Source organism: Coprobacter fastidiosus (assembly GCF_982245605.1).
The window spans coordinates 1-100,446 of sequence record NZ_CEVCIF010000006.1; the positions used below are offsets into that span (position 1 = coordinate 1).

Sequence of the window (100,446 nt, forward strand, 5' to 3'; positions counted from 1 at the left end):
CTCGCCGCGATTGGCTACCAATATCTTCTTTATCATTGTTTTTTGTTAATTATGTTTATGTCTGAGTAAGGATTAAAACCTACGTTTTTTTTATTGACCGGAATTTCTAATTTCCCTGTTATATAGTATTGTAGTGTAATTCAACCTTAACTCAGGCTTTTTAATAATTGGGATAATTATTAAATTAATTAGTTATATCGATAAATCTTTAAAATTTTAAGAAGAAGTCGTTTTAAATCAATTCATTTCTTCTTTCCGAAACACTTTCTGTATCCGTTTATCCCTCCGGAAGAGTCATATTTCGGGGACAAATATAGATAATAAATATGTTTTATAGCATATTTTCTGATAAAATTAGTTTTCCTGGTTATAAAAATACAGAGGAGTATTATTCGTTAATACTCCTCTGATAGAATGTTACGTGGTAAAAAGCTTTATCCAAAACTAAAGAATCCTAAAGGTTGTTTATTACTGATGTACCACTCACCGTTGTCTTCACTACAATAAATCTTTTTTTCCCGTGCCAGCCATCCGATTGCCGCAAAAAAAGCAGCATCATCAAGCCCCAATGTCCGTTTCATACGATCGACCGTAATGGTGTAAGTACCTTCGAGCAAGCACCATATCCGTCCGGCATTCTGTGCAATAATGAGCGCTTTCATAACATGTTGGGTTTTAGTGAAAACTGTATTTAAAGATATGTAAAATCTAAACCAATAACAAGTATCGGTTCGGAAATGTTTTAAATTTTCACTTTTTTTTGCTTTAAAACCTCGTTTTATTACGCAGTGTGAGTATGGTATTTAAGGCACAGCTTGTTCTATTGCTTCCGGCGTGTATATCCCGTCACTCTCTTCTTCTATTTTTGTGCCGGCAAACAGCCAGTAAAGCATAAGAATGATAGCGATAAACACACCGATAATTTTCCATACGTTTTTTTTATTCATAATATAATTGTTATTTAACGGGTAAAAATATATTTATCAAGAGTTGATAGTTGTTTATTGAATTTATAACCATCTTGATTGAATTGTTGTATGTCTTCGGGACGGTTAATCCGACTTTTTACTATATACCGGGCAATGTTTCCCCGGTATTGTTTTGAATATATTTGTATGCTTTTATAAGAGTCGTTTCTGTGTTCCTTGAATTTGATATGAATGATTTTCAAGTGATTTGGAACTTTTGAAATATCTATCGATTTAAATATTTCTTCTGATGCCAGATTTATCAGAATACCGTCATCTGCTACTATATCGTCGATTAATGCCTTTGTTATTATAGGTTGCCAAAATTGGTATAGATCCTTTGTCCCTAAATCGGGAACTTTTAATGAGAACATTAATCTGTATGCTTTGATTGCGTCGAGAGGGCGGAGGATTCCGTATAAAGTCGATATAATGCGTAGATGTTGTTGTGCATATAAAAAATCTTTTTCTTTAAATGTCGATGCGTCGAGTTTTTGATAAATAGTACCGCTATATGCCAATACAGCTTGTTTTTGTATTGTTGTAGGTAAATCGAATTGTTGGAAATAATGAAAATCGTTTTCTGCTATTTTTTGACTTAAGTTCATTTGTCCTTCCAATTCTTTTGCAGAAAGTTTTTTTACACCGGATATGATACGTTCGGCCTCTGACAAGAATTGTGGAGTTGTTGCTGGAGGATATGTTCCGGAAACCGGAGACATATTCATCGTTCGTGTAGGAGATAATAACGTTATCATTCGTTCGGTCGATTCTTAATAGGTTTTGTTGATATAACAATCGACCGGACGAATAGTTGCAGAATATTTAATTTTTGTTTATCGATGCCAAATGTCCCATGATGCAAAAGCTTGCAGCAGTAACATTTCGAGTCCATTTTTAGTAACAGCACCTTGTTTAGATGCTTTTTCCATAAACAAAGTTTGATCGGGATTGTAAATCAAATCATAGACAAGATGCTTATTTGTTAATTGTTCATAAGGAATAGGAGGACAGGTCGCTGTATGTGGATACATTCCCAGAGGGGTAGTATTGATGATGACCGTATATTCAGACATAATTTCGGGAGTGAGATCTTCGTATGTAAGAACATCTTTTTTTGCTGTACGGGAAACTAACTGGGGGGTAATCCCTAAAGATAATAATCCGTACCATACTGCTTTAGAAGCTCCTCCAGTCCCTAATATCAAACCTTTTTTATGTTCAGAGTTTAATAAAGGCCGTATAGAATCGGTAAAACCTATAATATCTGAGTTGAACCCTTTGAGTTTAAGTTTTCCTTTTTCACGTATAAATTTGATGACATTTACAGCTCCGATCATACGGGCGGTTTCATCCATTTCGTTCATATATGGAATAACGGCTTCTTTATAGGGAAGAGTTACGTTCAGTCCCATTAATTCCGGATTTTCGACAATTACTTTTTTGATAAGTTCTATTTTGTCTATTTCAAAATTAATGTATTCGGCAGGTATGTTTTCTGCAATGAATTTTTCATTGAAAAATGTTTTTGAGAAAGAGTGTATTAACGGATATCCTAATAATCCGTAGAGCTGTTTTTGAGAGTTGGTTGTATTCATATTGTTTTTATTATCCTTTTCCTTTATATTTCGATACCTTTAGTATTTGTTCCCCGTCGATCGGATATTCCAATAATTCGTGAAGAGAGCAGTTGCATCTTTCCATATATTCAGATACTATGCGCCAACCTATCCAACGACCTATTCTGCCCGGAGAATTGGGTGAAATCGGTGATGTAAATGGAGCAGGTCCGAGATATTTATTCTTTAATAATAAGTCTGTCGAGAAAAGATGCCTTTGACGTATTATTTTATCCCATATTGCATGTTCGTTTTTTTTGCACCACGAAATATTGTTGTCTGAATAACCAAGTATTTCTCCTATATCTTTTTGTGGAAATAGTTGTTGTAGCGTATATAATATGAAACCTTCATAGACCATCTCGTCAAGAAGAGTTTTATTTTCATTTTCTTGCGGGTACTGAGTATATAATAGCACTTGCATGACCTCGACGGGAATGCGGCTTCGTTCTTTTGTCGGAAGTTGATAAGGATTATATATGTTTTGGTAACCCGGATATGATGCTCCAAGATAATGATCTAAAGAGATGGATATTATAGAATCGGTAGTAATAATCGATTGATTCAATCCGGACACGTGTGTTAACACTCTGGGAAGATAGGCCTGGGGAAATAGGAGGGAATATCGGGAAAAAGCATCCGATAATCCGGATTCTATATCATCGGTCGTTTTGAATTCAGACTCGGTATCTTTATACAACTTTTTTATTGCAGAGTTAGAAAAGAATTTGTTTAGACCGGTTTTGCTATATAAGGAATCTTGTGGATTGTTCTGTATCAAATTCAATATTTCATAACAATAAATGGAAAGAAAATCAGAATATTCTTTTATAAAACGGGCAGTGTCGCTCATGTTTCCCGATATGAATTTTTGCAGGTCTTGGTCGAATCGTTCCAGTGTGATGGATTTTGTTTCTGAAACAGAATCGTTTTCCCTGTTTTTACATCCCCATATACATCCGATAATACAAATAATAAGAAATTCTGATACTCTTTTTTTTATCATTTTGTTTCTCTCTTTTTCGAAAAGCAAAAATAGAATTTTTATTCAGATATAGAGGTCTTTTATATTGTAAATTGATACTTGAGATAAAAAATCATAAACCTTTAACCTCTTTTATATCCTTTTATTTTTATCTTTGTAACTGCAAGTTAAGTGATATATACAGATAGCTCAAATTTTTTTGACGGTTGTCTGTTTTATTCAGCAGATTACGATGATGAAATCTATATGTCGGTTTTGTTTATATATTTTTATTGTTCTTTTTCTATTCCCTTTTTCTGCATATACTCAGGCTTCGGGAAAGAAATTCGTTGTTGTGATTGATGCCGGACACGGAGGGAAAGATCCGGGAGCAATAGGACGAATAATCCGGGAAAAAAATATAAATTTGGGTATTGCTTTGAAATTAGGTGCACTTATTCGGGAAAATCATCCAGATGTAAAGGTTGTATATACTCGTGATCGTGATATTTTCGTAGAATTACAGCAACGAGCGAATATTGCAAATCGTGTTAAGGCCGATCTTTTTATTTCTATACACACCAATTCTGCCACAAATCGTTCCGCTTACGGGACAGAAACCTATACTTTAGGTTTGGCGAGAACAGAAGAAAACTTGAGGGTAGCTAAACGGGAAAATTCGGTAATTCTTCTGGAAGATGATTTTTCTAAACGTTATGAAGGCTTTGATCCGAACTCTACCGAATCTTATATTATGTTTGAGTTTTTGCAGGATAAACATCTTGAACAAAGCATTAATCTTGCTTCTTCTATACAAAGGCAGTTTAAGAATTCAGCGAAAAGAGTTGATCGGGGGGTGCGTCAAGCAGGATTTCTTGTATTGCGTAATACGGGTATGCCGAGTGTCCTTATAGAGGTAGGGTATATATCCAATAGAAATGAAGAGGCTTATCTTGCGTCGGAAAAGGGACAGTTGCAGATGGCAAAATCTATTTATAATGCCTTTTGTGACTATAAATCGGATTGTGACCGAAAACAAGGTGCTGTCGTAAGCAGAAATGGTGCAAAAGAAAAGACGGATTCGTCGCTTCAGAGTGAGAATAGAACAATTGTCGTGACAAAAACAAATTCGGAAAAGAGTTCGGCATCTTCCGGTAGCGAAATTGTATATAAAATACAGATCATGGTTTCACCTAAAAAGTACGGAGAAAAGAATTCCTGTTTTAAAGGTCTTTCTCCTGTGTCATATTATCGGGAAAACGGATTATATAAATATACTTATGGGGAAACAACCGATCGAAAAAAATTGTTACAAGAATTACCGAGAGTTCGGAAATTATTTAAAGACGCTTTTATTATTTCTTTTAAGGATGGTGTAAAAGTGAAATGAAAGACGAACGGAGATATTAAAATAAACTGCAGATCGAGGAGCAGAAACAATGAACTTGTTTGATGGATTATGTCGGGATGCAGTGTTTAGAGATTAAAATATGAAAAAGCTTTTTACAAAAGAGGTCAAAATTGCACTTGCCGTGTTGATAAGTGCTGCTATTTTGGTGGTAGGTATAGAGTATTTGAAGGGCATTAATTTGATGAAGCCTACCAATTATTATTACATAGAGTATAAAAATGTAACAGGATTAACCGTTTCCACCCCTGTTGTGATCGATGGTTTTAAAGTCGGTTTGGTGCGGGAGATTAATTATAATTATGATAAGCCGGGAACTGTAACCGTTGAAGTGAGTTTGGATAATCAATTGAAAGTTCCTTCGGGAAGCAAAGCTGTGTTAATGGTTGATTTCTTGGGTACGGCAACAATCGATTTGCGGTTGAATAAATACGTAAGTACTTATCATTCGGCAGGTGATGTGTTGATAGGAGAGAATGCTCCCGATATGTTGGGCAGTATTCAAAATAATGTACTCCCGCAATTAACAGCCATGCTCCCTAAAATAGATACTATTCTTACAGGAATACAGGCAATTGTGACCAATCCGGCTTTATCCGAATCAATAGATCATTTGAATCGTATTACTGCCGATTTAGAGGTTTCTTCTAAAAAACTTTCTCATATTATGGATAAGGATATGCCTCCTATTTTAGCGAATGTTACCGGTATAACAGAAAATGTAAATGAGTTTTCATCCCGGTTGAATGAATTGGATTTGAAAAAAACAGTAGTTTCGGTCGATTCTACATTATTGGGGTTGCAAAGTATTACGAATAAGTTGAATAATAACGATAATACATTAGGGTTGCTTCTCAATGACAAACAGTTATATGACGGTTTGTTGAACACGGTAGGAAGTGCAGATTCTTTATTGATAGACTTAAGATTGAATCCTAAAAGGTATGTTCACTTTTCATTATTCGGAAGGAAAAAATAAATTTTGTTATTTAGAATTGATATAAATAATCGGTTTTTGTAATAATTTTGAAATAAGAACTTGAAAGTATTTAGCAGCAAAGGAATTCTATTGGAATATTATTTTTCTTTGTCGTTTGTTTTGAGTTTGTATTTCTTCTTAATATGTTGATTTACAGTTTGATAATATGTTGAAATTGCAGTCTTTAATAGGGGAGAAATAAGGTGTCGATAACTAGCTGCAAGACAGGATATTATATTCTTTTCAAAAAAAACAAAGAAAAAGTCATTTGTTTTTCTCGAAAAGAATTTCAAATTTTGTAATCCTGTTTTTGATTTTGATAGAAAAATTTGATTGATAAAAATGAGTTCAAATCATGTCACTTTGTGGGACCGCTGTTTGGACATTATTAAGGACAATCTTTCGGAGAGCGCTTATGTTATGTGGTTTACTCCGGTCAGGGCTTTAAGCTTTGACAATAATGTCTTGACACTTGGTGTTCCTTCTTATTTCTTTTACGAATATCTGGAAGAGCATTATATAGATCTTCTGCAACGAGTGTTGTATCGCGTTTTTGGAAACGGGGTGCAATTGAAGTATCAGGTTGGTGTCGTAGAGAATCCCAAAACGGATGTCGTTGTTGCCGGAGCTAATAAATCTGTTAATGCAGTGCCGCAGGTAAGCGCTCCTGCAACTCATGTTCCTGATCCGTTTAAACAGCAGGTGTATGAAGAATTGGACTCGCAATTGAATCCGGTTTATAATTTTGAAAATTATTATTCAGGAGTAAGTAATAAACTTGCTCGTACAGCAGGTGAGTCTATTGCTGAAAAACCCGGTAAGACAGCCTTTAACCCTTTGTTTTTGTACGGAGAATCGGGCGTTGGAAAAACACATTTGGTGCAGGCTATCGGTATACGTATAAAGGAAAAAGATCCTTCGGCACGTGTTTTGTATTTGTCATCTCATCTTTTTCAGGTACAATATACAAATGCTGTCAGAAGCAATACAGTCAATGATTTTATCAATTTCTATCAAAGTATAGATGTCTTGTTGATTGATGATATTCAGGATTTGGCGGGAAAAACCGGAACACAGAATACCTTTTTCCATATTTTCAATCATTTACATCAGAATAATAAGCAGCTGGTACTTACTTCAGATCGTCCTCCCGTTTCTTTGGAGGGCATGGTTCCCCGTTTGTTGACTCGTTTTAAGTGGGGGCTTACAGCAGAAGTAGAAAGGCCTGATTATGAGTTGCGTAGAAATATTCTTTTAAATAAAATACATCAAGACGGTCTACCTATTTCGGAAGAAGTAGTTGATTATATTGCTCGTAATGTTGCCGATAATGTTCGCGATCTGGAAGGGATTATTGTTTCGTTGATGGCTCGTTCTACGATATTTAATCGTGAAATAACGATCGATTTGGCAGAACGTGTCCTTTCGACCAGCGTTCATGTAGAGAAGAAACAGGTTACAATAGAACTCATTCAAGAAAAAGTTTGCGGATTTTATGATATGGATCCTAAACTTCTTCAGGCAAAGACTCGTAAAAGAGAAATTGTTCAGGCACGTCAAATATCTATGTATCTGTCAAAAAAATATACCGATTACTCGTTGTCCCGTATCGGAGATATATTGGGGAGAAAGGATCATGCCACTGTTTTGCACGCATGTAAAACGATCAGTGAACAATTAGAAATTGATAAAGCTTTAAGAGCTAATGTTCTTGAAATAGAAGAATCTTTAAAAAAATAGACTTCGGTTACTCCTGTTCCGGAACAATGTTAAAACTGTCCGGTTTTAGTTCATGTTGTAATGAAATATACGGTTGATGATATAGATATTTATATAATGACTCATAATAGAGCGGATTATCTGATGCTCTCTATAGAGAGTCTGTTAAATCAATCGGCAGGAGTTAGCAAAATTACTGTGCTTGATAATGAAAGTACAGATAATACGTTATCGGCAGTAGAACGCTTTTCTTCTCGTGGAGTAAGATACATCAGGACAAAAGGATTTCTCGGAAATTTCAAAAAGGCACAAGAAATTGCATCCGGAAAATATGTGATGTTATTTCATGATGACGATATTTTGCATCCTTTATATTTAGAACTGGCTTTGCAAGTCTTGAATGAAAAAGATGATATATCTCTTATTACAACACGTTATACAGAATTTTTTGATGATGATTTTCCCGGAATGCCGGAATCGATAGTTCCTGATTATTATTATTTTGAAAAACAAAAAGACTTTGCTTCGCATATGTATTTTTTAGAACGTATTGCGTATGCGACAGCATTATATCGGACTGTCGATTTTAAGAAAACTGCTATTGAGTATGAGAAGTTCAACAAATTCAATGATTGGCCTTTCTTGGTAAAAATGTCCGGTTACGGGAATACGGTACTTTTTGATGACCCTTCATTATTTTATATTCGCAGACATAAAGGACAAGACACTTGGACTTCTACTAACACGCCATCAGTGCAACAGATTATAAATTGGGATAAATTCTTTTATAATAAAGTTGGGGCATGGAATGTATTCTCTAAAGTCCATTATATATTTGTATGTTGGTTCACCCATTTCCTATTTGGAAAGTATGATTCTTTTTTATCTCCCCAAGACCGGGAGCGATACAGTAAAGAAGAGCTTTTGAAATTGGCAAGGAAAAGAGGAATAAATACATGGGGTTCTTGTATATATTGCAAATATCGTTGTAAGAATAAGACGCAGTGTAAGCGACAAGATTTTATTCATCAGTTAATTTTAAAAGGAAAGACGAAATTAGGAGCTTGATTAGGTTCTTTATCTATCTTTTGATTTGTTTTTATAAAGAAAAAAGTTTAGTTTTTTCTTTTAATAATGCAGATTCTTCATAGAGATAGCGAGTTATACTTTCGTTACTCCAATGATTTTTATCAGACATAATGTACATGTATGTTGAAGTAACATTTGGGGGGTGCTCTAAAAGCTTATCTAAATTTTATTCGGGTAGAATTTGAGAGACACAAAAAAAAAATCAGTTCCCCTTTTTAGAGAGGAACTGTATCGGTACCGCCAACAACGTTATAGTACGGAAAAAAGTAAAAAATAACCTGGTAATATTTTTTATTGGAAAATCCGAACAGGCTTTTTATACTTGCAAATATATATTTAAAATCTGAAACCTTGTTCCTTGATTATCTTCAAGAACACCTCTGAAAAATATTCATTATCTTCCTTTTTATAACGTACGTCAGTAAATACCTGAGCTAAAGTTTTTTTGTTATTTTCTTTGATGAATTTCAAGTTTGCGGCAAGACTTTCTTTATCTCGGTATAAACGATCTATATCTTCACGAGTATAATCTTTATATTTTTCTTGATGTATAATTGCTTCTAAAGGAAGGCGTTCTACCTGTTCTGGGATTTCGGATGGATAACCGACAGTAATTGTTGTTACCGGAATTACATACTTGGGCAACTGTAACGTTTCTATAATTTGCGGTGCATTGTATGTTGTCGTTCCGAGATAACATATTCCTAATCCGGCGAGTTCTGCGACTGTGCAAAATTGTTGGGCAAAGATGAGGGCATCGATTGCCGCTGTAAAAAATGATTGGAAGTTGTCGTAACCTTGTTGAGCATCTCGCCAATCACACCATTTGATGAAACGGTTAAAATCAGCACAAAACGTAAGAACTACGGGGGCAGATGTGACAGTCGGCTGATTGAAGTGAGCCGGGGCTAATTTTTCTTTCATTTCTTTGTCTCGAGTAATAATTACGCTATATAATTGCATATTACCTGTGGTTGAGACCCGACATGCTGTCTCTATAAGCTCGTTCAATAACTTTTCGGGAATATCTTCTCCGGTATATTTACGGATAGTACGTCTTTGTTTTAATTCTTCAAATAACATAGGCAGTCTTTTTTTACAAAAATACAAAATAAAATCAGGAGAATATTCTTTTCTTGTTAGTAGCTTGACATTTTGCACAAATATTTTTATTACTTATTCCTTTTTTTGTAAGAATTTGTCTGGAGTTGGTAGAAATACTCGTATTAATAAAATAAAAATAGGATAATTTGTCGGATAAGCCTGTATTTGTATCGTGTTTTTTATCTTTTTGAGATTCAATTTCTATTTTGGAAAACTTTTGTTGATTCTTGAATTTTTAATAACCTGATTATTAGTTTATTATTTTATTAAAATGGAAAACTTTGATATTGTTGATAAATAATTAGTTTTTTATTTGTGTAAACAAAATGTTTTCTATAAACTTGTAATCTCAAATTTTTCTACAAAAATCAATACTGGAAATTTATTCTAAAAACACAAAACCTACTTAAACTAAAGAAACAGTGGAACCTAAAAACTACACTTATGATGAAGCATTCGAAGCTTCATTAAAGTATTTTAAGGGTGATGAGCTTGCAGCCCGAGTATGGGTGAACAAATATGCCCTTAAAGATTCTTATGGAAATATTTATGAGAAGAATCCGGATGAAATGCATTTTCGTTTGGCAAGTGAAATTGCGAGAATCGAAAAAAAATATCCTAATCCTCTTACAGAAGAGCAGTTGATGGGCCTTTTTAGAGATTTTCGTTATATTGTTCCTCAAGGAAGTCCGATGAGTGGTATCGGAAATAACTTTCAAATAGGATCTTTGTCTAATTGTTTTGTTATCGGTATGGACGGTTCGGCCGATTCATACGGCGGTATTATAAAAATAGATGAGGAGCAAGTACAGTTGATGAAGAGGCGGGGTGGAGTAGGACACGATCTGTCTCATATTCGCCCTAAAGGTTCGCCTGTAAAAAATTCAGCTTTGACCTCTACCGGTTTAGTTCCGTTTATGGAACGTTATTCCAACTCTACCCGTGAAGTCGCTCAAGACGGACGTCGTGGAGCTTTAATGTTGAGTGTTTCTATTAAACACCCTGATTCGGAGGCTTTTATCGATGCAAAGATGACAGAAGGTAAGGTAACAGGGGCAAATGTCTCTGTAAAAATCAGCGATGATTTTATGAAAGCTGCTATTGCCGGAGAGCCTTTTGTTCAGCAATATCCGATTGAAGGAGAAAATCCCAAAGTTACAAAAGAAGTCGATGCTCAGGCTATTTGGAAAAAGATAGTACATAATGCGTGGAAGTCGGCAGAACCGGGAGTCCTCTTTTGGGATACTATTACTCGGGAATCTGTACCCGATTGCTATGCTGATCTGGGATTCAAAACAGTTTCTACCAATCCTTGCGGAGAGATACCTTTGTGCCCTTATGACAGTTGTCGTTTATTAGCCGTCAATCTATATTCATACGTTGTAAATCCGTTTACAGATAAAGCATATTTCGATTTTGACCTGTTCAAACAACATATTATGCTGGCTCAGCGTATTATGGATGATATTATCGATCTTGAAATGGAAAAAATCGATAAAATATTGGATAAGGTTAAGTCTGATCCCGAGTCGGATGAAGTGAAGCAGACAGAATTACATCTTTGGGAAAAGATACGGTCAAAGACTTTGAAAGGACGTCGTACCGGAGTCGGAACGACAGCCGAAGGAGATATGCTGGCTGCTCTCGGATTGCAGTATGGGACAGAAAAAGCGACGGAATTTTCGGAACAAGTCCATAAGACATTGGCTTTGGCGGCATATCGCTCTTCTGTGCAGATGGCGAAAGAAAGAGGAGCTTTTGAAATATTCGATGCGAAGAGAGAAGAGAAGAACCCGTTTATTCTGCGTTTAAAGGATGCCGATCCTGAGCTTTACTCTGATATGGTGAAGTACGGACGTAGAAATATTGCTTGTTTGACGATTGCTCCGACAGGTACGACGAGCCTTATGACGCAGACTACCTCCGGTATTGAGCCGGTGTTTATGCCTGTGTATCGTCGCCGTCGGAAAGTAAATCCGAATGACCCTGAAGTTCGTATCGATTTTGTCGATGAATCAGGAGATGCGTATGAAGAGTATGTCGTATTCCATCATAAGTTTATAACATGGATGCAGACCAATGGTTATGAAGTGCGATCGAATTATACACAGGAAGAAATAGACGAATTAGTATCCAAATCACCTTATTATAAGGCTACATCGAATGATGTCGATTGGTTGCAGAAAGTGAGAATGCAAGGTCGTGTTCAAAAATGGGTAGATCATTCGATCAGTGTAACGATCAATCTACCGTCAGATGTAACAGAGGAATTGGTGGGACAGTTGTATGTTGAAGCTTGGAAGAGCGGCTGTAAAGGTTGTACCGTTTATAGAGATGGTTCTCGGGCAGGAGTGCTTCTCGCAACCAAAAAGGAGGAGAAAAAAGCACCGGTACACCTTGATCCTAAACGTCCTATAGAGTTGGATGCCGATGTAGTCCGTTTTCAGAATAATAAAGATAAATGGATTGCTTTTATTGGTTTGAAAGACGGGAATCCTTATGAAATTTTTACAGGTTTGGCGGATGATGAAGAGGGAATCTTGCTTCCGAAAAATATTACGAAAGGAAAGATAATTAAAGCTATCGATGAAGAAGGCAATAAACGTTATGATTTCCAATATCGAAATAAGAGAGGATATAAAACGACCATTGAAGGTTTATCCGATAAGTTTAATCCTGAATATTGGAATTATGCCAAATTGATTTCGGGAGTCTTGCGTTACGGTATGCCTATAGATCAGGTTTTGAAGCTCGTTTCTACTCTTGAATTGGACAGTCAGTCTATCAATACGTGGAAAAACGGGGTAGAAAGAGCTTTGAAAAAATATCTGCCGAACGGAACAAAAGCCAGCGGACAAACGTGTCCGAATTGTGGTCAGGAAACTCTCATTTATCAGGAGGGCTGTTTAATTTGTACTTCGTGCGGTACATCTAAATGCGGATAAATAGGTCGATTATTGTATAAAAAGATATTCTATAGATAAAAAAGACGAACACATGTTCGTCTTTTTTTGTTTGAACTTATAAGCCTGTTTTTAAATCTTTTGAAAATTGTACTATTTCATTTCGGATAAAAATTTAAACAGGCATTTAACTATATTTGAAAGAAAGAATTTTATTTTTGGGCTGAGATATAATTATCGGTTTTGAATAAATTCGTAACTTCATAACGAGCTAATGATTAAAATGAATAGCTATGAAAATAGTATTTAAAATAGAATATCGTACCCGTTGGGGACAAGAACTTTATGTGACAGGCAGTCATTCTTCTCTTGGTAATTTTGAGGAGGAGAAAGCTGTACCGATGCGGTATGAAGGAGATGGGATATGGTCTTTAACACTGAATTTGCAAGGCGCATCTTCCGGATTTAATTATCATTATTTAGTGAAAGAATATGGGCAGTCTTATGACAAAGAATGGGGCGAGCCTCGTACTTTTATACCATCAGAATTAAATCATACTTATTATTTATATGATGTTTGGCAGAATATGCCTGCCGACAGTTCGTTTTATTCTTCTGCGTTTAATAAAGTAATTTTGGCACGTCATCGGACAGGTTCAGATGTTTTGCCTTCTTATTCAACTGCCGTGACGTTACAGATATATGCACCCTCTATTCGTCCGGATGAAGTTGTGGCTTTGACCGGGACAATGATGTCTGAGGCATGGAGTATTAAGGATGCTATTATTATGGATGATACACGTTTCCCTTTGTGGGAGGCTGTATTGGATGCATCATCTTTGAAACATCCCGTAGAATATAAATTCTTGGTCATGAAGAAAGATTCCCGTAATGTCGTTGCATGGGAATCTGGGAATAACAGAGTTTTGGAGATTCCTCATTTGGGACCGGGTGAGAACATCGTTTTTTCCGGCTTTAAATGGAATCTTCCTTTACCGGATTGGAGAGGGGCAGGAGTCGCAATTCCGGTCTTCTCATTGCGTTCAGAAGAAAGTTGGGGAATAGGAGAATTCCTTGATTTGAAGAAGATGGTCGATTGGGCTGTACAGACAGGTCAGCGGTTTATTCAGGTTCTGCCGGTTAATGATACTACAATGACTCATACTTGGCTTGACTCGTATCCCTACAGGGCGAATTCTATTTTTGCTCTTCATCCGGCATATTTACGAGTAACGGCAATAGATCGGTTGAAAGACAATGATTCTATGGTTGCATATGAAAAACTTGCGGCAGAGTTGAATGTTTTACCGGAGATCGATTATGAGCGAGTAACTCTTATGAAATGGGAGTATTTAAAAGCCGTATTTTTGCAGTCAGGGAAAAAGACATTGAATTCATCTGGTTTTAAAGAGTTCTTTAAGGCTAACAGAGAATGGCTTGAGCCTTATGCTGCTTATTGCTGTTTGCGTGATATTTATGAAACTCCGGACTTTAGGAAATGGAAGATGTATTCGGTTTTCAACCCGGATGATATAGCCGAATTCTGTGCATGTGGGAATATTTATTATGATAAAGTCAGTTTTTATTATTTTGTTCAGTATCATCTACATATACAGCTTCTTGAAGTCAGGGATTATGCGCATGCAAAAGGCATAGTGCTTAAAGGCGATATTCCTATCGGGGTAAGTCGGGATAGTGTGGATGCGTGGTCTCATCCCGAATTGTTTTACATGGATTCGCAGGCTGGAGCTCCACCTGATGATTTCTCTGTAGAAGGCCAAAATTGGGGATTCCCGACATATAATTGGGATGAGATGGCTAAAGACGGTTATACTTGGTGGAAAGCCCGTTTTCGTAAAATGGCAGAATATTTCGATGCGTACCGCATAGATCATATATTGGGTTTTTTCAGAATCTGGGAAATTCCCGAAAGTGCCATACAAGGAGTATTGGGGCATTTTAATCCGGCTATTCCTTTTTCGATAGAAGAATTACAGTCTTATGGATTTTATTTTGATGAACACCGACATGCACATCCGTATATTCGAGAATATATGTTACAAAGTCTGTTCGGCGAATATGCCGGAGAGGTAATACATGATTATCTGCTTGAATGCGGATATGGAATATATGCATTGAGTCTCGATTTCAATACGCAAAGGAAAATTGAAAACCATTTTTGTGGTAGAAGTGATGAGAAGAGTTTAAAAATAAAATCCGGACTTTTTGCATTAACAGATGAAATTTTGTTCGTAGAAGATCCTTACCAGAAAAGGAAGTACCATCCTTGTATCTCTGCCCGGCAAACATATAGTTATAAATCTTTGACTGATTATGAAAGATGGTGTTATGATCGGCTGTATGTTGACTTTTTTTACCATAGACAAGATGCTTTTTGGAAAAATGAAGCAATGAAGAAACTACCACCGTTGATATCTTCAACCGGGATGCTGGTGTGTGGTGAGGATCTGGGGATGATACCGCAATCTGTACCGGAAGTAATGAATGCGTTGCAGATTCTGTCACTCGAGATACAAAGAATGCCGAAAGATCCGGATAAAGAGTTTGGAGATGTTGCTAATTATCCGTACTTGTCGGTATGCACTACTTCTACGCATGATATGTCCGGAATCAGAGCATGGTGGGAGGAAGACAGAAGTAAGACCCAACGGTATTATAATTGTATTTTACAAGAACAAGGAGAAGCTCCTTATTACTGTGAACCGTGGATATGTGAAAAGATTCTTGCTATGCATATGCATTCGCCTTCTATGTTGGCTATCATTCCATTACAAGACTGGTTTTCGATTGATGGAAATATACGCCGTAATAATCCTGTGGAAGAGAGGATAAATGTTCCGGCTAATCCTCGCAATTATTGGCGTTATCGTATGCATATTACGATAGAAGATTTGTTAAAAAACTCCGATTTCAATGAACGGGTATTCGAGCTGGTGAGATCCGGTGGGAGAGAATGATTTACAAAAGTAATCGGGTGGAATCAAATCCCACCCGATTACTTTGTTAAAGAGCAGTTTTATTCTTCTGTATATCTCACAATTGTTTGTTCACGATCAGGACCTACCGAAACGATTTTGATCGGAACTTGCAGCTCCTCTTCTAAGAATGAGATATAAGCATTAAATTCTTCCGGAAATTCGTCTTCACTTTGCATTTTGGTCATATCGCATTTCCATCCTGGGAGCTCTACATATACCGGTTCGATAGAATCATCGATTTCAAAAGGAAACTCTTCTGTCTCTTTACCATCAATTTTATAAGCAACACAAGCTTTTATCGTTTCGAATGTGTCGAGCACATCGCTTTTCATCATGATGAGGTGTGTAACGCCGTCTATCATAATGGCATATTTCAAGGCGACGAGATCTATCCATCCGCAACGACGCTTACGTCCGGTTACAGCTCCGAACTCGTGCCCGATACTACACATCTTTTCGCCTGTTTCATCGAATAACTCTGTGGGGAAAGGACCGCTCCCTACTCGAGTGCAATATGCCTTGAAAATACCGTAAACATTCCCGATTTTGTTAGGTGCTATACCGAGTCCCGTACAAGCACCGGCACAAATGGTATTTGAAGAAGTCACAAAAGGATATGAACCGAAATCGACATCTAACAGAGTCCCTTGTGCTCCTTCTGCAAGAACCGATTTACCCTCTTTTAAAAATCCGTTTACGACGTGTTCGCTGTCGATGAGATTAAATTTTTTCAAATATTCCAGAGCCTCGAACCATTGTTTTTCGAGTTCTGTAACATCATATTGATAATTAAGTGATTTTAAAATAGATTCATGTCGGGCTTTGGCTTTGGCATACTTCTCCTCGAAGTTGTGTAACAAATCACCTACTCGCAATCCGTTGCGGCTTACTTTATCGGTATAGGTAGGGCCGATGCCTTTACCTGTCGTTCCGATTTTAGAGTCGCCTTTAGCAGCTTCGTATGCTGCGTCTAATATACGATGAGTCGGGAGTATAAGATGTGCTTTCTTCGAAATGTATAATCTTTGTGTCAGGTCATGTCCGCTGGCTGCCAGAGCTTCGGCCTCTTGTTTGAAAAGAACAGGATCGAGAACAACTCCGTTACCGATTACATTTACTTTTCCGCCTTGAAAAATACCTGAAGGAATAGAGCGGAGTACATATTTTTGACCGTCGAACTCCAAAGTGTGTCCTGCATTTGGGCCTCCTTGGAAACGGGTGATAACGTCATACTTAGGGGTTAGCACATCGACTACTTTTCCTTTACCTTCGTCGCCCCATTGTAAACCTAATAGCACATCTACTTTCATACGTATATTCCTAATTTTATATAAACTTTCTTGTTCTTGAAAAAATAAGGGCTATTTACGAGATGCTTTTTTTCGTTCTGCCTGATTGCAACGGTTACATAGGCCATATACATACAAGGCATAATATGAAGTTGTAAATTTCCCGAATTTTTTGTTTGCCAATACATTTAATAGCTCTTGATCTTTCACTTCCTGTACTTTCCCGCATTTTGTACAGATCAGGTGATGATGGCTGACCATATTATACGATTTTTCGTACTGGGCGGGATTGTAACCGAATTGATGTTTCCTTATCAGACCGGCATCGACAAGCAGGTCTACGGTATTGTAAATGGTTGCCCGGCTTACCCGATATTCGCTTTGAGACATAATGTCATAAAGCGAATCAACATCGAAGTGTTCGTTCGTCGAATATATCTTATCCAATATGGCATAGCGCTCAGGAGTTTTGCGATGACCTTTCGCTTCTAAATATTGAGTAAGTTTTTGTCTTACGATTTCTTTCGTTTTATCTTCCGGCATGGTGTCATTTGTAGGAAACAGGACAAAGATAATTAATTTTTATAACAAGAACAATGAAACATTAGTTCATTTATCTTGCGTCGGAAAAAGAGTGTCTTTGCAAAATTCATATTCCAGTAAGATCTCTTCTGCAAATCTTTTTTGTCTGTCATTTCCTGTTTCGGATATATGGCGAAATATGTCGGCTGTATGTTTTGCTGTTTGAAGGTCTCTGTGCATCAGCCGTTTTATGCAATTGAGTGCCGCTATTCGTATTGAGGAGATTTCCCGGTCGTCTTGGTTTAAGACTGAGGATATGAGATTTTCTTCTACTGTTTTGTCCGGATACCTGTTTTGCATCATTAGCCGGTTAAATAATTGGTATCCTGTATAGCGAAGAATATCTTTGTCCGATGTGACCCATTCGCTTGCTTTTTGTATTGCAAACGGGAGTTTGATAAATAAATTCATGCAACAGATGTCTGCAATTTCAGGATAGGGAATCTCCTCAGCCCATTGTTGGGCTTTGTCCGGATTCATTTCATTTGCCGGGTATAGCCATGTAGCTAACATTTTCGATTCTCTTATTTGTTCTTTCCAAAGATATTGGGCTAATTCTGCATTGGGGGTATATGATTCTGCGATATTGCGTATCAATGGAAGGGTGAGACCGAAATTAATCCGGTAGCCCATCCCTTTTTCTCGCATACTTGTAGAAACGATTCCGTTCATTGCCATTCTGAATCGTTTTTTTATTTCCCGTAAAGTTTCCTCCATAAAAGTTAAGATATAAAATAGCTTGTTTCAAAGGTACGTAGAATTTTTATTTTTACTCAATATAAAATATAAAAAACGGATAATCTCATAATTGAAATTATCCGTTTTCCATATTATTGTTTATGAGTTTCTAATCGTTATAAGTAGGTAAGGGAGAATAGTCTTTTGAGTACCGTAACATTTGTTCAGAATATCCTTCATCGTATGAGATTTTTACGTCTGTGATATTTCCGTTACTATCTTTTACGGGGGTATATACAGGATTAATGAATCCCTTATACGGAGCAATGTTCAATTTCTCGTAACGGGCTAATACTTCTTTATGAAGATCGGGGTCTACTTTTACGGCATAAGTTTCCACAAGATTCTTTCCGGCTTCATAATCTCCCGTAGATTTGATGCGTTGTATTTCTGCCAGCAATTCGCCCAATAATGTCCTCATTTTGTCGTAATCGTTTATAACGACAAATGTCTTTCCGTTTTTCTTTTTAAATTCTACAACTTTATCCTGAGCACCTTTTTCCAATACCCAAGCTGCGATCAATTGTCGATTACGCATGTGCGCTTCTTCGATGTTTTTACCGGGAGCGATACGGGTCAGTTGAGTCATAAGGCCGTTCATCATGTACTTATAGTATTCCGACTTATAAGCATCTGCTGTTGGCAGGAGTCCGAGAGATACTATTTTCGGATCGGCGATATAATAGAGGGCAAATAAGTCTGCTCGTGCTTCTTCGAGAGTAGAGGTATAGGCTTTTAATGCATCGGGATCTGTACCCGGGAGTAATTTCCCGGAAGCATGCCCGAGACACTCATGCAGGTCGGTATGCAAATTATCGGCTTGAAATCCGTATTTTTCTATCCAATTGCGTTCTGTATCGCTCCATACAAATTCTTCTGTAAAGCCATTTCCTTGTGCCGCTTTATCGTAAGCATCTGTAATATTTTCGATCGTTACAGATTTTGAACCGTGATCGTGACGTATCCAGTTGGAGTTCGGAAGATTGATTCCGATTGCAGTAGAAGGATAAGAGTCTCCTCCAAGAATAGCTGCGGTGATTACCTTTGCCGATACACCTTTCACGTTTTCTTTTTTAAACCGGTTATCTACCGGAGAGTTGCTTTCGAACCATTGAGCGTTGTTACTGATGATCTCGGTACGTCTCGAAGCTTCTTTATTTTTAAAGTTGACCAATGCTTCCCAGCTGGCTTTCATGCCAAGAGGATCTCCGTAGGTTTCGGTAAATCCGTTTACAAAATCAATGTCAGAGTTCAGATCTCCGACCCAAAGGATTGCGTATTCGTCAAATTCTTTTAAATCACCGCTTTTATTGTAAGAAATCAGTTTTTCGATTACTGCTTTTTGCTGGTCGTTTTCTGCAACGGCAGCAGCTTTTTCAAGCCAATAAACGACTTTTTCTAAAGCTTCGGAATAACGACCTCCGACTTTATAAACTTGTTCTTGTATTTTTCCGTTCCGTTTAACCAGACGGCTGTTCAATCCGTATGAAATAGGAGTGGGATCGGCAGGATTTTTCATGTTATTATAAAAAGCTTCGGCTTCGGCCTGAGTGACTCCGTCATAATAATTCCCTGCAGAAGTTGCGACAAGATCCTCTCCTTCGGTTTGATTTACCCGTTTTGTCATAATCTTGGGATTAAACATTACCGGAGTGATGTCGTTCAGTAAATCTTTAATGCTTCCTCCTTTTTTTAAAGGCAAAGACTGAGCCGGTATAGAGCTGACTGCTTGAACGAAGAAGTTTTGGCTGAATTCGGGTTTAAATTTATCCGTAGAATAGTGGTGGTGTATTCCATTGGCAAACCATACTTGTTTCAGATATTTTTCCAAAGCTTTAAAATCTTTACTGTTTCTGTCTCCCTTATATTGGGTATAAACAGCCTCGAGAGTCCGACGGATAGCCAGATTCCATTTCCCGTTTTGATCATATAGAATATCTCGTCCTTGCAATGCGGCTTGAGAAAGATAATAGACTAATTCTTTTTGTTTAGGTGTCAAGTCTTCAAATCCCGGAACTTTATAACGAAGTATTTCCAGATCTGCAAATTTTTCAACCGAATAGAAATTTTTTTCAGTTGCCGATATTTCGACAGATGTTGAAAATGTAGCTGCGGCTATCATCATACAAATAGTTTTTTTCATTGTCATTTTGTTTGATCTGTGTTTCAATGTATATGCAAATGTACAATCTTCAGGTTAAAGAAAAAAGTTTCATTAGTAAAACTCTAATGAATATAGTTTATAGAAGTAAAAGCCTGTCTTAAATTTTGCTTGGGGTTGATTTGGAATAAATTCATATGAATAATCATTTTCCCTATCGATAGGGAAAATGTACAGATACTGCCACCATCGTTATAGACTGGCGCTAAGATTTGTGTTTTTATGCAGAAGATTATTTCATTTTTATGAAATGGTTAAAGTTGCGTTGTTTCGGTAAGTTTTGGGTGAAAAACCGGTGTAACGTTTGAAAAACTTACCGAAAAAGGACGGATTCGGGAAATTCATTTGAAAAGCTATTTCTTGAACCGTTGCATTGGAATATTTCAAAAGAAAAATAGCTTCTGACATAATGACCTCGTCTATCCACCTTGAAGGTGTTTTCCCGCTTACTTCTTTGATTATAGTTGATAAATATTTAGAAGAAATACATAATTTCGATGCATAAAAATGAACCTTTCTTTCTTTTTTGCAGTATTGTGAGACCAATTGCATAAATCGTGCGAAATAATCTTGATTTCTACTTTGGTGAATGTTTGTGATTTCGAGAAACTCGGGATTATTGGCCAGACTGATTATGTCATATAAGAAGGTTTTTAAAGCTGCATGATAAGCTTTTCTGTTCCATTCCGAGCATGTAGCGGTTTTTATTCGTTCCTGTATATTATCCAACATTCGGATGAGTTCATCTCTTCTGTCTGTCGGAATGGTGATGACCGGGTTATTTGCTGTTTGGATGAATAAAGGAGATATTTTATTCCATTGCAAAAAATTCTTTCTTAAATAGTCGGATGCTAAGATCACCTCGCTTATGATACTCTCCTTTTTGCAATCTATTTTTATAATATTATTGGGCAAATATACGAACAATGTACCTGGAGTTACGGTGTATGATCTTAAGTCTGATATTATGTTTACTTCTCCGCTGATACAAAATAGTAAGGCATAAGCTTCAACTTGGAAAGGTGATTGTACATCTTCTGGTTTTATACTCTGTCGCATTATCATGCAACCGTCAAGCACGCTTTTCTCCTTGCAGGGGTATGATTTCGTCATATGCTCGAATGTGCATTTTTTTATTTGTACCATGTCCGTTGTTTTTTGATATATCATATTGAAATAACTTTATCAGTTTCTTTGCCTTTAGATAATCTTTTATGAGTTTTTCCGATAACTTAGAACCGCCCATATATTAAGTGTCACGGCAAAACTTAATAATGCTGTCAGTTGTGGTATTAATTCAGCTATTCCGCTTCCGCGCAGATAAACAGCTCTCATTACTTGAATGAAGTATTTTAAGGGATTAAATATGACTATTGTTTGTGCCCATTCAGGCATGCTTGCGACCGGAGTGAACAGTCCGCTTAACAGAATCAGAATAATCATAAAGAAGAACATGACGAACATCGCCTGTTGCATAGTACCTGAATAGTTTGAAATAATCAAGCCGAATCCGGAGATTAAAACAATGAAAATCAGTGAAAAAAAGTATAATGTGAACAGACTTCCGACAGGCGAGATTCCATATAATACTTTGGCCAATAGGAAGCATATGTTCAGTACTATGAAACCGACAATCCAATAAGGTATCAATTTGGCAAGGATAAATGTAAACTTGCTTACCGGAGTTACATTGATTTGCTCGATAGTTCCTATTTCTTTTTCACTTACTATATTTAGTGCCGGAAGGAATCCGCAAAGCATGGTCAGTAACATTACCATGAGTGCCGGTACCATAAAGAATTTGTAATTTAAGTGTGGGTTGAAACGGTTCTGCACCGAAATATTTACGTTTGCCGATAGATTACCCGCATTACTTGAATTTAGCCACTCTTGTTGTATTTCTCCGGCAAAACTGTTTATTATTTCCATCATATAAGAACTACCCAGTCCTCCTTTTGTTCCGTTTACAGTGTTGGCGGAGATCAGTACGTTTGCATTCTTTTCTTTGATAAGGTCCTTTTCAAAAAAAGGCGGTATTTCGAGAATAATGTCGATAGAACCTTTTTCTATCGACTGCATGGCTTCGTTATATGTCGGAGATATTTCTTTTAAATGGAAATATTCGGATGCATTTATCTTGTGTATGAGCCTTCGGGAATAATCCGAATGGTCATTATCCACTATCCCCAGATTGATATTTTTTATTTCAAGGTCTGCCGCCCAAGGCATCAATATCATCATCATGCACGGAAAGATCAATATTAATTTCGGCATGAATGAGTCCCTGATCATCTGTTTGAACTCTTTTTCTATGAGGTATTTTATTTTCATATTATTCGAGTCTGTTTTTAAATTTCTTTAGACTTATAGTAATTAATATTATGGACATAAACATGAGAATTGATATTTCTTGCCATGCAAGAGAGACATTTACCCCTTCGATCATCAGTTTTTTTACGGTCATTATATACCATTTTGCCGGAATGATGTGCGATATCCATTGTAGTATGGGAGGCATACTTTCTATCGGGAATATCATTCCGGAAAGCAACATGGTAGGCATCATCAATATCATTCCCGAAGCCAGCATAGCCGCTACCTGTGTTTTTGTCAAAGTCGAGATCAACAACCCGAGAGATAATGATACGAAAATGAAAAGGAGAGATACGATAATCAGCCAGAATAAACTGCCGGCAATAGGAACATGCAAAACGTAAACTGATAAAATAAGTATGGTAAACAAGTTTACACAGGAAAGAACGAAATAAGGGACTGCTTTTGCCAAAATGATAAAGATAGGTCTCATCGGAGAAACCAACAATACCTCCATTGTCCCCATTTCTTTTTCCCGGACAATCGATATAGATGTCATCATTGCGCATATCAACATCAGAATGAGCCCCATAACACCCGGTACAAAATTATATGCACTCTTCATTTGAGGATTATATAATAATTTTATGCTTGAGGTGATATGCATAGGGATATTGTTGCCGAGAGTCAGTTCTTGCTGGCTGGCAGCAATGATACTTGCAGCGTATTGAGTGAATGTTTTTGCCGTATTGGGATCGGTTGCGTCGGCAATAATTTGTATGCCGGCTTCTCCGGTGTGCAATAATTTGCTGCTAAACTGTTCGCTGAATACGATTATCATATCCGCTTTGCCCTCTTTAAACTCTTTTTCTATTTCGTTGCTGGTATGCAGATAGCGATCTACGATAAAATATTCGCTGGCGTCTATTCGCTCTATTATTTTTCTGCTGACGATATCTTCGTTTGGGTTCAGTATGCTGACCCGTATGTCCTTTATATCGGTATTGAGTGCAAACCCAAAAATAATAATTTGTATGATCGGCATTCCGAGGAGAATCATCATTGTCCGGATATCCCGGAAAATATGATAAAATTCTTTATGTACAAAAGCTATAAATTGTTTCATATCAATCTGCTTTACGAGTTGCCTTGCGGGCTAATTGCTGGAAGACATCTTCCATGCTTTCTGCTTTAAATTGCTGTTTCAAGTTCTTGGGAGTATCTAATGCGTCGATGCGTCCATCGACCATTATCGAGACTCGATTACAATATTCCGCTTCATCCATATAATGTGTCGTGACGAATACTGTTATTCCCCGATCAGCGGCCTGATAGATCAGTTCCCAAAATTGACGTCGTGTCGAAGGGTCTACGCCTCCGGTCGGTTCATCGAGAAATACGATCTTCGGTTCGTGAAAAATAGATACCGAAAACGCGAGTTTCTGTTTCCAGCCGAGGGGAAGTTCTTTTACCAAAGTATTCCGTTCGCTTTCAAATCCGAGTTGTTTTAGAAGAATATTCGTTTTTTCGGAAATCTGACGGTCGTTCATTCCGTATATTCCGGCAAAAAGCCGTATATTTTCCCATACTTTTAGGTCTTCATAAAGTGAAAATTTCTGACTCATGTATCCGATGTTCTCTTTTACATTCTCGGCTTGTCGGTATATATCGAACCCTGCAACCTTTCCTTTTCCTGAAGTCGGTTTGCTAAGGCCGCAAAGCATTCTCATCGCAGTTGTTTTTCCAGCACCGTTAGCCCCTAAAAAACCAAAAATTTCACCTTTAAAAACCTTGAAAGAGATGTGGTTTACTGCCGTAAAATTTCCGAAAGTCTTGGTCAGGTTTTCTGTTTCAATAACAATTTCGTTCATATCATCCGTTTTTAAGCAAGCTGCATGTAACAATCTTCTATAGAAGCCTTAATTTCTTGAATTAAAATTTCCTCATGACCTTTTTGTTGTAGCCATCTGCATAAATCATTTATCGTTAATTCATTGTTTTTTAAGGTGACATGGTGTGTTTCACCAAATGCAAAACAACTGTCGATAGAGGGATGAGACCGTAAATCTGTCAATAATTTGAACATTTTGTTACTTTGTACCGACCATAAGGTTTTATTGAAGCCGGCAGTAATGTTTTCGGGTGTATCTATTCCTATGAATTTGCCTTCTTTGATTAGGGCAATCCTGTCGCATAAACGGGCCTCATCCATGTAAGGTGTAGATACGAGTATTGTAATACCCTGATTTTTTAATCGTTTCAGCATTTCCCAGAATTCTTTGCGGGAAACAGGATCTACACCGGTAGTCGGTTCGTCTAAAAACAGGACCGAAGGCTTGTGAATGAGTGCGCAACTTAAAGCCAGCTTCTGTTTCATCCCTCCGGATAAAGCTCCGGCTTTTCTGTCTTTAAACGGCTCTATCTGTTGGTAAATATCTTTTATTAAATGATAATTCTCTTGAATAGTAGTTTGAAAGACAGATGCGAAAAATTTGAGGTTTTCTTCTACCGATAAGTCGGGATATAGAGAAAATTTACCGGGCATATATCCGACACGATTACGGATCTCTTTATAATCTTTTATTATATCCAGTCCATCGACGGAGGCTGTTCCGCTGTCTGGCAGGATAAGAGTTGTCAATATTCTGAACAAACTCGTTTTCCCGGCACCGTCCGGACCTATGATACCGAACAGTTCACCTTGAGATACCGAAAATGAAATGCCTTCTTTAGAGTCCGGTTGTCCGAGAGCATATTTGTTTTCGTAAGATTTTTTGATATTATTTACTTCGATAGCTTGCATAGGACTTTGTTTTTGGTAGTCAGTCATTATTCGAGGTGAATTTTACCTCTCCGTACATCCCTATTTTTACATAACCATCGTTTTTTATTGCTATTTTTACCGCATAAACGAGGTTTGCCCGTTCGTCTTTAGTCAATATTGTTTTGGGAGTAAATTCCGATTGAGAAGAGATCCATGTGACGATACCGGGATATTCTTTCCGTTTCCCATCACCGTAATCCGATATTACCGTTACTTTTTGCCCTACTTTGACTTGGGACAGTTGAACAGAAGTAATATATGCTCTGAGATACATATTTTCGATGTCGGCAACTTTGAAAAGAGGTTTTCCTGTATTTGCCAATTCTCCGGCTTCGGCATATTTGGTGAGTATGGTTCCGTTGATAGGACTGCTGATAGAACATTTTTTTAGTTGGTCTTCTATTTGTGCAACTTGAATTTCAAGAGCCGAACTTTGCTCTGTAATGCTGTTGCTATTGTTTTGTAATGTAGATTCCTGAGCTTTCAGTTGTTTCTCCAGAACAGCTATCTGTCCATTGATGTCATCTAATTGTTTTTCATTGGCAGCATTCGATTTAAGCAAATTGATAATCCTCCTTTGTTCGATTTGGGCGGTCGCAATTTGCTGTCTTGTAGCCGCAATTTGTTTGTTTATATCCGGACGGTTACTTTCTACAGAACGGATATTCTTTAATAGTTGCTCTTTTTGCAGAAATAACTGTACCGTATCGATATAGCCTAATTTTTGTCGGGCAGTTACGATAGACCCTTCTTCGATATCGAGCTGTTCTATTTTCCCGTTAGCTTCGGCAGAAACGATTACTTCGGTGGCCTCAAAAGTCCCTGAAGCGTCCATGTTGTCACTATTATTTCCACAGGCATATAAAGCGAGAAAGCCTGATAATATTCCGTATTGATATATCTTTTTCATATTAATTGTTTGTTGTATTTTTTAAATTATATATAGCCATTAAATATTGTATCTCATGTAAATGTTTAGATTGTCTGGCTTGATCTGCCGCATTGATTTCCCGCAAAAGTTCGGTTACCGATAATGTCCCGTTTTTCACTTTTATTTCAGCCGCCTTTTTTATGTTGTCACGTAATGAGATGATTTGATCATCTTCTTTCATAAGTTCTTTGATTTTTTTTATTTCGCTGTTTTCCTGAAGCATTTGCAGGCGAGTGTTGAATAAGAATGTTTCTTGTCCGATTTGATTATTCCGGATATTCGTATCGATGATTTTTTTCTCATTTTTTTTAGTATAAAGAGTCCCGAAGTTCCAAGATAACCGTACCCCTGCTATGTAGTAAGGTGTAAACTCATTTTTTAGCATGTCTAAGCCGGGATTTCCGTATGCACCTTGTATAAATAAACCTAATTTAGGCATATTCGAGGCTGATAGAATTTTTTTCTGGGATTCTAACAAAGTGTGTTGAGCCTTGAAAAGTTGTAGTTCGGGGCGCTTTATCTCATTACTGGAAAGCAATGTCGCAGTCGGTTTTTCCAGTGTTTTGCTGTCCGAAATATTTTCCCCGATCATTGCACCGAGCATCCGGAGGTAAGCATCTTGTCCGGTTTGTAATTCCGTATTGCGTTGTCTGGCGTTGATCTGCTCTACTTTCACGGCATCCAAGTCGCTTTGATTAGCAATACCATTTATCATGTACGACTCTATCTGTCTGTAGTTTCTTTCCAGCTCTTGCTGTAACAGTATGTTTTGTTTCAACTGTTCATCGATAAGAAGAATGCCGAAATAGAGTTGGTTGACTCTGTCGTTTAACTCGTACATTTCTACGTCTAATTTTTTATTCTCGACATCGGACGAGGCTTGAAGGTTGTTTTTTTGAGAGCGGATAGCACCTCCGTCCCAAATGACTTGATTTAATTCAACGGCAATTTTATATTGGTCTTTATTCAATTCCTTGATATTAAGATTCGGCAATTGAATAGGAATCTCCGTGACATCCGATTGATAGGTGGCTTGAGCTGAGAAAGAGAGTTGAGGCAGGTAACCTTTGTTTGCATTGGATAGATTGTATTCCCGCGTTTGCTCTATCAATCCGTATTGTTTGATTTGCGGATAATTTTCTATCGCCTTTTTTTGACAACTTTCTAAAGATAGTTGTCCGTAACCGGAAAAAACCGGTAAGCAGGAAAAGAAAACACCTAAAATAAAAAAACGTTTCATAGGAATTGTTTTTGTTAGAACTTATAATTTATTTATGGACGAAGGCCGTTAGTGATAAGAGTGATTACTTCTTTTTTTCGAGTTTCTGCAACCTTTTCGAAGTCTCCGAGCTCTATTCCCGTTATATTGCAAAAAGATGGATAGACGAGAAATATGAAAGCATTCATGGATAGAATGTCGAGGAGCAAGGTAATCGGTTCTATCGGTCGTATTTCTCCGTTTTGAATAGCTTGTTTTCGTTCTTCTTCAAATTGCATATAGTAAGGTTTTGCTTTTTCTAATAGCAAACTTCTTAACCATTCGGTACGTTTAGGATCAGTGCCGAGTTCGTTCAAGATCATTCTCGGTAGTTTCGGATTTTGTTGTAAGATAGAAAAATGGATTTCTATAACTTGTCGTATTCTTTCGAGAAAAGAGACTTTTTGTTGACTTAATTCGAAAAGTTGAGGGATTGTTTGTTCTAATTTTTTCTCAAAAATACGGTTGAACAAGTTTTCTTTCGTACGGAAATAATAGTGTATCAGTGTTTGGTTACATCCTACAACTCGTGCGATTTCAGTTGTTGAAGTACGGTTAAAACCTTTGTCTAAAAAAAGCTCTTCGGCAACCTTTAATATTGATTGCTCCATGTCATGATTAGTTTCGGTATTTGCCATTTCTATATTATTAATATATTTATTTAATACAATTGTTTAATTAGTATGTTTAATAATATTATTAGGATATGCAAATGAAAATATAAATTTCAATTTGCGCAACGATTGAAAGTTTATTTTTATTAAAAAATCCTGATAATATTTTCTTATCGGGAAATTTAGAGTTCTTAAGAAATTATGTGATAATTAATTGCCAGAAAAAAACAGCTTTAAAGATTAAATTTGCTTTTAAAGTGGAAAGAATTTGATTTGAAAAAATACGAATAGTAAAAAGATCTATGATACGATTTGTGTATCAAGCTTTTTACTATTCATAATAATCGCAAGTTACACATTCCGGAAAAAAGAATATGTAAAATTTGTACAGGCTCTTAAAATTTAGCCAAAGCTTGTTCTATATCGGCAATTATGTCATTTACATCTTCAATACCAACCGATAAGCGAATCAGATCGGGAGCAACTCCTGCTTCGATCAATTGCTCGTCGGTAAGTTGACGATGAGTGTGGCTTGCCGGGTGAAGTACACATGTGCGTGCATCTGCCACATGTGTTACGATACAAGCTAATTTTAAGCTATCCATGAATTTTATAGCATCTTCACGGCTTCCTTTCAAACCGAATGCAATTACTCCGCAAGAGCCGTTCGGCAAATATTTCTGTGCTAATTCATAATATTTGCTGCTTTTTAATCCGCAATAATTTACCCATGCGACTTTATCGTTAGCCTCAAGGTATTCGGCAACCTTTTGTGCATTTTGACAATGCCGGGGTACACGTAAATGTAAAGTCTCCAGTCCGAGATTTAGTAAAAATGCGTTTTGAGGAGATTGTATAGAACCTAAGTCACGCATTAGCTGAGCTGTGGCTTTAGTTATATAAGCCATTTTCCCGAAAGCTTTAGTATAAGTCAGTCCGTGGTACGATTCATCCGGTTGCGTCAACCCCGGAAATTTATCAGCCTGAGCTTCCCAGTCGAAGTTTCCGCTATCGACGATAACTCCGCCTACGCAAGTTGCATGCCCGTCCATATATTTTGTTGTGGAATGAGTTACGATGTCAGCTCCCCATTCGAACGGACGACAATTTATCGGAGTGGCAAAAGTATTGTCAACGATTAGGGGAACACCGTGTTTATGTGCAATTCGAGCAAACTTTTCAATATCGAGCACATCTATGCTTGGGTTCGATATGGTTTCACCGAACAAAGCTTTGGTATTCGGGCGAAAAGCTTTGCTGATCTCCTCTTCACTGTCGTCGGCATTGACGAAAGTACATTCTATTCCTAATTTTTTTAGGGTTACGCCGAATAAGTTGTATGTTCCGCCGTATATGGTGGAAGAACATACGAAATGATCTCCGGCTTGGCATATATTGAAAATAGCATAAAAATTAGCCGCTTGTCCCGATGAAGTTAGCATGGCTCCGATACCCCCTTCTAAAGCTGCGATCTTTGCAGCTACGGCATCATTAGTAGGATTTTGTAATCGAGTATAAAAATAACCAGACTCTTCCAGATCGAACAATTTTGCCATTTGTTCACTGGTTTCATATTTGAATGTCGTGCTCTGATAAATCGGCAATACTCTCGGTTCTCCTTTTTTCGGATTCCACCCTCCTTGTACGCAAAGAGTTGCCCGGCTGAATTTTTTTTCCATATTTAAATTTACTTTATAATATTGGCAATGTTTATGTCGGGTACAAAAATAGAAATAATTATTGATGATAATGATGTGTAGAGGTGTATTGTAATATAAAATAAGAAAGCGTGGTTATAAATAGAATTATTTGTCCGATAAGAATCGATATATCTGTTCTTTAGAAAGAACTCTATACAATTAATCTCGTTTTTTGCACCGATATTTCTATAAATTGAAAAAATATTTTTATTGTTGTCCTGACATAAATCCTACCTTTGTTGAAACAAAAAATAATTGTTATATCATGAAAAAGACGTTTTTTATTTGTACGATCTTGGTTTGTATTTTTACGAATATTCATGCTCAATGGAAACCCGTAGGAGATAGGATTGTAACACCTTGGACAGAAAAGGTGGATGTGACTTCGGTTTTACCGGAATATCCTCGTCCGATTATGGAACGAAATGAATGGAAAAACTTGAATGGACTATGGGAGTATGCTATAATGGATGTCGGAAAAAGTTGCCCGGAGCAGTTTGACGGGCAGATATTAGTCCCCTTTGCAGTCGAATCGGCTTTATCCGGTGTCGGGAAAACTGTTGGGAAGGAGAAGGAGTTATGGTATTGCCGAATGTTTAATATTCCTTCGTCTTGGAAAAATAAAAAAATCCTGCTTCATTTTGGTGCTGTAGACTGGAAAGCTGATGTTTGGGTAAATGGTATAAAGGTGGGTAGTCATACGGGAGGATTCACCCCTTTTTCTTTTGATATAACCCCAGCTCTTGTAGCGAAAGGTGATAATCAGTTGATGGTGAAGGTTTGGGATCCTACGGATGATGGTTATCAACCGAGAGGAAAACAAGTAAAAAATCCCGGAGGTATTTATTATACCCCTGTTACAGGAATTTGGCAGACGGTGTGGTTAGAGCCGGTGTCTGAGAAATATATAGAAAAATTGCGTATTACACCGGATATCGATAAGCATTTGCTGACTGTAGAAGTCGACCGGAATGTGGTTTCTGATGAAGATTTGATTGAAGTAAAAGTTTATGATGAATCTAAACTGATTGCGACTGCCCGAAGTATTAACCGAGAACCGCTCGTTGTATCTATGCCTCAAGATAGTAAATTATGGAGTCCTGATTCTCCATTTTTATATACATTGAAAATATCTTTGAAGAATGGCGATAAAGTGTTAGATCAGGTTGATAGCTATGCAGCTATGCGTAAATATTCTGTCGGGCGTGATGCCGCAGGAATTGTTCGGCTGAGGCTCAATAATCAGCCCTTGTTCCAGTTCGGTCCATTGGATCAAGGTTGGTGGCCGGATGGACTATATACAGCTCCTACCGATGAAGCTTTGAAATACGATATTCAGAAAACGAAGGATATGGGTTTTAATATGATAAGAAAACATGTCAAAGTCGAACCTGCACGTTGGTATGCTTATTGCGATAAGTTGGGCATCATTGTCTGGCAGGATATGCCGAATGGCGATCGTGGACAACAATGGCAAAACCGCAGTTATTATGAAGGGCCTGAAATGTATCGTTCTTCCGAGTCTGAAGCATGTTATCGAAAAGAGTGGAAAGAGATTATCGATTATCTTTATTCTTATCCTTGTATTAGTACATGGGTACCGTTTAATGAAGCTTGGGGACAATTCAAAACGGTCGAGATTGCAGAATGGACAAAACGGTATGATCCTACACGTTTGGTAAATCCGGCGAGTGGAGGTAACCATTTTACCTGCGGAGATATGCTCGATTTGCATAATTATCCTACTCCTGATTTGTATTTGTATGATGCACAGAGGGCTACGGTTCTGGGTGAATATGGTGGAATAGGGCTTATTATAAAAGGTCATCTGTGGGAACCTGACCGTAATTGGGGATATATTCAGTTCAATTCTTCAAAAGAGGCGACAGACGAGTATTTAAAATATGCCGATCAATTATACGATTTGATTTTCAAAGGCTTTTCGGCGGCTGTTTATACTCAGACAACGGATGTAGAGGTTGAAGTCAACGGATTGATAACGTATGACCGTAGAGTAATCAAATTAGATGAAAAACGGGTGAACGAGATTAATAATCGTATTTGTAAGTCTTTAAATAGATAAGCGGGTAGTTTCAAAATTGGACTTTTTAGAAAAAACTAAGGTTGATAGACCGAATAAACTCATGTAATAGTTATTCATAAATAATTACTGAGTCAGTTTGTCAGAATCTGCAAGATTATCCTAAAATAGTTCTTGCAGATTCTTATTAATAGTTATGATTATAAAAAAGTCTTGAAAAATTTGTATCGTATGAAATTTTTTGTACCTTTGCAATCACAAATATCGCGGGGTGGAGCAGTGGTAGCTCGTTGGGCTCATAACCCAAAGGTCGTCAGTTCGAGTCTGGCTCCCGCAACTAAACAAAATAGGTCGATTCTATCATAGAATCGACCTATTTTGTTTTATAATGGTTAGCATTTAACTTATTCCTTTTTCCCTTTAGAGTTAGAGGCAGATATGAACTGGACTGTCGGCTTTAGCTTTCTTTTGACGTTTATCCATAAGTGAGGATGTGTTTGTCTCAGGGCTATTATCGCACATCCTAAAGAACATGAAGAACACAAAAGAAATATTAGTCCTGTGGTCGGGAGAATATCTCCTATGCTGACAAGAGGGGACACGATACCGCCGAACGCAAACCCTGTAGCTCCAAATAGTGCAGAGGCTGTCCCTGAATTTTGTCGCTCACTGTCCATTGCCAAAGTCGTAGAAGCTGTAAAGGTAAGTCCCATAGTAAAGAGTAAGAAGAATAACAGCGTTTCATAAATAATGAAAGAACAATTATTGCTAAGAGCGATAAATTCGATTACCGAGAAAATGACCATTCCTATGCAACCAAAGAAAATGGCATGTTCGGGACTTTTAAATTTTATAGATAATGCTGCTGCTATTCCGATGGATAATGCGTTTATTCCAAAAAACAGACTGAATGTAAAGGCTGAGAAACCGTAGTGTTGTTGCATGATAAAAGGAGATGAAGATATGTTGGCGAATAATACCCCCATGGCGAATCCCATTTGGAGCACATAGAAAACATAACGACGATTATGTAGTATTTTCCCGAATCCCCATAATAATCCTTTGATATTCTCCTGTTTTCTGTTCGATTTAGGTAGAGATTCTTTAAAACGAAAATTTCCTATCAGAAGAATAATACCGATGATCAACAGTATTATAAAAATACCTTTCCAGCCGATAGAATCAGTTAGAAATCCGCCTAATACCGGAGAAGCAACCGGAGCTATACCGTTAATAGCTCCGATGATAGCCATGGCTTTTGCCAGATCTTGTCCCGAAAATTTATCGGTAGCTACTGACCGGGAAATGACAATACCTCCTGATCCTGCTATACCTTGCAATAAGCGGAAAGCAATGAAGCTTTCTATGTTCGGTGAGAAAATACAGAATACGGTTGAAACGATAAAAAGTAACATGGAAATAAGCAATAGCGGTCGTCGTCCGTATTTATCGCTTAACGGGCCGAAAAAAATCTGCCCGATCGCTAACCCGATCATACTTGATGTGAGTCCGAGTTGTACCATTGACGAATTTGTATCGAAATATCCTGTCATAGTCGGAAGGCTCGGTAAATACATATCGGTTACCAAAGGACCGAAGGCTGTAAGAGCTCCTAACAAAATCAATAAAAATGCTTTAGAATTATTCTCTTTCATATATTATCTCCTATTAATTAAAAACCATTGCAAAATTACCAAGAATGTTTTGTCTGTGAGGAGAATATGTTACTTGTGTTAACCTTTTTTTGTCAGAAATAACAAGATGTGGCTTTAACTTGTTTTTCTGTACAAAAGGTTATTAGAGGGGGATAAAAGCCGGAAGAATCGATCTTTCGGCTTGAAGATATTGAGATCCCAGAACCGGTCTATTTCTTGCAGGGTATATTTATTTTGTACGAACACCTTTTACGGATACAAGTTATTCGATATCGTTTGATATGAATGCGGATGGCTATATTATAATCAATCTGAAAATAGTTGAATGCAGTTTGGTGGATAGTAAAATTTACGATGCATTTAGCTTCTTCCTGTTTTTCCATGGCAGATCATTTCATGATTTTATTTGTTTGATTAATTCATGAATTTTATTGATAATTGCAAGAATTGCATCTTCGACTTTCGGAGATAATTGCATTCCTATTTCTCTGACTTCTTGAACCGATATTGCTAATAAATCGATTTCGGGAATTTGCTCTTGTAAAATCATGGCATCGATCATTTCTTTCAGGCCTATTTCATGAGCGCTTAGCAAAAGAGGATAGTCATGAGAATATTTAGGCTTTAAGTGGCGGATAGTACCTGCCGGACGGCTATCGAGAGTCGCATCTATTAATATCAGGTGTTTATACTGTTGTAAAGTACCGATTAAGAAGATACCGCCTGTGCCTCCGTCCAACAAATCGACCCCCAGCGGTAATTCTTCTTTTTCTAATCGGTTTATAACATGAATACCTATACCTTCATCTTTTAAAACCAGATTTCCTACGCCCAGAATAAGTATATCTTTCATTTTTCGGATTTTTTTAGAACCTGTTTATGCTATTTGAGATGTAGCAAATATGAATCTCAGCCATTTGAAGATCTTCATATTGCAACAAGGAAAGATCGTATTAAAGAAATGTCCCAATAAAAATTTAGACGACAGGCTCTTAAACAGTTTCTTGTTTTTTATCTAAGAGCCTGTCTGGATTTTTCTTTTATTTCGATTTCCTTCTTCAATAATTTTTCTTTCTCTTTTTTAAGAACGATCTTGTATTTTGTTCTTTGTTCGTCTTCATATTCTTTTACGAGACGTTCGTCTATAAATTTCCAGCCGCCGATGATCGATGATGCAATGCCGTTCCGTTCTATATAATCGTGGTAAAATACCAGATAAATATGAACAATGGCGAATAGGATAAACGCCCACATGAGAATATGATGTATGTCCCTTACCGGATAAAATCCTCCCATAATGATTAACAGTTTGCCGAAAAACGGAGCTAAAATACTGTCGGAGTCTACATAGAACATTGCCAGTCCGGTAATAGACTGTACGATCATTATGAGAAATAGTCCGAAATAAGTAAACGCGGCGAGGCTGTTGTGTCCGATATCGTAAACCGGTTTGGGAGATAGTAACAGAACATCCACTTTGGTCGTTTCGAAGATTCCTCTCCATTGTTTTTTAGTCAAAGGTATGTAATTAGGCCACCTGGAAAATGTATTTCCGGCGAAGAACCAGTAAATGCGTACCAAAAAGTTGATTATAAAAATAAATGCGGCTATGAAATGTGTCAGCCGTACCCATCCGAACCAGTAATTAAATTCTGGTGCTGTCCCGTGCATTATCGCTGGAGGATCTCCTATAATGTAGCCGGTAATACATAATATTGTAATGGCGAATGCGTTTACCCAATGAAAAATTCTGACGGGTAACTGCCATACATATACTTCTCTTAGATGAGCTTTTTTACTGATCATGACTATTTGGTTTATTATAGAGTGTCGAACTGGTGTATATGTTTTCCTTCTTCGTCATATAGATGTACGGCACAAGCCATACACGGGTCAAAAGAATGAATGGTACGTATGATTTCCAATGGAGCTGAAGTATCATGTACGGGAGTTCCCAATAATGATTCTTCAAAAGAGGAGCGTTGTCCCTTTGTATCTCTTGGAGAGGCGTTCCATGTTGTCGGGACTACCATCTGATAGTTTTTTATTTGTTTATTTTCTATATTGACATAATGTGCTAACGATCCGCGAGGGGCTTCTGCCAGTCCGATTCCTTGAGTTTTTTGAGGCCAAGTAGAAGGTTCCCAATATATATTGTTGAACATTCGATAATCTCCCGATTTTATATTTTGCAGCAATTGAATATAGAAATCCTGCATCCAGTCAGCCAATAGATTCGATTCCATAGCACGGGCCAGAGTCCGTCCGATAGTTGAATACATAGCTTCAAAGGGAACATTTAGTTGCTTTAAACAGCGATCTGTCAAATCTTTATAATCGTCTCGACCGGAAGCATACCCGACAATCATTCGAGCCAAAGGTCCGGTTTCCATAGGTCGGTTCTTATAACGTGGAGTCTTTATCCAACTATAAGGTTGAGAATTGTCCAGATATTGGTAGGGTGGGGTAGGACCGGTATAATCCAAATTCGTTTCTCCGATAGAAGGGTGCAGCCCGACTTCTTTACCTTCACTGTAACTGTACCATGAATTATTTACATATTCCTGAAGCCCATCCATTGCATAAGGATCGAAATCTTCGATATGGTGTAGATCTCGGTTTATGATGATTCCTCTCGGACTTTTGTAAGTACTTAGTTCCCCATAATTTCCCGTGGGATAGTCCCCGTATGAAATGTAATTTCGCAATCCACCTCCTATTTTTGTCCATTCGGGATAGTAGGATGCAATAGCAAGTACATCGGGCAAGTAAACTTGTCGGACGAAATTTTGAGTTGTTTGAATAATTTCGGCTACATAACTGAGGCGTTCCAGATTAATGGCATTGGGATCGTTGATATTGACCGCACACGCCATTCCCCCGACTAAATAATTGGGATGAGGATTTTTACCTCCGAAAATAGTTTGTACTTTTACTATGTCTTTTTGTACTTCCAGAGCTTCCAGATAGTGGGCTACTCCCAACAGATTAACCTCCGGAGGCAATTTGTATGCCGGATGTCCCCAGTATCCGTTTGCAAAGATTCCGAGTTTGCTGGATTCAACAAATTTTTTGATTTTCTTCTGTATGTCCGTAAAATAACCTATCGAACTTTTCGGCCATGCCGAGATGCTTTGAGCAATAGCAGATGTTTTTTTGGGATCTGCTTTGAGCGCTGAAACTACATCTACCCAGTCCAAAGCCTGTAATTGATAGAAATGAACTACATGATCTTGTTCTGTAAGTGCTATTTGCATGAGACTTCGTACACGTTCCGCATTCGGCGGAATAATGATTCCCAGCGCATTCTCTACAGCCCTGACCGAAGCCAGAGAATGTATAGACGTACATACTCCACATACACGTCCTACATAAGCCCAGACTTCTCTCGGATCACGGTTTTGTGCAATAATTTCAATGCCGCGTACCATTGTACCAGTGGAAAAGGCATCTTTGATGATACCGTTCTCAATATCTGCTTCTATCCTTAAATGACCCTCGATTCTGGTAATCGGATCAACAACAACTCGTGTACTCATAGCTATGTCTTACTACAGTTTATCTGTTTCTTCTGTTTTTATTTTTTGTTCTATTTTCTCTTTTTCATTTTTCAGATGCGATTCTGTCTTGTCGAAATCCTCTTCATTTATACTCAGATCATCCATTTGATTTTTGATCAATTTGTGTTTTTGTATATTGGTAACTACTGCATGTGCCAGAACTCCGCCTAAAGCTACGGCACTTAATCCAGCTCCTATCTTGTCGGCTGTTGCTTCTATTCCTATACCGTGAACATAAGGTATGTGACTATATAATGGGCCGTAATCCCAGAAATTAGGTTCGGCACAACCGATGCAACCGTGTCCCGACTGGATCGGGTAACTGATGCTGTTGTTCCATTTGATTACAGCACAAGAGTTGAATGTATTGGGTCCTTTGCAGCCCATATAGTAGAGACAATAACCTTTTTTGGCGTTTTCATCATCGAACGATTGAACGAATAATCCTGCATCATAGGCTGGTCGGCGGTAACAAGTGTCATGTATTCGTCGTCCGTAAAATACAGACGGGCGTCCCATATTATCTAACTCGGGAAGTTTGTCGAATGTCAAGATATAAGTAATGACGCCTGCCATGACATCTGCAATAGGCGGACATCCTTGGACATTGATAATGGGCTTTCCCGAATATATTTTATGAACAGGTTCTGTTTTAGTCGGATTGGGATAGGCGTGTTGAATACACCCTGAAGATGCACAATTTCCCCATGCTATAATAGCCTCAGCTCCTGCAGCGCCTTCATCGAATATCGATTTGGCATCACGTCCTGCTATGGTACAATATCCGGGACTTCCTAAAGGAATTGAACCTTCTACGATCATGATATAATGTCCGTAATTATCTTTCATGGCCTGGTGACGAACTTCTTCGGCCTGTTCTCCGGCTGCAGCCATTAAGGTGTCGGAATAATCGAGAGAAATCATTTCTAATAGAATTTGGCCTACCAGAGGATGGGATGAACGCAAGAATGATTCGCTACAACAGGTACATTCTTGGAAGTGATACCACAAAACGGGTTTTCTCGGTTTGCTTTGCAGGGCATCTACGACTTGTGCTACTCCTGAACTTTGTAGTCCGAGCATAGCACCCATCATTCCGCAGAATTTGAGAAAGTCCCGGCGCGAATATCCTTTATCCATGAGTTCCTGATAAAAACTTTTTGCTTCCATATCCATATACTTATTTAATCTTCAACATATTCTGGGTAACTGCTCCCCCGATAGTCTGCCGATGATCCGTGAAGATCCGAGAGCCGTATTTAAATATACTTCTCCGGGTGTACCTTTTACTACTTCACCTATAATTTCAGCTTTACTTCCGTTCGGATCGTTTTTTATGATTTGTAGAGCGCTTTCGGCCTCTTCCGGGGGGAGAATAACCAGCAATACGCCTTCGTTAGCAACATAAAGCGGATCTAATCCGAGTAATTCACATGCAGATAGTACAGGCTCTTCGATGGGAATCTTTGATTCGTCGAGAGCTATACTGACTTGTGCCGTATCGGCAATTTCGTTTAGTGTAGAGGCGATTCCCCCTCGTGTCGCATCTCGTAACATGTGGATGTTGGGAATACCTGAGAGCAGATTCATTACCATGCTACGCAGTGCGACAGTATCACTTTTTATTTTAGATTCGAATCCGAGATTTTCACGAGTTGATAAAATGCAGACACCGTGCTCTCCGATAGGACCTGTGACTATGACAATATCTCCTTCGGTCGCATTTTTAGGAGATATTCGGAGATTTTTCTGTATAGATCCGATACCGCTCGTGTTGATGAAAACTCCGTCACATTTACCTTTTTCTACCACTTTGGTATCTCCTGTGACAATCGTGATTCCGGCTTTTTCTGCTGCCTTGGCCATTGTCTTTACAATTTTTTTCAGATCTTCCAAAGGAAGACCTTCTTCCAGTATAAAACCCGCAGACAAATAAAGCGGAGTTGCACCACAGCATAAAAGGTCGTTTACTGTCCCGTTTACAGCAAGGTCACCAATGTTTCCTCCGGGAAAGAATAATGGAGAAACAACAAAAGAATCGGTCGTAAAAGCAATATGCTGAGACATTAGCGGTAATACTGTTCCATCATGTTGTTGTTGAAGAAACGGATTGCTGAATGCCGGATAAAATATTTCGTCGATCAGGGACTGAGTGAGTGTACCGCCACTTCCGTGACCGAGCAATACTCGATCATATCGTTGTTTAGGGATGGGACATTGTGCCGATTTCATTATTTTTTTGATTAAATGTTATAACGATAATAGGCTGCGCATGCACCTTCTGAGGAGACCATAGGAGCACCGAGCGGATGTTCGGGAGTACAGTAAATGCCGAACTGCTTACATTGCATAGGTGTTATTTTACCTTTCATAATATCTCCGGCCTGACATGATGACGCCTCTTTTTTATTATCGGTTTTTATATTAAAACGTTTTAAGGCATCGTATTGTTCATATTTGCTGCGTATTTGATAACCGCTTTTTTCGATCTCTCCTATACCTCTCCATTTTCGGTTACAAATCTCGAAAACTTCATCGATTTCTTGTCGTGCTTTAGGATTTCCATCATAGGCTACTATTCGTCTATACGCGTTTTTTACGGTATATTCTCGGTTTTCTAATAGATCAATGCAGGTGTATATTCCTAATAGTAAGTCGAGGGGTTCGAATCCGGTAACAGCGATAGATAGTTTCAAATGTTTTGCCAGTTTTTCATATTCGGATGTTCCGGTAATGGCGCATACATGACCGGCGGCAAGAATACCGTTTAGAGTACATTCTTTGTCTTGGGCGATAGTTGTTATGGCTTGAGGTACAGTAAATAGGGATGTCAATACCGAAAAATTCCTGATTTTTTTTCTATAAGCTTCGAGAATAGTAAGAGCATGTATCGGAGCTGTTGTTTCGAATCCTATTCCGAAAAAGACAATTTCATGTCCCGGATTTTCCGAAGCTATGCGTAACGCATCTAAAGGAGAATATACGATCCGTATATCCGCTCCTCGAGATTTGATTTCGAGTAAGTCGTGCCGAGAGCCCGGAACTCTGAGCATATCCCCGAATGAAGTAAAGATAACATTATTTTTTAATGCCAGTTGTATTGCAGTGTCGATAATGGAAACCGGAGTGACGCAAACAGGACATCCCGGGCCGTGTATCAGTTTTATTTCTTTAGGCAGTAGCGGTTCTATGCGATAGCGGGCAAGAGCATGAGTTTGCCCTCCGCATATTTCCATAATATGCCATGAGTGACGGGTTATCTTATGTATGGCCTCTAATAATATTTTTGCTTTTTGGGGATTTCTGAATTCATTGAACATGGTCTTTCGGATTTATAGATTCATTATGACAGGCTATGATCTCGAAATCTTTTAAAGTTTCTTCCGCCTCTTTAATATCGATTGTTGTCAGTGCGACTCCTGCATGAGCAAGAACATATTCTCCTGGAGTAGCTTCTACCCATTCGATACAAATATTTTTGAGTATTCCTCCGAAATCTACGACAGCGGTTTTCAATCCTCCGTCTTCAGGGACTTCTACAGAGATTATTTTACCGGGAATTGCTAAACACATATATTTTGAAGTTTTAGAGACTGTTTAAATTTTACTCGGGTTAGTTTTGAGAATTTCCTTATGAACAAATTTTAATATGTTTTTGTTTATTCACAATCAAATATTAAAGAATGATTAGTCAGTATAATATACACATTAAAGGCTTGGTTCAGGGAGTAGGATTTCGTCCTTTTGTGTACCGTCTTGCCACTGATATGCACTTGCACGGTTATGTCGATAATCGTAACGATGGAGTGTTCGTAATGATACAAGCGACACCTTCTCAAAAAGATGATTTTGTCAAGGGGTTAACGACTCATAAGCCGGATGTGGCAGAGATCGAGACTGTTACAGTTCTTGAAAAACCCGTATCAAAGCCTTTACCCGATTTTTTTATTGCTCCCAGTCGGGAGGTTGATAATCATATTACTCGTATAAGCCCGGATATTGCCGTGTGTGATGAGTGTTTGCAAGATTTAATCTCACAGCCGCATCGTATTCGGTATCCGTTTATCAATTGTACCCATTGCGGACCGCGCTTTTCAATAATAAATGCGCTCCCTTATGATCGACCGGGAACTACAATGTCGGTATTCCGGATGTGTCCGGAATGCGAAGCTGAATATACCGATGTTCGGGATCGCCGTTTTCATGCACAGCCTATTGCTTGTAACCATTGCGGGCCACATTATCATTTGTTTATGAAGAATGGTTATGAAACTGTTGATTATGAAGAGATACTCTCTCGTATGGCGGCGGTTTTGCGACAAGGCGGAGTTGTTGCGTTGAAGGGTCTTGGAGGTTTCAATTTAATTTGCAATGCAGAAAATGAAAAAGCTATTTGTCGTTTACGGGAAATTAAAAAAAGATATAAAAAGCCGTTTGCAGTAATGTTTCCGGATGTTCCGACTTTAAGTCATTATCTGAATATTTTGCCTTTGGAAAAAGAAATCGTTTCTTCTTGGCGTCGTCCGATTGTTTTACTGGAAGAAAAACAAAAAATCGGTACAGGAATTAATGACGGATATAAAACTGTAGGTGCTATGTTGCCCTATTTGCCTGTACATTATCATTTATTTGCTTCGTCCGAATTGAAAGCATTGGTGATGACAAGCGGTAATCGAGGGGATAATCCTATACTGACAGATAATGATGCAGCTTTATCCGATTTACTTAGAGAAGTAGATTTATTTGTAGAACACAATAGAGATATATCCAATCGGGTAGATGATTCTATTGTTCAAGTAGTAGGGGAACAGCCTCGAATAATTCGGCGTTCAAGAGGTTTTACTCCAGAACCGTTATCTTTAAAGTTTGATACTGAGGGTATTTTAGCTTTGGGGGCAGAGCGAGTATCTATGTTTGCTTTAGGAAAAGATACGGAGATTATTTTGAGCCAATATATAGGAGATTTAAAGAATCGGGAAACGTATCTTTTTTATCGGGAGGCTTTGGATAAATTCGGTCTTTTATTTCGATTCACTCCTCGATATTTGGTTTGTGATGCACATCCCGATTACTTCTCTACACAGTTGGCGTTGCAATTGGCACAACGTTTTCAGATTCCGCTGTTACGCGTGCAGCATCATCATGCTCATGCTGCGGCAGTAATGGCAGAATACGGTTTGACTGAGGATGTTATAGCTGTTTGTTTGGATGGGACAGGGTATGGAGATGATGGTTGCATCTGGGGTGGGGAGATCTTTCGTTGTAATCAGTCGGAATATAGAAGAATCGCTCATTTGCCTTATGTACCGTTACCCGGAGGAGATGCGGCAGCGAAATCACCGTGGAGAATGGCTGTTTCTTATTTGAAAAGCATATATGGTAGTAAGGCCGATTATCCGGAGACGTTCATCGAACGATTGGGCGAATCTCATATACGGCAGATTGAGATGCTTATAGAAAAAGGTGTCAATACTCCTCTGACATCGAGTACCGGACGTTTGTTTGATGCCGTAGCTTCGCTTTTGGGAATTTGTGATGAAAATACTTATCAAGCTGAAGCTGCAGCACTGTTGGAACAAATAGCTGAGAATGGTATATCCCGTTGTTATCCGATAAATTCTGATAATCCGCTTGATCTTCGGTCTCTTTTTGATGGAATTTTGAAGGATTACAGATTATCTGTACCTGTTTCGGAGATAGCATCGGTATTCCATAATACTTTATCTGCCATGTTATTAAATATTATTATTCAAAAAGTAAAAACTGAGAGATTGACGACTGTCGTACTTTCCGGCGGTGTTTTTCAGAACAAAAGGCTTACGAATTTGTTAATAAAACAGTTGGCGAACAGAAAGATATCCTACTATTTGTCATCGAGAATACCTTGTAATGATGGAGCAATTGCTGTTGGACAGCTCTATATTGCTGCTTTAAAAAAAAGAGGATAAAATTATGCATGAATTATCTATCGCTTTGAGCATTATTAATTTAGCGATAAAAGAGGCTGAAAAAAGCAATGCAACTCGAGTGAGTGAGCTGGAGTTGGAAATAGGAGAAATGGCCGGTGTCAATATCGAAGCTTTAGAATTTTCTATGAGTATCGCTATGCAGAATACTATATTGGAAGGAGCTAAAGTTCGTATTGTCGAAATAAGATCATTGGCAGTTTGTCGAGATTGTAAGACACGTTTCTCTCCTGTGTCTATGTTTGATCCGTGTCCTCGTTGCTATTCTCATGAGATAGAATTTTTGCGAGGACGGGAACTTAGACTTAAATCTCTGTTGATAGAGTAAATTGTAAACTAATAACATATATTATGTGTGAGACTTGTGGTTGTGATCATCTTATAGACGGGATAACTCATGAAGAAATGCATGCTTTGGGTATAGCTCATGAACATGGACGACATCATTCTGAAAATCGTAATAGTAGAGAACATCTGGTTGAACAGAATATTCTTTCGGAAAATAATTTGATAGCTGCTCGGAATAGAGGATATTTTGAGGCTAAATCGGTATTTGTACTTAACATGGTCAGTTCTCCGGGTTCGGGAAAGACAACCTTATTGGAGAAGACTCTTTTTAATCTGAAATCGAGATTACCGATTGCTGTAATTGAAGGAGACCAGCAGACCGATAATGATGCGGATCGAATACGTGCCTTAGAAGTACCTTGTACACAGATCAATACCCAGAACGGATGTCATCTTGATGCAGCTATGATTCATCATGCGGTGAAAAAAATGAACTTGCAAGGTAACTCTTTACTGTTTATTGAGAATGTCGGTAATTTAGTCTGTCCAGCTCTTTTTGACTTAGGCGAGAATAAACGGGTTGTACTGATAAGTGTTACCGAAGGGGACGATAAGCCGTTGAAGTATCCTTACATGTTCGACAGTGCGGATATTTGTATTATCAATAAAATCGATCTTTTACCTTATGTCGACAGTAAAATAGAGCGTATTCGAGATAATGCATTAAAAATAAATTCGAATCTTATATTTTTTGAACTGTCTGCAACTGTTGGAACGGGTATTGATCGATGGTGTGATTTTTTATGTGATCAAGTAAAGAAAATAAACGGATGAAGGTTAAAGCCGCTTTCTTTGATCAGATGAGTGAACAGTGGGATACGATCTGTCGTCACGACGAAATGAAACTCCGTTATCTGTTAAGCCGTGTTTCTATACAATCAGGCGATTCTGTTTTGGATGTGGGGACTGGAACTGGTGTTTTGATTCCTTATATTCGGGAATTAAATCATGAAGGAAATATTCGGGCAATCGATATGTCTCCGGGAATGATAGCGGTAGCTTCACGTAAATATGGAGATGATTCTCATCTTTCTTTTCAGGTTGCAGATGCAGAATCAGATGATATTCCGGGACGCTATCATCAAATATTGCTTTATTCTGTATTTCCTCATTTAGAATTTAGAGAAGAGACTGTTTCTCGATTGGTTTCTCATAATTTAAAACCGGATGGAGTATTGCTTATTGCTCATTCTCAGAGCCGACAAGAGTTGAATCGGATGCACCGAATGCGGGATGATCGGGTTTCGGAGGATATGTTGACTGATGTACAGACCCAAAAACGAAAATTAGAACAAGTTGGTTTGCGTGTTTTGGAAGCTGTCGAGAATAGTGATTTTTATTATTTGATTATTACCTCGAAGGTAAAAAACGGATAGAGACTTATAAAATAAGGGAATAATCAGAATTAGTTATTCCCTATTTTATTGTTATTCTATAATTATCTGGCAGTTCTCCAAACTTTTTATACGAGCGAGTGATTCTACATGAATACCCATTTCTCTCAATTGGTCTCCTCCGTGTTGAAATGTTTTCTCAATAATGAACCCCATTCCTGTCAATGTCGCACCTGATTGACGGATCAGGTCGATTAATCCGAAAGCTGCATTTCCGTATGCGAGGAAATCGTCGATGCATAATATTCGGTCTCCAGGTTTTAAATATTCTGCACTTATGCTTACCGGATATTCCCGGTCTTTTGTGAAAGAATGTACTATTGTGCTTAAGGCATGACGCATAGTTTTCGGCTCTTTTTTCTTTGCAAAAACAACGGGCAATTGCATTGTGTAACCGGTCATGATTGCAGGTGCTATACCGCTGGCCTCGATAGTCAGTATCTTGTTGATTCGGTCGTTTGCAAATCGTCGGGAAAACTCTTCGGCAATAAGTTTCATTAGCATAGGATCCATTTGATGATTGATGAAACTATCGACTTTGAGGATACCCCCTTCGTAACAAGTCCCGTCCTCTAATATTCGTTTCTTTAATATTTCCATTAGTTGTTGTTTTTTCTTGACATAACAGCGGCTATCGACAGAATAATTCCTAAAGCGACGCCTAAAAGTGCTGCAAATAAAACTTGATATTGCCCGGGTAATAAAAATGTTATGGTATGAGCCGGAATCCAAAAAAACGGAATCGTTTTCTTAAACACGAATCCCCATTGAACATTCCAGTTTAGAGACGAAAGAATTTTTCCCATGGGAAGAGGTTTTATCAATGCTGTTAATTTACCTCCGTATTGTAATATTTGAGTATCGGTTATTTTATGTAGGGTCATAAATACAGGCCCGAATGTCGTATTCATCATGACGCTGATAAAAAACGCACCGAATACTTTTTCCATTGACAAACTCTGCTTCATAGCATCGGGGACGCCTTCTATTCCGAAACTTTGGAGTAAATAGGGGACTCCTGAAGAAAACGTTTTCATTGCGACAGCAATCCACATTCCCAAAAATCCCCAAATGATGGCTCGAGGAAGAATTCCGAATCCGGGTTCGTTATATATTCCCTTTTTAATTCTTAGTCCGATGACTTCGCCTAATGTTGCGAGAATGGCGAATTTAAAAAATGCCATGATATACGGATGAGATCCATTATATTCCGTATATCCGTTATAAAAAGATTCCGAAATGAAAAAAGGCAAGAAACAGAGTATTATAATCCCTCCGAATAATAGGTCTTTCGTTTTCATTTTATTCCCGATAAGATTATAGCTCGATCAGTTCCTTTTCGGTAATACTATGTAGCCCATATTTCTTTATTGTCTCCAATGCTGCATGCTGGTTGCTCGTGCGTATAATAAGAAATGCATTGGTTTGTTTTGAAAAACAGTACATATATTCGATACTGATTGACTCCTTTGCAAAATATTTCAACTCTTTGGCGAATGTTCCGGCCATAGAATCGCACGTAAGAGCAATTACATCACTTGTATTTGCGCTGACATTGGCCTCTTTGAGCAGTTTTATGGCATGGGCTGTATCAGAAGTTATCAATCGCAATATCCCGTATTCCGAAGTGTCGGCTACTGTGGCAGCAATAATACGAATATTAGCTTTACCTAAAATGTCGAGAATTTCGTTAAGCCGTCCCGATTTATTTTCGAGAAAAACCGAAAGTTGTTGTATGATCATATCTTTTGTTTTATTTATTTTTTGCGTAAATCTTTTACTCGCACAGCTTTACCATCTGACTGCGGAAGGCTTCCTCTATCGACTAATTTTACTTTAGGCGTCAACAGTATTTCGTCTTTCAATCGATGGGTAATTTCTTTTGTAAGCCGTTGTAATTGGCTGTAATCGTCGGTAAATAGCTCTCCGAGCTCGACGTCTATCATAAGTTCGTCATTATTGCCGATTGTTTCGATCGTAATCAGGTAATTTGTCCCGAGTTCTTTAAATTGTAAAAGAATCTTTTCGATTTGCATCGGGAAGATATTCACACCTTTTACGATAAACATGTCGTCACTACGTCCTTTCAGCCGGTCTATTCTTCGGTGAGTTCGTCCGCAGGGACATTCTCCGGGAATAATCCGGGTCAAATCCCGGGTTCTGTATCTCAGTAACGGCATAGCATCCCGGTCGAGAGTCGTGAGTACCAATTCTCCGATTTCACCGTCAGGTACGGGTTCTAAAGTTTCAGGATCGATGATTTCCATGAGGAAACAGTCTTCCCACAGATGCAGACCGTTTTGATAAGTACATTCGAAAGCTACACCCGGACCGCTCATTTCGGACATTCCGAAACTGTTATATGCTTTCACTCCTAATAATTCTTCTATTCGTTTTCTCTGTTCCTCAGTATGGGGTTCGGCACCGATAATTAATGTTTTTAATTTCGTGTCTTTTCGAGGATCGATACCGCATTCGAACAAGACTTCGGCCAGACGGGTTGCATAGCTGGGTATGGCATGAATGGCTGTCGTTCCGAAATCGGTAATGAATTTTACTTGCCGCAGACTATTTCCCGCTGCTGCAGGAACTGTCAGAGCTCCTAAACGTTCTGCTCCGTATTGAAATCCGAGTCCGCCGGTAAACATACCGTATCCTGATGTATTTTGAAATACATCGGTGTTCCGTATGCCTACCATATACATGCAACGGGCTACTCGGTTAGCCCATTGGTCGAGATCATGTTGTGAATGACATATAACAGTCGGATTACCGGTCGTTCCACTTGAAGAGTGCAATCGTACGACATTTTTCATATCTGTAGCAACCAGTCCGAAAGGATAATATTCCCTTAAATCGGCTTTTGTTGTGAAAGGTAGTTTTCTAATGTCTTCTACGATCGATATAGAATCGGATGTAATCCCTTTTTCTCCTAAAATTTTAGCATAAAAAGGTGAATGAAGCGCAATGTCGATGCTTCTTTTCAACCTTTTGACCTGTAATTTCTGTAATTCAGAACGTTTGATCGTTTCGATTTCGGGTTGATAGTACATAGTTGGAAATTAACTTAAAAATGTGTGTCGGTTATGTTTATTGGTATAAATACCTTTTGATACTGCGTTTCGGTGTTTTTTCAAACTCTTCATAATGGATGTTGATTTGACTTATCTGGCTGTATGCCGGAAGCTCTTTATTCAGAGCGATTCGATTCTCCTCCATTTGAGTTTCGATATTTTTCTGAGTTATGTTTTCTTTTCCGGCATTTTCGAAATCAGGATAAACCAAAGCGATAAGTTTTCCTTCTTTTTCAATGACAATGGATTCGCTGACAAATGGCATATTGTTCAATTTCCCTTCAATCTCTTCAGGATATATATTTTGTCCCGACGGTCCTAAAATCATATTCTTGCTCCGGCCTTTGAGATAGATAAAATTATCCTTGTCCATAACGGCGAGATCTCCCGTATTCAACCATCCGTCTTTGAAAGCATTTTCTGTAGCTTCATTATTTTTATAATATCCGAGCATAACATTGTCCCCTTTGACATGTAATTCTCCTACGATATTTTCCGGATCGGACGAGTCGATTCGGGCTTGCATACGATCTACTATCTTACCGCAAGATGTGGCTCTGCTTTGTTCCCAAGGCGCGTATGAAATCAATGGTCCGCATTCTGTCATTCCATATCCTACCGTGAACGGAAAATTGATTTTTTTCAGAAATTGTTCCACTTCTTTATTCAGTGCGGCACCGCCGATAATTAATTCATGCAAATTCCCTCCGAACGTTTCTTCGAGCTTCATTTTAATTTTTGAAAGAAGTTGAGTATCGAGAACGGGGATCATCAACATAAGTTTCATCAAAGGTTTGTCCAGCAACGGGAATACTTTGGTTTTAATGATTTTTTCAATAATTAGAGGTACCGCTACGATTAGTTTTGGTTTTACTTCGGCAAAAGCATCCATAATTATTTTAGGCGAGGGAATGCGGGTCAAAAAATGAATATGGCATCCTTTTGCAAAAGGATGCATCAGTTCTACGGCCAAACCGTACATATGTGCCATCGGAAGCATCGATACTGTCCCGTCACCTTCATGCAAAAAATCGAGATTCTCCAAACAAAATTTCAAGTTCGACCAAATGCTGCGATAAGAGAGCATTACACCTTTTGAAAAACCTGTAGAACCGGAAGTATAATTTATGAGAGCCAACTCGTCAGGCTGGTCTTCATAATATTTTACATCATCTTTTGTAAATCGATTCGGAAATTTCTTTCCGAAATATTCGTTCAGATGTTCCCGTGCATCTGTCAGGCTTTTCTTTTTAGACATAAGTACGGAAAAATCGTTGATCAAGATGATCGCATTGAGGTTGGGCATTTGCGACTCGTTCAAGTTTTCCCATACTACGTCTCCAACAAACAAAAGTTTAGCGTCAGAATGATTGACAATATGGTGAACGTTATCTGCTTTGAACTCATGAAGTATGGGTACAGCTACTGCACCGTATGCCAATGTGGCGAAAAAAGCGACTGCCCAATGCGACGAATTTCGTCCACATATTGCGATTTTGTCTCCTTTTTGTATGCCGGTGGCGTTCATCAAAATGTGTAGCTTTTCTATTTTGCGGGCAATATCTTTATATTGGTATGAAACACCTTTAAAGTCTGATAAAGCGACCAATTCCCAGTGTTCACGAATGCTGTTTTCTATATACGCATTAAAACTTTGTTGCATATTTATGGCTTTTAATAATATTCTAATTACAAACTTACGAAAAAAAGTTCGGTTGGAAAACAATTTGCTATTTTCTTCAGATTTATCTTAAAGAAAGGATGTAGAAAAAGCCGTTCGATAAAAAATGCTGTATGAATTCATACAGCATTTTTTATCGAACGGTCGAGATTACAAATCTTTTACATATCGGCACACTCTGCCGTCGGCACTTATTCCTTCGATAACGATATGGTATGATCCGGGATTATCCGAAGTATAAAATTCTATTTCTTGTTTACCGTCTGCTCCGATTGTAACAAAAGGATTCCAATAAATTGTACTTCTGAGATCCGGAGTAGATTCTTGTTTCTCTTCAGGAGTTTCGTATTTAGGGTTATAAAATTGTACATCTTGGGTATATCCTAATGGCTTGATTGTTATTAATCCGGGAGAAGGAGCACCTTTTACTTCCGCACCTTTTTTTAAAGTGATAATGATTGCTCCTCCACTTCCGGCGCTTCCGAAAATAGAAGCATTACTTCCCTTCATGATTTCAAGGGATGCTATATCCGACACAACTATCGATTCGAGTATCGATCCTCCGATCGGTCCGAATGAGTTTTCATTTTGTTCCATCTCGTCTACAGGAGCATCATACATGACATCATCGACAACAACGACAGGGGGACGATTATTTCCCCGTATGCGTATTTGATTTCCGCTTCGTTGCACTCCGGGAATCGTTCCAAGTAAATCGTACACAGAGTTTGCATTAGTGCGTTCTATATCTTCACTATCTATAGAATAATTCATTACGCTCGAATAAATGCTTTTATTTTCATTTTCCTGACTTATTTTATGTCCTTTTACAACGATTTCCTTTAAATTGATAACACGCATGCCGCCTTCATTATAATATTTATCCCGTACGTTTGCTAAATAATCATCCATATATTGAACAGAGTCGTTGGAAAAAGGTATTTTGTGTACTGTTTTCGGAATGGCCGTCGAGTCGATTGTAATGTCAACTGTAGCAAATCCCTTTTTAGTTCGAGCTTGAATGACAAATGTAGTGCTGTCCGGGAATAAAAGATTATCTATCATGAATCTCCCTTCGGGGTTGGTCTCTGTCATTTGCAGTATATTTTGTGTTGGCGCAAGTGCAATAATCGGGGCTTTGTTCTTTTTCCCGAACAGTCCTTTTACCGTACCGCTGATGTACAGTCCCTGCTCTACCGGATATTGAACATTTATATCGGGGAGTTTATTTATGTCTTTTACCTTGAATCTTTTCCATCCGTGAGTGAGCATTACGAAATCTAAATAACGTTCGGTTTTACCGGAATTATCCTTGAAATAAAATCCGGGGGCTTCTATATATCCTTTTAGATCAGAGGTTAAAAGAATATTAGAACATATATTGTCGGCCAGAGAGTCGTTTTTTACAAGATTGTTGTCGGTTATGCTGATTGAATATTCTCCCGGTAAAGGCATCCCGTCGATACTATTCGTTACTGCAATGTTCAGTTTTACTTTTTCTCTTTTTCCATATTCTTTTTTATCCGTGTTTATCTCCCATTGATCCGTAGATGGATGTTTGATGAAAACAAGTCGTTCGCTGATAGGTATCCCCTTGCTGTTTAACAGCATGAGGTGAGTAATTCCGTTTTTCAGAGTTTTGTCACTTATTTTTCCTATGCTATTTTGTTCAGTAATACGGGTCAATACTCTTAATTCTCCACGTGTATGAGCCAATAAATACAGTGTATCGGGCAAAACCGTGTTTTCACTTTTTTGTACTTGATAACGTATGTAACCTTTGTAGTGAACCGCTGCTAATTTTATCCCGTCGTTTTTTACTTCGGGGAGTTCGAATCGTTTCGTAACATTGTCGCTCGATGTGACGATAGCATGAAATTTATCTCCGGCTTGAGGAGAAATACTGACAGCTCCCATTCCTCTGTACTCACTGCCGAATATAGAGATAGTATCACCGGTTTGATTTAGTATTACACCGGTTATTTCCTTAGAGAAACCGTCGCTGCCTAAAGCTTTGAATGCTACGATCTGGTTTGTCGTATTTAATAATTCTCCACCTTCGGGTAAAAAATCGACATGAAAATCTTTTGAAAAATTAGGAATGAAAAACGTTCTGTCATAAGTATATTGCTTATCGTCAAATCGGACATCGATGCGACGTTGTATATCGGGAGTTTTAAATTCCGGCAAAGAGATGTATATATATCCTTCTTCGTTTGTTACCGAAGTTCCTTTTATCGGCTTTTTTAGTTCGTTGTCAAAGACCGTATACTTTATCTTTGTTTTGCTGAATACCCCATTTGTATTGTTGAAAAATTTGATTTTAGCAAGATATCCGTCATCTGTTTTCTGATATTCGATAGAGGAGAGGATGCTCACGTCTATGGCATTTCCTATTTTAATATCCCTGAGATACATGTATTCGGGATCAGCATTTACCATCCAATTACTGTATGCCCTTATGTAATAATCACCGGCAGGCATTTCGGCAGGTAAAACGAAATTGTTCTGAAACCCGTGTTCTTGTCGTTTTACCTTTTTTCGTTGAATGATAGAGTCGTTGCGGTCTATCAGTTCTACCGTAATAAAGTTGCTGCGAGTATTGTCGATATGAGTAATGGCATTGACAAGGTAACCTTTGAACCAAATGCTTTCTCCTGCACCGTAATAAGGCTTATCCAATTGTAGATATAACTTTTCTTGAGGAATGCGGCTGATTATATCGAAATATGAGGTTAATTTGTCTTCTTGAGAAAATGTTTCTGATTTGTCTTTATTTTGGCTATATATACTAGGGCCTAATCCTATTAATAAACATAAAACAACAGATGTTTTAAGTTTGTATAAATATGTGTTCATGGAGTTTTTCTATATAGGGTTATTGGAAATAGGTTTGTTCTGTTGGGGGTTATCTTGTTAGACTTCCGAATGATTGGGAAGTTTAATCGATAATATCTTTTAGGGTAAACTTTGAATTTGTTTTATGTAAGATATGAACTCTTCGTTAGTCATCTTAAAATCGCGTTCTTTATAATGTACATAATCTTCGAAATAGTCACTGGCTATATCGGCGACAATGTCTTTTCCATTCAGATTGTTATCGTTCAACTTTCTCTCTATTTTGTCTTTAAACCATTGTACGGTTTTTATTTTCTCCTCCCATAATTCGGGTTGTTCTTGAGACAAAACATGTTCGTTTTTAATAATCAGATAACATGTGGCATAAAATTTCTCGATACTCTTGAATATAGGTTTGAATGTTTCAAGTATGGGAGATTGTAGATCGTTCAAATAAATTTCAGTCTGTGTCATAAATGTATATGTTATGTTACAAAAATAAGATTAAAGTATAGAATAAAAAATATTTCTATAAATTAAATGGGAACTGTATTAGAAAATCATATAACTTATATAATAGTCGGGGGATAAAAAGATAAGAATGCCCAATAAGGAAAATATGGGACAGATCAAAAGATGTGTGTAAATCTTTGTTTTTTTGATTTTTTGATAGATTGTTAGAACCTGTTGTATAAATATGACAGGTTCTATATTGTCGGTAGGTTTATTTTTTCAGTGTGAAAAGAAATTCGAGTCCTCCGTTGATCTGATTTTTTGCCAAAATTTCACCTTTATGGAATAATACAGCATTTTTTACGATTGCCAGTCCGAGACCGGTACCTCCCAATTTGCGGGAACGACCTTTATCTACTCTGTAAAAACGTTCGAATAGGCGGTTCAGATGTTCTTCCGAAACCCCGATTCCGTTATCTGAGAAAGAAAAATAGTAATAATTGTCATCTTGTAAATAACAGTGAATTGAGATGGTAGACCTTTCACCGGCATAAGCAATGGCATTATCCGTGAGATTTCTGAAAATAGAATATAGGAGAGAATGATTCCCATTCAGTATCATATTCTCGGGTAGTGAAATATCCAATTCCATTTTCTTGTTTTCCAATGAAGTAGAAGTATCGGCAATAACCTCTTCGATAATTTTATTTATCGATATAGGTTCGCAATCGAAAAGATCGTTCGATTCATCGATCCGGTTCAGTATCGAAATGTCATGCAATAGATCTGTCAGTCGTTTTGTTTGGGCATAGCACCTATTGAGAAATAGTGTACGCTTTTCTTCAGGTAAAGTCGGATTGTCGATGATTGTCTCCATATATCCCTGAATACTACTAACCGGAGTTTTAAGTTCATGAGCGATATTTTGTGTCAATTGACGTTTCAGACGACTTTCCTCTTCTTGTTGAGTTACGTTATTTATCGATATTTCGAATGAGTTGTCTTGAAACAAAATACATTCTATTTGAAATGATTTGCTGTTTTTACTCAATAAAAATGAATCGCTTATAATTTCTTCACGGGAATGATTCGGGTAGCTGTTTTTATCGACGAAATCGAATATTTGCTTGAACTCTTGTACTTCAAAAATATCATCGATAGAAGAAAACGGCTCGTCGGAAATCAAGTTTGCATATTGTACAAATAGATTATTTGCTACGATAACCTTCTTTTCTTGAGAAAAGACGGCAAGCCCTTCCTTAGATATTTGTAAATGTTTGATCAACTTTTCTTTTTCTATAGACAGTTCTTCTTTGGTGTGATGCAGATTTTTGTAAATGCGAATGATATTGTGTGTTATGTCTCCGATGTCATTATGAGCTAAAGGCATATTTACATCAATCGGTTTTTCTTGTTTTGCCCGGTTGGAGAAATCTCGAAGTATAGAGATCGATTTTCCCAATTTATTACAAAAATAATAAAGTATGATGATAGCTAATGCGGAAGTTATGATTAATATATAAGTAAACTGACTATCGCTTTTCAGCATAGATCCGGTTGATAAATCGAAAGGAAGAGCCGATCGGACGATTACGTCTTTATATTTCCGGGCGGAATAAAAATAATCTTTTCCCGGACGTGTTTCGGAACTTCGTAAAGAATATCCGATTTCGGAATGAATTGCTTGATCTATTTCCGGCCGTTTTTTGTGGTTGGGCAGAGGGATAGAATCGTTATGCCCGCTGTCGGTAATGACTTTTCCGTCCAGAGTCGTAATGGTTACACGTAAGTTTTTGTCGGTAATTCCGGCTATTATAGAGTCAAGTTTGGCTTCGGTCATTTGTGAAGAAGAATATTCTCTATATATCAGATTATTGTAATCTTGAAGAATCGAATTAAGCATTCCTTTTCGAGTCTCTTTATCCAGATTGAACTGGGTAAAGAAAATGACCAAAATGAATGTGATAAACAAAGAAGCTATCGATATGAAAAGCTCTATGTGAAAAGGTATTCTGCGTTTGTCTTTTTCAGTATAACTCATTATTTTAGCTTTAGTCAAGCATTTTCGAAACAGTATCCATATCCCAGACGGGTCACGATATTTTTCCCGTATTCTCCTATTTTTTTTCTTAATCGGGTGATATTCACGTCTATTGTGCGGTCTAATACATATACCTCGTCACTCCAGACACGGGATAGTATTTCTTCACGGGAGAAAACGTGACCTTGATTTCCTAATAAAAGTTTCAGAATTTCGAACTCTTTTTTGGTCAGCGTAATTTCTTCTCCTTTGATTGTTACTTTTTTTTGTGGTATATTAACAAGAAGTTGATCGAAGGAGAGAGTTTCTTGATTTGTATTGTTATCTGTTGCCGTTCGTCGCAGAACTGCCTTTACCCGAGCGATAACTTCTCTTATTGAGAAAGGTTTAGAAATATAATCATCTGCTCCGAGATTGAATCCGGTCAGTCGATCGTTTTCCGTATCTTTTGCTGTTAAAAAAATAATTGGAATTTTAGCTTTATTATCATCTTTACGAATGATGTTTGCCATTTTGAATCCGCTGATTTCTCCCATCATTACATCCAGCATGAGCAGATTATATACCGACAGATCTTTCTTTAGTGCTTCTTCTGCAGAATTAGCAGTATCTACTTCATAACCTTCTGTTTCGAGGTTAAACTTTAGTATTTCGCAAAGATCTTCTTCGTCATCGACTACCAGAATTCTGTAATTTGTCATAACTGTTTATTTTTTATTGCAATACAAAAGTCAGAAAACACTGTTTCGTTAGTGTGAAATATATATTACAAAGATATTACTTTGCAAGGGGGTAATTTTGTTCTTTTGACAAAGATAAAAATAAAAATTTGTTTGATCAGGTAAGAAAAACATTTGATTGGTATTAGGGTGAGGCATTCATTATTTATTGACAGAAAAGGGGTGTGCCGTTCTCAGATGTTCTAAAGAACAACTTGCTGTCGGAGAATCAAAAAATTGCGTATATTTGCAAAGAGAAAAAACTAAGAAAAAATAAATGAAGAATATTCGCAATTTTTGTATTATTGCACATATAGACCACGGAAAAAGCACATTGGCCGACCGTTTATTAGAGTTTACGAATACCGTAGCTGCAAAGGATTTGCAGGATCAGGTATTGGATAACATGGATTTGGAGCGGGAGAGAGGTATTACGATCAAGAGTCATGCCATACAGATGGAATATATATATAATGATGAAAAGTATATATTGAACTTGATCGATACTCCGGGACATGTTGACTTTTCATACGAGGTGTCCCGTTCTATTGCAGCTTGTGAAGGGGCTTTGTTGATTGTAGATGCGTCTCAGGGCATTCAGGCGCAGACGATTTCCAATTTGTATATGGCAATCGAAAATGATTTGGAGATAATACCTGTTGTCAATAAAGTAGATCTTCCCAGCGCAATGCCCGATGAAGTCGAAGATCAGATCATTGAATTGATCGGTTGTAAGCGAGAAGAGATAATACGTGCCAGCGGTAAGACCGGTGTCGGAGTTGAAGAAATTCTTCAATCGATTATCGAACGTATTCCTGCACCGACAGGTGATCCGGAAGCTCCTTTGCAATGTCTTATATTCGACTCTGTATTCAATCCGTTTAGAGGAATCATCGCATACTTTAAGATTATGAATGGCGTGATTCGGACAGGTGATAAAGTAAAGTTTGTTGCTACCGGTAAAGAATATGAAGCCGATGAGATAGGGGTACTTAAGTTGGATATGTCTCCTCGAAAAGAACTTGGAACGGGTGATGTAGGATATATTATTTCAGGAATAAAAACATCTCGGGAGGTAAAGGTTGGAGATACGATTACACATATAGCACGTCCGTGCGATAAAGCAATCGATGGTTTTGAGGAAGTGAAACCTATGGTGTTTGCAGGAGTATATCCGATCGAAAGTGAAGATTTCGAAGATTTACGAGCATCTTTAGAAAAGTTGCAATTGAATGATGCTTCACTGACTTTCCAGCCTGAGTCTTCGGTTGCATTAGGCTTCGGTTTTCGTTGCGGTTTTCTTGGGTTACTACACATGGAGATAATTCAGGAACGGCTCGATAGAGAATTTGATATGGACGTTATCACTACAGTACCTAATGTATCCTATAAAGTATATGATAAAAAAGGAAATGTGACAGAGGTACATAATCCGTCCGGTTTGCCCGATCCTACTTTGATAGAAAAAATAGAAGAACCTTATATAAGGGCCTCTGTTATAACGGCAACCGATTATATCGGGCCGATTATGACGCTTTGTCTGGGAAAACGAGGAGAGCTTATCAAGCAGGAATATATTTCGGGTAACAGAGTTGAGCTGATCTATGATTTGCCTTTGGGTGAGATTGTTATCGATTTTTATGACAAGTTGAAAAGTATCTCTAAAGGATATGCTTCGTTCGATTATCATCTCCACGATTTCAGACCATCTAAATTAGTTAAACTGGATATTTTGTTAAATGGAGAGTCGGTAGACGCATTATCTACTTTGACGCATTTTGACAATGCGGTTTCGTTTGGGCGGCGTATGTGTGAAAAACTGAAAGAACTGATTCCCCGCCAGCAATTTGATATTGCTATACAAGCTGCAATCGGTGCAAAAATCATTGCTCGTGAAACCATAAAGGCCGTGCGTAAAGACGTTACGGCAAAATGTTACGGGGGGGATATAAGTCGTAAACGGAAACTTTTGGAAAAGCAGAAAAGAGGGAAAAAACGAATGAAGCAGATCGGTTCGGTAGAAGTACCACAAAAGGCTTTTCTTGCCGTGTTGAAATTAGACTGAAATAAACTTTATATCGGTTTTGACAAAGGAACATTCTTTATGAGGATGTTCCTTTTTTATATCGTTTTTTTGCCGAAAAATATTATTTTTGCGTTGTATATCTGATACTGTTTAGATTTGGAGCGTCGTATTGCGATGTGAGTAGAATTATTTATATATTTCTGTATGGTTTAGACAGTTTCTTTAAAAAAACAGATAATAATTAAACTGTGACAGCTTGATTTCTGTTCTACAAAAAGTTAAGATTTTTAAGTTATGAAAGATTCTATTTTTGCAATCCGTCGTACATTACAAAATTATACGAATGGCGGGTACGTATTAATTATGGTAACGGTATTGGCCATGATTATAGCCAATTCTCCTTTAGCATCGATGTATTTTTCTTGGTGGGATGTTCCTGTCTCATTGCAGATAGGAAGTTTCAATCTGTTCAGCCACCACGGAGAACCGATGACTCTGATGCAATTTATAAACGATGCTCTTATGGCAATTTTCTTTTTCTCCGTAGGACTCGAGATAAAAAGAGAAGTGTTGGTAGGTGAATTATCATCAGTGAAGCAGGCTTTATTACCGGTTATCGCTGCGGTAGGGGGTATTGTGTTGCCAATTCTGATTTTTCGAATGGTTGCCGAAGGAGAAGATATATTAAGAGGAAGTGCGATTCCGATGGCTACCGATATCGCATTTTCTTTAGGTATTTTAAGTATGTTGGGTAGAAGAGTGCCTATCGGATTGAAAATATTTTTGGCTACTTTGGCAGTAGCGGACGATGTCGGAGGAATCTTGGCAATAGCGATATTTTATTCAGGAGAAATCTATTTTACCTATTTGCTTTATGCTTTTGGGCTGTTAGTGGTTCTACTAATGGGTTCGAAATGGCATATTAATAGTAAAATGTTCTATATATTGATCGGTATTGCTGTTTGGTTTTTGTTTCTCAATTCGGGAATACATCCGACTATTGCCGGAGTTTTGGTCGCATTTTGCGTACCGGCACATCCTGTGATGCATACCGAAAAATTTATTAACAAAATTAGAGATACGGTTTCCCGTTTTCCGGCATCTGAAAATCAAGAAAGTGGTGAGACACATATTTTGAGTAAAGAGCAGTTGAATTTATTAAAGTGTGTCGAATCAGCCTCCGATAAGGTTATTAGTCCGTTGCAAGATCTGGAAGACACATTGCATCCCCTCATAAATTATTTGATTATTCCTTTATTTGCTTTTGCTAATGCCGGCATAGCATTAGATGGTTTTGACCTCTCTTCTGTTTTCCAAGGGGTCAGTCTGGCAATATTTTTAGGACTTGTATTGGGAAAATTCTTCGGAATATTCTCTTTTACTTTTATTGCAATAAAGATGAGATGGGTGCCTATGCCTCATGGAGCTACATGGAAAACGATTGCAGGAGTATCTGCTTTAGGAGGAATAGGATTTACCGTTTCTCTTTTCATTGCAAATCTTTCGTACGGTGATATGCCCGGAGGTGAATTATTACTGAATCAGGCAAAAATGGGTATTCTGTTAGGTTCATTACTTGCCGGTATTATCGGTTATACATTATTGAATTTGTTTTTACCGAAACATTTGTCCGATGAGGAATTATGAATAGACAAAAAACATAAAAAAGATAAGGCTGTCATCCCGACAGCCTTATCTTTTTTACTACTTAATTAACCTAAACCTTAATTCCATGAAAATCTGTATCAAATATAAAGATATGTTTTCGTATAAAACAAATATGTCGATCGGAATAGTTTTTTATTTAACATGATTTGTTAAATGTGGATAGCGAGTTAACAAAATAAAGGTTCTTTGTTAACATTTTGTCGCTTGCTTTTAAATAGATTCTTAGAATATTTGAAGAACTTTTCTCAATATGATATTGTTCTATTGTAAAAACTATTTTTATGATATTAGTAACGGACATTGTCAATTGTTTAGGTAATGATGTACTGGTTGCTTTAGATGAAAAGAGATCTGTAATACCTGTTCGGGTAATGGCAGATCGACAGCAGGGTTTGCCATCTCTTAAATATTTAAATACCGAGATATCTGAAGTATCCTTGTTTGATATGCCTTCTTTAGATAAGGCTTTTCAAGATATCGACCGACTTTTGATTTGTAATTCTAATTTTTTGCAAGATCACCGATCGGCATATACCAATTTAATAAGGTGTGCTCAGGGAGCGAAGGTCGGACATATTATGTTTGTCAGTTCTGTTTCTCATTCCGGGATATCTTCCCGGATGGTACGTGAGGATAGGGAAATCGAAAGTCTTATAAAATCATCGGGAATACCTTATACGATTCTTAGAGTCAACATGTTGATGGAATATCTCCCTTTCTTTATAGGAACGTCGATCGAAGGTCGGCATATCTATTATCCGGGAGGAAATGGTCGTATAGGTTTTGTCTCTTCGAAAGATGTGGCGGAAGTCATCTCTGAATTATTGATAGAGAATAAGCCTGAAAATAGAGTATTTACGTTGACGCATGAGATTTCATACTCTTTTGAGGATATTGCAGATAAACTCTCTCGACAAATGGGATATAAGATAGAGTACGAGCCGATAGACCTCAGTATATATGAAGAAGCACTTTTAGATATGCATTTGTCGATATTTGTTGTAAAACGATTAAGTTCTGTTGCTGTTGCTATAGTTCGCAATGAGTTCGATCAGACTGGTTATACGCTGCAAAAGTTGTTGAATAGGGAAAATTCTTTGCCGAAATTGAAATCCGGAATTAAAAGTTGGTTTTTTAAAAAGGATTCTGCATCGTTGGAATGGACTCATTCTTTGACTTCATTATCAGATTATCTGCGTTTGGCATATTCTGTATGATTTTGATTTGTTTGTCTATATTTTCATTATCTTTGAAATATTGTTTGTTTTTTTAATACCGAAATTTCACGGACGTTAGGCAATGATGAATGTTTTTATACTGAGAAAATAATTAAAAGTATTGATATTATGAAAAAGTGTTTTATAATGGTATTATCCTTGACGGCAATATTTCTGGTTGCCTGCAAAGGGAAAAAGCTTATAGATAAACAAGAGTTGGCATCTCAGGAATGGGTATTATCCGAATTTAAGAATGGAGATACACTGCAAAAATTGCCGGCTGAGAAATTGACAATATTTTTTACCGATACAAATACCGTTTACGGTATGGCTGGTTGCAATCGTTTTATGGGGCGTTATGAATTGTCTAAAGAAAAAGGTTTTGTGATGGACCCGGGAGGTATGACTATGATGGCTTGTCCGGATCTTGAATTTGAAGACATATATATGAAAGCATTGTCCGGTTCTCATTTTGCATCGATGGAAAATGAAAGGCTTATTATTGAAGGGAATGACGGAAAGACTGTTTTGATATATGAACCTTATGTTAAGGAAGTGGGAGTGGCTATGGATGAACATGGCTGTAACGCGGCTGCCGGATATATGTGGTCTGAAGTAAAAAAAGATTGCATCCGCATATTTGAGACGGGAATACGGATGAATTCGCAAACTGATAAAAATGCTACTTCTTCGGCCTTTTTGGTTTTCTCTCCCGATTCATTGCAAGTAGAGTTATTCCTTCCTGAAGAAGATATTCAGCCTGTGTTGGACCGCCGTTCTTTGCCGAAAGGCGGGTATGCATGGAATCAGGAAGATGATGATACATATAATGTAACAAAAGAAGACGACATCTGGGTTATTAGCCGTCGAGGGGTTGTTCTGTACACTTCTGTTTCAGACGCGAAATGACAAGTTTGAATTATAATAAAAGTCACTCTAAACCATTCGATTTTAGAGTGACTTTTTTGTTTGGAAATAAGTATTTTAAAGGATGAATTTATAATTCATATCCCCAGTCCTTCAAAGCAAAGTCCCAATTGTTCTCTACGATGCGTACTGTTTCTTCTTCGTATTTATATTGGTTCTTTTTATATCCCTTTTTTGTATCCAAATAAGCTTCGATTGCCGGACGGGCATTTTCAAAACCGGGAATAGATAGCGATTCGTAAATATTCTTGGTCATCTCCAAGGCATTCTTTTCGAAATCTTCGAATTTGACCTCTATAAGATTCCCTTTGGGGATAAGGTTTTTGTCTTTTTCATATTTGCAATATAAATCTCGGTATGTCTTGACAATATTATCTTGAATTTCCTGGTTCGAGAAATCTTCTAATTTCAAAGGTTGTATGGTGTTTGTAAAGAAACTTCTTGTCGATTCGAATACGGTATATGGGTTTCTCATCAAATATATGAATTTCGCATTCGGGAACATCTCCAACAATTGAGGTATTCTTCCCGTATGAGGCGGATTTTTTGACAAAAAGCGACTACCTTTCGTATTCCACAGCGACACTTTGATCAAACGTTCGAAAACAGATTTAAATGCTTCCAGTTCTTTAGGTGTAATATCTTCAAAAAGCAGATACTTTTTACTGTATTCTTGCCAATATTTTGGGAAAAACCAAAAATTGTAAAAAGAATATGGTATCATATTGGACAATGCAAATTCTTCTTCTTGAGGAAGATCCACTTTTAACTCCATGTTATCAGTCGGTCTTTTATCCGGCATAAGCAAGGATGTCTGTTTCTTGAAGAACGATTGTCCGAATAACATCAAATTGGGAAATACGGTTTGATAAGTTGTATTATATCCGAATTGTTTATCGCAGGAAAATACATTATGGACAAAAGTTGTTCCGCTTCTCCAGTGACCGAGTATGAATACCGGATCATTTTCTATTTTTTTATCTGCAAGTAACTTTTTGTACTTGCGATCTTCGAATGGTTGTAATAAACTCAATAACCGGCATACTGATTTTGTCAAGTAATATTTTTGTTTATACCCTTTATCGACAATGCGCCCCTCGGTAACTCCTTTAAATGTTTTCCAGTCTGCACCAACAAGAGTGTTGATCGGAAGTTTCGAAAATTCTAATAAACCCATATTATGATAACTTGATGTTGATGATGTCCTCTACTGCCGAAGATATATTTTGACAAAATACTGTGCATTGGTCGTTTTCGGAACTTATCGTATCGTTTGTTTTTTCATCGGATAATCGTATGGTAACCGTCTTTTCCGGAACATCGGTGATTTCATTTCGCGAATCGATGCAAATTACAATAATACCCTGTTCTTGTAGAGCAAAACCTAAAGATAGCATATCTTTTCCTGAGACGCCCAAGGTTTTGGAGTCGAATACGACTGCAATGTGGCCTGTGTCGAATAAACGTCGTTCCAATATCCCTGAAAACTCTCTGACCGAAGAGAGTTCTTTTCCGGAAATAACGAATAATTTTCCTTGCTGTCCTAACGTTTTTATGCGTTCTTCTGTCGAAACGAGGGATTTTCCCTCTCTCATGCGTTCACAATCTTCTTTTGTAATGGTTGATGCAAGATCCGATTCATCTACTTGATCGATGATCATTCCTACGGCGCAGGTATTGTTGGTAATCGGATCGATCAAAATAAATGCTCCGCAACTTTTATTTTGTTTGTAAGGATCGAAAAATAAAGGCTTGTTAGTCATGAATACGGCACGACCGATCTCGTTTAATTGGAGATTCTCGGTCATGGATTGTTCCATGGTATTAACATCTACTTTATAGCGGATCTGGTCTATTCTGACTCTTGTCGTATTTGTTGTATGTTTAATGTAATATTGCAAATCCCTGTCCATAGGTTTTTCATCCATCCACACGAGCATTGCTTCAAAATTTCTGCTGATACGGGGAAGATTATCGGGATGTACGAGCATTTCACCTCTCGATAAGTCTATTTCATCTTCTAATGTAATAGTAATCGATTGGGGAGAAAAAGCTTCATTTAATTCTCCTTCATATACATGAATCCCTTTTACATGGGATATTTTTCCTGACGGAATAGCCATGACCTTATCGCCCTTACGCACGATTCCGGAGGATATCTTCCCGGAAAAACCTCTGAAGTCTAAATTGGGGCGCAATACATATTGTATCGGGTATCTGAAGTCTTTTAAGTTATGGTCGTTGGCAATGTGTACGGTTTCGAGAAAGTCAAGTAAGGCAGTCCCTTTATACCAAGGCATATTGTCCGATTTATCTACGACATTATCTCCTTTTAAAGCCGACAATGGGATGCAGTTGATGTCGGGAATGCCCAATGGAGTTACAAATTGCTTGTACTCATCTACTATTTTGTCGAATACCTGTTGGTCATACTCTACAAGGTCCATTTTATTAACCGCCAAAACTACATGCTTAATGCCGAGAAGAGATACAAGATAAGTGTGTCGGCGTGTTTGGGTAATAACACCGGTGCGTGCATCGACGAGAATAATTGCAAGGTTTGCTGTCGAGCCTCCGGTGATCATGTTTCGGGTATATTGTTCGTGACCCGGAGTATCGGCAATGATAAATTTCCGTTTGTTTGTAGAAAAATATCGGTAAGCTACGTCTATTGTGATGCCTTGTTCACGTTCAGCTTTTAGCCCGTCTAATAATAGAGCGTAGTCGATGTTGTCACCTGCGTTTCCGACTCGCTTGCTGTCACGTTCCAAAGCATCCAGTTGATCTTCATACAATTTCTTGCTGTCAAAAAGCAAACGACCTATTAATGTCGATTTCCCGTCATCTACCGAGCCGGCAGTTAGTAAACGAAGTAAATCTTTTTTCTCGTCTTGGTCGAGAAAATCGGATATATTTAGTTTTGTTGCCATCTTTTCTGTCCTTAAAAATAACCTTCTCTTTTTTTCTGTTCCATACTGGCTTCTTGATCGAAATCTATTACCCGAGTCGTACGTTCCGATTTGGTAGTAACCATCATTTCCTCTACGATTTTTTCAATAGTATCGGCATCAGACTCTATCGCTCCTGTAAGAGGATAACACCCTAAAGTGCGGAATCTGACTTTCATCATTTTTGCCTTTTTACGGTATTCTTCGGGCATTCTGTCGTCATCTACCATGATTAGATTTCCATCTATATTGACGATCGGACGTTCTTTGGCAAAATACAAAGGAACAATAGGAATATTTTCTAACCGGATATATTGCCATATGTCGAGTTCTGTCCAGTTAGAGAGAGGAAATACCCGAATCGATTCACCTTTGTGCACTCGTGCATTGTAAATATCCCAAAGTTCGGGGCGTTGGTTTTTAGGATCCCATTGATGAAAACGATCGCGGAATGAAAAAATACGTTCTTTTGCACGAGACTTTTCTTCATCTCTGCGAGCTCCACCGAAAGCAGCGTCGAACTTATATTTATCGAGAGCATTTAAAAGAGCTTGGGTTTTCATTAAATCCGTGTGAACTTTACTTCCGTGAGTAAAAGGGCCAACACCGGCTTTGAAAGCTTCCATATTAGATTCCACGATCAAATTCCAGTCATGCTCTTTGGCATATTTGTCTCTGAATTCGATCATTTCTTTAAATTTCCATTTAGAGTCGATATGCATTAGAGGGAAAGGCGGACGTCCCGGAGCAAAAGCTTTTTCTGCCAGACGTACCATTACAGAAGAATCTTTCCCTATGGAGTATAGCATTACCGGATTTTCAAATTCCGCCACTACTTCCCGTATAATGTGTATGGCTTCTGATTCCAGTTCTTTTAAATGACTTAGTTTATAAGTTGACATGTGTTGTTCTAATTTAATTTTAGGCGCAAAAATACTCATTCAGTAAGATACTGAACCGAATTAAATGTTAAAAGAAACTATTCTTGGAAAAACAGTTTTCTTAAGGATTGCTACACTCTCCTCTAAACTTTGAGTAGATGTATCGATTGTCAGATCAGGCTGTTCCGGAATTTCAAAAGGTGAAGATATACCCGTGAAGTCTTTTATTTCACCTTTTCTTGCCTTTTTATATAACCCTTTTACATCGCGTTGCTCACACACTTCAAGCGGAGTGCTTACATAAATTTCCATAAAGTCGTCTTTACCTATTATATCGGCAGCCATTTGCCGTATTTCGTTTGTCGGACTGATGAACGCAGCGATGGTGACAATTCCGCAATCTACAAACAGTTTAGATACTTCAGCGATCCTCCGAATATTTTCAATTCGGTCGGCTTCAGAAAAACCGAGATTGTTATTGATGCCGCTGCGAATATTATCGCCGTCGAGGATTCGGCATAATATACCGTTTTGGTATAATTCTCTTTCCAGTGCGATGGCTAATGTACTTTTCCCAGAACCCGATAACCCTGTGAACCAGAGCATAAGACCTTTTTGTTTCAGAAGATTTTCCCGGTCGCTACGTTGCAGCATTCGATCGAATATAGGGTAAATATGTCTCTCTTCCATATTATAATTATTTTATAGGTGTAAATTCCCAAATGAGGGGGATCAATATGATAGATAAAATAAATATTATTAAATTGAGCGGTAGTCCTATTTTAAGGAAATCTTTGAATTTGTAACCTCCGACACTTTGTACGATCAGATTGGTCTGATATCCGATCGGAATAGAAAAACTTGCTGATGCAGCGACACAGATTGTAATAAAAAACGGCATCGGATCTACACCTAATTCAGTGGAGAGTGATAGCGCTATCGGAAAAGTAAGTGCTGCTGCGGCATTGTTCGTGATCGTTTCGGTGCAGATGTTGGTGATAAGAAATAATGCAGCCAGTACGGCATGCGGACCATAATCTTTCACTATATCTATAATTACACCGGCGATAATATTGGCTATTCCAGAGTTTGTCATTGCCTGACTAATTGCAAATGCCGATGCTATGGCGATCAATACATCCCAACTTACGTATTTTGTATATTTTTTTGCCGGGAATATTTTTAATGCAGTCATGGCAAATAAAGCGGCGGCAGCGAAGTAGAACATATCTATTTTCATACCGTTGACTTTGGGCATATATTCCCCGATTGTCGCTCCAACAATCATAAAGATAAGAATGACCGAAGCAAGCCAACGTCGGCTTTTTTGTTGAGGAATTTCAAAATCTCCGGCATCGGATACGAGATAAAACACTTTTGAATCTCCCCATGTCGATATGAAAGAGTCATCCGTAAGTAGAACGAGGTTGTCACCTTCTTGTAGTTTTAATTTATTCAAACCGGTAGTGATGCGTTCTCCGTTACGATTTACGGCGGTGACAATTCCTCCATAATGTCGGAAAAAGTCGAATTTACCCAATGTTTGCCCGATACCGGGGAAGCGTGGTCCTAAAACAACTTCTACCAATTTTACGGCTGATTGGATAAAGTCTTTATCTACATTTTGTAAACAAGTCAGTTTTATTCCCTCTATGCTGATAAGCGTTTTTAAGCTGGAAGATTTTCCTGCCAGAATAATTTGGTCTGATGCCCGTAAAATAATACGTTGCTTATCAGCCGGCATGAAGCTATTGTTACGATATACTCCATAAACGCTCATTTGAGGAATTTCCTTAAAATGTCCGTGATCTATTACCGCTCCTGTCAGGAGGCTGTCTTCAGGAACGATCGCATCGAAATAATACTCTTTTATTTCTTTCCCGGTATCTCCGTTGAGATTATTTCCCGGCAGTAATTTTTTGCTGGCAATGAAAATATAGATAAGTCCCGCGATTGTTATGATAATGCCGATTTTGCTTAGTTCGAACATTTTTAGACCTTCGTACCCTGATTCTTGCATCATCCCATGAACAACAAGATTGGTCGAAGTTCCTATTAAAGTACAGAGTCCTCCCAAAATGGTAGCGTATGAGAGGGGAATCAAAAATTTTTGCGAAGGCATATTTACAAATTCCGCCCATTTTTTAATGATCGGGGCAAAAATAACGACTACAGCTGTGTTGTTTAGAAATGCAGAGATGAAACTAATCGTCGGAAGCATCCTAAATTGAGCTTTTCTGACAGACGTCTTAGTTTGGGGCAATATTTTTTTTATCAAATAATCCAGAGCTCCGGATCTTCTGACCCCTTCACTGACCAGAAATAAGATGGCAACCGTTATCATCCCTTGGTTGCTGAATCCTGCTACCATTTCTTTGGGAGTAATAATTCCCATGAGCATAAAACCTATAGCCACCAGCAATAATGTAAGACCGGGTCTCATTTTATCCATTGCCAGGACAATCAACATGGCTATCAGGGCGGTTAAAACAATAATAGCATCTATACTCATTTCGATGTATTCAAAATTTATTCAGGCTTATTCAACTATAAACCAGGGATTAAGTAAATTTTCTTTATTATAGGAGATTGGTGTTTGCCGGTCTGTATGGTATATTTCTTTCCCTGCTGCACGAGCTATTGCATGTCCGGCAGCCGTGTCCCATTCCATTGTCGGGGCAAAACGCGGGTAAATATCAGCATTACCTTCACTTACGAGGCAGATTTTTATAGAGCTTCCTATTGAAGTTGTTACTAAATCTGGGTGTTTTTGTTGTAATTCTGCAATAAAAGAAGCTGTTTCAGGACTCAAGTGTGAACGGGACGCTACAACTGTGAATGGACGTTTTTCTCTTTTAATCGGTAATTGAATAGCAAATTGTCTTAAATTTTCGGCAGACAAATTTTCAGGTTTTGCATCAATATTTTCGATTTTATATGCTCCGTATCCGGTCAGACCGTAATAAAGAGTTCTTTTTACAGGAACATAGATTACACCCAATTCAGGGACTCCGTTTATTACAAGGGCTATGTTGACGGTAAATTCTCCGTTACGTTTAATAAATTCTTTAGTTCCGTCTAAAGGATCTACTATCCATAATTTTTCCCATGATTCGCGAATAGAATAGTCAATACTTTTTCCTTCTTCACTTAATACCGGATAAGGAGTTTGATTCAGAAAAGATAAAATTATTTCATTTGATTTTTTATCGGCTATCGTGAGAGGAGAATTATCTGCTTTTTGTTCGATCTTGAAATCTGCGTTCGGATCGGAATATATTTTAATAATCTCTGAGCCTGCTTCAATGGCAGCACGGATAGCAGTATTTAATTCATTTTGCATATTTTCGGATAAAAACAAGGTATAAGCAAATGCTTGATTCCCTAAAATGAAGTTACAAAGATAATAAAAACTTTATTATATACTGTGAGAAATTTGATAATGAGTAAAAGTTTGGTAGCGATTTTGTTGGAATAGGAATAAATATATTTTCGGGAAAAACGTAAAAATGACCTGATAATATTTCTTTATTGTAAATATATATTTTTTCTTTTAGTTGATTGAAAATAGTATACATTTATGATATAATCCATATATTTGATTCAAAATAAATTATTATATCATGGCAGGTGATAATATAGTGGTCTTTATGACTTTCGGTGATTTGACGGAAGCATATCTTGTTAAAGGTATATTAGATGATAATGCAATTCCGTCTTTTATATCGGATGAGAATGTTTTGTCGGTTTATCCTTTATATAATCAAGGACTAGGAGGAATAAAATTGTCTGTGTTTGAGAGAGATCTTGAGAGTGCGATAAGATTAGTTAAAGAGCAACAAGAAGCTTCTTTTATTCCTGAAGATCAAAAAGGTGTGAATAGTTTGGTGGATGACGGGCCTGTATGCCCTGTTTGTGGCTCACGAAATGTTGCTTATGGAGCTTCTGTCCAACATAAATATAATTGGTTGACTATATTTATATCCATATTCCTTCAGGTATATCCGTTTGCAATCCGTAAGAGGTTTCATTGCTTTGATTGTGGAACAGATTTTAAATATAGGAAGAATTAAATATCTGTCAAAAAGCCATTTTTTTACGATATATTAGGACTTGCTGATTATCTTTGTAAAGATTTTAGAGTGGTTTCTCTTTATGAAAAAAGGAATAAGTAAATTAATAATCTGTTTAATTTTATTTTGTATGGGTTGTACGTCTGTAAACAAAGAACATGTTTATGTATTGATTGAAACTGAATTGGGCGATATTAAGGTCAAACTATATAATGAAACGCCTCTTCATAGAGATAATTTTGTCAAATTGGTAAAAGAAGGCTATTATGACGGCCTTTTGTTTCATCGGGTTATAAAAGATTTTATGATACAGGGCGGAGATCCTGACTCTAAAGGAGCTGTTGCTGATAGAACATTGGGGAGCGGAGGACCGGGATATACCCTTCCTGCAGAAATCGTGTATCCTTTATACTTCCATAAAAAAGGAGTTTTGGCTGCGGCTCGTCAGGGAGATGAAGTGAATCCGAAAAAAGAGTCTTCCGGATCTCAGTTTTATATAGTTACCGGAAACGTATATTCTGAAGGGAAATTGAAAAGTTTGGAACAGCAGCTCACTCAAATGAAAGAACGGAATATCTTTAATCGTTTGGTGGGAGAGCATAGGTCGGAAATTATGCAGTTGCGTAAAAATCGTGATCAAGAAGGGTTGATGGCTTTGCAAGATACTCTTATTGCTCGGACTCATGAAATTTTGATGGAGGAAGGTCCGGTAATGTTCACTCCGGAGCAAAAAACGGCATATACATCGGTGGGCGGTGCTCCTCATTTGGACGGTGAATATACTGTATTCGGTGAAGTCGTCGAGGGGCTGGATATTGTTGATAAAATACAATCGGTGACTACCGGTAAAGCTGATCGCCCGAAAAAAGATATTTCAATGCGAATGAAAATTATAGAATAGTGATTCGGATTAATAGATATTGTCTGTCAAATGGATTGCGTTTAATTCACCATCAGGATAAAGAAACTCAGATGGTGGCATTAAACCTTTTGTATGATGTCGGGTCTAAGGATGAAAATCCGGATTGTACAGGGTTTGCTCATTTGTTTGAGCATCTGATGTTCGGTGGGTCTGTTAATATTCCCGATTTCGATACTCCGTTGCAAAAAGCCGGTGGTGAGAATAATGCGTGGACAAGTAATGATATAACGAATTATTATTCGGTAGTTCCGCGTCAGAATGTAGAAACAGCTTTTTGGCTGGAGTCGGATCGTATGTTCGGGCTTGATTTCTCGGAAAAAAGTCTGTCCGTACAGAAGCAAGTCGTAATCGAAGAATTTAAGCAGCGTAACCTGAATCAGCCGTACGGTGATATTCCGTTATTGATAAGGCCATTGGCATATAAAGTGCATCCGTACAGGTGGCCTACGATAGGGAAACGGGTTGAGCATATCGAACAGGTAAAACTGGAAGATGTGAAGTCGTTCTTTTATAAACATTATGCTCCGAATAATGCCATTTTGGCAGTTACGGGAAACATCTCTTTTGAAGAAGCTGTTGAACTTACCGAAAAATGGTTTGGCACGATAGAGCGAAGAGATATAGAGCCTCGGAATTTACCGGCAGAGCCTGTTCAGAAGTCTGCACGGTTTCAGGAAGTTTCACGTTCTGTACCGTTAGATTCGATTACGAAGGTGTATCACATGTGCCGGAGAATGGATAAAGAATATCATTGCTTTGACTTGTTATCCGACATACTATCCAATGGACGATCTTCCCGGTTGTTTCAACGGCTTGTTATGGATCGGAAACTGTTTGCCGATATAGATGCCAGTATTACAGGTGATATAGATGCCGGATTGTTTATGATCAAGGGAAAAGTCAATAAAGGAATTTCTTTAGAGGAGGCAGATCGTGCTATTGTTGAAGAGTTGCGTAGATTGGGAGAGAATGAGGTGTCGGCGTATGAATTGCAAAAAGTAGTCAATAAATTTGAGTCAAACGATCTGTTTTCCAATATTAATTACTTGAATAAAGCAACTAATTTAGCCTATTACGAATTATTGGATAGAGCCGAAAATATCGATAGTGAAATGGAAAAATATAAAGGTATCACTTCCCGTATGCTGAAAGAAGTAGCAGAAAGAGCATTTGTTGAGGAGAATAGTTCTACTCTATATTATCGTGCAGACGGAGACTTATCATAAACCGTTTTTGCATATATAGTAGAATTGATAAAATCCATTTTGTGATTTTAGAGTAGTTAGATTAATATAAGAAAGACAATCAATACAGGTAGAAACGGGGCTGTAGAGATTTTGCCCGATAACCTTTATTGTGAATAAATGGGGGAATATATGCGATTTAAGTTGATACTTACAGTAAATTCAGAACATTCTGGAAATGTACTTCCGGTGAGTTACCAATATGAATTATCTTCTTGCATTCATCGAATATTGACTGATAATAAAGAACTGTATGAACAGTGGTTGAGGATGAATGGGTTCTTACCGGAAATGAGTGTGAAATATAGGTTATTATCTATCTCAAATTTTTATATTCCTAAAATAAAAGTCGAAACCGATCGTCTTTTTATTCTTTCGAAAAGAGTACAATTATGGATTTCTTGTTTGCCGGAGCGTGGTACTGAAGATTTTATAAAAGCGCTTTTTGCAGGAAAAATTTTGTTGATAGGAGATCGTCATACTCAAGTAGAATTGCAAGTGGATGACATAATAAAAACAGATATGGATTTTTATCCTGAGACGTTGAGCTATCTTTCATTATCTCCTATTGTATTTGTGCATGTTCGTCCTAATAGAAGTATAGAATATGTGAGTCCCTCTACTCCGGGATATGGAGAGATATTATTGGATCATATTCTGGAAAAGTATCGTCATTTTTATGGGAAAGATTTTTCTGGCGATATGAATTTTAATTTTGAGCTCTTATCTGAACCTAAGCGAAAAGGTATATTTATAAAACGTTTTACAAAAGAAGAATCGAAGATTATCGGTTATATGTATAAATTTAAGCTGACATTGCATCCTGTTTTGCATCAGTTGATTCATAATACCGGATTGGGAGATAAAGTCAATTTGGGATTTGGTTGTATTGAAATTTTAGAATGATTTGCATCTTTGTTTCCGAAAAAAAAGAAATCTTTGAAAAAAGTGAAGCTTTTTATATGATTTGACAAAATAATTTTTTTATTTTGTCTCTCTAAAGTAATTAGCTTTTTTTCTTAAAGAATTTGAATATGATGGACCTTCATGAAGCTCCTTTGTTGGAGAAGTCTGCTCAGGCAGAGGAGAACATTACCACGGAAAATGTTTCTTTACCAGAAACTGCCAAAGAAAATAAATTGGTTGAAAATAAACTATCGCGAGAAGAAATAGTAGCGAGAGTCAAAGAACTTGTAGATCAACCTGTCGAGTCTGTAAAAGACGAGATAGATTCGTTGAAACAAAATTACTATAAGCTTCGTAAAAATGAAGTAGAGGAAGCTCGTCGGAAGTTTGAAGAAGAGACTGGTGACACATCAGGATTTACTCCTGAGCCTGATGAGTGTGAAGAGACATTGAAAGGCTTGTTGAATGTGTTTAAAGAAAAAAAGGCAAAACTGCTTGAGCAACAAGAAAAAGTGAAAGAAGAAAATCTTCTGCGTAAAAAATCTATTCTTGAAGAAATAAAGAAAATTACCGAAGATTCTGATAATATCAATAAGCATTATAATGATTTTCAACAATTACAACAGGCATTCAAAGAAATTACGGATGTTCCGGCTTCTGCTGTTAATGAATTATGGAAAAATTATCAATTATATGTCGAGCACTTTTATGATTTATTAAAAATCAACAAAGAGTTGCGAGATTATGACTTCAAAAAAAATCTTGATCTGAAATTGGCAATTTGTGAGTCGGCCGAAGCATTAGCTAAAAATGATGATGTTGTGGCTGCTTTTAAGTCTTTACAAACTTTGCATGACGAGTGGAGAGCTATAGGACCGGTAGCAAAAGAGTTGCGTGAAGATTTGTGGAATCGGTTCAAGGCGGCTTCTACAGTAATTAATAAGGCTCATCAGCAGCATTTTGAAATTTTGAAGGCTGACGAGCAAAAAAATGAAGCGGCGAAAATTGCGATATGTGAGGAAATTGAAGCTATCGATATGACTGCGTTGAAATCGTTTAGTGCTTGGGATGAAAAAACAAAAGATATTATAGCATTGCAAGAACGATGGAAAGGTATAGGTTTCGCTTCCCGTAAGGTGAATAATGCTTTATTCGAACGTTTCCGTAAAACATGTGATGAGTTCTTTAAACAAAAGGCGGAGTATTTCAAACGAGTGAAAGACGAGATGTCTCTCAACCTTGAGAAAAAGAAAGCTTTGTGCGAAAAGGCTGAAGCTCTGAAAGACAGTACTGATTGGAAAAATACAACCGATCAGATGATAGCTATTCAGAAAGAATGGAAAACTATAGGTCCGGTTGCAAAAAAATATTCGGATGCTGTATGGACTCGTTTTATTGCGGCTTGCGACTATTTCTTTGAACAAAAAAATAAGCAGACAGCTTCTGTACGTCAAGTTGAACAGGAAAATCTTCTGTTGAAAAAAGCTGTCATTGAAAAACTAAATGCTCTTGACGAAGCAATGGCTCCGAGCGAAGCGGTTGCTTTGGTAAAGACTTTGATGGCCGAATGGAATCAGATAGGACATGTTCCTTTCAAAGAGAAAGACAAAATTTATAAGAGTTATCAGGCTGCATTGGATAAGCATTTTAAACGTTTGAACATGAATGAAACCAAGAATCGTTTAAATTCCTTTACTTCTGCTGTCCAACAAATGGCGTCTTCTGACCAAGCTCAAAATAAATTATATCGGGAAAGAGAACGATTGATGCGTTCGTATGAACATGTTAAAGCGGAGTTGCAGACGTACGAAAATAATATGGGCTTTTTAAATATCTCTTCAAAAAGCGGAGGAGGCATGCTCAAGGAAATGGAACGGAAAATGCAAAAATTAAAAGATGAAATGCAGCTGATTGCTCAAAAAATCGAATTGATCGACGAGAATCTGTAAAATAAGTAAAGATTTGTACGGCTCGTAACAGACTGAGGTTTGTTACGGGCTGTTTTATCGATAATCACATAGATGTTTCTATTGTGAAATAAGTGTTTGATAATATGGAAAGAAGAGATAGAGGACGTTTTATAAGGGGATTGGTTGCAGTTGGAGATTTTTGTTGTATCAATCTTGTTTTCCTTATGGTTTATCTGTTTTTCGATTCAGATATGACCCATCAATTCAATCAGAAAATAGTTTGGCTTTTACTGAATATATCTTATTTCCCGGTAGTATTGATGTTTAATCAGATACATAATACCCGTATTATCTATATCGATTCTTTATTATTGGCGGCTTCTGAGTCGGTAGTATTATTGTTTCTGATTTTTATATTGCTGCTGACATTTTTGCAAATTGAGGTCGGGACGATCGTTCTGCTTACATTTTTTGTAGGTTTCTTTATATCCTTGAATCTTTGGTGGTTATTGGCAAGTAGGGTTCTTAAATATTATCGAAGTAAGGGCTTTAATTTTAAGAGAATCATTATTGTAGGTGCAGGAAAAACCGGTTTGATGCTGTTTCGGGAATTGCATTCTGATTTAGGATATGGGTATAAATTTTTGGGTTTCTTTGATGATAATGCAGAGTTGAAAGGCCAGATTCCCCAATTGTTGGGCGATATCGGTATGGTCGAAAAATTTGCATTGGAAAATAATGTAGACGAAATTTATTGTGCGCTTCCGGGATCTCAGGATGCTAAAATATTAAATTTACTCCAGTTTTCCGAGCGTCATGCCATCCGTTTTTTTATCGTGCCGGAAATCAGCCGTTATGTCTTACGTAGGCTGCATTTTCAGATTATGGGACGAGTTCCGGTATTGTCTGTTCGGGAAGAACCCTTGCAGAGGTGGGAGATGAGGGCAGTCAAACGTTTTTTCGATTTCGTTTTTTCCTCAGTTATTCTTTTACTTTCTCCTTTGTGGTTGCTACCGATAGCTATATGCGTGAAATTGTCATCACCCGGTCCTGTATTGTTCAAGCAAAAACGTACAGGTTTTATGGGACGGGAATTTAATTGTTTGAAATTTCGGACGATGAGGGTAAATAATGAAAGTGATAAACTTCAGGCAACTAAAGGAGACCCCCGTATAACTCGTATCGGTGAGTTTTTGCGAAAGACAAGTCTGGATGAATTGCCGCAGTTTATTAATGTTTTTAAAGGAGAGATGTCGGTTGTCGGTCCTCGTCCTCATATGCTGAAGCATACCAAAGACTACTCGGCGATTATCGATAAATATATGGTGCGTCATTTCATAAAACCCGGTTTGACGGGATGGGCGCAAGTAAATGGGTATCGAGGAGAAACAAAAGAACTTTGGCAGATGGAAAAGAGAGTAGAGTATGATGTTTGGTATATTGAAAATTGGAACTTTATGCTCGATATGAAGATTATCTTTTTAACTTTAATCGGTATTTTTAAAGGTGATAAGAATGCATTTTGATTAGAAAATGTTGGAGACTTATTTGAATTTTCCGGAATTAATTTGAGAATTAAAGTATTAAATATAGAAGCATAGATTATGAAAACTGCAATTGTCGGAACCGGTTATGTGGGTTTGGTAACAGGAACCTGTTTTGCTGAAATGGGAGCGAATGTTATTTGTGTTGATGTTGACCGGACTAAAATCGAAAAGCTTAAAAACGGTATAATTCCCATCTATGAACCGGGCTTAGAAGAGTTGGTTAAAAAGAATTGTAATGACGGACGATTGAATTTTACGACAGATCTGGCTTCATGTATTAATGATGTGGATATTGTTTTTAGTGCGGTAGGTACTCCTCCCGACGAAGATGGAAGTGCCGATTTAAGTTATGTTTTGGAGGTTGCACGTACTATCGGACGCACGATGAATAAATACTTGCTTGTTGTTACGAAGAGTACTGTCCCTGTGGGAACTGCAGCTTTGGTGCGTAAGGCTATACAAGACGAGTTGGATATTCGGAATCTGGATATTCAATTTGACGTTGCTTCTAATCCCGAGTTTTTGAAAGAAGGAAATGCTGTGAATGATTTTATGCATCCCGATCGTGTCGTTGTCGGAGTAGAATCAGAAAAAGCGAAAGCTTTGTTGTCTCGTCTTTATAAACCGTTTTTGATCAATAATTTCCGTATTATATTTATGGATGTTCCATCGGCCGAAATGACTAAATATGCGGCAAATGCGATGTTGGCTACCCGCATCAGTTTTATGAATAATATTGCTAATCTTTGTGAGAAAGTCGGTGCTGATATAAATATGGTGCGTGCAGGAATCGGAAGTGATGAACGTATTGGCAGCAAATTTTTGTATGCCGGTTGCGGATATGGAGGGTCATGTTTTCCGAAAGATGTTCGGGCGTTGATAAAGACTGCGTCGGAAAACGATGTCGATCTTGAAATTCTGAAAGCAGTAGAACGGGTGAATGACGAGCAGAAAATGATTTTGTTTAAGAAGTTGTCTGCTTATTATTCAAATAAGTTATCGGGAAAAACGATTGCGGTTTGGGGGCTTTCGTTCAAGCCGGAAACCGATGACATGAGAGATGCCCCGTCTCTGTTGTTGGTTGATGCTTTGGTCAAGGCCGGATGTGTTGTAAAAGCTTATGATCCTATCGCTATTCCTGAGGCTAAACGTCGGTTAGGCGAGGATCATATTATTTTTGTCGATGATATGTATGATGCTCTGATCGATGCAGACTGTTTGATGTTGGTGACTGAATGGAAACAGTTTAGATTACCTTCTTGGGCAGTTATCCGCAAGTTAATGAAAACCCCTTATATATTGGACGGTCGCAATATCTATGACCGGGAAGAGGTAAAAGCTTTGGGTTTTGATTACGAATGCATAGGACGTTAGATGACTTTGAACCAGAACACTCCGTTACAGATCCTGAAGAAATATTATGGATATGATACATTCCGTCTCCAACAGGCTGAAATAATCGATACGATTATATCCGGTCGCGATTGTTTGGTATTAATGCCTACGGGAGGAGGAAAATCTCTCTGTTATCAGATACCTGCAATTATAAAAGGAGGAACGACGGTTGTCGTTTCTCCTTTATTGGCTTTAATGAAAGATCAGGTCGACACTCTCGATTCGAACGGAATTCCTGCTGCAATGCTGAATAGTTTGCAAAATGAGACAGAAACGGTGAAAGTAAAGATTGCTGCTCGGCGGGGAGATCTGAGACTATTGTATATTTCTCCTGAACGGTTGATGGGTGAGATAGACGGACTGTTGAGAGAAATGAATATTTCTTTATTTGCTATCGATGAAGCACACTGTATCTCGCAGTGGGGACATGATTTTAGGCCTGAGTATAATCGTCTTTCCGTCCTTAAAAAATATTTTCCTAAAGTGCCGTTAATGGCATTGACTGCTACTGCGGATAAGTTGACACGTGAAGATATCGTGACTCAGCTTGCTATGGATAATCCTCAGGTGTTTATATCTTCTTTTGATCGTCCCAATCTCACGCTTTCGGTGCGTAAAAATCTGAATAAGAAGCAAAAACTATCAGCAATACTCTCATTTATAGAACAGCATCCGCGCCAAAGCGGAATAATTTATTGTATGAGTCGGAACAGTACTGAGATATTGGTCCGAGAACTGTCTCAATACGGAATTTCAGTGACAGCTTATCATGCCGGGTTGTCGTCTCGGGAGAGAGAAACGGCACAACAAGCATTCTTGAATGATCGGGTACAGATAATCTGTGCTACGATTGCTTTTGGAATGGGAATCGATAAATCTAATGTGCGGTGGGTCATACATTATAATATGCCTAAGAGTATAGAGTGTTATTATCAGGAAATCGGGAGAGCCGGAAGGGATGGAATGAAAGGCGACACATTGCTGTTCTATTCTTTAGGTGATGTGGTAATGCTTTCAAAATTTGCTGAAGAAAGCGGGCAGAAGAAAATCAATTTGGAGAAGCTTCGCCGAATGCAGCAATATGCAGAATCTCCGATTTGTCGCAGACGTATTTTACTCAGTTATTTTGGCGAAACAGTCGATCATGATTGTGGAAACTGTGATGTTTGCAAGAATCCGCCTCAACGGTTTGATGGATCTGTATTGGCACAGAAGGCTTTGAGTGCTATCGTTCGCACAGAACAACAAGTGACTTTTAATTTGTTGATTGATGTTTTGCGAGGGTCGCATAAAGCAGAAATTCTGAAAAGAAATTATGATAAAATAAAAACATTCGGAGTCGGTTCTGATTTGACATTTCGGCAATGGCAGGGATATCTTTTGCAAATGTTGCAGTTAGGATTATTCGAAATGCTTTATAATCAGGGTGAACGATTATCTGTGACAGAATTGGGTTGGAAAGCCCTTCGGAATGAATTGGAAATTAAGCTTACATGGGTAACCGATGAACCTGTGCAACCGGTAGCCAAAACTCCTAAAAAAACAATGCGTCATGAGGTTGCAGAATTATCTGATGACGAAAAACTTTTTGAAGCATTGCGTGGATTGCGAATGAAACTTGCGGCAGAAGAAGATAAACCTGCTTATACGATATTTACAGATCGTGTCTTACAAGAGATGGTAGAGCGTAAACCTGTTACGCTATATGATTTTGCCCGGATCAGCGGAGTTGGAGAAGCAAAAGTTTCTCGCTATGGTAAACAATTTGTCGATTTGCTTCGTAAAGAATTGAATGTTAAACGAGAAAAAGGCGATTCTTATATCGAGACTTTGATGCTTTTACGTCAAGGACTGACGATCGAGCAGGTTGCAGAAAGCCGGAATTTAAAGCTTGTTACGATTTATTCTCATATAGCAGAATTGATCATATCCCGGAAGTTGACAGATTGGAGCAATTATATTTCGGTTTTTGAAATCGAGTCCGTTGCGAATGTCATATCATCTTCCGAAAGTAAAACTCAAAATCTGAAGCCTATATATGAAGCGTTAAATGGTGAAATAGATTATGGCAAGATACGTTTAGCTTTAGCTGTTCTATCTCTTGAATAATAGTCTGTTTACGTTTATTCGTTCGTTATATTTCTCAAAGAACGGTATAACTTTTCTAAATCTTTAGAATAAAGAGATATGTTGATTTGATCTCCCGGTTTGAGTGAATAATTTTTATTAGAAATACATTCATTGTTTCGAATTACATTTTCTATATGGCAACCGTACGGGAGGTTAATTGTTTTATTTGTTCTGCCGGCGAGATAGGATTCCGTATTTATTTCAAACGGAATAGTAATTCTTTCATCCGATTGTGAATAATTGGCAGGCAATAAGTTTTTGTATAATTGATCATAAATAGGTTTTACTTTCCAAATTTCACTGATAAAATAAGTTATGCCTACGACAACGGTTATTGGTATTAACATATTGAATTTTTGAGTCATTTCGAGTATTAGAATGATTCCGGTAATGGGTGATCTCACTACTGCAGCAAATAGAGCTGACATTCCGATTAGCATGAAAAAGCCAAAATGCTCGGGCGAGAGTATTTCGATCCGAATCAAGAGAAGTGCGAATAATTTTCCTGTAAGTCCACCTATGACCAATAGCGGGAGGAAGATACCTCCCGGAAAGCCAGTTGCGTAACAAAGCGTTGTAAATAAAAGTTTTATGATAATAAGAATTACCAATATCCCCATTTCGGTATGAATAGCATTTGCCTCTTTTAGTAAGAATTTCTCTCCTCCTGCAACTAATCCTGAAAAGAAATATCCTAAAATATAAGTAACAATGATTATTCCGAGAATACGTATGGAGACAGGTATTCGGCTGCCTCTATATTGCTTTTGAAATCGGAGTAATAAATAGTTGAAGGTTTTTCCTATAATAGTCAATAGCGTTGAGAAAAGGATAAATGCAATAGCTATTTCGCCAATATTCATTTCATCAGGGTAGGCCGTATTGATCAAAGTATATGAGTTGACCGTGAATATCTGAGATGCTATCCAGCCGGATATGATTGCAGCTAAAAGTGATGATATGGCGATTTTTACGGAATCGAACTTTTCCACTTCTTCGATGATAAATATCGTAGAAGCCAATGGCGCGGTAAAAGCAGAAGAGAGGCCTGCACTTGCCCCGCCTGTGTATAAATAACGTTGTTCGGAGATGTTAGCCTTTCCCCACTTTCCGATTAATTTTGCAATGAACCCTCCCATCTGGACAGATGGACCTTCTCTTCCTAAAGAAAATCCCATACCTATTCCGGCAACACCTCCTATAAATTTAGCTATTAATGCTTTTAGCGGGTGGATAAATTGAAATCTTCCGAATATCGCACCTTCGATTTGAGGTATTCCGCTCCCTGAGATAATAGGATATTTTTTTACAAGATACCATATTGCTATTCCGATAATCCACATGATTGTTATGATTACCGGATGAAACCACCAAGAGTAAGACGATGAAAAAAGAATGTCCCGTAAATCAGAAGACTTCACGAGTAAATAACGGAAAGGAACAGTAATAAGTCCGGTCATTCCTCCGACTACGATACAGAGCAGATATAATTTTACATGAGAAAATTTCATTATAAACAAGAAGAATACATATTTTCATAGTATAACGTTTTTGTTTTATACTCTGTTCGTAGAAGTCTGAGTTTTAGTGTATATCTTTTTTATTAGGTATATCCGGAGGTAAGGTCTTGTATGATAAAATATGTACGGTTATACCGATGGCTATTGCTATCAAAAGTATGGCTATCCATACTTTAGCTATGATCCATATAGATATTCCTATCGTAATCCATAAAGTTGTTATGGTTATGATCTTTCCTCGTAAAGGGATTGCTTTATATTCATGAAAATTACGAATGCAGTTTCCGAAAAGAGGAATGTTCATGACTTTACGATAAAGATATGGAGAACTGCGAGTATAGAGCCATGCGGTCAGTAGCCAAAACGGGGTTGTCGGGAGTATCGGCACGAATAGACCAATACTCCCTAAAATAAGACATAAAGTCCCAGATACGATATATAATATTTTTTTGTACGAGTCGATTTTTAGCATTATCGGCAAATAAAATCTTCGGTGAGTGAGAATCCTCGTAACAGCTCTTCTGCCGATAGTCTTTTTTTTCCGGGAAGTTGTAGCACTTTTAATCGTAAGCCTCCGTTTCCGCAAGATATTTCAATATATTTTTTGCCGTCTGTATATAAAGTCCCGGGTTTTCCGTTTGTCGTATTTATAACTTCGGTTTCAAATATTTTTACAGTATAGACTGTCTGGCCGGGAGCTTCCCATTCGCACCATGCTGCCGGATAAGGAGATAATCCCCTTATAAAGTTAAATATATCTTTTGCACTTTTATTCCAGTCGATCCGGCAGGTTTCTTTAAAGATTTTGGGAGCAGGCCTTAACGGTTCGTTTACATTGACAGATTCCTGATCGACGGGTGAAACTCTGCCGTCTAGAATTGCATCTACCGTTTCTGTTACCATCGAAGCACCCATAACCATCAATCGATCATGTACCGTTCCTGCATTATCATTATCTGCAATAGGGATACGCTTTTGCATGATTATTTTACCGGTATCTATCTCATGAGTAAGAAAAAAAGTAGTAGCTCCGGTCTCTTTGTCACCGTTGATTATCGCCCAGTTGATAGGTGCTGCCCCACGATATTGGGGCAGGAGGGAAGCATGCAGATTGAATGTCCCTAATCGGGGCATGTCCCATACAACTTCAGGGAGCATACGGAATGCTACGACAATTTGAAGATCGGCATTCCACGCTTTTAATTCGGTCAGGAAGGTTCCGTCTTTTAATTTCTCAGGTTGTAAAAGAGGAAGACCTTGAGAAATTGCATATTCCTTTACCGGAGAAAATTGTATTTTGTGTCCTCGCCCTGCCGGTTTGTCGGGCATCGTAATTACTCCTACGACATTATATCCTCCCTCCACGAGATGTTTTAAACTCTCTACGGCAAATTCGGGAGTCCCCATAAAAACGATTCTTATATTTTTCTTTTCCATGTATATCTGTTAATCTTGAGAATAATGTACTAATACACGCCGGTATGAATTGAATATCTTCGATTTTGAAACAAATCCGACGTATTGATCGTTCTCTACGACCGGAAGATTCCAAGCGTTTGTTTCATCGAATATTTTCATCACTTTTTCCATTGTCATACCTACTTCGATTTTTCCCGGAGGCGCGATCATGAATTTTCGGACAAACATGCGATTGTATAGTTCCGGACGGAACATGATGTTTCTTATATCATCTAATAGTACGATACCGAGTAATTGATTGCGATGATTCGTAACCGGGAATATGTTTCGATGCGATTGAGATATAACTTTTACCATATCCCCTAAACTCATTTCGGGGTGCACTATGAGAAAATCTTTTTCTATAACGCTGTCCATTTTTAATAATGTCAATACGGCTTTATCTTTATGATGAGTAAGAAGCTCTCCTTTTTTGGCCAGACGCATAGTGTATATACTGTGTGGTTCGAAAATTCTGATTGTGCCGAATGCTACGGTAGAGGTGATCATTAGCGGAAGGAAAAGATCATATCCTCCGGTTAGTTCGGCCGTGAGGAAAAGAGCCATTAACGGAGCATGCATAACTGCCGACATGACTCCGGCCATTCCCATAAGAGCGAAGTTTTTTTCGGATAGAGGAACTACTATTTCGAAGTGATTGATCGTATAGGCAAACAGAAAGCCTCCCATACAACCGAGATAAAGGCTTGGGGCAAATGTCCCTCCGACGCCACCTCCTCCGTTTGTCGCACTCGTTGCGAATACTTTAAGCAGCACGATTAAAGCTAAAGTCATAAAAACGACCCAAAAATTATCTCTCCACGGATAAAAAATACTACCGTCTGTGATAACATCAGGATGTCCGCTGAGCAATCGAGTGATAGATTCATAACCTTCACCGTAAAGGGGAGGTAGTAAGAAAATAGATAAACTTAAGATTATAGAACCTAATCCGAACTTTTTCCAAGGATTTCCGAGTTTACGGAATTTCCCTTCGAGCCAGTTCATGACTCTGGTAAAGTAGAGAGAAACGAAACCGCAGAAAATTCCCAAAATAAGAACATACGGAATTCTCTCAGCAATGAAAGGCTCGGTCTGGACGAAACTAAACTGAGCCGTTGGTCCGGTAAAAATATAAGCAACGGTAGCCGCTGTTGCAGAGGAGATAAGTAATGGCATAACTGATGTTGTGGTCAAGTCCATCATAAGTATTTCCAAAGTAAATAGCAGACCTGCAATAGGTGCTTTGAAAATTCCGGCTATACTGGCAGATGCTCCGCATCCGACAAGAAGCATAAGCACACGGGTATCCAGTCTGAAGGCACTACCAATGTTCGACCCTATAGCTGCCCCCGTATATACGATAGGCGCTTCAGCTCCAACAGATCCTCCAAATCCTATCGTAATAGAACTTGCTACTACCGAGGTGTACATATTATGCGGTTTTAATCGACTTTTACGTTGTGAGATAGCATATAATATGCGAGTTATACCATGACTGATATCATCTTTAACAATATATCGTACGTATAGGCCTGAAAGCAGAATACCTATAATCGGATATACCAGGTATAAGTAGTTGGCATCACTGATAGAAAAATGTTCGGTGAGCAAATTTTGTATAAAATGTATCAGATATTTTAGTATAAGAGCAGCTCCTGCAGCTAAAATACCGATAATGAAGCTGAGAATTAAGATAAAGTTTTTTTCCTTTATATTTTTTTCCCGCCAGACAAGAAGCTTTAAGAACCAATCTTTTCCCATATTAAATACCTTTCCCTGTAAGTACTGTTTTTACTGTGTAAATAATAATTTTCAAATCAACTAATAAAGACATGTTTTCAAGGTAAAGAATCTCATATTTGAGTCGTTTTATCATTTCATCTATATTACGCGCATAGCCGAATTTAACCATTCCCCATGATGTTATTCCCGGACGAACTTGATGCAATAGACTGTAATAGGGGGCACGGCGTATCAGTTGGTCTATAAAATATTTTCTTTCGGGGCGTGGACCTACAATAGACATGTCTCCTTTTATGACGTTCCAGAATTGGGGTAATTCATCCAGTCTGTATTTGCGCATGACGTGACCGAAAGGGGTTATGCGGGAGTCATTCTCATTCGATAGTGCCGGACCGTTTTTTTCGGCATTGTTTACCATCGTCCGAAATTTGTAAAGAGTAAATTCTTTTCTTCTGTAGCCGATGCGCTGTTGTTTGAAGATAACAGGCCCTTTCGATCCGGTTTTTATTTTTATCGCCAGAAATAAAAATAGAGGGGAGAGTATGATTAGAGCGAGTGCCGATAAAATTACGTCTAATAATCTTTTAATGTTTTTCTGGCAGTCAGAAAGAGAACATATACTTATATCGATAAATGGTGTTCCGTATATATTTGATAATTTTATACGGGATGTCAACATTTCGTATTCGCTTGCCTCTATCTGTATCGGTAGCTCGAGAGGGTATAAACTGTTGATCAGTTTATGCATATTTTTGCGATTATGATGTTCTTGAGCGATGATAAGTTCTTCTATAGAAAATTCTTTGATCTTTTCAGGAAGTTCAGAGAATGTAAATACCGGTAAATCAGAGGAAATACATTCTTGTTGGTCATCGGTTCTTACATACCCGATAATTTTGTATCCCATAGATTTTTGCATGTGATTCAGTTCATAGACCAAATTTTGAGCTTTCTTACCTGCCCCGATAATCAAAGTATTGAAACCCCATATCCGATTATGTATTCGGAATGTCGCTCGTTGTGTGATAATAGCCCGACAAGTATATACACAAGTAAACAGTATGCCGAATAGTCCTAAAATTAATTTATAACTGGTATAGACGTGAGATTGGTCGTTAAGCAGAGCTACAAAGAAAACGATAAAAGTACAGAGCAGCGTAGAAAGAAATGTCGTGAAAAATTCGCCTAACCGGGATTTGAGGAAAGGATGATTATAGTATCCGGATAAATAAAAAATAAAAAGAAATATACAGGGAAAGATTATCTGTCCCTCTATTATTTTAGACGAATTTAAATAGCCCGATAAAGATCCGAATGAATATTGTATATTTAGCAAATGGTAACGGAACAAATTGAACAAAAACCAAGCAAGGCTGACCGAAATGATGTCGCCTACGAAATATTTTGCTATTTGTAGTTTTTGTTTCATTTATGGCCGTAATATCTTAACTATCCCTCCTTCTTCCAATTTTATAACACTTGATGGTGACGGATGGGTCATTTCATTTTGACGGTATTCGACAATATAATCTACTGCATCTTTTATTTCTTGAGAAATTTCTGAAAAATTACGGGGAGAGGGTGCTCCACTGATATTGGCGGATGTCGAGACGATTGCTTTTCTGAATCTTTCGCAAAGTTTGTGTGAGAAAGGTTCTTTTGTTATGCGGATACCCACACTTCCGTCTTCTGCTAACAAATTATGGGCAAGATTACGGGCATTGGGATAAACTATGGTGAGAGGCTTATCTGCTACTTCTACTAAGTCCCATGCTATATCCGGAACATGATCGGTATAAAAATCTATTTTTGCAGGACTATCTACTAAAACGATTAAAGCTTTGCTGTCGATTCGTTTTTTTATTTCATATACTCGTTTTACTGCAAGTTCATTGGTGGCATCACATCCGATTCCCCATATCGTGTCGGTCGGATATAATATGAGTCCGCCCTCTTGCATGATTTTGCATGCCTCTTTTATATCGTTATCCATGTGAAGAGTTGTTATATAACTGACAACTCGCAAAGTTAAAAAATCACTTTCCGATTACAAAATAAATGTCTCTATTTCTTTTAAGGCCTATCTGAGTTTTACTCGGGCAAAGTTTGAGAGAAGCCTTCGTTAATAGTCAGTTTCCTTCTTGAAAAAAGAATTGTACCGAGTTATAACCAGGGAGAGAATGCAAAGATAACTTGATGATATTTTTATTATTGGAAAATTTGGACAGGCTCAAAAGAAATGGAAAATTGAGAAATATTCTCATAAAATTTAAGTAGCCTCTCATGCCGTTATTAAAAAATGCGAAGATTTTTTTGTTTTGAATGATTTCTTATTCTCTTAATAGTGATATCGGATATTGTTGTTTCTATCAAATAATTTATTAGAACAGCGTATTTATTTTAAAAATATTATTACAATCTGCTTTTTGTTAATAGTTTTTCTTTTTTGTGCATTTTGTAATCCGATAAAAAGGATGAATTTATTTTTGTATTTTAGGTTTATATAATAATAAATAACTTATTTGTTGTGTGTAAATTTAAAAAAAGGAACATATTATTAATTTTCTTCAAATCTTTTGTACTTCTCAAATTCGTTTCACACATTTGTAAAATTATTTAAAAAATGAATAGAAAGGCTTTTTTGATAGACTTTATTTAATCTGGTAAATATGCGAAGGTTTTTATATCATTTACTGATTATAATTTTGTTATTGTCGGTAAATCAAAGTGTAGAAGCTCAAGAGGCTGGAGTCAGAAAGGTGACAGGTGTTGTTATTGATACTGAACGTAGTCCGGTTGTCGGGGCTTCGATTCTTGTGAAAGAAACCAAGAAGGGAACTGTTACGGATATGGATGGAAAGTTTACTATCTCTGTTCCTGCAGATAAGGCTACTTTGGTTTTTTCTTTCATCGGAATGGAATCTGAAACTATTATTGTTACCAAGCAGACCGATTTAAAAGTTGTTTTGAAGAATAATGATCATCAGATCGGAGAAGTCGTGGTTCAAGGGGCATACGGTACTATTCAGAAAAGATCCGATATGGTAGGGAGTGCATTTCAGGTAGGATCAAAAGAGTTAAAGTATCTTCCGGCCGGACGTGTTGATGATATGTTGGACGGTTTGATTCCGGGTATGCGTATAGAGCCTAATACTGATTCTCCATCTGTCAGAACTCGTAATAATGTCCGTATTAGAGGTGATGGTTCTTTGAATGCGTCGAGCGAACCGATGTGGATTGTCGATGGCGTGCCTGTATATACGGGTACGGCAACGAATATTATAGAAGGAATGAACACGAGTATAAGTCCGCTCTCTTTTTTGAATCCGGACGATATCGAATCTATTACGGTTTTAAAAGATGCTTCTGCTACTGCTATTTACGGTGTTAATGCTTCGAATGGAGTTATTTTGATCACTACTAAAAAGGGCCATTCGGGAAAGACCGTGCTGAATGCTACGGTGCAGTATGGAGTTTCGTTTTTAAATGAATCGACACGTTTTAAAACTACAAACGGCTCACAATACCTTGAGTTGGCTCGGGAAGCTTGGCTGAACGGTGGTGAGAAAAATCTGGATTATTTCCCATATACAGATAATCCTCATGATTCATATTCGACGACAAATACCAATTGGCATGATCTTCTTTTCGGGAATGGACAGACCTTACAGGTTAACGTCTCTGCAAGCGGAGGAAGTGAACGAATGTCTAACCGTTTGTCTGCATCTTATTATCAAGAGGATCAAATTGAAAAAGGCAATCGTCAGCAGCGTATTACGTTAAGATCGGTTACGAATGTACAGATACACCCTAAGTTTTCTTCTTCTGTTACATTAGGAGTTTCCTATAACCCGAATAATTTGTTTGCCGTATCGAAAAGCTATTATCAATTGTTGCCTATTTTTTCTCCTTATGATATGGACGGAACGACTTATAGGCTGTATGATAATATAATCGACGGAACGACAACAGATAGCTTTGGAAATGTAGTCCCGAATTGGAAAAAGAAGAAACTTTTTAATTCGTTGGCTTATAGGGATGAGAATTCGGATAAGCAACGTGCGGTACAAGCTGAAGGCAACTTTTCTTTAAAATATGATATTATTCAAGGACTTAGCGCTACAGTACAATTCGGTGTAAATTATTTGAATAATCATGGAGCTTCTTATGATGCTCGGACAAATTGGGCGGGAATGGACTCTAATGGAGAAGGAATCGGTTATTCTCGTAGAGAAGAATCGAATGTGCTTACATGGGTCAATGTGTACCGGGTAAATCTCGATCGCCGTTTCGGAAAACATGGAGTAAATTCTGTTGTCGGTATTGAGTTGAAAAATGTTTCTCGAGATTCTCATAGCGCTTCGGGCAGCGGATTTATGAATGATTTTATTCAAGAAGTCGGTTATGCCGAGCAGGATAGCCGATTAGGTTCTAGTAGTTCTGATATTACCCGGAATCTTTCCTACTTTTTTTCGGCAGGATATAATTGGGCTTCTCGTTATTATCTAACAGTTTCGGGTCGAAGAGACGGAAGTTCTGATTTTGGAAAGTTTGCACGTTGGGCTAATTCGGCATCGATCGGAGCTTCTTGGAATATTCATAATGAACCGTTTTATTCATGGGATTTTATGGATGTATTGAAATTGAAAGGTTCGTATGGAAATACGAATAATTCACGTTCGAGCGTTTCTGCAAAAGGCGCTTATAATTATAGCGACTCTTATTTTTATGATAACCGATTAGGGGCTGTCATGTCAGAACCGCCTAATCCGGGATTGACGTGGGAAACTACTTACAAAACTAATGTCAGTATTCGTGCACGTTTTTTAGAACGGTTTGATATGGAATTGGAATATTATCGGAATGTGACGGAGAATATGCTGAGTAAGTTGGGGGTATCCCGTGCTGTGGGTAGCACGCGTATTTATCGTAATGCCGGATCGATGCGAAATCAAGGGGTAGAGTTTAATATGAATACGGTCAATATACGGATGAAAGATTTTGAATGGACTACCGATTTTAATATTGCTCATAATAAAAATAAGATATTAGAGCTGTATAATGACACGGAAGTCGGTCGTATAACTAATGTTTGGAGAAAAGGAGAAGATAAAAATGTTTATTATTTGGTCCGCTGGGCAGGGGTAGATCCTCGTGACGGAAGCCCTCTGTGGTATGATAAGAACGGTAATATAACCCGATCATTTAGTTATGATAATAGAGTCCCGTATAAAACTTCTTCTCCGACTGTTTATGGAGGATTCCATAATACATTCAGATGGAAAGATCTTTCGTTGCGTGTAAATATGACCTATTCTATCGGTGGATATTTGTTGAGTTCATTTATGTCGGGATCATTAGATGACGGGTATAGTGTACTATCTTACAATCAGCCGATCGAGGCGCTTGATCGTTGGCAAAATCCCGGAGACTTGGCGGTGAATCCGAAATTTGTCAATAATAATCCGAGTAAATCGAGTATGTACTCGACTCGGTATCTGTATAAGGCGACATATTTTGAATTGAAGAATATCGTTTTGACATATAATCTTCCGAAGTCGATTTGTAAAAAGATGAATATGAGCGGATGTACTCTTTCTCTTATTGGAGATAATGTGGCAATATTTACTCCGGATCAGAAAAAAGGGAAAAACAGTTATAAAACTTTAATGAACGGATTCCCGATGACAACGACCTATTCGGTGAGCTTAGGTGTATCTTTCTAAATAACGAATATGATGAGAAGAATATATAAAATTTTATTTTGCATTGCACTTGCCGGTTTTCAGGGTTGCAGTTTCCTGGAAGTAGAAAAATTCGGTAAAAGCGATATAGAAACCTTTTTTTCGGATGTTGACGGATTACGGTCCGGATTGGCGGGCTCTTATCGTTTGTTGTATAATTTCTATGACGGAGAATTTTCTGAATATCCTGAGGTTGCGGCTGACATGTTGTATTTATCTAATTCAGAAGGAGTAAGTATTGCCGATCAGTATAATTATACTTCCGATCCGGCTCAGGAAACCGGTGCTGTGGGGTATATCTGGAGAGATGGATTGGAGATAATAGGGAATGTAAATAATATATTGCAATATGCTCCCGATTTGAAAGAAAAATATCCGGGAAATGCGGCAGAGATAGAACTTATTCGGGCTCAGGCTCTCTATATTCGGGCATTAGTTCATCTAAACCTTTGCTGCTGTTATGGTCAACATTATACTTATACGCCTGATGCCTCACATTGGGGAGTCCCCAATCTCTCTATTTTGCCCAGTGCGAATGACCCTGTGTTGCGGGCTTCGGTATATGATGTTTATAATAAACGTATTATCCCGGATTTGGAAGAGGCTATAGGAATTTTCGGATCTACGACAATGGATTGTTATCATGCTTCTGCAACAGCATGTGAAGCTTTGCTTGCCAGAGTATATCTTTATATGGAGCAGTGGCAAAAAGCAAGTGACTATGCGACAACGGTTATTGCTAAAGTTCCTTTAACCTCGTATGAAAATTATGTCAATATGTATGTTAATATAGAAACTGGGAGTGAGGCTATATTCCGGTTAAACGGTTTTCGGGCTTCAAAAGATCTGTGGAAATTTTATGATCCTGTGTCTCCTATCGCTCGTCCGGCAGATACATTATATACCTTTTTTGACCAACCTGACGATATTCGTCTCGAATTGCTTTATGATACGAAAGATGAAGTCAAAACTAAAGCATGCCGTAAATTTTATGTAGCTAAAGATGTGGTTGAGGATGACAAGCATTATGATCCGTTCGTTTCGAGGGTGTCGGAGATGTATTTGATTAGAGCGGAGGCGAATTGTTATCTTCCCGGAGGAGAAACAACTGCGGCAAATGACATCAAAGCATTGCAGGCAAGGGCTTTAGGAAAACAGCCTTCGGAAATTAATTTAGTTTATAGCAGTGTCGAAGATTTACTGAAATTAGTTGAGAAAGAACGTATTAAAGAGCTTTGTTTTGAGGGGCATAGATTGTTTGATATTACTCGGAAAAAACAGAATATGGTGCGTGAATCAAGTACGAATTCTATCGTAAAAATAAAAACTTATCCTAATGATTGGTTTGTGTTACCTATACCTATGGATGAGATTGAGGCCAATCCCGAGATACAGCTTAATCCGGGAGTTAATTATTGATTGATAAAATTTAGTAGTTATAGATATGAAATTTGTAAAAATATTATTTCTCCTGGCTGTAGCTATTGTACTTTCTTCTTGTTCTAAAGATGAAGAACCGTTCGATCATCCTTTTATTTATATTGCTGATGCACAGGGAGGATCATCTGCTGTTATAGACTGTGACGGTACTTTTGTCGCTACTTATTATGTGTATATGAGTACGAAAAAAATTGCAGAAGATGTCACGGTTAATTATGAACTTGTCGTAGGAGACGGTTTACAGGAAGGTGTTGATTTTAGACAAGTATCTCCCGGTTCTTCTATCGTGTTTCCTAGCGGTGTATATGAAAGGCCTATTCGTATAGAGTGGTTGAATCACATGATTGAAGCTGGGAAAAATAATACGGTTAAGATTGTATTGAAAAGTAACAGTAAGAATTTTACTATCGGATTTCCGGGACCGGATCACTTGAATAGTGAATATACGATTACCAAGCAAATACCATTTTAAATTGTTTAATGAGAGGGTTTTCCTCTATAAAAAATTGAGTATGAAGAAGTTATTTTTTAATTTGCTCTTATTGAGTATGTGCAGTGCATTATTTGTTGCCTGCTCTGATGATGACAATGACGGGGATGTTACCGCTGTTGTCGGTTTAAAGTCTTTCGGGTTTTATGCCGAAGATAATTCTGCTTTGGCTGAAGATTATATCGTTCCTGAAATCACAGGGGATATGAGAATAGCTGTACCTGCTAATACGGATATTTCAGCTTTGGTTGCCCGATTTACGACAGAAGATGGGAATGAGGTGAAGATAAACGGCGTGTTGCAAGAAAGCGGAGTGACTGCTAATGATTATACTTATCCGGTTGATATTATTGTAACGGATACCAAATCGAATACTTCGAAAAGTTATGTAATTACTATTGTGTTCCAATCTCCTAAAATATGGAAAAAGATAACCGATTTTAACCCTACATCAGAACTTGCCGGAGATTTTGCGATGAAAGTGAATCCGAAAGATAATATGCCTTATATTGCTTATACGGTAGATGATAATGGTTCTGATAAGTTATGTGTTGCCAAATGGAATGGTTCTGCTTTCGAAAATGTGGGTGCAGAAAATTTCTCAACGGCAGTTTCAGGTGGTATAGATATTGCTTTTGATCCCGATGGTATTCCTTATGTATTATATATAGATAAAGATAACGGAACTGCCGCAACTGTTATGAAATATACGGGTGGCAATTGGAGTGTCGTTGGAAATCCGGGATTTTCTATTAAGGCCAACGCTTCTTCTGGAACGACATTAGCTATCGATCCTCAGACAAAAAATCCGGTTGTCGTTACCATATCCAATAATGCTTCAGCCGCTATTGCTCGTCGTGCTCCCGAATTGTCTTATTTCAACGGGTCAAGTTGGGTAACGGCACAAGTATTTACCGGACGTCCGGGAGTGAGTGGCACGACTTATGCTGCTTTTGTTCCTGTAGCCACAACTTATGGAAATAGTGTTTATATTGCAATGTCGAATAACGGTGCCGGCTATTCTTTGTACAAATTTACGAATGGTACGATCGCTCCGGTAGTTGAAGGAGGATTCCTTAAAGAAGGTGCGACTTCAAACGGTATTAAAGATTTGTCTATAGATATTGATGGTAATGGTAATGTATTTCTTTGCACTGTAGATAATGCGGATACGGAAGACGGAAATCCAAGATTGTTTAAATATAATCTGGAATCGGGACAATTGGCTATAGTAGGTGGCGCGATAAATAATGTTTTTGAATCGCACAATTTTTACAAAGTCGCTGTCGATGCCCAGAATACGCCGTTTGTGGTTTATCGTGATTATAAAGGACTTAAGAACTCGTTCGTTATCAATCTTGATAATACGACCAAACAGTGGAGCGATGCGTTTGCCTTGAATACAGCTTCTTCAGAACGTGCGTTTGTCGATTTCAACAGTAATAACGATGGTTTTATCGGTGTGCTTATGGAAGAAGGCAATGTGATAGAACTTTATACTTATGCTGATGCTGATTAATTGTCGATAAATATTAATAAGTGAAACAGGAGCATAGCTACATCTATGCTCCTGCTTTTCTTTCCGTTTAGAATAATGTTGCAACTAATATTGAAATAACTTTGGAAAACATCTCGTATATTGCTATTCTTATATGATTGATTTAATAAAAAAAATACTTCTGCTATTCTTTTTGATCAGTGGTACACTGTTTTCGGTCAGTGCGAAAAAAATACCGCAAAATCCGAATCTTATCAAGGGAAAATTATCTAACGGGTTGACATATTATATTTATCCTAATGATTATCCGAAAGGAGAGGCTATATATCGACTTTTTATAAAGTCGGGATCGGTATTCGAGACGGAGGATCAGAAAGGGTTAGCACATTTTCTTGAACACATGGCTTTTAATGGGACAACACATTTCCCAGGAAATTCCATGATTCGTTTTTTGGAATCTCATGGTGCGAAGTTCGGAAAAGATTTGAATGCCCATACTTCGATGAATGAAACTGTCTATAAATTACAGCTTCCTTCTTCAGACCGACAGATGGTCGATAGTACTATTACGATTTTAGCCGATTGGGCGGGACATTTGCTGCTTGATAGCTTGGAAATAGAGAAGGAGAGAGGGGTAATTTTGTCTGAGTGGCTTTCCAGAACCGGACCTGAAAGCGAGATTGGTGAGGCATTTTTGATGGAAATATTGAACGGTTCGCGTTATTCGAAGCGAAAAACAATTGGAGATACAGCAGTTATCCGGCATTTTAAACATGAAGAAATTAAAAATTATTATCGAGATTGGTATGCACCTCGACTTATGGCTGTTGCTGTTGCCGGAGATGTAGACTCGGAGTATGTAAAAAACTTGATTGTTGAAAAATTCGGTTCTTTAAAAAATGGATCTGTAAAAGAGATACCGAGTTATGCTATTGATGATTATGATAGCGTATCGGTTAAGAGAGTTGCTCACCCTTCGTTAAAAAAAGAGGAGTTGAATATTATTCGCCTTTTGCCGATGCCTGATCCGGTGCAAACCGAAAAAGATTATAAAAATTATTTACAGCGGGCCATGCTCAACAGATTGACAAAAGCTCGTTATAATGCTCTTACTTTTGATGATGTCCCGTTTAATGGGGCGAGTTTGTCCCATTCTTCTTTTCTGAATATTAAAGGAGGACTATTTGCTTCCGTTGAATTGATTCCGGGAAAAATAGGAGCCGGTATTACAGAATTTGCCAGAGAAACCGAGCGTATGGTTCGTTATGGTTTTTCCAAGAAAGAAATAGATAAAGAAAAAAAACGGCTTTTAAATACATTGCGTCGTAGGGCAGAGTCTAAAAATCCGGAACAGTCTTCTTCTTTTATCGAGGAAATGTATCAAAATTTTTATATCGGTCATCAAATATTTACCCCGGCCGAAGAGTATCGTATGGCAAGAAAATTCATAGCACAAATAGACTCTTCGATGTTGGTAAAACAGTTACAAAAATTAGAACGGTCGGCATTGCCGCACTATCTGATTACTTCATCCGAAAAGAATAAAGATGAATTTCCGGATGACCGAAAACTCCTTTCGATCTTTGAACAAGTGAAAAAAGAAACCCTTGCTCCTTATGTCCTGCAATTTGAAGTGCCTGATCAATTATTACCGGAAAAACCGGGAGGTGGGAAAATCGTGGGACGTAGAAGTATTGACGAGATCGATGCTCAGGAGTTGATCCTGTCTAATGGTGTAAAAGTGATTTTTAAGAATAATTCTTTAGATAAAGACCGGATCGTGGTTAGCGGTTTTCGTAAAGGCGGCCTTTATGCATTAGACTCGACACGTTATGTTTCGGGTATTTTTTCAGGATCTGTAATTCCATTGAGTGGAGCGGGTGAATTTTCGAGGGATGCCCTTAGTTATTTCTTGTCAGGTAAAGATGTTTCTTGTCGTTTCTTGGTGGAGAAACACCGTTCGGGTGTTATAGCGACCTCTAAGATAGATCAAATGGAAACGATGTTCCAATTACTTTTTTTGAGGTGGACTCAACCTAAAGTCGATATGGATTTATTACGGCAGGTGATGGATAAGAGCATCGAAAAATACCGAACGATACGTAAAACCGATGCGGATTTATTTAATATGGAGTTAAGAAACATTTTACGGACTCCTGATTATACCGATCGGGAAATATCGGATACTATTATTGAGAATGAAGTAAAAGCCGAATGGCTGTTGCCGGCTTATAATCATTGTTTCGGTGCGGCGGAAGGGTACACTTTTATCATTACTTCAGATAACTCGTTACAAGATATAGAGCCTTTTATCGAAACTTATCTCGGAGGATTGCCGACCGGAGAATCATGCATGGAATATGTACATAAAGGTGGTAAAATTCCTGTTGAACCGGTTGTTTTTAGCCGCAAAGCCGGAGATTCACCCAAGGCTGTTGTTTCTTTGATATTTCAGCAAGATAGTATTGACGGGAATATTATGGATCTGAATTTAAAGAATGATGTAGCAAAAGGAATTCTGCGTATGAAATTGTTGGCAGTCTTAAGAGAAAAAATGGGAATGGTTTACAGTGTTGGGGTATCGGTCGGAGCTACTCAGCATCCTTCGGCCTTATGCCGTGAAACGATAAGCTTCAGTTGTTTGCCAGATAATGTGCAGGCATTGGTCGATAGCACTTTTCTCGTTATCGGAAATATGTGTGATGATCCGGACTCTTTTTCTGGTGAATTGGAAGATGTTAAGACGAATCTTATAAAAGATTGGAAAATAACAAAGCAAAGAAGTTCTTTTTGGACTACGCAGATACGTAATACATTGTATAATAATATTCCTGATTGGAAACATATAACGGATTATGAAGCTCGAGTGAAGAATATAACAAGTGAAGATGTCGCAGATCATATTCGCAAATGTTTTTTGAAAACTCCGGTTGTAAAAGCAGTTCTATTACCTAAAGACGATAAAGAATGAAAAGCATTAAATATTTCCTATTTCCTGTATATTTAGCCTGTTTTGTGCCCTTGACCGCACAGAATATTATATCGGGAAAAGTTTTTTTAGATAAAAATGGTAATGGTATTCAAGACCGATCGGAACACGGAATAAAGGCTGTTCCGGTATCGAATGGAAGAGATGTGGTTCTTACGGATAAAGATGGAAACTTTTCTATATCGGTAGTGGACGGAGAAAGCCTTTTCCCTATCTTCCCTTCAGGATACACTTCTTCGTCCGGAGATATAATCAGAAGTTCCGATTTCCTTTTTAAAACAAGGCAATCGAAAGATAAAGTGGATTTTGCTCTGAAGAAAGAAAAACAGCCGGAACATTTTACATTGGGCGCTATCGGAGATATACAAATGGGAAATCCTCAAGAACTTGATTATGCTAATCAAACTATTATACCTGAACTTGCCGGGAGAAAGGATATTCAGTTGGCTGTATGGTTGGGAGATTTGGTAAATAACCGTCTTGAACTTTTCGAAGATGTACGTGAGATGATTCGTTGTACGGAAATACCATCTTGGGTACTTCCCGGAAATCATGATCGGATTACGAACGGATATACATTACAAGACTCTCTTTTTAATTGTTATTTCGGGGCTTCAGCTTATGCATTTAATTATGGAAATGTCCATTTTATTATTTTAAATAATGTAGCTCCGGATAGTAAAAGAGGGTATAAGGCACGTATTTCCGATCGGCAGATGACCTTTATAAAAAATGATTTGTCTTATGTACCGAAAGATCGTTTTGTCGTCTTTTGTCAACATATACCTTTGGTGCATACCGAGAATATCGAAGATCTGAAAACTTTGTTAAGTGGGAGAAATAAGTTATTTGCTTTGTCGGGACATACTCATAGAGTCAGCCGGCATTTTATACCGATAGGAAATGCTGTAATGCAGGAACTGGTTGCCGGTGCTACTTGCGGACATTGGTGGGTCGGAGAGAAAGACTGGCTCGGAGTTCCGTCGGCTTTAATGCAGTGCGGTGCTCCTCGTAACTATTTTACGATAGAATTTTCTCCTGATGATTATCAGATACATTTTAAAGGAGTCGGTTTGGATTCTGAAAGGCAAATGGATATATGGGTGCAAGGTTGCGATACAATAGATCGGCATGTGAAAGATTTTCGAGAGTTTGCACGAGGAGAGATTTTTGCTAATATATATGGAGGGTCGGATAGTACGGAAGTTAGTATACAAATAGGCAATACTCTACCTGTTCGTATGGAAAAAGTTGAAGTAACAGCACCTACGGTTACCAGACAAAATCAGTGGTATAAAGATAAAATATATCCTACAAAAATAAGCCGTAGGAGTCCTTTACGGAAAAGTGCATCTACACATTTATGGCATTTTAGATTGCCGGAGAACCTTATGCCGGGTATATATCCGATACGTATCGAGGCGAAAGATACTTATGGGTTTTCTGTTTCCGGTGTTCGAATAGTTCGTATCGAAGATCCTGATACTCCATTCGATTGGAGAAAAAGGCGTTAAGAGTTCGTCTAAAATATTATCAGCTCGTCTTTACGTTTTCTTCCGGGCTATAACGTTGTTAACGGTGTCGGTACGGTTCTCCTCTTGAAAGGAGAACCGGCTATTTATGAGGATATTTTACCCGGATCAGATTTAGATGGCCTTTAAGAGCTCTATATATAATTTGAGTAGGTTCGGTAAATCGAGATTAACTCCTCTATTATGTTTGGCTTTTGTTTATAATAATCGGATATTGATCTTTTATCTCTTTTGTCTATGACTAAAGAATCGGTATCCTCGTCATATTTTATATAACTATTGAAAATTGAGTTACCGTCTTGTATGACGATCTTTTTTGAGGAAAAATATAAGTTGGATAATGTTAAGATCAGTTCATCATCGAGTAAACCTAATTGCATTTTCATAAGAGTGTCGAAAGGAGAACTTTTTCTGTTAAGAATGGAATAGTTGTTTTTTTTCCCGTTCCAAGCAATATCTCCATTATAAATTTCAATAGTCGGTTGATCGGTATATACGATTATCAATTGATAGAAAGGTGCGTAATCTTCATAATTCAATGTTGCGGCAAAAGCTAAAGCGCGAAGAGTCGATTGTGGATTATAGATATATAAGCCTATCCTGACCTTTTCTTTTTTGATTAATATCTGCTTTAGTCTGAACGATATTAATTGATACCAAGCTTCTGTATTGGACAGACAATTGATACTTTTCTCCAATGCTTCAGTAATTCGTTTTTCTTGAGAAGATTCTCCTATAAAATAATAGCGCTCATAGCTGTTGCCGTCCAGTCCTTTGATCTCGGATATAAGCATTTCATTGTTATATCTAGGGTCATCTGCAAATATACCATATTTATAAATAGTGGGTATCATCCAGTTTCCAGCACTTAGTTCGGCGTCGAATTTTTCAGGATATCCGGCTTCACTGGCATCATAATTTGCTTTTTTACACAAAGCGATAATCAATTCTTCTTCTAAGTGCTGGGTATATTCCTCCTTCGTTTCATATGAATCGGTTTCGTTTTCAAAAATATTACTGGTTATAAGTCCTATTTTTTTAATTAGTTCTGTATCGCTCATTTTTTGCCAGGTAAAGACAGATGCATACGGATATATGATTTTATGAGTAGAATCCATATATATCATTACATAATCGGAAATATGGGCCTGAGCGCACAATGATTCGAATGTTTGTCTAAACAATTCCCTTTTTTCTTTAGTATAAAAGAGATTGAGCGAATATGTTCTTGGAAAGTGTCTGTCAAAAATGTTAGGAGGTAAAGCTTGTTGTTCTTCTATGGAATAAGGGATAAATGAGACCGGATCGATTTCGATTTTATATCCTTTAATTGCATAGGTCGTGTTATTGACAAGTTCAGAAAAAGCCCTTATTATTTCAGACCAGTGAGTAGAAATAATTATAATGCGAATTTCTCCGTCTTTAGCTTTATATTTTTGTTTTATAAGTGCATGGTATTTAAGAATTTCTGTTATAGTATCTCTCGCCGAGTTATTAGCCCTTTTAACTTCGATGATAACAAAATTGTTGAATACGTCTTTAGCCAGAATATCAATGAAGCCTTTGCTACCGATGTGATCGGGCAAAGGGAATTCTGTTCGTATCAATGATAATTCCGGAGCAATGAATGAGAGGTTTTGAGCCAACCAATTTCTTATCGTATCTTCAATATTATTATACTGTCTGTTACTCATATTATATGGTTTATGATAGAAAAATATTAGAACTCATATTCCATTTCAGAATAAAAGTCTTTGACGTCTATTTCTCCTAAAAAACGAGGAGGTATGTTTTTTATTAATTCATATTTCTCAATTAAGTATTTTTTGTTTTCTTTTTTTTCTCTCCAAGGTTTTCCCAGACTTGACATCGAATTAAAGAAAAATAGAGCCTGTTCATAAGTTGTGAGTTGTGCTCGATACATTTTCGCATAAGATTTTTTTGTTGAAAGTCTAAATAAGGGCATTCGTCAATATATTTTATAAGTTCTATAAATATATCTGAAATAGTAGCCTGATTTAGATTGATGTCCTCCGTAAAATACGATCTTATCGGTATTTAGGAAGTGCTTTTTCGGAGAATTAAATTTGTTTGTGAATATAATTTGTCTGTTTCGACTTTTCTTTAATACAATTAAGTATTAGGTATTGTTTATTTAAGATTTGCGGAGAGGGAGGCTCTCGAACCTACATATTCAAAAAATATCATAAAATTGCAAATTACTGATAATCATATACTATTTGGAGTGCATAGTAAATCTAAATCTTTCTGAATATCTTTTGCTATTCCAAATATTGGGTGTA

At 37.7% G+C, this 100,446-nt stretch carries 77 protein-coding genes, 1 tRNA gene and 3 pseudogenes; 31 read left to right on the plus strand and 50 right to left on the minus strand.

Annotation, left to right across the window (positions count from 1 at the left end; all coding sequences use genetic code 11):
* Positions 1-434: 434 nt before the first annotated feature.
* The 5 genes from AC0UMU_RS02650 to gldB form a co-directional block, all read right to left on the minus strand.
* Positions 435-662 (minus strand): winged helix-turn-helix domain-containing protein, encoded by a 228-nt coding sequence (locus AC0UMU_RS02650; RefSeq protein ID WP_009317296.1) that lies wholly within the window; start codon positions 660-662, stop codon positions 435-437.
* Between the two features lie 141 nt (positions 663-803).
* On the minus strand, positions 804-947 hold the full coding sequence (locus AC0UMU_RS02655; RefSeq protein WP_009317295.1) for a hypothetical protein: 144 nt from the start codon (positions 945-947) through the stop codon (positions 804-806).
* A gap of 14 nt (positions 948-961) precedes the next feature.
* Positions 962-1,726, minus strand: coding sequence for a YaaA family protein (locus AC0UMU_RS02660; protein ID WP_009317294.1), 765 nt, complete (start codon positions 1,724-1,726; stop codon positions 962-964).
* A gap of 78 nt (positions 1,727-1,804) precedes the next feature.
* Positions 1,805-2,566 (minus strand): shikimate dehydrogenase family protein, encoded by a 762-nt coding sequence (locus AC0UMU_RS02665; protein ID WP_009317293.1) that lies wholly within the window; start codon positions 2,564-2,566, stop codon positions 1,805-1,807.
* 10 nt (positions 2,567-2,576) lie between these two features.
* Positions 2,577-3,593, minus strand: coding sequence for a gliding motility lipoprotein GldB (gldB, locus tag AC0UMU_RS02670; protein ID WP_022389956.1), 1,017 nt, complete (start codon positions 3,591-3,593; stop codon positions 2,577-2,579).
* A 214-nt stretch (positions 3,594-3,807) separates the two neighbouring features.
* Between gldB and AC0UMU_RS02675 the strand changes: the two genes are divergently transcribed.
* From AC0UMU_RS02675 to AC0UMU_RS02690, 4 genes are all read left to right on the plus strand, one after another.
* A complete protein-coding gene (locus AC0UMU_RS02675; RefSeq protein WP_416241640.1) occupies positions 3,808-4,941 on the plus strand; it encodes an N-acetylmuramoyl-L-alanine amidase family protein in 1,134 nt (377 codons plus the stop codon).
* 100 nt (positions 4,942-5,041) lie between these two features.
* Positions 5,042-5,938 (plus strand): MlaD family protein, encoded by an 897-nt coding sequence (locus tag AC0UMU_RS02680; protein ID WP_022389958.1) that lies wholly within the window; start codon positions 5,042-5,044, stop codon positions 5,936-5,938.
* A gap of 342 nt (positions 5,939-6,280) precedes the next feature.
* Positions 6,281-7,678, plus strand: a complete 1,398-nt coding sequence (dnaA, locus tag AC0UMU_RS02685; protein WP_022389959.1) for a chromosomal replication initiator protein DnaA — start codon at positions 6,281-6,283, stop codon at positions 7,676-7,678.
* 60 nt (positions 7,679-7,738) lie between these two features.
* Positions 7,739-8,725, plus strand: coding sequence for a glycosyltransferase family 2 protein (locus AC0UMU_RS02690; protein WP_270214787.1), 987 nt, complete (start codon positions 7,739-7,741; stop codon positions 8,723-8,725).
* A gap of 357 nt (positions 8,726-9,082) precedes the next feature.
* Here AC0UMU_RS02690 and AC0UMU_RS02695 read toward each other — a convergent pair whose 3' ends face one another.
* Entirely contained in the window at positions 9,083-9,829 is a 747-nt protein-coding gene (locus tag AC0UMU_RS02695; RefSeq protein ID WP_278716645.1) for a nitroreductase family protein, read from the minus strand.
* A 443-nt stretch (positions 9,830-10,272) separates the two neighbouring features.
* Between AC0UMU_RS02695 and AC0UMU_RS02700 the strand changes: the two genes are divergently transcribed.
* Positions 10,273-12,795: an adenosylcobalamin-dependent ribonucleoside-diphosphate reductase gene (locus AC0UMU_RS02700; RefSeq protein WP_009317286.1), complete on the plus strand. Its 2,523-nt coding sequence runs from the start codon at positions 10,273-10,275 to the stop codon at positions 12,793-12,795.
* A gap of 251 nt (positions 12,796-13,046) precedes the next feature.
* Positions 13,047-15,731: a 4-alpha-glucanotransferase gene (locus AC0UMU_RS02705; RefSeq protein WP_278716642.1), complete on the plus strand. Its 2,685-nt coding sequence runs from the start codon at positions 13,047-13,049 to the stop codon at positions 15,729-15,731.
* A 59-nt stretch (positions 15,732-15,790) separates the two neighbouring features.
* Here AC0UMU_RS02705 and AC0UMU_RS02710 read toward each other — a convergent pair whose 3' ends face one another.
* From AC0UMU_RS02710 to AC0UMU_RS02770, 13 genes and pseudogenes are all read right to left on the minus strand, one after another.
* Positions 15,791-17,062: an adenylosuccinate synthase gene (locus AC0UMU_RS02710; protein WP_270737705.1), complete on the minus strand. Its 1,272-nt coding sequence runs from the start codon at positions 17,060-17,062 to the stop codon at positions 15,791-15,793.
* Positions 17,063-17,113: 51 nt separating this feature from the next.
* A complete protein-coding gene (locus tag AC0UMU_RS02715) occupies positions 17,114-17,584 on the minus strand; it encodes a Fur family transcriptional regulator (protein ID WP_009317283.1) in 471 nt (156 codons plus the stop codon).
* A 66-nt stretch (positions 17,585-17,650) separates the two neighbouring features.
* Positions 17,651-18,340, minus strand: coding sequence for a DNA alkylation repair protein (locus AC0UMU_RS02720; RefSeq protein WP_270737707.1), 690 nt, complete (start codon positions 18,338-18,340; stop codon positions 17,651-17,653).
* Between the two features lie 130 nt (positions 18,341-18,470).
* The gene (locus AC0UMU_RS02725; RefSeq protein WP_270737710.1) at positions 18,471-20,504 is read right to left on the minus strand and encodes a dipeptidyl-peptidase 3 family protein; all 2,034 of its coding nucleotides are present in this window, start codon (positions 20,502-20,504) and stop codon (positions 18,471-18,473) included.
* A gap of 261 nt (positions 20,505-20,765) precedes the next feature.
* Positions 20,766-21,668 carry a helix-turn-helix domain-containing protein gene (locus AC0UMU_RS02730; RefSeq protein WP_278716638.1) on the minus strand — a complete coding sequence of 301 codons (903 nt, stop codon included), beginning with the start codon at positions 21,666-21,668 and terminating at the stop codon, positions 20,766-20,768.
* 66 nt (positions 21,669-21,734) lie between these two features.
* Positions 21,735-22,853, minus strand: a complete 1,119-nt coding sequence (locus AC0UMU_RS02735) for an ABC transporter permease (RefSeq protein ID WP_195596043.1) — start codon at positions 22,851-22,853, stop codon at positions 21,735-21,737.
* Position 22,854: 1 nt separating this feature from the next.
* The gene (locus AC0UMU_RS02740; RefSeq protein WP_270737745.1) at positions 22,855-23,961 is read right to left on the minus strand and encodes an ABC transporter permease; all 1,107 of its coding nucleotides are present in this window, start codon (positions 23,959-23,961) and stop codon (positions 22,855-22,857) included.
* 1 nt (position 23,962) lies between these two features.
* Positions 23,963-24,694: pseudogene (locus AC0UMU_RS02745) on the minus strand (ABC transporter ATP-binding protein); the annotation flags it as partial.
* A 23-nt stretch (positions 24,695-24,717) separates the two neighbouring features.
* On the minus strand, positions 24,718-25,665 hold the full coding sequence (locus AC0UMU_RS02750; RefSeq protein ID WP_437124597.1) for an ABC transporter ATP-binding protein: 948 nt from the start codon (positions 25,663-25,665) through the stop codon (positions 24,718-24,720).
* Positions 25,658-26,569 (minus strand): HlyD family secretion protein, encoded by a 912-nt coding sequence (locus AC0UMU_RS02755; RefSeq protein ID WP_270737746.1) that lies wholly within the window; start codon positions 26,567-26,569, stop codon positions 25,658-25,660. The genes AC0UMU_RS02750 and AC0UMU_RS02755 overlap by 8 nt, the downstream gene beginning before the upstream one ends.
* 1 nt (position 26,570) lies before the next feature.
* Positions 26,571-27,830, minus strand: coding sequence for a TolC family protein (locus AC0UMU_RS02760; RefSeq protein ID WP_278716635.1), 1,260 nt, complete (start codon positions 27,828-27,830; stop codon positions 26,571-26,573).
* 32 nt (positions 27,831-27,862) lie between these two features.
* The gene (locus AC0UMU_RS02765) at positions 27,863-28,486 is read right to left on the minus strand and encodes a TetR/AcrR family transcriptional regulator (protein ID WP_278716633.1); all 624 of its coding nucleotides are present in this window, start codon (positions 28,484-28,486) and stop codon (positions 27,863-27,865) included.
* A gap of 371 nt (positions 28,487-28,857) precedes the next feature.
* A complete protein-coding gene (locus tag AC0UMU_RS02770; protein WP_278716631.1) occupies positions 28,858-30,141 on the minus strand; it encodes an O-acetylhomoserine aminocarboxypropyltransferase/cysteine synthase family protein in 1,284 nt (427 codons plus the stop codon).
* 286 nt (positions 30,142-30,427) lie between these two features.
* On the opposite strand from AC0UMU_RS02770, the gene AC0UMU_RS02775 reads away from it, so the two are divergent.
* Together AC0UMU_RS02775 and AC0UMU_RS02780 are read left to right on the plus strand one after the other, a co-directional pair.
* Positions 30,428-32,245 carry a glycoside hydrolase family 2 protein gene (locus tag AC0UMU_RS02775; RefSeq protein WP_278716519.1) on the plus strand — a complete coding sequence of 606 codons (1,818 nt, stop codon included), beginning with the start codon at positions 30,428-30,430 and terminating at the stop codon, positions 32,243-32,245.
* Between the two features lie 223 nt (positions 32,246-32,468).
* A tRNA-Met gene (locus tag AC0UMU_RS02780) sits at positions 32,469-32,540 on the plus strand.
* 67 nt (positions 32,541-32,607) lie between these two features.
* On the opposite strand, the gene AC0UMU_RS02785 is transcribed toward AC0UMU_RS02780, so the two are convergent.
* The 8 genes from AC0UMU_RS02785 to AC0UMU_RS02820 all read right to left on the minus strand — a co-directional run bounded on the left by AC0UMU_RS02785 (position 32,608) and on the right by AC0UMU_RS02820 (position 40,991).
* Entirely contained in the window at positions 32,608-33,858 is a 1,251-nt protein-coding gene (locus tag AC0UMU_RS02785; RefSeq protein ID WP_009317270.1) for a multidrug effflux MFS transporter, read from the minus strand.
* 394 nt (positions 33,859-34,252) lie between these two features.
* Positions 34,253-34,711 carry a hydrogenase maturation protease gene (locus AC0UMU_RS02790; protein WP_195596049.1) on the minus strand — a complete coding sequence of 153 codons (459 nt, stop codon included), beginning with the start codon at positions 34,709-34,711 and terminating at the stop codon, positions 34,253-34,255.
* Between the two features lie 158 nt (positions 34,712-34,869).
* Positions 34,870-35,664: a Ni/Fe-hydrogenase, b-type cytochrome subunit gene (cybH, locus tag AC0UMU_RS02795; RefSeq protein WP_278716517.1), complete on the minus strand. Its 795-nt coding sequence runs from the start codon at positions 35,662-35,664 to the stop codon at positions 34,870-34,872.
* Between the two features lie 14 nt (positions 35,665-35,678).
* Positions 35,679-37,397 carry a nickel-dependent hydrogenase large subunit gene (locus AC0UMU_RS02800; RefSeq protein ID WP_009317267.1) on the minus strand — a complete coding sequence of 573 codons (1,719 nt, stop codon included), beginning with the start codon at positions 37,395-37,397 and terminating at the stop codon, positions 35,679-35,681.
* Between the two features lie 12 nt (positions 37,398-37,409).
* On the minus strand, positions 37,410-38,594 hold the full coding sequence (locus AC0UMU_RS02805; protein ID WP_009317266.1) for a hydrogenase small subunit: 1,185 nt from the start codon (positions 38,592-38,594) through the stop codon (positions 37,410-37,412).
* 15 nt (positions 38,595-38,609) lie between these two features.
* Positions 38,610-39,650 (minus strand): hydrogenase expression/formation protein HypE, encoded by a 1,041-nt coding sequence (gene hypE, locus AC0UMU_RS02810; protein ID WP_009317265.1) that lies wholly within the window; start codon positions 39,648-39,650, stop codon positions 38,610-38,612.
* Between the two features lie 11 nt (positions 39,651-39,661).
* Entirely contained in the window at positions 39,662-40,738 is a 1,077-nt protein-coding gene (gene hypD / locus AC0UMU_RS02815; protein WP_009317264.1) for a hydrogenase formation protein HypD, read from the minus strand.
* Complete coding sequence (locus AC0UMU_RS02820) at positions 40,728-40,991, minus strand: HypC/HybG/HupF family hydrogenase formation chaperone (RefSeq protein ID WP_009317263.1); 264 nt, start codon at positions 40,989-40,991, stop codon at positions 40,728-40,730. Before AC0UMU_RS02820 ends, hypD begins: the two co-directional genes overlap by 11 nt.
* 110 nt (positions 40,992-41,101) lie before the next feature.
* On the opposite strand from AC0UMU_RS02820, the gene hypF reads away from it, so the two are divergent.
* Genes hypF through AC0UMU_RS02840 form a run of 4 tightly spaced genes read left to right on the plus strand, consistent with a single transcriptional unit; the run spans position 41,102 to position 45,108 of the window.
* Complete coding sequence (hypF, locus tag AC0UMU_RS02825; RefSeq protein WP_278716512.1) at positions 41,102-43,366, plus strand: carbamoyltransferase HypF; 2,265 nt, start codon at positions 41,102-41,104, stop codon at positions 43,364-43,366.
* Between the two features lie 4 nt (positions 43,367-43,370).
* Positions 43,371-43,712 (plus strand): hydrogenase maturation nickel metallochaperone HypA, encoded by a 342-nt coding sequence (gene hypA, locus AC0UMU_RS02830; RefSeq protein WP_009317261.1) that lies wholly within the window; start codon positions 43,371-43,373, stop codon positions 43,710-43,712.
* 23 nt (positions 43,713-43,735) lie between these two features.
* A complete protein-coding gene (gene hypB / locus AC0UMU_RS02835; protein WP_278716510.1) occupies positions 43,736-44,506 on the plus strand; it encodes a hydrogenase nickel incorporation protein HypB in 771 nt (256 codons plus the stop codon).
* Positions 44,503-45,108, plus strand: a complete 606-nt coding sequence (locus AC0UMU_RS02840; protein WP_278716509.1) for a class I SAM-dependent methyltransferase — start codon at positions 44,503-44,505, stop codon at positions 45,106-45,108. The genes hypB and AC0UMU_RS02840 overlap by 4 nt, the downstream gene beginning before the upstream one ends.
* A 51-nt stretch (positions 45,109-45,159) precedes the next feature.
* Here AC0UMU_RS02840 and xpt read toward each other — a convergent pair whose 3' ends face one another.
* The 9 genes from xpt to AC0UMU_RS02885 all read right to left on the minus strand — a co-directional run bounded on the left by xpt (position 45,160) and on the right by AC0UMU_RS02885 (position 55,914).
* Positions 45,160-45,726 (minus strand): xanthine phosphoribosyltransferase, encoded by a 567-nt coding sequence (xpt, locus tag AC0UMU_RS02845; RefSeq protein WP_278716506.1) that lies wholly within the window; start codon positions 45,724-45,726, stop codon positions 45,160-45,162.
* Positions 45,726-46,427, minus strand: coding sequence for an Mpv17/PMP22 family protein (locus AC0UMU_RS02850; protein ID WP_009317257.1), 702 nt, complete (start codon positions 46,425-46,427; stop codon positions 45,726-45,728). Before AC0UMU_RS02850 ends, xpt begins: the two co-directional genes overlap by 1 nt.
* Before the next feature lie 16 nt (positions 46,428-46,443).
* Positions 46,444-46,869, minus strand: coding sequence for an amino acid-binding protein (locus AC0UMU_RS02855; RefSeq protein ID WP_009317256.1), 426 nt, complete (start codon positions 46,867-46,869; stop codon positions 46,444-46,446).
* A gap of 14 nt (positions 46,870-46,883) precedes the next feature.
* Positions 46,884-48,179, minus strand: coding sequence for a phenylacetate--CoA ligase family protein (locus tag AC0UMU_RS02860; protein WP_009317255.1), 1,296 nt, complete (start codon positions 48,177-48,179; stop codon positions 46,884-46,886).
* A gap of 37 nt (positions 48,180-48,216) precedes the next feature.
* Positions 48,217-49,863: an AMP-binding protein gene (locus AC0UMU_RS02865; RefSeq protein WP_009317254.1), complete on the minus strand. Its 1,647-nt coding sequence runs from the start codon at positions 49,861-49,863 to the stop codon at positions 48,217-48,219.
* Between the two features lie 168 nt (positions 49,864-50,031).
* Positions 50,032-52,740 (minus strand): TonB-dependent receptor plug domain-containing protein, encoded by a 2,709-nt coding sequence (locus AC0UMU_RS02870; RefSeq protein ID WP_278716505.1) that lies wholly within the window; start codon positions 52,738-52,740, stop codon positions 50,032-50,034.
* A 99-nt stretch (positions 52,741-52,839) separates the two neighbouring features.
* On the minus strand, positions 52,840-53,193 hold the full coding sequence (locus AC0UMU_RS02875; protein WP_009317252.1) for a hypothetical protein: 354 nt from the start codon (positions 53,191-53,193) through the stop codon (positions 52,840-52,842).
* A gap of 250 nt (positions 53,194-53,443) precedes the next feature.
* Entirely contained in the window at positions 53,444-55,213 is a 1,770-nt protein-coding gene (locus AC0UMU_RS02880) for a two-component system sensor histidine kinase PhoR (RefSeq protein ID WP_278716501.1), read from the minus strand.
* A 14-nt stretch (positions 55,214-55,227) separates the two neighbouring features.
* Positions 55,228-55,914 carry a two-component system response regulator PhoB gene (locus AC0UMU_RS02885; RefSeq protein ID WP_009317250.1) on the minus strand — a complete coding sequence of 229 codons (687 nt, stop codon included), beginning with the start codon at positions 55,912-55,914 and terminating at the stop codon, positions 55,228-55,230.
* Between the two features lie 295 nt (positions 55,915-56,209).
* On the opposite strand from AC0UMU_RS02885, the gene lepA reads away from it, so the two are divergent.
* From lepA to AC0UMU_RS02905, 4 genes are all read left to right on the plus strand, one after another.
* The gene (lepA, locus tag AC0UMU_RS02890) at positions 56,210-57,997 is read left to right on the plus strand and encodes a translation elongation factor 4 (protein ID WP_122303940.1); all 1,788 of its coding nucleotides are present in this window, start codon (positions 56,210-56,212) and stop codon (positions 57,995-57,997) included.
* A gap of 255 nt (positions 57,998-58,252) precedes the next feature.
* Positions 58,253-59,605 carry a Na+/H+ antiporter NhaA gene (nhaA, locus tag AC0UMU_RS02895; protein WP_022390235.1) on the plus strand — a complete coding sequence of 451 codons (1,353 nt, stop codon included), beginning with the start codon at positions 58,253-58,255 and terminating at the stop codon, positions 59,603-59,605.
* A 302-nt stretch (positions 59,606-59,907) separates the two neighbouring features.
* On the plus strand, positions 59,908-60,843 hold the full coding sequence (locus AC0UMU_RS02900) for an NmrA family NAD(P)-binding protein (protein WP_022390234.1): 936 nt from the start codon (positions 59,908-59,910) through the stop codon (positions 60,841-60,843).
* Positions 60,844-60,972: 129 nt separating this feature from the next.
* Positions 60,973-61,752, plus strand: coding sequence for an META domain-containing protein (locus tag AC0UMU_RS02905; protein ID WP_022390233.1), 780 nt, complete (start codon positions 60,973-60,975; stop codon positions 61,750-61,752).
* A gap of 88 nt (positions 61,753-61,840) precedes the next feature.
* Here AC0UMU_RS02905 and AC0UMU_RS02910 read toward each other — a convergent pair whose 3' ends face one another.
* From AC0UMU_RS02910 to cysQ, 6 genes and pseudogenes are all read right to left on the minus strand, one after another.
* Complete coding sequence (locus tag AC0UMU_RS02910; RefSeq protein ID WP_302276749.1) at positions 61,841-62,947, minus strand: cholesterol-responsive sulfotransferase; 1,107 nt, start codon at positions 62,945-62,947, stop codon at positions 61,841-61,843.
* Positions 62,948-63,202: 255 nt separating this feature from the next.
* Positions 63,203-64,700 (minus strand): annotated as a pseudogene (cysN, locus tag AC0UMU_RS02915) (sulfate adenylyltransferase subunit CysN); the annotation flags it as partial.
* Between the two features lie 11 nt (positions 64,701-64,711).
* The gene (gene cysD / locus AC0UMU_RS02920; RefSeq protein ID WP_009317243.1) at positions 64,712-65,620 is read right to left on the minus strand and encodes a sulfate adenylyltransferase subunit CysD; all 909 of its coding nucleotides are present in this window, start codon (positions 65,618-65,620) and stop codon (positions 64,712-64,714) included.
* Between the two features lie 60 nt (positions 65,621-65,680).
* Positions 65,681-66,289: an adenylyl-sulfate kinase gene (gene cysC / locus AC0UMU_RS02925; protein WP_009317241.1), complete on the minus strand. Its 609-nt coding sequence runs from the start codon at positions 66,287-66,289 to the stop codon at positions 65,681-65,683.
* Positions 66,290-66,296: 7 nt separating this feature from the next.
* The gene (locus tag AC0UMU_RS02930; RefSeq protein ID WP_278584852.1) at positions 66,297-68,111 is read right to left on the minus strand and encodes an SLC13 family permease; all 1,815 of its coding nucleotides are present in this window, start codon (positions 68,109-68,111) and stop codon (positions 66,297-66,299) included.
* 27 nt (positions 68,112-68,138) lie between these two features.
* Positions 68,139-68,942, minus strand: coding sequence for a 3'(2'),5'-bisphosphate nucleotidase CysQ (cysQ, locus tag AC0UMU_RS02935; RefSeq protein WP_278715310.1), 804 nt, complete (start codon positions 68,940-68,942; stop codon positions 68,139-68,141).
* A gap of 280 nt (positions 68,943-69,222) precedes the next feature.
* On the opposite strand from cysQ, the gene AC0UMU_RS02940 reads away from it, so the two are divergent.
* The 9 genes and pseudogenes from AC0UMU_RS02940 (at position 69,223) to AC0UMU_RS02980 (ending at position 79,705) form a co-directional block, all read left to right on the plus strand.
* Positions 69,223-69,672 (plus strand): putative signal transducing protein, encoded by a 450-nt coding sequence (locus AC0UMU_RS02940; protein ID WP_009317235.1) that lies wholly within the window; start codon positions 69,223-69,225, stop codon positions 69,670-69,672.
* Between the two features lie 82 nt (positions 69,673-69,754).
* Positions 69,755-70,573, plus strand: a complete 819-nt coding sequence (locus AC0UMU_RS02945) for a peptidylprolyl isomerase (RefSeq protein WP_195595758.1) — start codon at positions 69,755-69,757, stop codon at positions 70,571-70,573.
* A complete protein-coding gene (locus tag AC0UMU_RS02950; protein ID WP_278715308.1) occupies positions 70,573-71,820 on the plus strand; it encodes a M16 family metallopeptidase in 1,248 nt (415 codons plus the stop codon). The genes AC0UMU_RS02945 and AC0UMU_RS02950 overlap by 1 nt, the downstream gene beginning before the upstream one ends.
* 150 nt (positions 71,821-71,970) lie before the next feature.
* Positions 71,971-72,744 carry a CRISPR-associated endoribonuclease Cas6 gene (cas6, locus tag AC0UMU_RS02955; RefSeq protein ID WP_278715307.1) on the plus strand — a complete coding sequence of 258 codons (774 nt, stop codon included), beginning with the start codon at positions 71,971-71,973 and terminating at the stop codon, positions 72,742-72,744.
* A gap of 128 nt (positions 72,745-72,872) precedes the next feature.
* A complete protein-coding gene (locus AC0UMU_RS02960) occupies positions 72,873-74,693 on the plus strand; it encodes a DUF349 domain-containing protein (RefSeq protein ID WP_009317227.1) in 1,821 nt (606 codons plus the stop codon).
* Positions 74,694-74,797: 104 nt separating this feature from the next.
* On the plus strand, positions 74,798-76,180 hold the full coding sequence (locus AC0UMU_RS02965; protein ID WP_278715304.1) for an undecaprenyl-phosphate glucose phosphotransferase: 1,383 nt from the start codon (positions 74,798-74,800) through the stop codon (positions 76,178-76,180).
* Between the two features lie 78 nt (positions 76,181-76,258).
* A complete protein-coding gene (locus AC0UMU_RS02970; RefSeq protein ID WP_009317223.1) occupies positions 76,259-77,575 on the plus strand; it encodes a UDP-glucose dehydrogenase family protein in 1,317 nt (438 codons plus the stop codon).
* A pseudogene (recQ, locus tag AC0UMU_RS02975) lies at positions 77,576-79,390 on the plus strand (DNA helicase RecQ); the annotation flags it as partial.
* A complete protein-coding gene (locus AC0UMU_RS02980) occupies positions 79,385-79,705 on the plus strand; it encodes a helix-turn-helix domain-containing protein (protein ID WP_333563337.1) in 321 nt (106 codons plus the stop codon). The pseudogene recQ and the gene AC0UMU_RS02980, both read left to right, overlap by 6 nt.
* 14 nt (positions 79,706-79,719) lie before the next feature.
* Here AC0UMU_RS02980 and AC0UMU_RS02985 read toward each other — a convergent pair whose 3' ends face one another.
* From AC0UMU_RS02985 to AC0UMU_RS03010, 6 genes are all read right to left on the minus strand, one after another.
* Positions 79,720-81,237: a ClC family H(+)/Cl(-) exchange transporter gene (locus AC0UMU_RS02985; RefSeq protein ID WP_278715298.1), complete on the minus strand. Its 1,518-nt coding sequence runs from the start codon at positions 81,235-81,237 to the stop codon at positions 79,720-79,722.
* Between the two features lie 73 nt (positions 81,238-81,310).
* A complete protein-coding gene (locus tag AC0UMU_RS02990) occupies positions 81,311-81,718 on the minus strand; it encodes a YbaN family protein (RefSeq protein WP_278715296.1) in 408 nt (135 codons plus the stop codon).
* Positions 81,718-82,683, minus strand: a complete 966-nt coding sequence (gene fmt / locus AC0UMU_RS02995; RefSeq protein WP_278715293.1) for a methionyl-tRNA formyltransferase — start codon at positions 82,681-82,683, stop codon at positions 81,718-81,720. Before fmt ends, AC0UMU_RS02990 begins: the two co-directional genes overlap by 1 nt.
* Positions 82,684-82,692: 9 nt before the next feature.
* Positions 82,693-84,468, minus strand: a complete 1,776-nt coding sequence (locus AC0UMU_RS03000; RefSeq protein ID WP_278715291.1) for a chloride channel protein — start codon at positions 84,466-84,468, stop codon at positions 82,693-82,695.
* A 1-nt stretch (position 84,469) separates the two neighbouring features.
* Entirely contained in the window at positions 84,470-85,879 is a 1,410-nt protein-coding gene (locus AC0UMU_RS03005; protein ID WP_278715289.1) for a sugar transferase, read from the minus strand.
* Positions 85,880-86,443 (minus strand): L-threonylcarbamoyladenylate synthase, encoded by a 564-nt coding sequence (locus AC0UMU_RS03010; RefSeq protein WP_009317209.1) that lies wholly within the window; start codon positions 86,441-86,443, stop codon positions 85,880-85,882.
* 676 nt (positions 86,444-87,119) lie between these two features.
* Between AC0UMU_RS03010 and AC0UMU_RS03015 the strand changes: the two genes are divergently transcribed.
* The 6 genes from AC0UMU_RS03015 (at position 87,120) to AC0UMU_RS03040 (ending at position 98,125) form a co-directional block, all read left to right on the plus strand.
* The gene (locus tag AC0UMU_RS03015; RefSeq protein WP_009317205.1) at positions 87,120-90,176 is read left to right on the plus strand and encodes a SusC/RagA family TonB-linked outer membrane protein; all 3,057 of its coding nucleotides are present in this window, start codon (positions 87,120-87,122) and stop codon (positions 90,174-90,176) included.
* Positions 90,177-90,185: 9 nt separating this feature from the next.
* Positions 90,186-91,613 (plus strand): RagB/SusD family nutrient uptake outer membrane protein, encoded by a 1,428-nt coding sequence (locus AC0UMU_RS03020; RefSeq protein WP_039927639.1) that lies wholly within the window; start codon positions 90,186-90,188, stop codon positions 91,611-91,613.
* Between the two features lie 25 nt (positions 91,614-91,638).
* The gene (locus AC0UMU_RS03025) at positions 91,639-92,106 is read left to right on the plus strand and encodes a hypothetical protein (RefSeq protein WP_009317201.1); all 468 of its coding nucleotides are present in this window, start codon (positions 91,639-91,641) and stop codon (positions 92,104-92,106) included.
* A 40-nt stretch (positions 92,107-92,146) separates the two neighbouring features.
* Positions 92,147-93,643 carry an SGBP N-terminal domain-containing protein gene (locus AC0UMU_RS03030; protein ID WP_278715285.1) on the plus strand — a complete coding sequence of 499 codons (1,497 nt, stop codon included), beginning with the start codon at positions 92,147-92,149 and terminating at the stop codon, positions 93,641-93,643.
* Between the two features lie 133 nt (positions 93,644-93,776).
* Entirely contained in the window at positions 93,777-96,593 is a 2,817-nt protein-coding gene (locus AC0UMU_RS03035; RefSeq protein ID WP_288641400.1) for a M16 family metallopeptidase, read from the plus strand.
* Entirely contained in the window at positions 96,590-98,125 is a 1,536-nt protein-coding gene (locus tag AC0UMU_RS03040) for a calcineurin-like phosphoesterase C-terminal domain-containing protein (protein WP_278715279.1), read from the plus strand. The genes AC0UMU_RS03035 and AC0UMU_RS03040 overlap by 4 nt, the downstream gene beginning before the upstream one ends.
* A 152-nt stretch (positions 98,126-98,277) precedes the next feature.
* Here the strand turns inward: AC0UMU_RS03040 and AC0UMU_RS03045 are convergent, their stop codons facing one another.
* On the minus strand, positions 98,278-99,837 hold the full coding sequence (locus AC0UMU_RS03045) for a PDDEXK family nuclease (protein ID WP_288641402.1): 1,560 nt from the start codon (positions 99,835-99,837) through the stop codon (positions 98,278-98,280).
* Between the two features lie 26 nt (positions 99,838-99,863).
* Positions 99,864-100,109: a putative phage abortive infection protein gene (locus AC0UMU_RS03050; protein ID WP_278715273.1), complete on the minus strand. Its 246-nt coding sequence runs from the start codon at positions 100,107-100,109 to the stop codon at positions 99,864-99,866.
* Positions 100,110-100,446: the final 337 nt, after the last annotated feature.

Coding starts and splice junctions, on each gene's coding strand:
- AC0UMU_RS02675 (WP_416241640.1), top strand. CDS start 3,808: ATGAAATCTATATGTCGGTTTTGTTTATATATTTTTATTGTTCTTTTT.
- cysQ (WP_278715310.1), bottom strand. CDS start 68,942: ATGCAAAATGAATTAAATACTGCTATCCGTGCTGCCATTGAAGCAGGC.
- AC0UMU_RS02775 (WP_278716519.1), top strand. CDS start 30,428: ATGAAAAAGACGTTTTTTATTTGTACGATCTTGGTTTGTATTTTTACG.
- AC0UMU_RS02990 (WP_278715296.1), bottom strand. CDS start 81,718: ATGCTAAAAATCGACTCGTACAAAAAAATATTATATATCGTATCTGGG.
- gldB (WP_022389956.1), bottom strand. CDS start 3,593: ATGATAAAAAAAAGAGTATCAGAATTTCTTATTATTTGTATTATCGGA.
- dnaA (WP_022389959.1), top strand. CDS start 6,281: ATGAGTTCAAATCATGTCACTTTGTGGGACCGCTGTTTGGACATTATT.
- AC0UMU_RS02900 (WP_022390234.1), top strand. CDS start 59,908: ATGATATTAGTAACGGACATTGTCAATTGTTTAGGTAATGATGTACTG.
- AC0UMU_RS02735 (WP_195596043.1), bottom strand. CDS start 22,853: ATGAAAATAAAATACCTCATAGAAAAAGAGTTCAAACAGATGATCAGG.
- AC0UMU_RS02785 (WP_009317270.1), bottom strand. CDS start 33,858: ATGAAAGAGAATAATTCTAAAGCATTTTTATTGATTTTGTTAGGAGCT.
- AC0UMU_RS02710 (WP_270737705.1), bottom strand. CDS start 17,062: ATGAAAGTAGATGTGCTATTAGGTTTACAATGGGGCGACGAAGGTAAA.
- AC0UMU_RS02885 (WP_009317250.1), bottom strand. CDS start 55,914: ATGACAAATTACAGAATTCTGGTAGTCGATGACGAAGAAGATCTTTGC.
- AC0UMU_RS03045 (WP_288641402.1), bottom strand. CDS start 99,837: ATGAGTAACAGACAGTATAATAATATTGAAGATACGATAAGAAATTGG.
- hypE (WP_009317265.1), bottom strand. CDS start 39,650: ATGAAATCGGCACAATGTCCCATCCCTAAACAACGATATGATCGAGTA.
- AC0UMU_RS02985 (WP_278715298.1), bottom strand. CDS start 81,237: ATGAAATTTTCTCATGTAAAATTATATCTGCTCTGTATCGTAGTCGGA.
- AC0UMU_RS02875 (WP_009317252.1), bottom strand. CDS start 53,193: ATGACACAGACTGAAATTTATTTGAACGATCTACAATCTCCCATACTT.
- cysC (WP_009317241.1), bottom strand. CDS start 66,289: ATGGAAGAGAGACATATTTACCCTATATTCGATCGAATGCTGCAACGT.
- AC0UMU_RS02800 (WP_009317267.1), bottom strand. CDS start 37,397: ATGAGTACACGAGTTGTTGTTGATCCGATTACCAGAATCGAGGGTCAT.
- AC0UMU_RS03000 (WP_278715291.1), bottom strand. CDS start 84,468: ATGGGAAAAGATTGGTTCTTAAAGCTTCTTGTCTGGCGGGAAAAAAAT.
- AC0UMU_RS02805 (WP_009317266.1), bottom strand. CDS start 38,594: ATGGATATGGAAGCAAAAAGTTTTTATCAGGAACTCATGGATAAAGGA.
- AC0UMU_RS03025 (WP_009317201.1), top strand. CDS start 91,639: ATGAAATTTGTAAAAATATTATTTCTCCTGGCTGTAGCTATTGTACTT.
- AC0UMU_RS03035 (WP_288641400.1), top strand. CDS start 93,777: ATGATTGATTTAATAAAAAAAATACTTCTGCTATTCTTTTTGATCAGT.
- xpt (WP_278716506.1), bottom strand. CDS start 45,726: ATGGAAATATTAAAGAAACGAATATTAGAGGACGGGACTTGTTACGAA.
- AC0UMU_RS02665 (WP_009317293.1), bottom strand. CDS start 2,566: ATGAATACAACCAACTCTCAAAAACAGCTCTACGGATTATTAGGATAT.
- AC0UMU_RS02695 (WP_278716645.1), bottom strand. CDS start 9,829: ATGTTATTTGAAGAATTAAAACAAAGACGTACTATCCGTAAATATACC.
- AC0UMU_RS02860 (WP_009317255.1), bottom strand. CDS start 48,179: ATGTACTATCAACCCGAAATCGAAACGATCAAACGTTCTGAATTACAG.
- AC0UMU_RS02820 (WP_009317263.1), bottom strand. CDS start 40,991: ATGTGTTTAGCAATTCCCGGTAAAATAATCTCTGTAGAAGTCCCTGAA.
- AC0UMU_RS02850 (WP_009317257.1), bottom strand. CDS start 46,427: ATGAAAACGAAAGACCTATTATTCGGAGGGATTATAATACTCTGTTTC.
- AC0UMU_RS03020 (WP_039927639.1), top strand. CDS start 90,186: ATGATGAGAAGAATATATAAAATTTTATTTTGCATTGCACTTGCCGGT.
- cybH (WP_278716517.1), bottom strand. CDS start 35,664: ATGATCAGTAAAAAAGCTCATCTAAGAGAAGTATATGTATGGCAGTTA.
- AC0UMU_RS03010 (WP_009317209.1), bottom strand. CDS start 86,443: ATGGATAACGATATAAAAGAGGCATGCAAAATCATGCAAGAGGGCGGA.
- AC0UMU_RS03050 (WP_278715273.1), bottom strand. CDS start 100,109: ATGCCCTTATTTAGACTTTCAACAAAAAAATCTTATGCGAAAATGTAT.
- hypB (WP_278716510.1), top strand. CDS start 43,736: ATGTGTGAGACTTGTGGTTGTGATCATCTTATAGACGGGATAACTCAT.
- AC0UMU_RS02725 (WP_270737710.1), bottom strand. CDS start 20,504: ATGAAAAAAACTATTTGTATGATGATAGCCGCAGCTACATTTTCAACA.
- AC0UMU_RS02945 (WP_195595758.1), top strand. CDS start 69,755: ATGAAAAAAGGAATAAGTAAATTAATAATCTGTTTAATTTTATTTTGT.
- AC0UMU_RS02755 (WP_270737746.1), bottom strand. CDS start 26,569: ATGAAAAAGATATATCAATACGGAATATTATCAGGCTTTCTCGCTTTA.
- cysD (WP_009317243.1), bottom strand. CDS start 65,620: ATGTCAACTTATAAACTAAGTCATTTAAAAGAACTGGAATCAGAAGCC.
- AC0UMU_RS02740 (WP_270737745.1), bottom strand. CDS start 23,961: ATGAAACAATTTATAGCTTTTGTACATAAAGAATTTTATCATATTTTC.
- lepA (WP_122303940.1), top strand. CDS start 56,210: ATGAAGAATATTCGCAATTTTTGTATTATTGCACATATAGACCACGGA.
- AC0UMU_RS03040 (WP_278715279.1), top strand. CDS start 96,590: ATGAAAAGCATTAAATATTTCCTATTTCCTGTATATTTAGCCTGTTTT.
- AC0UMU_RS02760 (WP_278716635.1), bottom strand. CDS start 27,830: ATGAAACGTTTTTTTATTTTAGGTGTTTTCTTTTCCTGCTTACCGGTT.
- AC0UMU_RS03005 (WP_278715289.1), bottom strand. CDS start 85,879: ATGAAACAAAAACTACAAATAGCAAAATATTTCGTAGGCGACATCATT.
- AC0UMU_RS02865 (WP_009317254.1), bottom strand. CDS start 49,863: ATGCAACAAAGTTTTAATGCGTATATAGAAAACAGCATTCGTGAACAC.
- AC0UMU_RS02750 (WP_437124597.1), bottom strand. CDS start 25,665: ATGACTGACTACCAAAAACAAAGTCCTATGCAAGCTATCGAAGTAAAT.
- AC0UMU_RS02715 (WP_009317283.1), bottom strand. CDS start 17,584: ATGCCGGAAGATAAAACGAAAGAAATCGTAAGACAAAAACTTACTCAA.
- AC0UMU_RS02910 (WP_302276749.1), bottom strand. CDS start 62,947: ATGGGTTTATTAGAATTTTCGAAACTTCCGATCAACACTCTTGTTGGT.
- AC0UMU_RS02930 (WP_278584852.1), bottom strand. CDS start 68,111: ATGAGTATAGATGCTATTATTGTTTTAACCGCCCTGATAGCCATGTTG.
- AC0UMU_RS02770 (WP_278716631.1), bottom strand. CDS start 30,141: ATGGAAAAAAAATTCAGCCGGGCAACTCTTTGCGTACAAGGAGGGTGG.
- AC0UMU_RS02905 (WP_022390233.1), top strand. CDS start 60,973: ATGAAAAAGTGTTTTATAATGGTATTATCCTTGACGGCAATATTTCTG.
- AC0UMU_RS02690 (WP_270214787.1), top strand. CDS start 7,739: ATGAAATATACGGTTGATGATATAGATATTTATATAATGACTCATAAT.
- AC0UMU_RS02680 (WP_022389958.1), top strand. CDS start 5,042: ATGAAAAAGCTTTTTACAAAAGAGGTCAAAATTGCACTTGCCGTGTTG.
- hypD (WP_009317264.1), bottom strand. CDS start 40,738: ATGTTCAATGAATTCAGAAATCCCCAAAAAGCAAAAATATTATTAGAG.
- AC0UMU_RS02965 (WP_278715304.1), top strand. CDS start 74,798: ATGGAAAGAAGAGATAGAGGACGTTTTATAAGGGGATTGGTTGCAGTT.
- AC0UMU_RS02970 (WP_009317223.1), top strand. CDS start 76,259: ATGAAAACTGCAATTGTCGGAACCGGTTATGTGGGTTTGGTAACAGGA.
- AC0UMU_RS02940 (WP_009317235.1), top strand. CDS start 69,223: ATGGCAGGTGATAATATAGTGGTCTTTATGACTTTCGGTGATTTGACG.
- AC0UMU_RS02790 (WP_195596049.1), bottom strand. CDS start 34,711: ATGAAAGATATACTTATTCTGGGCGTAGGAAATCTGGTTTTAAAAGAT.
- hypA (WP_009317261.1), top strand. CDS start 43,371: ATGCATGAATTATCTATCGCTTTGAGCATTATTAATTTAGCGATAAAA.
- AC0UMU_RS03030 (WP_278715285.1), top strand. CDS start 92,147: ATGAAGAAGTTATTTTTTAATTTGCTCTTATTGAGTATGTGCAGTGCA.
- AC0UMU_RS02650 (WP_009317296.1), bottom strand. CDS start 662: ATGAAAGCGCTCATTATTGCACAGAATGCCGGACGGATATGGTGCTTG.
- AC0UMU_RS02655 (WP_009317295.1), bottom strand. CDS start 947: ATGAATAAAAAAAACGTATGGAAAATTATCGGTGTGTTTATCGCTATC.
- AC0UMU_RS02660 (WP_009317294.1), bottom strand. CDS start 1,726: ATGATAACGTTATTATCTCCTACACGAACGATGAATATGTCTCCGGTT.
- AC0UMU_RS02765 (WP_278716633.1), bottom strand. CDS start 28,486: ATGGCAAATACCGAAACTAATCATGACATGGAGCAATCAATATTAAAG.
- AC0UMU_RS02705 (WP_278716642.1), top strand. CDS start 13,047: ATGAAAATAGTATTTAAAATAGAATATCGTACCCGTTGGGGACAAGAA.
- hypF (WP_278716512.1), top strand. CDS start 41,102: ATGATTAGTCAGTATAATATACACATTAAAGGCTTGGTTCAGGGAGTA.
- fmt (WP_278715293.1), bottom strand. CDS start 82,683: ATGGAAAAGAAAAATATAAGAATCGTTTTTATGGGGACTCCCGAATTT.
- AC0UMU_RS02870 (WP_278716505.1), bottom strand. CDS start 52,740: ATGAACACATATTTATACAAACTTAAAACATCTGTTGTTTTATGTTTA.
- AC0UMU_RS02855 (WP_009317256.1), bottom strand. CDS start 46,869: ATGATCATACAACAACTTTCGGTTTTTCTCGAAAATAAATCGGGACGG.
- AC0UMU_RS03015 (WP_009317205.1), top strand. CDS start 87,120: ATGCGAAGGTTTTTATATCATTTACTGATTATAATTTTGTTATTGTCG.
- AC0UMU_RS02730 (WP_278716638.1), bottom strand. CDS start 21,668: ATGGTACAAATAAAAAAATGCACATTCGAGCATATGACGAAATCATAC.
- nhaA (WP_022390235.1), top strand. CDS start 58,253: ATGAAAGATTCTATTTTTGCAATCCGTCGTACATTACAAAATTATACG.
- AC0UMU_RS02960 (WP_009317227.1), top strand. CDS start 72,873: ATGATGGACCTTCATGAAGCTCCTTTGTTGGAGAAGTCTGCTCAGGCA.
- cas6 (WP_278715307.1), top strand. CDS start 71,971: ATGCGATTTAAGTTGATACTTACAGTAAATTCAGAACATTCTGGAAAT.
- AC0UMU_RS02720 (WP_270737707.1), bottom strand. CDS start 18,340: ATGGAGGAAACTTTACGGGAAATAAAAAAACGATTCAGAATGGCAATG.
- AC0UMU_RS02880 (WP_278716501.1), bottom strand. CDS start 55,213: ATGAGTTATACTGAAAAAGACAAACGCAGAATACCTTTTCACATAGAG.
- AC0UMU_RS02840 (WP_278716509.1), top strand. CDS start 44,503: ATGAAGGTTAAAGCCGCTTTCTTTGATCAGATGAGTGAACAGTGGGAT.